This window comes from Embleya australiensis, assembly GCF_051903075.1.
GTDB lineage: Bacteria > Actinomycetota > Actinomycetes > Streptomycetales > Streptomycetaceae > Embleya.
The window spans coordinates 6,840,374-6,955,716 of sequence record NZ_CP182422.1 but is presented as its reverse complement, the minus strand read 5'-3'; the positions used below and the strand labels follow the sequence as shown (position 1 = coordinate 6,955,716).

Below are 115,343 nucleotides of genomic sequence, written 5' to 3'. Positions count from 1 at the left end.
CGCGCCGGCGGCCGTACCGCCGCGCCGACTGAGCAACAGCAGCCGGCGCACGCCGTGGTGGGTGACCAGATGCCGGGCAAGCAACGTGCCCAGGGTGCCGGTGCCGCCGGTGATCAGGACCGTGCCGTCGGGAGCGGGCGCGAAGCCGGCCGATCCGCCGTCCGAAGGGGCTCGAACCAAATGCGGTACCAGAGCCGTTCCGTCTCGCAGGACCAGCTGATCCGCACCGGTCCGCAGGCCCCTGGCGAAATCCGGGCCGGGGTCGGCGACGGAGTCCGCGTCCACGAGGACGAAGCGCCCCGGGTGTTCGGACTGGGCGGAGCGGACCAGGCCCCAGACGGCCGCCGAGGCCGGACGTACCTGCTCGTCCGCGACCGCAACCGCGCCCGAGGTGACGAACACCAGCCGGGAGTCGGCGAATCGCTCGTCCGCGAGCCAGTCCCGAAGCGCCGCCAACACCTGCCGGCCGGCCGTGTGCGCCGCCGTCACGGGGTCCGCATCGTCGACCGACACGGGCAGAACCACCAGACCCGGTACGCCGCTTCCGGCGTGGACGGCCCCGGTCAGCGCGGCGAGATCGGCCGCACCGTCGCCGCCCGGCAAAGTCGCGGCCGGCGCGTCGTCGGCGGCGTCCGGTAGCTCCAACGCGGTCCACGCGATCGTGAACAGGGAGTCCCGAATCAACGAATCCGGCGTCCGCAACCCGTCTGCCGAGACCGGGCGGATGGTCAGCGACTCGATCGCCACCACTTCCCGGCCGTCCTCGTCCCACGCCCGGACCGACACCTCACCGGAAGCCGAGGGCGACCCGGACCCCGATCCCGACCCCGAGCGCACCAGCCGAACCCGCAACCGTCGCGCCCCGGGAACACCCGCCCGAATGCCGCGCCACACGAACGGCAGCCCGGCCACGATCGGCGTATCGGCACCCGCCGCAACCACCAGCGGATGCAACGCGGCATCGAGCAGCGCCGGGTGCAGCGCGAACCGGTCCGCGTCCGCGTGCCCCTCCTCCGGCAATTCCACCTCGGCGAACAACTCGTCGCCGCGCACCCGGACCGACCGCAGCCCCTGGAACACCGGGCCGTAGTCGAAGCCCGCCACCGCCAGCCGCTCGTAGGCGTCGTCGACCCCGACCACCTCGGCACCGGTCGGCGGCCACGGCCCGGCCGGCATGTCCTCGGCCGGCTCCTCGCCCGCCGCGACCAGCACCCCCGACGCGTGCCGGGTCCACGGGTGGTCCGGCGGCGCGTCCTCGGCGCGCGAGTGCACGTCGACCGTCCGGGCCCCGCCGCCTCCGTCGTCGCCGTCCGCCGCACCGACCACGACCTGTACCAGGACGCCCGAGGCATCCGGCAGCACGAGCGGCGTGTGCAGGGTCAGTTCCTCGATCGCCGGATAGCCGACCTCGGCGCCGGCCCGCAGGACCAGGTCCAGGAACGCCGTCCCGGGCACGATCACCGTGTCGAGCACGGCGTGGTCGGCCAGCCACGGTTGGGCGGTCGTCGACAGCCGCCCGGTGAACACGGTGCCCGCGTCGCCGGCCAGGTCGACGGCGGCGCCGAGTACCGGATGCGCCACCGCCCGCTGCCCCCAGGCCACACCGCCGCCTGCGGGCGCTTCGGCCTCGGCCCAATAGCGGCGATGTTGGAAGGCGTACGTGGGCAGGTCGGCCCGCCCCTCGCCCGGAAACAGAGCGGCCCAGTCCACCGGCACACCCGCGACGAACGCCGCCGAGAGCGCGGCGACCAGCCGATCGGGGCCACCGTCGTCCCGCCGCAACGTCTCCAGGACCGTGCCGTCGTCGACGCCCAGCTCCTCGAGGGTGTCCGCGAGCGGCACGACCAGGCCCGGATGCGGGCTGCACTCGACAAAGGCGACGTGTCCGTCGGCAACGGCCGCCCCCACGGCGGTGGTCAGCCGTACCGTCCCGCGCAGGTTCTCGAACCAGTAGCCGGCGCCCAACTCGGCCGGGTCCGTGACGGCTTCCCCGGTCAGCGTCGAGTACATCGGCACCCGACCCGTCCGCGGCGTCACCTCGGCCGACAAACGCTCGACCTCGTCCCGGACCACCTCCATGTGCGCGGAATGCGACGCGTAGTCCACCGGGATCCACCGGGCCCGCACGCCCTCGCGCTCACACGAATCGACGACGGCGGCCAGCGCCTCACGGTCCCCGGAAAGCACCACGCTGCGCGGCCCGTTGACGGCTGCGAGCGACAATCCGTGGGTATCGGCGACCAGTTCCTCGGCCCGCTCGACGGACACCCCCACGGACACCATGCCGCCACCGGCCGCCGCGATCCCGCGCAGCGCCCGACTGCGGAACACCACGATCCGTATCGCATCCGCCAGCGACAGAAAACCCGCCACATGCGCAGCCGCGATCTCCCCCTGCGAATGCCCGATCACCGCACCCGGCTTGACCCCGCACGACTCCCACCACCGCGCAAGCCCCACCATCACCGCGAACAACGCCGGCTGGACCACATCAACCCGCTCGGCCAACGCCTCACCACCCGCACCACGCAACACATCCAGCAACGACCAATCCGCCACCAACGGATCCATCACCGCCGCACACTCCGCCACCGCACCCGCGAACACCGGCGAGCACTCCAACAACCCGGCCGCCATCCCCACCCACTGCGACCCCTGCCCCGGAAACACGAACACCGGTCCGGGGCCGGCGAACATCGGCCGCCCACCCGCGAGTTCATGGCCGTCGGTCACCTCGCCCATCCCGACGGCGAGTTCGGCGACATCCCGCCCGCGCACCACGGCGCGCCGTTCCAGCACCGCGCGCCCCGCCGCCAACGACCGGCCCACGTCGACCGGATCCGCCTCGGGGTGCTCGGCCAGCCAGTCCCGCAATCGCCCCGCCTGCGCGCGCAACGCCGCCTCGGACCGAGCCGACAACACCCACGGCAGGACACCGCCGATGCCCGTGGGCGGCGGGACCTCCTCGACACCGCCGATGCCCGTAGGCGAGGGCACCTCCACGACACCGTCGTCGCCGTCCGCCGGCGCCTCCTCCAGCACCACATGCGCGTTCGTCCCGCTTGCCCCGAACGACGAGACACCGGCCCGGCGCGGCCGGTCGGACCTCGGCCACGGCACGGGCTCGGTGAGCAGTTCCACCCGCCCGGCCGACCAGTCGATGTGCGGCGAGGGCGCGTCGACGTGCAGTGTCCTGGGCAGCACACCGTGCCGCAGGGCCAACACCATCTTGATCATCCCGGCCACCCCCGCAGCGGCCTGGGTGTGTCCGATGTTGGACTTGATCGACCCGAGCCTCAGCGGCCGATCCGCGGGCCGATCCTGACCGTAGGTCGCCAACAGCGCGTGTGCCTCGATCGGGTCGCCGAGCGTGGTCCCGGTGCCGTGCGCCTCCACGGCGTCCACGTCACCGGTCACCAGCCCGGCGCTCTGCAGGGCCTGCCGGATCACCCGCTCCTGGGCCGGCCCGTTCGGCGCGGTCAGCCCGTTCGACGCGCCGTCCTGGTTGATCGCCGAACCGCGCAGCACGGCCAGTACCGGATGCCCGTTGCGTCGCGCGTCGGAGAGCCGTTCGATCAGGAACAGACCCGCGCCGTCGGAGAGGATGAACCCGTCGGCCGCCGCCGAGAACGGCTTGCACCGGCCGTCGCGGGCCAGTCCGCGCTGCCGGCTGAAGTTGACGAAGATCTCCGGCGTGCACATCACCGTCGCGCCACCCGCCAGGGCCAGATCGCATTCCCCCGCCCGCAGTGCGTTGCTCGCCAGGTGCAGAGCCACGAGAGACGACGAGCACGCCGTGTCCACAGTCACCGCCGGCCCCTCCAGGCCGAGGATGTACGCCACGCGACCCGCCAGCAGACTGGCCCCGTTGGCCATGCCGAGCGTGCCGTCCCGGCCCTTGGCGGTCCGGGCCAACACAGTCGTGTAGTCGAGGCCGTTGATCCCGGTGTAGATCCCGGTCCGGCTGTGTCGCAGCGACGTCGGGTCGATGCCCGCGCACTCCACCGCCTCCCACGAGGTCTCCAGGAGCAGCCGCTGCTGCGGGTCCATCGCCGCCGCCTCGCGCGGCGAGATGCCGAAGAACTCCGCGTCGAAGTCCGCGACGTCGTACAGGAATCCGCCCTCGCGGACGTACGACGTGCCCGGCCGGTCGGGATCCGGGTCGTACAGGCCGTCGAGGTCCCAGCCCCGGTCGGTCGGGAACCCGCCGATCGCATCGCCGCCTTCGGCGACGAACCGCCACAGGTCCTCCGGTGTACGCAGACCACCCGGGAAGCGGCAGGCCATGCCCACGATCGCTATCGGCTCGCGCTGCCGGTCCTCCAACTCGCGTACCCGGCGGTGCGCGTCGCGCGCATCGGTGATGGCCTTGCGCAGGTACGAGCGCAGTTTCTCTTCCGACTCAGCCACGTTGCCTCTACTCCTTGCCGACACGGTCGTATGCGTGGATGGGCCGGGTCACTCGAAGCCCTGGTCGACGAGCGAGAACAACTCGTCGTCGGTGGCCGACTGCACGTCCGAGACGTCGTCGTCGGCGGCGCTCTCGTCCGGCGCGGTACAGTCGGCCAGCAGCCGACGCAGCCGCTCGGCCAGCCGGTCGCGGGCCTCCGGCTCGTCGAGCACCGCGTGCAACTCGCCCTCGAATCGGTCCAGGTCGGCCAGCAGCGCACCGATCGGGGATGCCTCCTCGACCAGCCGGCCGCTCAGGTGGCGGGCCAGGCTTCGCGGCGTGGGGAAGTCGAAGACGAGGGTGGAGCGCAGGCCGACCCCGGTGCCCCTGATCAGCCGGTTGCGCAGCTCCACCGCGGTGAGCGAGTCGAACCCGACCTCCTTGAAGGCCCGTTCGGGTCCGATGTCGCCGATGCCGGCATGCCCGAGCACCGCCGCGGCCTGGGCCCGTACCAGGCCGACCAGTTCGCGCTCGCGCTCCTCCTCGGACAGCGCCGCCAGGCGCCGGACCAAGGCCTCGCCGTCCGCCTCGGTCGACGCCTCGGCGGGGGTGGTCGCGCCACGGCCGTTCCCGGAGGGCAACAACGGTGACGTCGACCCGGGCCCGGTGAGGTCCGTCGACGCCGAAACCAACACGGCGTCCTCCCGGCGTATCGCCTCGTCGAACAGGTCGGGCAGCCCCGGCAGCGGATCCGTCCCGCACGCAAGCGACACCCCGGGCAGCCCACACGCCCGCCGATGTGCGGCCAGCGCATCGTGGAAGGCATCCACCCCGGCCGTGGCCGCATGCGCCGACGAACCGAGCAGGCTCGCCGCCGACGAGAACAGCACGAAGAACGCCAGGTCCACGTCGGCGGTCAGCTCGTGCAACGCCCAGGCGACACCCGACTCGCCCGACCCGTCCACCACGCCCGCCGGCCGGTGTTCGGCCACGAGCGCGGCAAGCAGGCCCGGATCGTGCCCGTCCCAGGCCGCCGACACGACCTCGGCACCGGCCTCACCCAGCCGGGCGGCCAGTTCGGCCGGCCCCGCCCCCGAGGGATCCACGGACAACAACACGAACCGACCCACCCCGTACGCCCCGGCCAGATGCTCGGCCACCCCCGCACCGACCGCCCGGTCCGCACCGGCGATCAACACCGTGCCGATCCCCAGCGCCGGCCGTGCTCCGCCGGAGGCCGGAATCCGCTCCAGCCTCGGTACCGACACCCGACCACCGCGCACCGCGAACTGCGGCTCACCACCGGCCGACGCCACCGCGGCCAAAGCCGCCGCCGAGACGGGATCGTCGTCCAGGTCGACCAGCACGATCCGCCCCGGATGCCCGGCCTGCACCGCCCGGACCACTCCCCAGACCGACGCCGACGCCGGATCACGGAGCCCCTCGTCCCCATCCACGACCACCGCCGTGCGGGTCACCACGACCACCCGGGCCGCCGCGAACCGTTCGTTGCCGAGGAACGCGTCCAGCCGCCCGACCAGTTCCGCCGTCACCTCCCGCATACACCGCTCGGAGAACGGCGCGCCGGGCTCCGGATCGCCGACGGGGAGCAGTACCAGATCTGGCAACGGCCGATCACACAAAGCAAGTTCGGCAACACCCGGATACCGGTCCACCAACCCGCCCAGGCCGGGCAGATCCCACCCGCCGACCACCGCGACACGCGGCGCCGCCACCGACACGGGAACCACCGACGCCCGCCACGCGAGCCGGTACAGCGCGTCCCGCCCGCCGCCGGCCCGCCGGAGCTGCTCGGCCGAGATCGCCCGCACCGTCAACGCCTCGATCGCGGCGACCGCCCGCCCGGTCTCGTCCGTGATCCGCAGCGACACCGCACCCTCGCCCGCCGGCACGCACGACACCCGCAGCCGGGTCGCACCGGCCGCGAAGAGCCGCACCCCGTGCCAGGAGAAGGCCACCCGGATGTCGTCCCCGTCGGCCGGCCCCGGATCCACCCGCAGGGTCTGCACGCCCGCGTCGAGCAGCGCCGGATGCACCCCGAAGCGGTGCGCGTCGCGCTCCTCCTCGGCCGGCAGCGCCACGTCGGCGAACAGTTCGTCCCCGCGCCGCCAGGCGGCCCGCATCCCACGAAACGCCGGCCCGTAGTCGACCCCGGACTCCACCAGCCGCGCATAGAAGTCCGCCACCTCGATCGGCTTCGCCCCGACCGGCGGCCACGCCTCCGCAGCCGCGTCGAGAGCGGCGCCCGCACCGGCGTCGGCAACGAGGACACCGACGGCGTGTCGGGTCCACGGCTGCTCGCCGGGCGCGTCCTCCGGCCGGGAGTACACCGCGACCGCCCGGGCCCCGGCGGCGTCCGGCCCGTCGACGGCGACCTGTACATGCACACCGCCGTGTTCCGGCAACACCAGCGGGGTGTGCAGGGTCAGTTCGTCCACCACCGGACACTCCGCCTCGGCCCCGGCCCACAGCGCCAGGTCCACGAACACCGTGCCCGGCACGATCGTCGAGCCGAGCACCACATGATCCGCGAGCCACGGGTGGGTCTCCGTCGACAACCGCCCGGTGAACAACAACCCCGCGCCCTGCGCCGGCCGTACCGCCGCACCCAGCAAGGGATGTCCGACGGCGGCCAGTCCCAACCCGCCCGGATCCCCCGATCGCGCCCCCTCGTCCAACCAATAGCGTCGCCGCTGGAAAGCGTAGGTCGGCAACTCCACCCGCGCGCCGACGATCAGCCCGGCCCAGTCCACCGGCAGACCACGCACGAACCCCGCCGAGAGCGCGGCGACCAGCCGATCGGGACCACCCTCGCCCCGCCGCAACGTCTCCAAAACCGCGCCATCCACACCGAGCGCTTCAAGGGTGTCCCCCAGCGGCACCACCAGTCCCGGATGCGGACTGCACTCGACGAACACGGTGCGCCCATCCACGACCGCCGCTCCGACGGCCCGCTCCAGCTCGACCGTGCGCCGCAGATTCTCGAACCAGTACGACCCGCCCAGATCGGCGGGATCGGCGATCGGCGCACCGGTCAGAGTCGAGTACATCGGCACGCGGCCCGCCTGCGGCGTCACATCCGCCAACAGCCGCTCCATCTCGTCCCGCACGGCCTCCATCCGCGCCGAATGCGACGCATAATCCACCGGAATCCACCGAGCCCGGACCCCATCGCGCTCGCACGCGTCAACCACCACCGCCAGCGCTTCGACATCACCCGAAAGCACCACACTCGTCGGCCCGTTCACCGCCGCCAACGACAACCCATCAGCTCCGGCAACCAACTCCCGAGCCCGATCGGCGGACACCCCAACCGACACCATCCCGCCACCGGAAGACGCAACCCCCAGCAGAGCCCGACTCCGCAGCACAACCACCCGCACCGCATCCACCAACGACAGATAACCCGCCACATGCGCAGCCGCGATCTCCCCCTGCGAATGCCCGATCACCGCACCCGGCCGCACCCCACACGACTCCCACCACCGCGCAAGCCCCACCATCACCGCAAACAGCACCGGCTGAACCACATCGACCCGCTCCAACTCACCGGCAGACCCGCCCCGCAACACATCCAACAGCGACCAATCCGCCACCAACGGATCCATCACCGCCGCACACTCCGCCACCGCACCCGCGAACACCGGCGAGCACTCCAACAACCCGGCCGCCATCCCCACCCACTGCGACCCCTGCCCCGGAAACACGAACACCGGGTCCGAGCCGGTCACCAGCGAACCGGGGTCTCCCACCCCACCCCGCACCAACTCGTCCAGCCCAGCGACAAGTTCGCCGGACTCCCGCCCGGGCACCACCGCCCGCACGTCGAACACCGCCCGCCCGTCCACCAACGACCGGGCAATATCCGCCGGTTCGGCGTCCGGATGTTCGCTCACCCAATCGCGCAACCGCGCCGCCTGCGCCCGCAACCCGGCCTCGGTGCGCGCCGACACCACCCAGGGCAGCACGCCGCCGACTCCCGGGACGTCCTGCGCGGCGGGCGCAGGCTCGGGGCCGTCCGCCGGCGCCTCCTCCAAGACCACGTGCACGTTTGTCCCGCTGATCCCGAAGGACGACACACCCGCCCGGCGCACCCGCTCACCCGCCGGCCACGCCACCTCGCCCGCCAACACCTCGACCCGACCCGCCGACCAATCCACATGCGGCGTCGGCTCGTCCACATGCAACGTCCTCGGCAACACCCCATGCCGCAGCGCCAACACCATCTTGATCACCCCGGCCACACCCGCAGCCGCCTGGGTGTGCCCGATATTCGACTTCACCGACCCCAACCACAGCGGCCGATCTCCCGGGCGATCCTGCCCATAGGTGGCCAACAACGCCTGCGCCTCGATCGGATCACCCAGCGTCGTCCCGGTCCCGTGCGCCTCCACCGCATCCACATCCGCCGCAGACAACCCGGCCGCGCCCAACGCCTGCCGAATCACCCGCTGCTGCGACGGCCCGTTCGGCGCGGTCAAGCCATTCGACGCGCCGTCCTGGTTCACCGCCGACCCACGCACCACCGCCAGAACCGGATGCCCGTTGCGCCGCGCATCCGACAACCGCTCCACCAACACCAGCCCGATGCCCTCGGCCGCGCCCATCCCGTCCGCCGCCGCCGCGAACGCCTTGCAGCGGCCGTCCGGCGACAGACCCCGCTGCCGGGAGAACTCCACGAAGAACTCGGTGGTGGCCATTGCCGTCACGCCACCGGCCAGGGCCAGTTCGCATTCGCCCGACCGCACCGCGTTCACCGCCAGGTGCAGCGCGACCAGGGACGACGAGCACGCGGTGTCGATACTGACCGCCGGGCCCTCCAGGCCCAGGACGTACGAGACCCGGCCGGACGCGATGCTCGCCGAACTGCCGTAGCCCAGATAGCCCTCGACCTCGTCCGGCACCTGGTTCACCCGGGCGCCGTAGTCGTTGTCGATCACCCCGGCGAAGACCCCGGTCCGGCTGCCGCGCAGCGAGGTCGGATCGATGCCCGCCCGCTCGAACGTCTCCCACGCCGTCTCCAGGAGCAACCGCTGCTGCGGATCCATCGCCAACGCCTCACGCGGCGAGATCCCGAAGAACTCCGCGTCGAACTCGCCGATCCCATAGAGGAATCCGCCCGACTCCACGTAGCTCTTCCCGGGCCGCTCGGGATCGGGGTCGAACAGCCCGGCCAGGTCCCATCCCCGGTCCGTCGGGAACGGTCCGATCGCATCCCCGCCCGAAGCCAGCAGATTCCACAGGTCCTCCGGCGAGGCCACCCCGCCCGGGAACCGGCAGCCCATGCCGACGATCACGATCGCATCGTCGGCGTCCTCGTGCCGCCCACCGACCGGCACCGGAACCGGCACGGCCTGTACCGAACGACCGACCAACTCGCCGACCAGGAACGCCGCCAACCCCGCCGGGGTCGGGTAGTCGAAGACCAGCGTGGACGGCAACCGCAGCCCGGTCGCGGTGTTCAACCGGTTGCGCAGTTCCACCCCGGTCAGCGAGTCGAACCCCAGCTCCTTGAACGCTCGCCCGGCCGGCACCGCCCCGGCCGACTCGTGTCCCAGCGTGTTCGCGGCCTCGGTCCGCACCACGTCCAGGACCGCCTGCTCCCGCTCGGCCGGGGACATCCCCGCCAGCCGCCGAGTCAGCGCCGACCCGCCCACACCCGCCGCCGCCCGCCGCGTAGCGGTCCCGAGCAACTCCCGGAACAGCGCGGGCCGAGCACCGGCATCCGCCCGCATCGCCGGAAGGTCCAGGTGTGCCGGCACCAGGGCCGCCTCGGGCCGGCCCAGCGCGATGTCGAACAACCGCAGTGCCTCGGCCGCCGGCATCGCCACCGCACCGGTTCGGGCCCAGCGGGCCACATCGGCCTCGCTCAGCCGCCCGCCCATCCCCTGCGCACCCGCCCACAGGCCCCAGGCCAGCGAGATCCCGGACAGGCCGAGGTCGCGGCGCTGCCGGGCCAGGCCGTCCAGGAAGGCGTTGGCCGCCGCGTAGTTGCCCTGCCCCGGACCACCGAAGGTGGTGGCCCCGGAGGAGAACAGGACGAACGCGGCCGGGTTCGCGTCCCGGGTCAACTCGTGCAGGTGGAACGCGGCGTCCGCCTTGGGGCGCAGCGCATGGTCCAGGTGCACATCGGTCAGGTTCGTGATGGTGGCGTCGTCCACCACGCCGGCGGTGTGGATCACCCCGGTCAGCGCATGCTCGGCCGGGATACGCGCCAACTCGGCGGCCAGCGCGGCACGATCGGCCAGATCGCAGGCGGCGAGGGTGACCTCCGCCCCCTGTGCGGTCAGGTCCTCCACCAGTTCGGCCGCACCGGGTGCGGCCGCGCCCCGGCGGGACAGCAGCAGCAGTCGACGCACGCCGTGCGCGGCCACCAGATGCCGGGCCACCAGGGCACCCAGACCGCCGGTGGCACCGGTCACCAACACTGTGCCGTCGGGCGCGAAGGCGAACGGCTCGCCGGCTCCGGCGCTCACCCTGGCCAGCCGAGGAGCCCGGAATCGGCCCGCACGAAGGGCAAGTTGCGGCTCGGCCGAGGCAAGCACCGCCGGCCAGGCCTCAATCGACGCCGCGTCCTCGTCGAGGTCGACCAGCGAGCATCGGTCGGGGTGTTCGGACTGGGCCGAGCGCAACAGCCCCCACACCGCCGCGCCGGCCAGGTCCGCCACCCGCTCCTCGGAGTCGGCATCCACGTCGGCGGCGACGGCCCCGGAGGTCACCACGACCAGGCGCGTCGCCGCGAAGCGGGAGTCGGCCAGCCAGTCCCGCGTCCGCGCCAACACGTCCGCAAGCACCCGCCGAGTGCGCTCGACCGATCCTTTCGAATCGTCGGGCCCGCCCACGCCCACCACCACGACATCGGGCGGTCCCGCCGCCACATCCCCGGCCGCCTCGACCACACTGCGGTACACCGGCGCATCCGGATACGCCGCCACCAGCCGGGCAAGCGGCCCGGAGTCCACCGCGCCCACCACCGCCCAGCGAACCGCCGCGCCCGGCTCGTCGCCCGACACCGACCGCCACTCCACCCGGAACATCGAGTCGCGCGGCGGCGCCCCCGCCGGACGCAGCCGCTCGGCCGAGACCGGCCGCACCGTCAGCGCCCGGACCGACCCGACCGGCTCACCGTCCACATCGCTCAACCACAACGACACCGCATCCGAGCCCACCGGTGCCAGCCGCACCCGCAACCGCCCGGCCCCGCCGGCAACCAGCCGGACTCCGCGCCAGGAGAAGGCGATCCGCGCCTCGCCCGGCGCGGCCTCCACCGCCGGCTCCACCCCCAGCGCATGCACGGCCGCATCCAACAGCGCGGGATGCACCTCGTAGCGTTCGGCGTCCTGCCGTGCGTCGTCGGTGAGTTCGATCTCGGCGAACGACTCGCCGCCGCGCCGCCACAGGGCGCGCAGCCCCTGGAAGGCGGGACCGTACTCGAATCCGGCCGAGGCCAGTCGCTCGTAGACCCCGTCCAGATCGACCGGCGTGCTGCCCGCGGGCGGCCAGATCGCCGCCTCCGCAGCCACGTCCGCCGGGTCGAGGTCGGTCGCGGTCAGGGTCCCGGAGGCGTGCCGGGTCCACGGCTCGTCGCCGGCCGCATCCTCCGGTTGGGAGTGGATCTCCACCGACCCGACCCCGGCGGCGTCGGGTGCGCCGACCCGGACCTGGATCCGTACACCGCCCGCGTCGGGCAGGATCAGCGGCGCGTGCAGGGTCAGTTCCTCGACCGTCGCCCGGCCGACCGTCGCCCCCGCACGCAGCGCCAGGTCGACGAACACCGTGCCGGGCGCGATCACCGTCCCGAGCACCACATGCTCCGTGAGCCACCCGTGCGAGGCCGCGGACAGCCGCCCGGTAAAGACCGTCCCGGCCCCGTCGGCCAGATCGACCCCGGCGCCCAGCACCGGATGTTCGACCGTGAACTGCCCCCACCCGACCCCGCCGGCCCGCTCCGCAGGCTCCACCCAGTACCGCCGCCGCTGGAAGGCATAGGTCGGCAGCTCGACCCGCCGCCCCGGCACCATCCCGGACCCGGCCCAGTCCACGGCCAGACCGCTCCGGAACGCCGCCGAAAGCGCGCCGACCAGCCGATCGGGCCCACCCTCGCCCCGCCGCAGCGTCTCCAGAACGGCGCCGTCCACCCCGGCCTGCTCCAGGGTGTCCCCCAGCGGCACCACCAGCCCCGGGTGCGGACTGCACTCGACGAAGACCGTATGCCCGTCGACAACCGCCGCTCCGACGGCCCGCTCCAGCTCGACCGTGCGTCGCAGATTCTCGAACCAGTACGACCCGCCCAGATCGGCGGGATCGGCGATCGGCGCACCGGTCAGAGTCGAGTACATCGGCACGCGGCCCGCCTGCGGCGTCACATCCGCCAACAGCCGCTCCACCTCGCCCCGCACGGCCTCCATCCGCGCCGAATGCGACGCATAATCCACCGGAATCCACCGAGCCCGGACCCCATCGCGCTCGCACGCGTCAACCACCACCGCCAGCGCTTCGACATCACCCGAAAGCACCACACTCGTCGGCCCGTTCACCGCCGCCAACGACAGCCGGTCGTCGTCCCGGGCAACCAACTCCCGAGCCCGATCGGCGGACACCCCAACCGACACCATCCCGCCACCGGAAGACGCAACCCCCAGCAGAGCCCGACTCCGCAGCACAACCACCCGCACCGCATCCACCAACGACAGATAACCCGCCACATGCGCAGCCGCGATCTCCCCCTGCGAATGCCCGATCACCGCACCCGGCCGCACCCCACACGACTCCCACCACCGCGCAAGCCCCACCATCACCGCAAACAGCACCGGCTGAACCACATCAACCCGCTCGGCCAACGCCTCACCACCCGCACCACGCAACACATCCAGCAACGACCAATCCGCCACCAACGGATCCATCACCGCCGCACACTCCGCCACCGCACCCGCGAACACCGGCGAGCACTCCAACAACCCGGCCGCCATCCCCACCCACTGCGACCCCTGCCCCGGAAACACGAACACCGGACCGGCGGCCGAGACCGAGCCGACGATCGACGCCCCGTCACCCGGCCCGTTGTCGGCCAATTCCGCCACAGTCATGCGCAGTTCCGTGAGATCGCGCCCAAGCACCACCGCCCGGTGATCGAGCGCCGCCCGCCCGGTCGCCAACGACCGCCCCACATCGAGCGGATCGGCGTCGGGATGTACGGCCAGCCAGTCCCGCAACCGCGCGGCCTGTGCCCGCAACGCGGATTCGGACCGGGCCGACAGCACCCAGGGCACCCGACCGCCCCACACCGGAGTCCCGGCCGCCGGCGGCGGCGGCACCGCAGGCACCGAATCCGCCGGACTCTCCTCCGCCTGCTCCAAGATCACATGCGCGTTCGTCCCGCTGATCCCGAACGACGACACACCCGCCCGACGCACCCGCCCAGCCTCCGGCCACGCACGCGCGCTCGTGAGCAGTTCGACCCCACCCGCCGACCAGTCCACATGCGGCGTCGGCTCGTCCACGTGCAGCGTGCGCGGCAACACCCCATGCCGCAGCGCCGAAACCATCTTGATCACCCCGGCCACACCCGCCGCCGCCTGGGTGTGCCCGATATTGGACTTCACCGACCCCAACCACAGCGGCCGATCCGGCGCGCGATCCCGCCCGTAGGTCGCAAGCAACGCCTGTGCCTCGATCGGATCGCCCAACGTCGTGCCCGTCCCGTGCGCCTCCACCGCATCCACATCGGCCGCGGACAGTCCGGCGTCGGCCAGGGCCGCCCGGATCACCCGTTGCTGCGACGGCCCGTTCGGCGCGGTCAACCCGTTCGACGCGCCGTCCTGGTTCACCGCCGACCCGCGCACCACCGCCAGTACCGGATGCCCGTTGCGCCGCGCATCCGACAACCGCTCGACCAGGAGCAGGCCCACGCCCTCGGCCGCGCCCATCCCGTCCGCCGTGGCCGCGAACGCCTTGCAGCGGCCGTCCACGGACAGTCCGCGCTGCCGGGAGAACTCCAGGAAGAATTCCGGCGTGGACATCGCGGTCACCCCGCCGGCGAGCGCCATGTCGCATTCCCCCGACCGCAGCGCGTTCGCCGCCAGGTGCAGCGCGACCAGCGACGACGAGCACGCCGTGTCGACGGTCACCGCCGGCCCCTCCAGGCCGAACGTGTAGGCCACCCGGCCCGAGGCGACACTCGCCGCATTCCCGGTCAGCAGGTGGCCCTCCAGCCCGGCCTGCGTACGGGCGCCCCCGGTCGCGTAGTCGTGGCCGGCCATGCCGGCGAAGACGCCGGTCCGGCTGCCCCGGAGCGAGGTGGGATCGATGCCCGCCTGCTCGAAGGTCTCCCACGCGGTTTCCAGCAGCAGCCGCTGCTGCGGGTCCATCGCCAGCGCCTCGCGCGGTGACACACCGAAGAACTCGGCGTCGAACTCGGCGGCCCCGGCCAGGAATCCGCCGGTACGGACGTAGCTCTTGCCGACCCGCTCCGGATCGGGATCGAACAGCGCGTCGACATCCCAGCCGCGGTCGGTCGGGAACGGCCCGATCGCATGGCCGCCCCCGGCCACCAGGTCCCACAGGGCCGCCGCCGAGTCCACCCCGCCCGGGAACCGGCAGCCCATCCCGACGATCACCACCGGATCGGCTGCGACCATCGCACCCCCGGCGGCCGGCCCGGTCGGCGCCGACTCCACCGCGCCGACCGACTCGGCGACCAGGAAACCGGCCAAGCCGAGCGGGGTCGGATAGTCGAAGACCAGCGTGGACGGCAACCGCAATCCGGTGGCACCGCTCAGCCGGTTGCGCAGTTCCACACCCGTCAGCGAGTCGAACCCGAGGTCGCGGAACGTGACTTCGGGCCGCACCCCGTCGGTCGACTCGTGCCCCAGGACCACCGCCGCCTCGGCCCGGACCAGCCGCAATGCCACGTCCACCCGCTCGGCGGGCGCGGCCGAGGCGAGCCGGCGGGCCCACGGCGCCTCCGGCAGCGCGCCGTTCCGGCGGGCCGGGGTGCCGACCAGGCCGCGCAGCAGCGGATGTACCGGCTCGGTCGCCGCCTGGGCGCGCAATGCGGCCAGGTCCAGGCGGGCCGGGATCAGCGCCGCCTCGTCGGCCTGCCAGGCGGCGTCGAACAGCGCGAGCCCCTGGGCGGTCGAGATCGGCACCAGTCCGCCGCGCGCCAGGCGCTTCAAGTCGCCAATGCCCAACTGCTCGGTCATTCCGCTGCGGTCCGCCCACAGGCCCCAGGCCAGGGCGGTCGCGGGCAACCCCCGATCCCGGCGCCGACCCGCGAAGCCGTCCAGGAACGCGTTCCCCGCCGCATAGCCGCCCTGCCCGGCCACGCCGAGTACGCCGGCCACCGACGAGAACAGCACGAACGCGGCCAGGTCCGCGTCCCGGGTGAGTTCGTCCAGTACGAGGGCGGCGTCCACCTTGGGCCGCAACACGTGGTCGACCCGCTCCGGGGTCAGCGCCTCGATCGGCGCGTCGTCGAGCGTCCCGGCGGCGTGCACCACGGCGGTCAACGGGTGTTCGGCCCCAATCGCGGCCAACACCCCGGCCATCGCCGCACGATCCGCCGCATCGCAGGCCACGATCGTGGTGTCGGCACCCGACTCGGCCAATTCCGCGACCAGTTCGGCGGCGCCGGGAGCAGCGGGACCGGCTCGGCCGGTCAGTACCAGCCGGCGCACACCCCACCGCGTGACCAAGTGTCGGGCCAGACTGCGACCCAGCGTGCCCGTGCCGCCGGTGATCAGGACCGTACCCTCGGCCGCGAGCGGCTGCGGCACGGTCAGCACCACCTTGCCCACATGCCGGGCCTGGCCCAAGAAGCGCAGCGCCTCGCGGGCCCGGCGGATGTCCCAGGTCCGAATCGGCAGCGGTCGCAGCACACCACGCTCGAAGAGGTCGACCAGTTCGGCGAACATCTCGGCGATACGATCCGGCCCCGCCTCGATCAGGTCGAAGGCCCGATAGCGCACCCCGGCCGGCAGGCCCTCGGTCCGGATGTCCGTCTTGCCCATCTCCACGAACCGGCCGCCCTGGGCCAGGAGTCGCAACGACGCGTCGGTGAACTCGCCCGCGAGCGAGTTCAACACCACGTCGATCCCGCGCCCGTCCGTGGCCCGCGCGAAGCGCTGCTCGAAGGACAGGTCCCGGGACGAGGCGATCCGTTCGTCCGGAACACCCAGCCCGCGCACGGTGGCCCACTTCGCCGCACTCGCGGTCGCGTACACCTCGGCGCCCCGATGCCGGGCCAGCTGGGTGGCGGCCATGCCGACCCCACCCGTGGCCGCGTGCACCAGCACCGATTCACCCGACCGCAGCCCGGCCAGGTCGTGCAGCCCGTAGAGCGCGGTGAGGAAGACCACCGGCACCGACGCGGCCTGAGCAAACGACCAACCCGCCGGCACCCGGGCCAACAACCGACGATCGGCCACCGCAAGCGGCCCGAACGCCCCCTCGAACAAGCCCATCACCCGGTCGCCGACGGCCGGATCCGACACACCCGGACCGACCTCCACGACCACCCCGGCCGCCTCGGCTCCGATCACCGCCCGCCCCGGATACATCCCGAGCGTGATCAGCACATCGCGGAAGTTCACCCCGGCCGCCCGCACCGCCACCCGCACCTGCCCGGCCGCCAACGGCGCCGAGGCGGCCGGATGAGCCGTCACCACCAGATCGTCCGGCGTCCCGGCCGTCCCGGACTCGATCCGCCACGGCTGATTCGACCCCGGCGCCGGCGGCACCAGCGCCGTGTCGTGCACCGCCCGCACCAGGCGCGGCACCAACACCACACCTTCGCGAATCGCCACCTGCGGCAGCCCGCACGCCACCGCCGCACGCAGTGCCGCACCCGAATCGGCGTCGTCCCCATCGACCAGGACGAAGCGCCCCGGATGCTCGGTCTGCGCGACCCGCACGAGACCCCAAATCGCCGCATGTGCCGGAGAACCGACCCGGTCCTGTGCATCCGTGGCAACCGCACCGCGGGTACGAACCACCAGCCGCGCCCCGGCAAACCGCTCGTCCCCCACCCACGCCCGAACCGCGGCCAGCACGGCGTGCACCGCGCCGGCCACCTCGTCGGGTGCTTCGCCGACCACGGGCGGACAGTCGAACAGCCCCACCTCGGGCGCCTCTTCGCTGCCCACGAAGGTCACCACCCGAATCCCGCCCGCCACAAGCTCCGCCGTCGCGTCGGACTCCGCCACCGAACCGGGGAGTTCGCCGTCGACGTGCCCCACCACCGGCACGTCCGCGATCTCCCAGACCATCCGGTACAGCCACTCGCGGCCCGCGGCCTCGGCCGCCACCAACTGCTCGGCGGCCACCGGCCGCAGCGTCAGCGACGCGACCGACGCCACCGGAACACCACGCTCGTCGGCCACGTCGACCGCCAACGTCTCCCGCCCGGTACGCCGCAACACCACCCGGAGCACCGGCGCCCCCGGCCCATGCAGCGCGACCCCGGTCCAGGCGAACGGCAACAGCGTCGCCCCCGACTCCGCCACCGCCTCGGCCGCGGCCACATGCAGCGCGGCGTCCAGCACCGCCGGATGCAGCTCGTAGCCGTGCGCGTCCCGACCGGCCGCCTCCGGCAGCGCGACCTCGGCGAAGAAGTCGTCACCCCGCCGCCACGCGGCCCGCAGCCCCCGGAAGATCGGCCCGTATTCGTACCCGTGCTCCGCAAGCCGCTCGTACACGGCCTCCGGATCGACCACCTCCGCATCCGCCGGCGGCCAGACCGCCCACGCCTCCGCCCCGGCCGACGCGGATCCGAGCACACTCGCGGTGCCCAGCGTGCCGGTCGCATGCCGAGTCCACGGCTGCTCGTCGGGGGCCTCCTCGGGCCGCGAATGGAACTCCACCACCCGACGCCCGGCCGAATCCGCCGCACCCACCGCCACCCGAAGCCGGATGCCGACCCCGTCCGGCAGCACCAGCGGCGCATGCAGCGTGAGTTCGTCCACGACCGGGCAACCGGCCTCACCACCGACCCACGACGCCAGCTCCACGAAAGCCGTCCCCGGCACCACCACCGAGCCGAACACCGCGTGGTCCGCCAGCCACCCATGCGTCGCGGCGGACAACCGCCCGGTGTACAGGAGTTCCCCGTCCCGAACCGAACCGACCGCAGCCCCCAGCAGCGGGTGATCGGCCGCGACCAGCCCCAACCCGGTCGGATCGCCCGCGCGTTCGCCACCCGTCAACCAGTAGCGCCGCCGTTGGAAGGCGTAGGTCGGCAGCTCGACATGGCGACCCGGCAACATCCCGGCCCAGTCCACCGCGACACCAACCACGAACGCCGCCGAGAGCGCGGCGACCAGCCGATCGGGCCCACCCTCACCCCGCCGCAACGTCTCCAGGACCGCGCCGTCCACGCCGGCCGCCTCCAGGGTGTCCCCCAACGGCACCACCAGGCCCGGATGCGGACTGCACTCCAGAAACGCACCATGCCCATCCGCGACCGCCGCACCCACGGCCCGCTCAAGCTCCACCGTGCGCCGCAGATTCTCGAACCAGTACGACCCGCCCAACTCGGCGGGATCGGCAACCGCCTCCCCGGTCACGGTCGAGTACATCGGCACGCGGCCCACCTGCGGCGTCACATCCGCCAACAGCCGCTCCACCTCGCCCCGCACGGTTTCCATCCGCGCCGAATGCGACGCGTAATCCACCGGAATCCACCGAGCCCGAACCCCGTCCCGCTCGCACGCGTCGACAACCACGGCCAGCGCTTCGACATCACCCGAAAGCACCACACTCGTCGGCCCGTTCACGGCCGCCAGTGACAATCGCTCGTCCCCGGCGACCAACTCGCGAGCACGCTCCGCCGACACCCCGACCGAAACCATCCCGCCCCCGGAGGACGCGACCCCCAGCAGGGCCCGACTCCGCAACACGACCACGCGTACCGCATCCGCCAACGACAGATAGCCGGCCACATGCGCCGCGGCGATCTCCCCCTGCGAGTGCCCAACGACCGCGCCCGGCCGCACCCCGCACGACTCCCACCACCGCGCAAGCCCCACCATCACCGCAAACAGCACCGGCTGAACGACGTCCACCCGCTCCAACTCACGGGCAGACCCATCCCGCAACACATCCAACAGCGACCAATCCGCCACCAACGGATCCATCACCGCCGCACACTCGGCAACCGCGCCCGCAAACACCGGCGAGCACTCCAACAACCCGGCCGCCATCCCCACCCACTGCGACCCCTGCCCCGGAAACACGAACACCGGACCGGGCCCCGAGAACATCGGCCGACCATCGGCACTACCACCGCCGGCAGCCAACTCAGCGAGCCCAAAGGCAAGTTCATGTAGATCTCGGCCACTGACCACCGCCCGCCGATCGAAAACCGAGCGCTCCCGAACCAACGACCACCCCACGTCGACCGGATCCGCCTCCGGATGTCGCGCCGACCACTCCCGCAACCGCGCCGCCTGCGCCCGCAAACCGTCGGCGGTCCTGGCCGACAACACCCACGGCACCAGGCCCGCCACACCCACCGGCTCGTCCCGGGGCACCACCGGCTCGGCCGCCGGCGCCTGTTCGACGATCACGTGCGCATTCGTCCCGCTGATCCCGAACGACGACACGGCGGCCCGGCGCGCCCGGCCGACCTCGGGCCACGGCCGACCCTCGGCCAGCAGCTCGACCCGCCCCGTCGACCAATCCACGTGCGGCGACGGCGCATCGACGTGCAACGTCTCGGGCAGTACGCCGTGCCGCATCGCCATGATCATCTTGATCAGGCCGGCCACCCCGGCCGCGGCCTGCGTGTGCCCGATGTTGGACTTGATCGAGCCCAGCCACAACGGCCGTTCCGCCGGCCGGCCCTGCCCGTACGTGGCCAACAACGCCTGCGCCTCGATCGGGTCGCCCAGCGTCGTTCCGGTCCCGTGCGCCTCCACCGCGTCCACGTCCACCGCCGACAACCCCGCACCGGCCAACGCCGCGCGGATCACCCGCTCCTGGGACGGTCCGTTCGGCGCGGTCAGCCCGTTCGACGCGCCGTCCTGGTTGATCGCCGAACCACGCAGCAGCGCCAGCACGGGATGCCCGTTGCGCCGCGCGTCGGACAGTCGCTCCACCACCAGCAGCCCGACACCCTCACCCCAACCCGTACCGTCCGCGCCCGCCGCGAACGACCGGCACCGGCCGTCCGCCGCCAGTCCGCGCTGTCGGGAGAACTCGACGAAGACATTCGGGGTGGACATCACCGTCACCCCACCGGCGAGCGCCAGATCGCACTCCCCCGACCGCAGCGCATTGGCCGCCAGGTGCAGCGCCACCAGCGACGACGAGCAGGCGGTGTCCACGCTGACCGCCGGCCCCTCCAGGCCCAGCGCGTAGGACACCCTTCCGGTCACGACGCTGCCTACGTTTCCGGCCAGCAGCATGCCCTCGAACCCGTCGGGGGCGCGGTGCAGCCGCGAGGCGTAGTCGTTGTACATCACCCCGGCGAACACACCCGTGTTGCTCCCGCGCAGCGTCCTCGGATCCAGCCCCGCGTGCTCGAACGCCTCCCACGCGGTCTCCAGGAGCAGCCGCTGCTGCGGGTCCATCGCCGCCGCCTCGCGCGGCGAGATGCCGAAGAACTCGGCGTCGAACTCCCCCGACTCGTAGAGGAATCCACCCCGTCGGGTGTAGACCTTTCCGACCTTGTCCGGGTCGGGGTCGTACAGGTTCGCCAGGTCCCAGCCACGATCTTCGGGGAAGTCACCGACCGCGTCCGTGCCGGCCGCGACCAGTCGCCACAGGTCCTCGGGACCGGCCACACCGCCCGGATAGCGGCAGCCGATGCCGACGACGGCGATCGGCTCGTCGACCGTCACGGTCGGTCCGGCAGCGGGCGTGGTCGACTCGCTCGGGGCCGCGCCGACCACCTCGCGCGTCATCCGGGCGACCAGGGCCGTACCGCTGGGGTGATCGAAGACCACGGTCGCGGGCAGCCGCAGGCCGGTGAACGCATTGAGCCGGTTGCGCAGTTCGAGTGCGGTCAGCGAGTCGACGCCCAGTTCGCGGAAGGCGCGGTCGAGGTCGAGTCGTTCGGGTGCGTCGTGTCCGAGGACGGCGGCGAGTTGCCCGCGCACCAGGTCGGTGATCGCCCGTTCCCGCTGCTCGCCCGGGAGTTCCCGGATCCGCCGGGACCACGACGACGCGTCCGCGCGGTCCCCGGAGGCGGCGGCACGCGGCGGTGGGACACGCACGAGGCCACGCAGTACGGCGGGCAGCACACCGCTCGCGGCCAGGGCCCGCAGCGCGCTGCGGTCCAGGCGGGCCGGGATCGTGTACGGACGGTCCCGGTGCAACGCGGCGTCGAACAGGGCGAGTCCGGTGTCGGTGGGCAGCGCCGCGATCCCGCCCCGGGACATCCGGGCCCGGTCGGTGTGGTCGAGGTGGCGGGTCATCCCGCTGCCCTCGGCCCACAGTCCCCAGGCCAGCGCGTTGGCGGGCAGCCCGGCGGCGCGGCGTTGTTCGGCGAGGGCGTCCAGGAAGGTGTTGGCCGCCGTGTACGCGCCCTGGCCGGCGTTGCCCGTGATCGCGGTGATGGACGAAAACAGCACGAACGCCGCCGGGTTCGCCGCTCGGGTCAACTCGTGCAGATGCCAGGCCGCGTCCACCTTGGGGCGCAGCACCGCGTCGAGCCGATCCGGGGTCAACGACAACAGCGTCGCGTCGTCCAGCACACCGGCGGCGTGAACGACGATCGTCGGCGGGTGCTCGGCGGGGATGTCCTCGATCACCCGGCGCAGCGCGGCCCGGTCGGCGACATCGCACGCGGCCACGGTCACCCGGGCGCCGAGCGCGCCGAGTTCGGCGATCAACTCCTCGGCCCCGGCCGCCTCCGGACCCGCGCGTCCGAGCAGGAGCAGATGCCGGATGCCGTGTTCGACGACCAGCCGGCGGGCAACCAGCGCACCCAGGGTGCCGGTGCCACCGGTGATCAGCGCGGTCCCGTTCGGATCGGGTCGACGTCGAGCCACCGGCGCATCCGCCGGGTCAACCGGCTCGGCAACCACCATGCGGGGTAGATGAACCACCCCATCACGCAAGGCGAGTTGAGGTTCACCCGCAACGGCCGCGCCAAGCAGCGCGGAGCCGGAGCGCACCGCATCGTCCAGGTCGATCAGCACGAAACGATCGGGGTGTTCGGACTGCGCGGTCCGCAACAGCCCCCATACGGGGGCTGCGGGCAGCCCCGACAGCGCGTCCCCGGCCCGAGCGGCAACCGCACCGCGCGTGACCACGACCAGCCGCGCCGCACTCGACCGCTCGCCCGCAAGCCAACCCCCGACCAGGTCCAACGCCCAGCGCGCGCTGTCGTGCGCGGCACCCGGGACATCGTCGTCCGCCCCCATCGGCACAGCGGCGAACACCACGTCGGGCGTGGGTTCCCCCGTCGCGAGCAGTCGCGCATCGAGATCCGCGAGGCTCGGATACACCTCGCCGCCGCCCAGGCCGAGGTCCTCCCCGATGAACGCGCACCCGACACCCGTCGGCTCCGCCGGGGTCGTTCCGGCGATCCAGCGCAGGTCGAACATCGCCTCGGCCGGCCGGGGTTCCGCCGCGATCGGCCCGTCGGCAGGCAGTTCACGCAGGGTGAGCGCGCCGATGGACAGGACCGGCGCACCGACGCCGTCGGCAACCGTAAGCGCTGTGGCCCCGTCATCCGCCCGGTCCAGCCGAACCCGCAACGTGTCGGCCCCGGTGGCGTACAGCCGCACGTCCGCCAGCGAGAACGGAATACGCGGCGACGCACCCGCCGACCCGTCCTGCGTCGAAGACAACGAAGTCAACGAAAGCGACGAAGGAGACGAAAGCAACGGATGCAGTGCCGCATCCAAGAGCGCCGGGTGGATCCCAAACTCCGGCCCCACCACCCCCGACCCCGATTCCCGCGGTTCATCCGGCAACCGCACCTCGGCGAACAGTTCGCCACCGGCCCCGCGCCAAGCCGCACGCAGTCCCCGAAAGGCAGGCCCGTAGCCGTACCCGAGCCCGGCCAACACGGGATAGGCATCGGCAAGATCAAGCACATCGGCACCGGGCGGCGGCCACTCGGTGAGCCCACCGCCACCGCCCCCGCCGACCTCCCGCACCGACTCGACGAGCAGCCCGCCCGCATGCCGAACCCACGACTCCCGCTCCGCATCGGCACCGCCGCCACCCGCCCGCCGGGAGTGGATGGTGACCTCCCGCAGCCCGGCCTCGTCCGCCGGAGCCACGGCAACCCGCAGGTGCACATCACCGGTCTCGGGCAGGAGCAGCGGGCTCTCCAGGGTCAGTTCTTCGACCTGCGGAGCCCCCACGGACTCCCCGACCCACAGGGCCAGTTCGAGAAACGCGGTCCCCGGCAACACCACGGTGTCCGCGACCGCATGGTCCGCCAACCACGGCAGATCCCGCAGCGAGATCCGACCCGTCGCGATCACCGTGCCATCCGGCTCGACGCCGAGCGCGCCGAGCAGCGGATGGGCGATCGGCGTCAGACCCAGGGCAGCCGTACCGTCGGGAGCCGCCTCACGCGGGGTCAGCCAGTAGCGCCGGTGTTGGAACGCGTAGGTGGGCAGGGCAACCGCCCGCACCCCGGTACCGGCCGGGTCGAACAGCGCTTCCGCGTCGGGCCGGGCGCCGTGCGCGACGGCCTCCGACACCGCGACGAGAAAGCGGTCCCGGCCGCCGTGGTCGCGGCTCAGCGTGCCGATCGTGGTGCCGCCGCTGCCGCACGCGTCCAGCGTTTCCTGGGTACCGAGCGTGAGCACCGGATGCGGGCCGACCTCCACGAACAGCCGGTGACCGTCCTCGCTCAGCGCCCGAACGGCCATCTCGTACCGCACCGTTCGGCGCAGATTGTGGTACCAGTAGTCGGCGTCGAGGCCGCTCGTGTCGGCCATGCGACCGCCGGTCAGGGTGGAGTAGAAGGCTGTGGACGCGGTTCGCGGGGTCACGTCGGCCAGGTCGGTCAGGAGCCGATCGCGGATCTCCTCCATGTGTGCCGAGTGCGACGCGTAGTCGACGGGGATGCGCCGGGCCCGCAGGTCGTCCGCCGCGCATCGGTCCAGGAACGTGTCCAGGGCCTCGGTGTCTCCGCTGACCACGGTGGCGCTCGGCCCGTTGACGGCGGCCACGCCGAGCCGGCCGGCCCAGGGTTCGAGCAGCGCGGCGACCTGTTCGGCGGGCAGTGACACCGAGGCCATCCCGCCCCTGCCCGCCGCCGCGACCAGCGCCCGGCTGCGCAGTGCGACCACCTTGGCGGCGTCCGCGAGGGACAGTGCGCCCGCGACGTACGCGGCGGCGATCTCGCCCTGCGAGTGGCCGACCACGGCCTGCGGTTCGATCCCGATCGAGCGCCACAGCGCGGCCAGCGAGACCATCACCGCGAACAGCGCCGGCTGTACGACGTCGACGCGCGTCAACCCCGGCGTCCCGGGTTCGCGGAGCACCTTGAGCAGCGACCAGTCGTCGGCGTACGGGTCGAGCGCGTCGGCGCAGGCCCGCATGGAGGCGGCGAACGGCTGGCTGGTGTCCAGGAGTTCCAGCGCCATCCCGGACCACTGGGTGCCCTGCCCGGGGAAGACGAATACGGTCCCGCCGCGGGCCGCCGGAGCGCTGCCCCGGATCAGCCGGTCGGCGGGTCGATCGGCGGCGAGCGCGGTCAACCCGTGCAGCGCCTCGGCGTGGGTACGCGCCGGTATCACGGCGGTGTACTCGAACCCGGCCCGGCCGCGCAGCAGCGAATACCCGACCTCGGCCAGGGCCGGGGCGTCCGCCCCCCGAAGCAGCCCCGCGAGCTGCTCCGCCTGCCCCCGCAACGCGGCCTCGCTCCGCGCGGAAACCACCAGCGGCACGGGGTCGGCGACACCGTCTGAAGCAGACCCGCCGGCAGGGGCAGGCTCCGGTGCCTCCGCACCCCCGCCCGCCTCCTCCACGATCACATGCGCGTTCGTCCCACTGATCCCGAACGACGACACCGCCGCGCGGCGCGGTCGGTCGTACGCCGGCCAGTCCGTGGTCGTCGTCGGCAGCGTGATCGCCCCGTCCGCCCACCGCACGTGGGGCGACGGTTCGCGCAGGTGCAGCGTCCCCGGTACCGCGCCGTGCCGCAGGGCCAGCACGGTCTTGATCAACCCGGCCACACCCGCCGCGGCCTGGGTGTGGCCGATGTTGGACTTCACCGAGCCGAGCAGCAGCGGCCGATCGGCGGCCCGATCGCGCCCGTACGTGGCCAGCAGCGCCTGCGCCTCGATCGGGTCGCCCAGCGGTGTCCCGGTGCCGTGTGCCTCGACCAGGTCGACGTCTTGCGGGCCGAGTCCGGCGGCGGCCAGCGCGTCCCGGATCACCCGCTGCTGGGCGGTGCCGTTGGGCGCGCTGAGCCCGTTGCTGGCCCCGTCCTGGTTGATCGCGGAGCCGCGCAGCACGGCGAGTACGGGATGGCCGTTGCGGCGCGCGTCGGACAGGCGTTCCAGCAGGAGCACGCCGACGCCCTCGGCCCAGGCGGTGCCGTCGGCGTCCGCCGAGAAGGGCTTGCAGCGACCGTCGGGGGCCAGGCCGCGCTGCCGGGCGAATTCGACGAACATGCCGGGGCCGGCCATCACGGTGGCGCCGCCCGCCAGGGCCAGCGCACATTCCCCGCTCGCCAGCGAACGTGCGGCCAGGTGCACCGCGACCAGCGAGGACGAGCAGGCGGTGTCGACGGTGAGCGCCGGGCCCGACAGGCCGAGGGTGTACGCGATCCGCCCGGACGCGACGCTGGGCGTGGTGCCGGTCAGCAGGAATCCGGCGAGGGCGTCGGTGGATTCGTGCATGCGCGGGCCGTACTCCTGCGCGGTGGCACCGACGAACACCCCCACCCGCTCGCCGCGCAGCGCGGTCGGGTCGAGTCCGGCGCGTTCGATCGCCTCCCAGGAGGTCTCCAGGAGCAGCCGTTGCTGCGGGTCCATGGCCAGCGCCTCGCGCGGGCCGATCCCGAAGAACTCCGCGTCGAAGTCGCCCGCGTGGTCCAGGAATCCGCCGGATCGTACATAGCTGGTGCCCGGCCGGTCCGGGTCGTCGTGGTGGAGCCGGTCCAGGTCCCAGCCGCGGTCGGTGGGGAAGGCGGTGATCGCGTCCACGCCGTCCGCGACCAGCCGCCACAGGTCCTCGGGGGTGCGGACCGCACCGGGCAGCCGGCAGCCCATCGCCACGATGGCGATCGGTTCGTCGGCGCCGGCCGGCCCGGGCGTCGGCCGGGGGCCGGTCGGCGCGGGCAGGTCGAGCGCTCGGGTGCGCAGGTGGTGGGCGAGCGCGGTGGGTGTGGGGTGGTCGAAGACCGTGGTCGGGGGCAGGTCGAGGCCGGTGTCCCTGGCCAGCCGGGTGATCAGTTCGACGGTGCCTAGCGAGTCCAGGCCCGATTCGCGGTAGGTGCGGTCGGGTTCGACGGTCGTGGTGGCGCCGGGGCCCAGGACGGCGCTCGCGTGTGCCCGGATCAGGTCGAGCAGGATGCGATGTTGCTCGGCCGCGGACAGTGCGGCCAACCGCTCGGCCAACGTCGGTGCCACGGCGGGCGATTCGTCCGGCGCGGCCGTGTCGGCGGCTTCCGCCGAGGTGCCCGGCCAGTGGCGTGCGCGCCGGAAGGCGTAGGTGGGCAACGCGACCCGGCGTGCCCCGCGTCCCTCGAACACCCGCTCCCAGTCCGGGTCCACGCCGTTCGTGTACAGGCGGGCCACCGCCGTGGTCAACGCGTCCGCCTCGGGGCGGTTGCGGCGCAGCGTCGGGATCGTGGCCACGGTGTCCCGTTCGCCGTCGACCAGGCAGGTCCGGGCCGCCGCCGACAGGCTGCCGTCCGGGCCCAGTTCGAGCAGTACCGTCGCGCCTTCGGCCCGCAGCCGGCGCACCCCGTCGTGGAAGCGCACGGTGTGCCGCACGTGGCGGACCCAGTAGTCCGGGGAGCAGGCCTGTTCGGCGGTCAGCGGCAGGCCGGTCAGGTTCGACACGACGGGCAGGGCGGGCGGTCGAGCGGTCAGCCCGGCGGCCACCTCGGCGAAGGCGTCCGTCATCGCGTCCATGCGCGGTGAGTGGAAGGCGTGTGCGACCCGCAGTCGGGTTGTCTTGTGGCCCTGTGCCCGCCAGCCGGCCGCGACGTCGAGGACCGCGTCCGGGTCGCCCGAGATCACCGTGGCCAGCGGCCCGTTGACGGCCGCGATCGAGACCCGGTCGCGGACCGGTTCGAGCGAGGCGAGCACGTCGTCCTCGGCGACCCGCAGCGACACCATCGCCCCACCGTCCGGCAGTTCCTGCATCAGCCGGCCCCGGGCCGCGACCAGCGCGCACGCGTCGGGCAGGGACCAGACGCCGGCCACATGCGCGGCGCACAGCTCGCCGATCGAGTGGCCGAGCAGCAGGTCCGGGGTCACCCCCCAGTGCTCGAACAGCCGGTACAGCGCGACCTCGACGGCGAACAGCGCGGGTTGGGTGTACTCGGTGCGGTGCACGAGCGCCGCGTCCGGGCTGTCGGGCGACGCGAACAACACCTCGCGCAGCGGGCGCGGCAGGTGCGGGTCCAGGTGGGCGCAGGCGGCGTCGAAGGCCGCCGTGAAGACGGCGTGGCGGGCGTATAACTCCCGTGCCATAGCGGGGCGTTGACTGCCCTGCCCGGTGAACAGGAAGGCGGTGCGGCCGGGTTGAGCATCGGCCCGGACCAGGTGTGGATCCGCGCCGGCTCCGCCTAACGCGTCGAGCCCGGCGAGGAGTTCGGCGTGGTCGCGAGCGAGGACGACGGCGCGGGCGGCGAACACGGTCCGGGTGGTGGCGGCCGAGTAGCCGAGGTCGGCCGGCGCCACGTCGGGATGTTCGCGTACGTAACCGTGCCACCGCCCGGCCTGGGCCCGAAGCCCGTCCGCGTCGACACCGGATATCGGCACGGCAACCGCGTCCGAAGGCACCGGGCCGGCGGCGGACCCCACGACCGGATCCGCCCCACCCGACGGCCCCGCCCCGCCCGCAGGCTCCGCCTCCGCGAGCACCACATGGCAGTTGGTCCCGCCCATCCCGAACGAACTCACCCCGGCGATCAGGGGTTCGTCCGGGCAGGGCCAGTCACCCGTCGCCGTCTGCACCCGCAGGCCCAGTTCGCCCAACGGGATCCGCGGATGGGGTTCGGCGAAGTTCAGGCTTGCCGGGAGCCGCCGGTGTCGGATCGCCAACACCGTCTTGACCAGGCCGACGATGCCGGCCGCGCCCTCCAGGTGCCCGACGTTGGTCTTCACCGAACCGACGGCCAGCGGCGGCCGGTTCGCCCGCTCCGCGCCGAGCGCCGCACCGAGTGCGGCGGCCTCGATCGGGTCGCCGACGGGGGTTCCCGTGCCGTGCAGTTCGACGTATTGCACGGCGGACGCGGCGACTTCGGCCCGCCGCCGGGCGAGCCGGATCACCTCCGTCTGGGCCCGGGGGTCGGGCGCGGTCAACGCGTCGCCGCCCCCGTCGTTGTTCATCGCACTGCCCCGGATCACGGCGTGCACGACGTCGCCGTCGGCCAGTGCCCGGGACAGCGGCTTGAGCACCACCACCGCGCCGCCCTCGCCGCGCGCGTAGCCGTCGGCCCGGGCGTCGAAGGTGAAGCAGCGGCCCTGCGGGGAGAGCCCGCCGAACTTGGCCGCGTCGCCGTCGTGGTCGGGAACCAGGTCCAGGTTGACCCCGCCGACCAGGGCCAGTGTCGACTCGCCGCGGCGCAGGCTCTCGCCCGCCAGGTGTACCGCGACCAGGGACGAGGACTGGGCAGCGTCCACCGTCATGCTGGGGCCGCGCAGGCCGAGGGTGTACGAGACCCGGTTGGCGATCATGCTGCGGTGCAGGCCGGTGGCGTGCCGGGGGCCGGGCTCGACACCGGCGCGGCGCAGCAGGGTGGCGTAGTCGTCCCAGATCGCGCCGGCGAACACCCCGGTGGCGCTGCCCCGGATCCGGGTCGGCGGGATGCCCGCGTGTTCCAGGGCCTCCCAGCACAGTTCGAGCATCAGGCGCTGCTGTGGGTCGATCAGGGCGGCCTCGCCCGGGGTGATGCCGAAGAAGGCGGCGTCGAACCGGTCCACCGCGTCCAGGAATCCGCCTCTTCGCGGTCGGTCCGCAGCTGGGTGGGGGGATCCGCCGGCCGCTCGGTTCGTGTCGTCCGCCGCTCTCGCGTCCCGGCGATGGTGGGGCACTTCGGTGATCGTGTCGCGTCCGCTGTTCAGCAGGTCCCAGAACTCGTCGGGGCCGTCGGCGCCGGGGAGTCGGCAGGCCAACCCGACGATGGCCACCGCGTCTTCCGGCGCGGGGTGTGCGCGATGGGCATCGGCGTTGAACTCATTCATTCCGCGCTCCATGACCTGCATACGATGAGTACACGGACGAACACAGATCAACACATTGGAGTACCGGGCCGATCGGCCGCAAGGGGTGAATTCAGGCCCCGCTCGGGCGCCTCCGACGGCGCGGTTGAACCATTCGGGTCACCTGGTGTAGTGCGCGAACGCCCCGCGCACGCCCGTCCCCGACCTGCGCCGTCGACGCGCGAGAACCCTTGATCAGACCGGCCGCGCACCCGGCGCACACGCCCGCGCGCGTGCGGTCCCGACCACCCGTCGGCGGGGGCGAACGCACCTGCCCGCGACGAACGTTCACATGTCGCTTACATATCGGTCACATGCGCAACAGCACGGGAGCGCATCGATTCGGACTATTTTTTTTCTCGCCGGAACCGATCGAATACCCGAAAGGGCGGTGTCGACGCGTGTCGACACCGCCCTTCCACCCACCGTCGGCGCCTCAGCAGCAGCGTGTCTGCGGCCGCTCCTCACGTCGCCGGGTCCGCCAGGACTCGTACTCGCGTCGGGTCGGCGCCGGTCGGTCCGGATGCTCCCGCAGGTGTCGCCGGCGGTGACGTTCGTAGTCCGCGTCGCCGGAGATCTCCCGCAGGTACCACCGCACCCACCCGAACACCCGCCCGGGCACGTGCCGAAGATCCCGGGCCCGCCGCGTCACGAGCGTCCCGCCGCGTCACCGGCACCGGCGCCGGCGAGTGCCCGATCCCCGGCCGCGCCGCCCGGCCCGAGGTCCAGGGTGGACTCGACCCACGGCGTCTCGGCGGTGGGCAACGATCCTCCGGCGCGGATCGCCCGCACGCACACCACGGCCGCGTTGGCGATCACCAGTGCGATCAGCACCAGGAAGATCGCGATCAGCACGCCGTCGACGGTGGAGTTCAGCACCACGGTGTGCATGTCGTCCATGTTCTTGGCCGGGCCGAGCACCTTGCCCGCGTCGATCGCGTCGGCGTAGCGGTCGCGTTGCGCGAAGAAGCCGATGCGGGGGTCGTCGGAGAAGATCTTCTCCAGGCCGGCGGTGTACGTCACCGCGACGTCCCAGGCCAGCGGGACGCCGGTGACCCAGGCCCAGCGCAGCTTGCCGGACTTGACCAGCACCGTGGTGGCGACGGTGAGCGCGACGGCCGCGAGCAGTTGGTTCGCGATGCCGAAGAGCGGGAAGAGCTGGTTGATCCCGCCGAGCGGGTCGGTGGCGCCGGCGTACAGGAAGTAGCCCCACAGGCCGACCACCGCGGCGCTGGTGATCCAGATGCCGGGCTTCCAGTCGACCCGGCCGATCGGCTTCCAGACGTTGCCGAGCATGTCCTGGAGCATGAACCGGCCGACCCGGGTGCCGGCGTCCACCGTGGTCAGGATGAACAGCGCCTCGAACATGATCGCGAAGTGGTACCAGAACGCCTTCATCCCCGAGCCACCGAACACGTCGGCGAAGATCTCCGACATCCCGACGGCGAGCGTGGGCGCCCCACCGGAGCGGGCGATCAGGGTCTTCTCCTCGACCGCGTGGGCCGCCGCGCGCAGGTCGTCGGGGGTGATCGTGAAGCCGAGACCGGCGACCGCGTGCGACGCGCTCTCCGCGGTGGCGCCGAGCACGCCGGCCGGGGCGTTCATCGCGTAGTACAGGCCCGGGTCGATCACACACGCGGCGATCAGCGCCATGACCGCGACGAACGACTCCATCAGCATGGCGCCGTAGCCGATCATCCGGACCTGCGACTCCTTGCGGATCAGCTTCGGCGTGGTGCCGGAGGCGACCAGCGCGTGGAACCCGGAGAGCGCGCCGCAGGCGATGGTGATGAACAGGAACGGGAACATCGTCCCGGCGAACACCGGCCCGGAGCCGGAGCCGGCGAACGAGCTGACCGCGTCGGTCTTCATGTTCGGCGCGGCCACGAGCACGCCGATCGCGAGCAGCACGATCGTGCCGACCTTCATGAACGTGGACAGGTAGTCGCGCGGGGCGAGCAACAACCACACCGGCAGCACCGAGGCGACGAAGCCGTAGCCGATCAGGCAGAACACCAGGGTGGTCGGGCTCCAGGTGAACGCGTCGCCGAGCGCGGTCTCCTCGATCTGCCCGCCGCCGACGATCGCGGCCAGCAGCAGCGCCACCCCGATCACGCTGGTCTCCAGGACCCGCCCCGGGCGCAGGTAGCGCAGGTACACGCCCATGAACAGCGCGATCGGCACAGTCAGCGTGACCGAGAAGGTTCCCCAGGGCGAGTCGGCCAGCGCGTTGACCACGACCAGGGCCAGCACCGCGAGCAGGATGATCATGATCACGAACACCGCGATCAGCGCCGCCGCGCCGCCGACCCGGCCGATCTCGTCGCGGGCCATCTGGCCCAGGCTCTTGCCGTCCCGACGCATCGACAGGAACAGCACGACCATGTCCTGCACGGCACCGGCGAAGATCACCCCCACGACGATCCAGATGGTGCCGGGCAGGTAGCCCATCTGCGCGGCGAGCACCGGGCCCACCAGCGGTCCGGCGCCGGCGATCGCGGCGAAGTGGTGGCCGAACAGGACCCGGTGGTCGGTGGGTTGGTAGTCCACGCCGTCGTCGAGGCGTTCGGCCGGGGTGGCGCGGGTGTCGTCGGGCTCCAGGACCCGGCGGACGATGAAGCGCGAGTAGAAGCGGTAGGCGATCGCGTACGAGGCGACCGCGGCGAAGATCAGCCAGACGGCCGAGATCTCCTCGCCGCGGGCCAGCGCGACCATGCCCCAACCGGCCGCCCCGATCAGGGCGACGACGGTCCAGATCAGGATGGTCTTGGCGTTGTATGCGGAGTCGCCGGAGTCGCCGGAGTCGTTGGGGTCGGAGTCGTCTGGACGGGGGCTGCGGGTCTCGGTGGCGGACACGCGTACTCCTGTTCGAGCGGGGGGAGGGACGGGCGAACGAGCCGGCGGCGCGCCGGACCGGGTCAGGAGTGGTCCCGGTCGGGGCGGCGGCGGAGCAGCAGGTGGGCGCAGAACATGGCGATCGCGCAGCCGGGTACCCAGGCGAGCTGATACCAGTAGAAGAACGGGACACCGGCCAACTCCGGTCCCCGACGCGCGTACCAGGGCACCCACAGCAGCGCCGTGACCGGTGCCGCGAGGAGGGCGCCGGCCGCGATCCGGCGGGTCGCGCCGGTGCGTCCGACGGCGTGCGGGGGTTTCTCCCCGGTCATGTCGCCTCCTGTGGTCGATGCCGCGGACCGACGGATCGTCGGTCTGTGGAAGAGTTGCGCGGACCGGCGATTCGGTTGACAGCCGATTTCCGGCGGATTCGTGCGCGGTCGCCGATCCCGGGTCCGGTACGCTCGCGCAACCTGTGGGCAAGGGCGCCCACGTGCCGAGGCGGACGGTGACGGATGATCGACGGGGCCACGACGGCCGCCTTCCTGATCGTCGTCGGCGGCGCGTCGCTACTGGCCGTGACCGCGCCGAGGCTGCACCGCAACGACGACCTGCCGTCGCTGGAGCGGTGGGCGCTGGCCGATCGTGGTCTGGGCCCGGTGTGGACCTGGTTCCTGCTCGGCGGCACGATCTTCACCGCGTACACCTTCACGGCGGTGCCGGGCCAGGTGTACGGGCGCGGGGCGAGCGCGTTCTTCGCGCTGCCGTACACGGTGATCGTCTGCCCGCTGGCGTTCGTGCTGCTCCCCCGGTTGTGGGCGGTGGCCCGGCAGCACGGCTATGTGACGGTGGCGGACTTCGTCCGGGGCCGGTACGGCTCGCCGGCGCTGGCCCTGGTGGTCGCGCTGACCGGGATCCTGGCCACGATGCCGTACCTGGCCCTGCAGGTCCTGGGCATCCGCGCGGTGCTCGCGGCGGCCGGGTTGCAGGCGCGCGGGGCGGTCGGGGACGCGGCGATGGTGGCGCTGTTCGCCGGGTTGGCGATCGCCACCTACCGGCACGGGTTGCGGGCGCCGACGGTGATCTCGGCGTTGAAGGGGCCGGCGGTGTTCGTTTCCGCCGCGGTGGCGGTGGGGTTCGTGCTGGCCCGATTCGGCGGGCCCGGGCCGATGTTCGAGGCGGCCGATCGGCGGCTGGCCCGATCGGGTCCGGGTGATGCCTCGTTGGTGCTGAGTGCGCATCAGCAGGGCGGGTTCGCCACGCTGGCGCTCGGCTCGGCACTGGCCCTGCTGCTGTATCCGCACGTGCTGACCGCCGGTTTCGCCGCCGCCGGTCCGCACACGCTGCGCCGGGTGTGCGTGGTGCTGCCCGCCTGGACGGCGGTGCTCGCGATGTTCGGGGTGTTGGGCATCGCCGCGCTGGCGATGGCGGTGGACGCGCCGCCGGGCGCCGCCGAGGCGGCGGTTCCGCTGCTGGTGGACCGGCTGCTGCCGGCCTTCCCGGCCGGGCTGGTGTTCGGCGCGATCATCGTGGGCGCGCTGGTGCCGGCGGCGGTGATGTCGATCGCGGCGGCGACCTCGTTCACCCGCAACGTCTACGTCGCGTACTTCCAACCCACCGCCACCCCCAAACGCCAGACCCGGGTGGCCCAGGCGGTGTCGCTGATCGCGAAGGTGGGCGCGGTGGCGTTCGTTTTCGGGCTGCGCGACCAGGCCGCGATCAACCTGCAACTGCTCGGCGGGGTATGGATCCTGCAGATCTTCCCGGCGGTGGTGATCGGCCTGTTCACCCGGTGCCTGCATCATCGGGCGCTGCTCGTCGGCTGGGCGGTGGGCATGCTGGCCGGCACCGTCGCGGTGGTCCGGGAGGGCTTCGTCTCGCTGGTGCGCGTCGAGGTGGGAGGTCACGGCGGGCAGGTGTACGCGGGACTCGGGGCCCTTGCCCTCAACCTCGCGGTCACCCTGGTCCTGACCGGGGTGTACGACCGGTTCGGCGCGACGCGCGGCGCGGACACCACGGCGCTGCCGGCGCGCCTGGCGGTACGTTCGGCCCTGTGGCGGGCTCCCGGGAAGGGGGCGAACGGTTCGTGAAACGGATCCGACGCGACACCTCCGACGCCGCGCCACCGACGCACATCCCGGCTCAGGAGGCCGCTCCCTCGGCGCCTCCCGTCGCCTCGACCCAACCGGCCCCTGCGACCCAACTCGCCCCGGATCCGGGCGGGTCGGATCGGGAGGTCCAGGTGGCGCGCCTGTTCGACCTGCACTACCCCTCGATGCTCCGGCTCGCCACCCTCCTGGGCGCGGACGACCCGGAGAACATCGTCGCCGAGGCCTACTACGAGATCTACCGCAAGTACCGGAAACTGCGCACCCCCGACGCCGCCGCGGCCTATCTGCGGTCGGTGGTCTGCAACCTGACCCGGATGCGAATACGTCACCTCCAGGTCGCCCGCCGACACGTCGAGGACCGGATCGACACGGTGGCCTCCGCGGAGACCTCGGCCCTGCTGCGCGACGACCAGCGGGCGCTGATCCACGCACTGCGCGCACTGCCCGCCCGCCAGCGCGAGGCATTGGTACTGCGCCACTGGTTGTGCCTGAAGGAGAAGGAGATCGCGGCGACCATGGGCATCTCGGTCGGTTCGGTCAAGACGCACACCGCGCGTGGGCTGGCCGCGCTCACGCACGCGATGGAGGTACGGCGATGAGCAACTCCCCCGGTGCCGACGGCCGCACGGCCGATTCGCCCGACACCGAGCACCTCCTGCGCGAGGCCCTGGAGACGCTGGCCGGCGAGGTGCACCCGGCCCCCGACGCGTATCGCGCCGCGCACGGCGACTGGCAGCGCCGCGAACGCCGCCGTCGGCTGATCCTGGCGAGCCTGATCGTCGCCGTCTTCACCCTGGCCGTCGTGCTCGGCCTGCTGGTCCTCAACCACGCCCCCACCGGCCCGGGGCCCATCCCCCACCAACCGCCGTCCCCGTAGCGGATATCCGGCGCGCGGGCAGACGATCCGTCGCCGGCTCGCGACCGACCGAAGTCTTGTTAGTAAAGTTTCCTAACAAGTATTGACGCGGCGCGCGGCACCTTGGGATCGTCGGGCCGACGGTCGGGCCGGAGCCTGCGTCGGCACCCCACGACGGCGCACCCCCGTCGTGTTCCGGCCCGAACGAGCGCACCACCCTGCCCGGTTCAGGCTCGACGACGATCGGCTCCTCACCACCGGAGGACGACGTGCACCTGCCCCAAGCTCTGCGCCCCAACCGCCGAAGGCCGCCATCCCGGGCCTTCCGACACGCTCTGCCCAGGTCCTCCCGATCCCGCGGATTCGCCGCGATCGCGGCGGTCCTGGCCCTGCTCGCCGCCGTGCTCACGCTCGGCGAAACCGCTTCCGCCGCCGAGGTGTTGCTCTCGCGCGGCAAACCCGCCACCGCCTCCTCGACGGAAAGCTCCTCCTACGGCGCGGCCAAGGCCGTCGACGGCAAGTCCGACACCCGTTGGGCGAGCAAGGAGGGATCCGGCGCCCAGTGGCTGAGCGTCGACCTCGGCTCCGACGTCCCGATCTCCCGGGTGCGGCTGAGCTGGGAGGACGCCTACGCCAAGGGGTACCGCATCGAGGTCTCGCCCGACGGCGCGTCCTGGACCAAGGTGTATTCCACCTCGGCCGGCGACGGCGGCACCGACGACATCGGTTCCCTGGCCACCCACGGCCGCCACGTGCGCGTATACGCGTCCACCCGCGGCACCGACTACGGCTACTCCCTCTGGGAGTTCGAGGTGTTCGGCGGCACGAGCGGCCCCGACACCACCGCACCGAGCACACCCACCTCGCCCAAGGTCACCGGCACCACGCCCACCGGCGTCTCGCTGGCCTGGACCGCCTCCACCGACAACGTCGGCGTGACCGGATACGACATCCTGCGCGACGGCGTCGCGGTCGGCACCAGCGTCGGCACCACCTACACCGACACCGGCCTGACCACGGGCGTCTCCTACTCCTACACGATCCGCGCCAAGGACGCGGCCGGCAACCTCTCCGCACCCAGCGCGGCGGTGATCGGCACGCCGCAGGCCGGGAGTTCGTCCTTCACCGTGGTCGCCGCCGGGGACATCTCCGACCCGGGCTGCACCGCGAGCCAGGAATGCGGCGCCCAGCAGACCGCACGCCGGGTCGAGGCGATCAACCCGGACGAGGTGATCACCCTGGGGGACAACCAATACGACACCGGCAGTCTGTCCGACTACCGCAAGTACTACGACACCACCTGGGGCCGGTTCAAGGCCAAGACCCGCCCCGCCCCCGGCAACCACGAGTACGACGACAGCACCCCGGAAGCCGGATACAAGGCATACTTCGGCGACCGCGCCACCCCCAACGGCACCACCTGGTACAGCTGGGACCGCGGCGGCTGGCACTTCATCGCGCTCGACTCCGAGCAGTCCATGTCCTCCACCTCGGCGCAGCTCAAGTGGCTCAAGGCCGACCTGGCGAACAACACGCAAGGTTGCGTAGCCGCCTACTGGCACAAGCCGCTGTACAGTTCCGGCCCGCAGGCGGACAAGGTCAGCCAGACCGCGTGGCAAATGCTCTACGACGCCCACGCCGACCTGATCCTGAACGGGCACGACCACCTGTACGAGCGCTACGCGCCGCAGAACCCCAAGGCCAAGGCCGATCCCGCCGGCGTGCGTGAACTGCTCGTCGGCACCGGCGGCGCCGATCCCTACGACTTCGAATCCCCGCAGCCCAACAGCGAGAAGCGGGTGACCGGTTCGCCCGCCGTGCTGAAGCTGACCCTCACCGACAGCACCTACTCCGGCCAACTCGTCCGCTACGACGGCACCCAACTCGACTCCTTCGGTCCGGTCACCTGCCACTGACCCATCCGCCCGGCCTCGGAGGATCGCCCGTGTACATCGCCGCCACCCGGCGCGCGGATCAGGCCGGTGGGCGCACGGCGGTCGGGACGTCGCGGGGATTCACCCGCAACGTCCCGGCCAACGTGCTCGCCCTCGGCGCCGTCAGCCTGGTCACCGACATCTCCGCCGAGATGGTCACGGCGGTACTGCCCACCTACCTCGTCCTGACCCTGGGACTGAGCCCGCTGCAATACGGCCTCCTGGACGGCGGCTGGTTCGGCGTCACCGCCATGGTGCGCCTGCTCGGCGGCCAGATCGCCGACCGCACCCGGCGCCGCAAACTGGTCGCGGGCACCGGGTACGGACTGTCCGCCGTGTGCAAACTCGGCCTGCCGCTGGTCGGTTCCTCCGTCGCCGGGCTCGGCCTGGTCCTGGCGGCGGACCGTACCGGCAAGGGTCTGCGCACCGCGCCACGCGACGCGCTGATCACGTTGAGCACCCCGACCCCGCACCTGGGCCGGGCGTTCGGCGTGCATCGCGCGATGGACACCGTCGGCGCCTTCCTCGGCCCGCTCGCCGCGTTCGCCGTGTTGTGGACCACCCACGACGCCTACGACGCGGTGTTCGTGGTCTCCTTCTGCGTCGCCACGTTCGGCGTACTGCTGTTGATGCTGTACGTCCGCGACCATCGCGAACCGGCGCCGCCCCGGCGCGCGGCCTCGCTCCGAGCCGCGTTCGGCCTGCTGCGCCTGGCACCGTTCCGCCGCACCTGCGTGGCCGCCGCACTGCTCGGCCTGCTCACCGTCGGCGACACGTTCGTCTACCTCGTCCTGCAACGCGGATTCGACATCCCGCTGCGCTACTTCCCGCTGCTGCCGCTGGGCACCGCCGGGGCGTTCCTGCTGCTCGCCGTGCCGATCGGCCGGCTCGCCGACCGCGTGGGCCGCTTCCGGGTCTTCCTCGGCGGCCACCTCGCGCTGCTCGCCGCGTACCTGGTCGCCGCCGCGCCCACCGGCGGACACGCGTCCGGGACCGCGTCGCGGTGGGCGGTGCTGCTCGTGGTGCTCGGGCTCCAAGGCCTGTTCTACGCGGCCACCGACGGTGTGCTGATGGCCGCGGCCGGGCCGCTGCTGCCGGTGCATCTGCGCACCAGCGGGCTGGCCCTGCTGCAGACCGGACAGGCCGGTGCCCGGCTGTTGTCCTCGGTGGTCTTCGGCGCGGCCTGGACCCTGTGGGGCGCGGGCCCCGCGCTGTACGCCATGGGCGCCGGACTGGCCGGCTGCCTGCTCCTGGCCCGGCGGCTGCTGCCGTCGGCCCCACTCGACCCGGAGGTGACCGGATGAAGCGCGCGCTCGCCCTGGCCCTGGGGCTGTTGGTCCTGGTCGGCGTGGCGGTCGGCTACTCGACCTTCGCGGCCGACCGCAACGAGGAGGCGACGGTCGAACGCCGCCCGCTCGACCTGACCGCCCGCGGGCGGTTGGTGTTCGTCGACACGAACCGCGCCGGCGGACACCGCACCGTGGCCGACACCGGCCTCGACACCCCCGCCGCCGCCCGCGTCGACAGCGGCCTGCGCTGCGAACGTTTCGCCGTCGGCGCGGGCACCGGCGTCTGCCTCCAGACCCGGGGCGGCCCGCTGCCCGGCACCGACGCGCTGATCGTCGACGCCAACACGAACGTCAAACGCCGTATCGAACTCGCCGGCACCCCCAGCCGGGCCCGGGTCTCCGCGAGCGGGAACATGGTGTCGTGGACGGTGTTCGTCTCCGGCGAGTCCTACAACAAGACCGGATTCTCCACCTGGACCGGCATCCTGGACACCCGCACCGACTACACCCTGATCAACATCGAGGCCATCCCGTTGACCGTCGACGGCAAGCCCTACCACTCCCCCGACGTCAACTACTGGGGCGTCACCTTCGCCGCCGACGACAACCGCTTCTATGCCACGGTCGGCACGAAGGGCCACACCTACCTGGTCGAGGGCGACTACGCCAACTGGGAGGCGCACGCCATCCGCGACGGCGTCGAATGCCCGTCCCTGTCCCCCGACGGCACCCGCATCGCCTTCAAGAAGCGCTCCGGCAAGTCCACGTGGCGACTGCACGTCCTGGACCTGGCCACGATGCACGAAACCCCGTTGGCCGAACACGCGAACGTCGACGACCAGGCCGCCTGGCTCGACGACAACACCGTGATGTATGGCCGAGACCGCAACATCTACGCCGTGCCGGCCGACGGAACGGGCAGCCCGCGTCTGCTCGTCACGAAGGGGGCGTCACCGACACTGCTGCGCTGAGGGGTGGCCGGGGTCGGTCACGACGCGGGCAACGCCCGTACCCAGGTGCGGTGTTCGTCCAGGTAGGCGTCCACCACCAAGTCGGACTCGGCGAGGGCCGCCTCGAACTCCGGGTCCGTGAGCGGCCGGGAGCGGAACTCGTGCGCCCACCGCATGCCGTCGAAGTCGTACTCGATCCGCATCGCGTTGACCCCGTCGCCGATCGGCTCGGCGGCGAGGATGTGCACGGCGCCCCGGGGGTGTTCGTTGACCCGGGGCAACTCGTCGTGCCAGCCGCGGCCTTCGCGCTGGATGAGCACCACCCCGTCGTCGGCCACATGGTTCCGACAGGTGTCGAGCATCGCCTTGCGCACCTCGGCCTCGGCCTGGTGCACGAGGTAGGAACCCAACAACACGACGTCGAAACGCTCGTCGAGCCGCAGATCCTCGATCGTGGACAACACCGTCTTCGCCCCGCGCACCCGATCGAGCATCTCCGGCGACTCGTCCACCGCCGTCACCTCCCACCCCCGCTCGACCATGGCATGGGTCACCCGTCCGGCCCCACACCCGAGTTCGAGCAGTCTGCGCGCCCCCTCCCGGGCACCGAGCGCGATCATGTCCGGCTCCTCGCGCACCGGCAACATCCCGTACATCTCCACGGCGCACCCGTCCGGCGTGAATGCCCCGGGCCCCTCGCCGCGAAATCCCTCACGAATACGCGCCATGACCGATCCCCTTCCCCCGAACGGCCCTCGGCCGCCCACGAAACGGACACCAACCCGCCCACCCAAACCGCTGTCACCCGGGGCTGTCAACGGTTCGCAGACCGTGCCGGCCGATCAACAGCGTTCCGACCGGCGTGCGTTCGTGGCGGACCGCACGACCGATGCGGGTGGTGGTGATCAGGCCGGCGGCGCGTAGGGCCGCGGTGTGTTCGGAGACGGTGGCGTTGCTCACCCGCAGGCGACGGGCGAGGTCGCCGGTGGTGTGGCCGGCGGCCAGCGCACACAGGATGTCGGTGCGGGTTCGGCCGAGCACCGCCGCGAGCGCTTCCGCGGTGCCGGCCGGGCCGGTGGGGGTCAGCGGCAGGCCGGGGCCGGCGGGGTAGGTGACGGCCACCGGGCGGTCGGGCAGGTCGGAGATCAGCGGCTGTCCGCTCCAATGGAAGGTGGGCTGGAGCAGCAGGCCGCGCCCACCCAGCGGGATCTCCCGGGCGGCGGGGCCGGCGAACTCCCAGACGTCCTCGTGCAGTCGACTGCCGGGAACCAGCTCGGCGAGGGTCGGACCGAGGCCGTACTCGGCCATGCCCAGGGCGTGGCGAGTGAATTCGGCCCGGTGCAGGTCCTGGACCACGGACCACACCGGGGCCAACACCGCCTCGTAGGCCGCGGGCGGCAACCCGGACCCGACCGGCCGCCCGCTCCCGGCGGATCTGCACCGGGTGATGGGTCCGCGCCGGGTGGGTGTGTTCGGCCACTCGGCGGGCGGTACCACCGCGGCCGAGACGATGGCCGAGGACCGCCGCGTCGCGGCCGCGATCAACCTGGAGGGCTATCTGGACCACCCGCCTCGGGTGCCCGGACAGGTGGGCGAGTTGTACCCCATCGCCCACGACGGGGCCGATCGGCCGCTGTTGCTGATCGACACCGACGGCTTCCCGGAGCACGCCGTGTTGGAGCGTTCCTGGTCGGCGCTGCTCGACGCCTCCGGCCGCCCGGTTCCCCGGCGGCGGATGCGGTCGTCGGCGCACTCCGTGTTCACCGACTACGCGGCCATCGCGCCGCAGTTGGTGGCGTCGGGCCGGATGACGGCGGCCGACCGCGACACGCTGGTCGGCGCGATCGCCCCGGCCCGGTCGATCCCCACGGTCCGCCGGCACGTGCACGGGTTCTTCGCCCGGCACCTGCCGACGCGCTGACGCCGCACGCCTGCCGGCGCACCGACGTCCGGCCCGGCCGGGCCGGCGATGCGCGGCGGTGCGGCAACCCCGGCGCCGATCACGCGCCGGGGTCGCCCCGCCCGGGTCGGCCGCGCACCGGCCCGGGTCACCGCCTTCCGGTCGGTCGGGAGGTGTTCAGGACGTGCGGGGACGCGCGTCCGGCTCCTCGACCCAGTCCATCGTCCGGTCCACCGCCTTGCGCCAGTTGCGGTAGCCGCGCTCGCGCGTGGCCTCGTCCATCCGCGAGGTCCACTCCGCCGCGCGGTGCCAGTTCGCCCGCAGCGAGTCGAGGTCGGGCCAGTAGCCGACCGCGAGACCTGCGGCGTACGCGGCGCCGAGCGCGGTGGTCTCGGCCACGAACGGGCGGGCGACGGGAGCGTCGAGCACGTCCGCGATGGTCTGCATGAGCAGGTTGTTGGCGGTCATCCCGCCGTCCACCTTGAGCGTGGCCAACTCGACGCCCGAGTCGCGCTCCATCGCGTCCACGACCTCCCGGGTCTGCCACGCGGTGGCCTCCAGGACTGCCCGGGCGATGTGCCCCTTGTTCACGTAGGCGGTCAGCCCCGCGATCACCCCGCGCGCGTCCGAGCGCCAGTAGGGCGCGAACAGCCCGGAGAAGGCGGGCACGAAGTAGGCGCCGCCGTTGTCCTCCACGGTCAGTGCCAGCGTCTCGATCTCCGCCGCGGTGGCGATCAGCCCCATCTGGTCGCGCATCCACTGCACCAGCGAGCCGGTGACCGCGATCGAGCCCTCGAGCGCGTAGACCGGGGCGTCCTTGCCCAGTCGGTAGCCGACCGTGCTGAGCAGCCCGTGGTGCGACTGCACGATCCGCGGCCCGGTGTTGATCAGCAGGAAGCTCCCGGTGCCGTAGGTGCTCTTGGCCTCGCCGGGTTCGAAGCAGGTCTGGCCGAACAGCGCGGCCTGCTGGTCGCCGAGCGCGGAGGCGACCGGCACGCCCTCCAGGACGCCCTTCGCGGTGCCGTACACCTCGGAGGAGGAGCGGATCTCGGCCAGCACCGAACGCGGCACGTCCATCGCGCGCAGGATCCGGTCGTCCCAGTCCAGCGTCTCCAGGTTCATCAGCATCGTGCGCGAGGCGTTGGTGACGTCCGTGACGTGCACCCCGCCGTCCGGGCCGCCGGTGAGGTTCCACACCACCCACGACTCCATCGTGCCGAACAGGATGTCGCCCCGGTCGGCGCGCTCGCGCAGCCCCTCGACGTTGTCGAGCAGCCAGCGGATCTTGGGGCCGGCGAAGTAGCTCGCCAGCGGGAGGCCGGTCTCCACCCGGAAGCGGTCCTGGCCGACGTTGCCGCCCAGTTCGCGACACAGTGCGTCGGTGCGGGTGTCCTGCCACACGATGGCGTTGTGTACCGGAACCCCGGTATGGCGATCCCACAACACGGTCGTCTCGCGCTGGTTGGTGATGCCGAGCGCGCGGATCTGATCCCGCCGCAGGCCGGCCCGGTCCAGCGCGCCGGCGACGACCGCCTGCACCACACTCCAGATCTCGGCGGCGTCGTGCTCGACCCATCCCGGGCGCGGGAAGATCTGCCGGTGCTCGCGCTGGTCGACGGCGACGATCCGGCCGTCGGCGCCGAAGATGATGCAGCGGCTGGACGTGGTGCCCTGGTCGATCGCGGCGATGTACGTGTCGGACATGGCTCCTCTTCCGAAGGATCCGAGCGTGGGAGTCGGGTGGGGTGGGGGACGGTCAGAAGGCGAGACGGTACAGGCCGCCGGCCGCGAGCCCGCCCAGCGTCGGGCCGACCACCGGCACCCACGCGTAGGACCAGTCCGAGCCGCCCTTGCCGGGGATCGGCAGGAACGAGTGGGCCAGGCGCGGCCCGAGGTCGCGGACCGGGTTGATCGCGTAGCCGGTCGGGCCGCCCAGGGACAGCCCGATGCCGACCACCAGGAGCGCGGTGATCAGTACGCCGGTGCCGGACAGCGCGAGCCCGTTGGTCAGGCCCTGGGTGAGGATGACGATGACCAGCACCATGGTGGCGATCGTCTCGGTGATCACGTTCTGGATCGGGTGGCGGATCTCCGGAGAGGTGGCGAACACCCCGAGTACCGGCTCGCCGTGTTCCCGGAACTGGCCGAGATAGGTCGCCCAGGCCAGCACGGCGCCGATCAACGCCCCGGTGAACTGCCCGGCCAGGTACAGCGGCACCTTGTCCCACTCTCCCGTCTTGACCGCGATCCCGAGCGTGACCGCGGGATTGAGATGCGCACCGGACAGGGACACGCTCGCATACGCGCCGGCCAGAACCGCGAAGCCCCAGCCGAAGGTGATCGCCAACCAGCCGGCGTGTTGTGCCTTGGACCGGTTGAGCGTCACCGCGGCGCACACGCCGACGCCGAGTAGAACCAGGATGGACGTACCCAAGGTCTCGCCGACGAAGATGTCGCCGTTCGTCATCACTGAGCCCCTTCGTGAATGACACCGGTTGGCCGGCGGCGGAATGCGACGCCGGAATGGGAGACGGCGCCGGACGACACACGGCGCACCCCCGGGAGCGCGCCGGTCACAACGATCGGCCGTCCCGGTTCGGTCTGCGGGATGACTGACGACTGGTGTTCGGGACCGGTACTCGATCGGCCCGTGACGGGTATTCGACTGGTATTCGACATTGACGACCGATGTCCGGCAGTGTTCTCTGCGGGTTGCGCCGCCGTCAAGAGTCGGTGAACATCTCGCCCTCGGCCCGACCGACGGCTGCCGCGGCGCACGGGGCGGGCCCGGACCCGGCCGGCATGTTCACGACCGCTGTTCTACATTGCCAACCTGATCTTCGACGGAGGAGTCGGTATGCCCGGTCCCATCCAGTCGCTGGAACGCGCAGCGGCGATCCTGCGGTTGCTCGCCGGCGGCGAACGGCGCTTCGGCCTGAGCGAGGTCGCGACCACCCTGGGTCTGGCGAAGGGCACCGCGCACGGCATCCTGCGCACGCTCCACCAGGAGGGGTTCGTGGAGCAGGACCCCAAGAGCGGCAAGTACCAGCTCGGCGCCGAGCTGCTGCGGCTGAGCAGTTCCTACCTGGACGTGCACGAGTTGCGCGCCCGGGCCCTGGTCTGGGCGGACGATCTGGCCCGCGGCACCGGGGAGAGCGTGCGGATCGGCGTGTTGCACAAGGGCGGCGTGCTGGTGATCCACCACGTCTTCCGGCCGGACGACAGCCGCCAGGTGCTGGAGATAGGCGCGATGTTGCCGCTGCACTCCACCGCGTGGGGCAAGGTCCTGCTCGCCCTCGATCCGGCCGCGCGCGCGGAGTTGGACGAGACCGACGCGGTCGCCTTCACCGCCCGCACGATCACCGACCCGGCGGCGATGGACGCGGAGAGCGTCACGGTGCGCGAACGCGGCTGGGCGGGCGACGTCGAGGAATCGGTCCTGGGCCTGGCCGGGATCGCCGCGCCGATCCGCGACCGGCGCGGCACCCCGGTGGGCGCGGTGGGCATCAGCGGCGCCGTCGAACGTATCGTCGCCGACGGCGCGCCGCGGTCCACCCTGGTCGCCGCGGTCCGCGACGCGGCCCGCGCCATCTCGCGCGACCTGGGCGCGTCCTTCCCGTACTGAGCCCGCGCGCACCGCCTTCCCTGCGGGACCCGGCCTCGGCGCGCCCGTGCGGCCCCCCGTTTCGACCGGGCGTACTTGACGCTGCCCCACGCGGCCGGAAAACTGTCGTTCGTCGTTCGACAATGCCGACCGCTTAGGTTGGGTTCGGGACACGTCCCGCCCGCACCGTAGTAGCCGGCCGAGTGGAAATGAGACGCGTGATGAGCACCGCCACGGATCCGACCGTCCCCGCACGCGCCCACAGCCGGGCCGAACTCTCGCGCGGCACCCACGACCTGCTCGTCATCGGCGGCGGCATCCTCGGCACGGCGGTGGCCTGGACCGCGGCCCAGACCGGCCTGCGGGTGGCCATGGTCGACGCCGGCGACTTCGCCGGCGCCACCTCGTCCGCGTCCTCCAAGCTGGTCCACGGCGGCCTGCGCTACCTCCAGACCGGCAACCTCAAGCTGGTCGCCGAGAACCACCGCGAACGCCGCACCCTAGCCCGCGACGTCGCCCCGCACCTGGTGCGCCCGCTGTCCTTCCTGGTCCCGGTCTACAAGGACGGCCCGCACGGCTCGGCCAAACTCGGCGCCGGCGTCTTCCTCTACTCGGCCCTGTCCGCGTTCGGCGACGGCATGGGCAAGGTGATCGGCCCCGACAACGCGCTCGAACTCGTCCCGGCCCTGCGCAAGGAGGGCCTGCGCCGCGCCGCGGTGTACGGCGACCACCAGATGAACGACAGCCGGGTCGCGGTGACCACGGTGCGCGCCGCGGTCGAGGCGGGCGCGGTGGTGCTCAACCACGCCGAGGTGGTCGCCCTGCGCAAGGACGCCGGCGGCCGGGTCACCGGCGCCGAACTGCGCGACCGCCTCGACGGCGCCGAATTCGGGGTGAACGCGCGCGTCGTGCTCAACGCCACCGGCCCGTGGGTGGACCACCTGCGCCGGATGGAGGACCCGGCCGCCGAGCCGAGCATCCGGCTGTCCAAGGGCGTACACCTCGTCCTGCGCCAACAGCAGCCGTGGCGCGCGGCGTTGACCATCCCGATCGACAAGTACCGGGTGTCCTTCGCCATCCCGTGGGAGGAGCACCTGCTGCTCGGCACCACCGACGAGGCGTACGAGGGCGACCCCGGCAAGGTCTCGCCGACCGAGGCCGACATCGCGCAGATCCTGGACGAGGCGGGCAACGCCGTCGACCCGGACCAGCTGCGCCGCGAGGACATCACCTACGCCTTCGCGGGCCTGCGGGTACTGCCGGGCGGGGCCGGCGCCACCAGCGAGGCCAAGCGCGAGACGGTGGTCACCGAGGGGCGCGGCGGCATGTTGTCGGTGGCGGGCGGCAAGTGGACCACCTACCGGCACATCGGCCGCACCGTCATGGACAAGCTGGCCAAGGCCGGCGTGGTGGCGCTGGAGCAGGACATGGCCACGCCGCTGCGCCGGGTGGCGCTGCCGGGCTCGGCCAACCCCGAGGCGGTGGCCCACCGGCTGCTCGGCGAGGCCACCGCGGAGGACGGCGTCGACCCGGCGGTGGCCCGGCACCTGGCCTCGCACTACGGCAACCTGGCCTACGACCTGGCCGCGATGGTGCGCGCCGACCGCTCGCTCGGCGAGCGCATCCACCCCGACGGGCCGGACATCTGGGCCCAGGCCGCCTACGCCCGCGACCACGAGTGGGCGATGACGGTGGACGACGTGCTGCGCCGGCGGACCACGGTGACCATCCGCGGCCTGGACACCCCCGAGGTGCGGGCCCGGGTCGAGGACCTGCTGGCGGCCAAGCCACACTGATCCGCGTCACCTTCCTCGGAACTCGTCCGGCGATTTCCGTTATCCGCGTCGATCCTCGGCATCTCCCGAGCAGCGGATGGACGGGAGCGGGCCCGTCACGCCGGTCGAGAAAGTGGATGTGGCTACGTGGAGATCGAGCACGACACCGCCCTGGTCGTCGCCGCCCGGGCCGGTGACCTGCACGCCCGGGACGAACTGCTCGCGGCCTGGCTGCCGTTGGTCTACAACATCGTCGGCCGGGCCCTCGACGGGCACGCGGACGTCGACGACGTGGTGCAGGAGACCATGGTCGACGCGCTCACCGGCCTCGGCGGGCTGCGCGACCCCGAGCGTTTCCGGTCCTGGCTGGTGGCCATCGCGATCAACCGGATCCGCCGCCGGCACGCCCGCCGCGCGTTCACCGCCCCGCTGGACGAGGCGGCCGGACACGCCGACCCCGGCTCCGACTTCGCGAACCTGACGATCCTGCGGCTGGGCCTGTCCGGCCAACGTCGCGACGTGGCGACCGCGACCCGGTGGCTGGACCCGGACACCCGCGAACTGCTCGCGCTGTGGTGGCTGGAGGCGGCCGGTACGCTCACCCGGGCCGAACTCGCCGCCGCCCTGGACCTGCCCGCCACGCACGCGGCGGTCCGGGTACAGCGGATGAAGGAGCAGCTGGAGGCGGCCCGGGTGGTGGTCCGCGCACTGGCCGCCACACCGCGCTGCACGGAGCTGTCCGCGCTCCTCGCCGACTGGAACGGAAGCCCGACCCCCCTGTGGCGCAAGCGCATCACCCGCCACGCCCGCACGTGCCGAGCCTGCGGCGACCACCGCCGAGAGCTGGCCCCGGCCGAGGCCCTACTCGCGGGCCTGGCCCTGCTGCCGCCGACGGTAACGCTGTGGCACCTGGCCACGGGGGCGGGGGCGGCGGCAATGGGCCCGGCGGGCGCGACGAGCACGGCGGGGGCTGCGGCTTCGGGCGGCGCGGCGGGCTCGGGCGCCGCTTACGGCTCGGCGGGCACCTCGGCTTCGGGTGGCGCTGCGGGCTCGGGCAGTGCTTCCGGCTCGGCGGGCACTACCGGCTCGGGCGGCGCCTCCGGCTCGGCAGGCGCTACGGGCTCCGGCGGCGCTGCGGGCTCGGGCAGTGCTTCCGGCTCGGCGGATGCTGCGGGCTCGGGCGGCGCCGGGAACCCGGCCGGGCCCACGGACCCGGGCGGTGTCACGGACCCGGGCGGCGTCCCTGGCTCCGCCGGCGCTTCGAGTGCCGGCGCCGGGCCCGGTGGCGGGCCGCCCGCCCACGCCGACCTTCGGCCGGCTCGTCGGCTCCGGCATACCGCCACGATCGCCGCCGTCGCGCTCGTCCTCGTCGTACTGGCCGCCGTCGTCCTCCTCGACCGGCCCCGCCACGACGCACCGGCCCGAAGCGCGGCCGGACCGACACCGGTCGCCGCGACGCCGCCCCCGCCGCCCTCACCGCTGCCGGCCACGACCCCGCCCCCGTCGCCGTCGCCGAGCACCGAGCCACCCGCCGCCGCCACCACACCGCCGCCCACGACCCGCTCGACCGCCCCCGTCGACACCCGCGCCCGGCTCGAACGCGCCGTCGTCGACCTGGTGAACGCCGCGCGCGCCGAGCACGGCTGCGCCCCGGTGCGAGTCGACGACCGCCTCCGTACCGCCGCCCGCAAACACTCCGACGACATGGCGGCCCGACGCTTCTACGACCACGTCAACCCCGACGGAGTGCACGCCGACGCCCGGATCACCGCCGCCGGATACCGGTGGCGACTGTGGGGCGAGAACCTGAATCGGGGCCGCCCCGACGCCGCACACGTCGTCGACGAGTGGCTGGGCAGCCCGGTGCATCGGGCGAACATCCTCGATTGCGGCTTCACCGACCTCGGCGTCGGCGTCACGGTCGGCCCCGGCGGCACCACCTTCTGGACACAACTCTTCGCGGCACCGGCCTGATCGCCGACCGGCCGGGAAAATCCCGCGCCGATTTCCGTTATCTCCGCGCCCGCCCCGGCTCTCCCAGGTGTCACCGGCGTTCCGGCCGGTCGACGAGCCGTAGCCTCCGAGGAGCCACCCAGCGTGCAGCACCCCAAGCACTCGCAGCACCCCATGCGCCCGAAGCCCTCCGCGCACCGCAAGCGCCCGGCGCACCGCCACCGCCGAGCCGTCACCACGGCCGTGGCCGCCGCCCTGGCCGCGCTCGTCGCGGCCGGCTGCGGATCCACCGAACACCACGACGGCGCAAGCCGATCGACCGCCCCGAGCGCCACCGTCCCGACCACCGACCCCACCGCATCGGCGACGCCCTCCGCAACGACCCCGCCCCCGACGGGCAACCCGACCCCCTCCGGCGGCACCAACCCGAGCAGCACCGCCCCGTCGTCCCGCAAGCCCGCCCCGTCCACCACCACGAGCCGCCCCGGCGCCGACGCCAAGTCCGGGACCGGAGCCGGCACTCGCCCCACCACCGCGTCCGCCGCCGACGGCCCGCCCGGAGCCAACCCCACCGTGCGCGGCAACCGCCCGCCCTCGCAGTCGATCACCGACGCCGAGGCCATGTCGCTGGAACTGCTCAACGCCGAACGGGCGAAGGTCGGCCTGCCGCCGCTGCGCGCGAGCGCCGACCTGAGCGCCTTCGCCCGCACCTGGGCCGAGCACATGCGCCGCAACGGCTTCGCCCACTCCGGCCGCGAGGCCAACGCGCTGGTCACCGGCCGGCGTACCGGCGTGGCCGAGAACATCGTGATGTGGGGCGACCCGGCCATGACCGCCCGCCAGGCCGCCGAGAAGTTCCAGGACATGTGGCGGCACAGCCCCGGCCACTACCGCAACCAGACCGACGCCTCCCACACGGAGGCGGGCATCGGCATCTTCCACGACGAGAGCGGTTGGTGGGGCGTACACGAGTTCGCCAACGGCTGAGCCCCCGACCCGCCGAGGCGCAACCACCCCCGTCTCACCCCGCCGCGGCGCCCCCCGGCCGGAAGTCCGGGTGGTCGAGGAGGTCGGCCGCCAACGCCCGCGCATACGCCTCGTCCGTGTCCGGGATCGAGAAGACCACCCGGAAGTACAGCGGGGCGATGATGCGATCGATGACCTGCTGCCGAGTGGGGACCACCCGGCCCCGCTCGGCCGCCTTCGCGAGCAGTGCGTCGATCCGTACGGCGCACCGGTCCAGGCACCTCGCCAGACCGGCCCGCCGGTCGTCGGGGTCCGGCGCCACCTCGGCCCGGAAGAACGCGATGCCGCCCGGCCGGGAGAAGTCGACCAGCGCCCACGCCGCGTAACCGGCCAGATCCTCGTCCAGCGCGCCGGTGGGCTCGGGCGGCCGGTCGGTGTCGTGCCGGACCAGCGCCACGTCCGCCAACAGCCCGGCCACCGTGCCCCAACGCCGGTACACGGTGGTCGGGTTGACCCCCGCCCGAGCCGCGACGGCGGGCATGGTCACCCGATCGGCGCCGAGTTCGCAGACCAGTTCGGTGGCCGCCCGATGCACCGCGGCCTGCACCCGGGCGCTGCGACCGCCCGGTCGGCTGGGACCGGGTACCCGGTCCGGGGCTGCGTTCATGCGAGTCATCTTAATGCAAAGAACTTTGCTATAGGGCTGCCCCTGTGGTTAGTCTCACCCTAAAGCCAAGTCTTTTGCTTTAGGGGACACTCGTGACAACCGCCGCACCCGCGACCCGGTCGCACCCGCAGACCGCTCCGACATCCGGGCGAATATCCCGCCGCGCCGCGTTCTGGACGCTCGCCGGAATCCTGTTCGCCTTCATGTGCGCGGCGGCGGCCCCGTCCCCGCTCTACGTCGTCTACCAATCCCGATGGCATTTCTCCGCGACCACCCTGACCGTGGTCTTCGCGCTCTACGCACTGGCGCTGCTGATCGCACTGATGGTGGTCGGGGCACTGTCCGACCACGTCGGCCGCCGTCCGGTGCTGATCGCCGCGCTCGCCGCCGAGGCCGTCGCGATGGCGCTGTTCGTGGTCGCCGACGGAGTCCCGTGGCTGCTCGCCGCCCGCGCGGTGCAGGGCCTCGCCACCGGCGCGGCCACCGGCGCGATCAGCGCCGGCGTGATGGACCTCCAGTCCGGCCGCCGCCCGGGCCTGGCCACCCTGGTCAACAGCGCGGGCCCCGGCATCGGACTCGGCGCCGGCGCCCTCGGCTCGGGCCTGCTGGTGGAGTACGCCCCCGCGCCCCGCGCGCTGGTCTTCGTCATCCTCGGCGTGCTGTTCCTGATCGGCATCGCCGCCGTCGCGGTGATGCCGGAGACCGCCCGGCCGCACCCCGGCGCCCTTGCCTCGCTGCGCCCCCGGGTCGGCATCCCGTCCGGCACCCGGGGCCGATTCCTGGCCGTCGTCCCGACCCTGGTCGCCACCTGGGCCGTCGCCGGCCTGTACCTGTCGCTCGGCCCGTCGCTGGCGGCCGGCATCCTCGGCGTGCGCAGCCACCTGATCGGCGGTCTCGTCGTCTTCGCCCTGATGATCGCGACCGCGACCGCCTCGATCGTGCTCGGCGGCCGCAGGTCGCCCGTCCTGATGGCCGGCGGCTCGCTGACCCTGGCGCTCGGCCTCGGGATCACCCTGATCGCCCTGCACGCCGGCTCCGTCCCGCTGTTCTTCGTCGGCACCGTGATCGCGGGCATCGGCTTCGGCAGTGCCTTCCTCGGCGCGTTCGGCATCCTCGCCACACTGGCCGAACCGAGCCGCCGGGCCGAGTTGTTCGCCACCGTGTACACGGTCAACTACCTGGCCTTCAGCCTCCCCGCCGTGGCCGCCGGCATGGCGGTGTCCCCGATCGGCCTGAGCCGCACCGCCGACATCTACGCGAGCACCGTAATCGTGATCGCCCTGGCCTCCGCACTTGGCGCGATCATGACCCGAAAAGCTGACAAAACGTCCTAAAATTGGACCATGGCCTCGCGCCGTCGGGCCCGGGGCCATGGCCTCGGAAACTCGGGGACGAACCGTCCGGGAGGACGCCATGCGCAAGGTCGCCGACTGCCGGGACTTCCCCAGCGAATCGAATTGCAGCCTCACCATCGCCGGCACCGAGGACGAGGTCGTCGTGGCCGCCGCCCAGCACGCCCAAGCGGTGCACGGCCACACCGACAACCCCGAACTCCGCGAAGAAATCCGCAAGTCCCTCAAGGACGAGGAACCCGGCCGCTGACCGCACGCCGGGGAGGCATTCCGCCGGTTTACCGCCGCCCCGCGCGGCCACAGTCCACCCATGCCCCCACACGAGACCACTCCGCCCGCGCCGGACCCCGTGGCCGCGCTGGATCGCATCGCGTTCCTCCTCGAACGCGACCAGGCGCCCACGTACCGGGTCAAGGCCTTCCGCACCGCGTCCGCCGTGATCGCCGGACTCGATCCGGCGGAGCTGCGCACCCGGGTCGCCCGGCACACGCTGGGCGAGCTGAAGGGCATCGGCCCCAAGACGGCGGACGTGATCGAGCAGGCGCAGGCCGGCCGGGTCCCGGGCTATCTCGCCGACCTGGAGGCCCGCCCGTCGCCGCTGCCCACCGCGGGCACCGCGCTGCTCGCCGCCCAGCGCGGCGACTGTCACATGCACTCGGACTGGTCCGACGGCGGCAGCCCGATCGACGTGATGGCCCGTACCGCCCGGGACCTGGGCCACGAGTGGACCGTGCTCACCGACCACTCCCCCCGGCTGACCGTGGCCCGAGGGCTGACCGCCGACCGGCTGCGCGCCCAACTCGACGTGGTCGCCGAACTCGCCGCCGAACTGGCCCCGTTCCGCCTGCTCACCGGCATCGAGTGCGACATCCTCGACGACGGTTCGCTGGATCAGGAGCCCGAACTCCTGGCCCGCCTCGATGTGGTCGTCGCCTCGGTGCACTCCAAACTGCGCATGGACGCCCCCGCGATGACCCACCGCCTGCTGACCGCCGTCCGCAACCCCCGGGTGAACGTGCTCGGGCACTGTACGGGCCGGCTCATCCAGGGCAAGGGCCGCCCGGAGTCCACCTTCGACGCCGAGGCGGTGTTCGCGGCCTGCGCCGAGTCGGACACCGCCGTGGAGATCAACTGCCGCCCCGAACGCCGGGACCCCCCGACCCGGCTGATCCGGCGCGCGCTGGCCGCGGGCGTGTACTTCTCCATCGACACCGACGCACACGCCCCCGGCCAACTCGACTGGCAGGCGCACGGCTGCGCCCGGGCCGAGGAGTGCGAGGTACCGGCCGAACGGGTGATCACCACATGGCCGGTGGAGCGACTGCTCGCCTGGACGCGCCCCGCGGGGGACTGACCCGCTACTCCCCCGCGTCCGCGCCGGAACCCGAATCCGCGTCGCCCCGCTCCCGCGCGGCCGCCTGGCGCCGCCCGATCACCGCGGCCGCCGCCGCGGCGCTGCCGGTGAACGCGAGGCCCACCACCCACGGCCGGTCCAGCACGTGGCAGGTCGCGTGGTCGATCGAGAACCGCCCGGGCCCGGCGAGCCCGATCCCGGCCGCGACGAAGCCCAGGAAGGCCGGATACTCGAAGCCGCCCGACTGGGCGAAGAACCCGGCGGGTGCGTGCACCGAGACCGCGCCGGCCATCGCGCCGGCCGCCGCCGCACCTGCCGCCGGGGTGGCCAGGCCGAGCGCGAGCAGTACACCGCCGCCGGCCTCGCCCAGCCCGGCCGCCAGCGCGCTCTGCCGACCCGGGCGAAAGCCCATGCCTTCCATCGCCGAGCCGGTGCCGCTCAGCCCGTGACCGCCGAACCAGCCGAACAGCTTCTGCGCGCCGTGCGCGAACAGGACGCCGCCGGTGCCGAGGCGCAGCGCCAGCAAACCTACGTCCTTGCGAACCGACAACCGGGTATGCCTCACCAGCCGGATGGGGAGCGACAGCAACATGGGAGGGGCCTTCCTGGGAGGTGGGTCCCCTCAGTGTCGGCTCGCCGCCGACACCCCCGCCTGCCGTGCTGCGCCGTCGGGGGGACAGGCGGCGTCAGTGTTCGCGGGCCCGGCTGGGCTGCACCCGGGGCGGCTCGCCCGGCATCTTGGGGTGGTCCGGCGGGTACGGCAGGTCGCCGACGCCGTGGTCCCGGGCCTGGCGGTCGGCCAACTCGAGGGCCGGGCGCAGGTCGAACGCGTGCTCCGCCATGTCGGCGTGCACGTCGCCGAGGCGGGCGTAGCGCGCCGGCATGCTGCCCAGGTCGAAGTCGTCGGGGTGCGCGTCGTCCACCTCGTCCCAGGTCAGCGGCGCGGAGACGGTCGCCCGGACGGTGGGGCGCGGCGAGTACGCGGCGGCGATGGTGCGGTCGCGGGCCATCTGGTTGTAGTCGACGAAGATGCGCTCGCCACGCTCCTCCTTCCACCATGCGGTGGTCACCCGATCGGGCATCCGTGCCTCCAGTGCGCGGGCCAGTGCAATCACCGCGCGCCGTACCTCGGTGAACTCCCAATCGGGGCGGATCGGCACGTACAGGTGCAGGCCGCGACCGCCGGAGGTCTTCGGCCAGGCGGTGAGTCCGTACTCGTCCAGCACCTCGCGCATCGCGTGTGCGGCGTGGATCGCGTCGGCGAAGTCGGTGCCGGGTTGCGGGTCCAGGTCGATGCGCAGTTCGTCGGGGTGTTCGGTGTCGGTGCGGCGGACCGGCCAGGGGTGGAACGTCAGGGTGCCGAGGTTGGCCGCCCAGACCAGCGCGGCCACGGTGTCCGGGGCCATCTCGTCGGCAAAGCGGCCGCTGGGGAAGGCGATCCGGGCGGTGGGGATCCATTCCGGCAGGTTCTTGGGCACCCGCTTCTGGAAGAACGACTCACCGGTGACGCCGTGCACGAAGCGTTGCAGCGTGGTGGGCCGGTCGCGCAGGCCCCGGAGCATGCCGCCACCGACCGCGATCACGTAGCGGACCAGGTCTCCCTTGGTGAACCCGCGCTCGGGGTAGTAGACCTTGTCGACGCTGCTCACCCGGACGGATCTGCCGTCGATCTCGAATTCCTCGGCCTCGCTCATGCCTCAGGGTAGGCGGATTCATGAAATTTCGTCCCATTTGACGCCGGCCTGTTTAGCCATGTTTTGTCTCTGCACGGCCACTGCGGAGGCGACCGCTCCGGGCCCCGCGCACACTGGGCCGCATGCGCCTTCCCGTGATGCCCCCGGTCAAGCCGATGCTCGCCAAGGCCGCCGCGCGGATTCCCCCCGGCCTGCACTACGAGGCCAAATGGGACGGGTTCCGGGCGATCGTCTTCCGGGACGGCGACGAGGTGCTGATCGGCAGCCGCAACACCAAGCCGCTGGATCGTTACTTCCCCGACGTGGTCGAGGCGGCGCTGCGGCTGCTCCCACCGCGCTGCGTACTGGACGGGGAACTGGTCGTCGCGCTGGACGGGCGGCTCGACTTCGATCGGCTCCAGGACCGGATCCACCCGGCATCCTCGCGCGTTCGGCATCTGGCCGAGACCACGCCGGCCTCCTTCGTGGCGTTCGACCTGCTGGCACTGGGCGACGAGTCGTATCTGGCCCGCCCGCTGACCGAACGGCGGGCCGCGTTGGAGGCGGCGCTGGCCGACGCGGTGCCGCCGATCCACGTCGCGCCGGCCACCACCGACGCGGCCGTGGCGCAGGACTGGTTCGACCGCTTCGAGGGCGCCGGCCTGGACGGGATCGTGGCCAAGGACCCGGCCGGTCCGTACCTGCCCGACGAGCGGGCGATGGTCAAGGTCAAGCACGAGCGCACGGCGGACTGCGTGGTGGCCGGATACCGCGAGCACAAGTCGGGTCCGGTGGTCGGCTCGCTGCTGCTCGGGCTGTACGACGACCGGGGTCGGCTCCAGCACGTGGGGGTGAGCGCGGCGTTCACCGCGGCCCGACGGGCCGAGCTGGTCGAGGAGTTGGCGCCGTACCGGATGACCGAACCGACCGGGCACCCGTGGGCGCACTGGGCCGAGGCCGAGGCGCACGAGAGCGACCGGTTGCCGGGCGCGATCACCCGCTGGTCGGGGGGCCGGCTCTCGAACTGGGTACCGCTGCGGCCGGAGTTGGTCTGCGAGGTGGCCTACGACCACGTCCAGGGCGACCGTTTCCGGCACACCACCCGCTTTCGCCGGTGGCGTACCGACAAGGACCCGGCCGAATGCACCTACGAACAACTCGCCGAGCCGACCCGCTACGACCTGGCAGACGTGCTCGGCGCCCGATAGCGCACGCGTCCGGATCCCGAAGCGGCCTACCCCGCGGCCCGTTCGTCGGGTGCCTCCGTCGTGGTCGCCAGGATCGAGCGCAGGCCGTGGCGGTCCCGGACACCCGTCTTGCGGTAGGCCCGGCCCAGCGTGTTGTCGACGGTGCGGATCGACAGACCGCAGTGCCGGGCGATCTCCCGGCTGGTATACCCGTCGGCGGCCATCAGCGCGATCTGGTGTTCCCGCGCGCTGAGCGCTCCGGCGGCGGACAGGGACACCAGGCCCGGCGTCGCGGCACCCTCGCACCGGGTCGCCAGGAGCAGGGCTCGCGCATGGACGCGCCGCGCCGCCGCCTCCCGGTTCGGCCCGTGCGCGGCGCGGCGCAGTCGGGCGGCCTCGGCCAGGCATTCGGCGGCGAGCAGTGTCGCGCCGAGCGCGGCCCAGGCGTCGGCGGCGGCGTCCAGCGCGACGGGGTCGGCCTCGGCAACCGCGCGGGCGTGCGCGGTGCGGGCGGCCGCGTGGGCGCCCTGGGCTTCGTCGGTCATCGCGGCCAGGCGGCGCGCGGCGGCGCGGTCGCCCCAGCGGACCAGGTCGTGTTCGAGCACGTGGGCGCCGGTCGAGTCGCCGCGAAGGCGGGCAGTCCCGCCGGCGTCGCGCAGGAGCGCATGGGCCTCGTCGGCGTGCCCCCGGCAGCGCAGTACCCAGGCGTGCGCACGCAGCGTGTCCCATCCGCACAGCGCGGGGTCGGCGGCGGCGACGGTGTCCGCGAGCCGCGCCGCCTCGGGCCCGACGTGGCCGGCGTACGCGTGGGCCAGCACCAGGCCCGCGAGAGCGCGGTGTTCGGCGAAGCCGTGGCCCTGTACATGGGCCTGGGCGCGGGCCTCGGCGAACAGCGAGGCGGCCTGCCGTACCCGACCGCGTTCCAGCGCGATCCGGCCGTGGACCCATCCGAACCAGACGACCAGCGCCGGGACCGGTGCCCGCAGCAGTTCGTCCAGGTTCTCCGCGAGCACCCGCTCGGCGTCGTCGAGCGGGCCCGCTTCGAGCAGTGCCCAGGCGAGCAGGTAGGCGCTGCGGGCCGGATAGAACACCTCGGTGCGGTCGGTCAGTTCGCGGTGCGCGGCGTGTGCGGTGCGGGCCGTGCGGATCGCGTCCAGGGGCCGTGAGCTCGCGAGTTCGACGCGCAGCCGGGCCTGGAGGTACAGCACGAGTTCCGGCGTCGCCCGGTCCTCGGCGAGGGCGACCGCGGCGAGCGCGGCGAGCGCGGCGCGCGCCTGCTCGACCCGGCCGGTGGCGCCCAGGATGATCGAGGTCCACGCGGACAGCACGGGCGAGGGGCCGGCTCGGCGCTCGGCCTCGCGCAGCACGGCCAACGCCCGCGGCAGGTCGCCCGGGCCGTAGAAGTGCTGGACGGCGAGGGTCAGCGCGACCGAGTGCACCTCGGCCCGCCCGGCCGCGGCGAACGCCTCCTCCAGGACGGTGATGCCCTCGGCGAACGCGCCCCGCTGCCCGAGCGCTTCGCCGAGGAGCACCCCGGCCCGCGCGTTCGGTCCGTGTCGCAGGGCGGCGCGGGCCAGCCGGCACATGGTGTCCACGTCGCCCGTGCCCAGCGCCTCCTCGGCGCCGCGCAGCAGGAGTTCGGGGTCGGCGGTGCCGGTGGCGGCCAACTCCCAGCGGGCCAGGTCGAGATGGTCACCGACCCGATGGGCCCCGTGCGCGCGGACCCGCGCGACCTGGCCCAACAGCAGTGCGCGGGCTCGCAGTCGGCCCACCCCGGCACGCAGCACGGGTCCGTGGGCGGCCTGCGCGAGGGCCAGCCGCTCGCGGCGGTCGTGCCGGCGCAGATCGAGCAGTCGCCGCTCCTCCAGGTCGGCCAACACCTCCGGCGTCGTCTCCGCCGGCACGTCGCGCAGCCCGATCGGGCCGCACAGCGCGAGCAGTTCGAGCAGGGAGCGCCGATCGGGCGGCAGCCGGTCGATGCGCGCGTCGAAGGAGACTCCGTCGAGAGTGTCGGCCAGGGGCCGCTTCAGACACCAGACCCCGTGCACCCGGCCGATGCGGTCGTCGGCGATCGCGGCGCGCAATGCCTCGCGCATGTGCAGCGGGTTGCCGTGACCCGCGGTCCACAGGGCCCGGGCGGCCAGGCTCGCGATCGGGGCGTCCAGCGCGGCGGCGAGCAGGGCCCGGGCCCGCTCCGGGTCCAGCGCGAGCAGCGGCAGGTGGCGCACCGCGCCGCGCCGCCACCACGCGCGCAGCGGGTCGGGCCAGTCCACGCCGTCGGGCAGCGTGGCGAGCACGAAGGCCACCTCCTCGGCCAGCAACAGCGCGAGCAGGGCCGAGGAGGTCGTGTCCAGCAGGTGCACATCGTCCACGGCGACCACGGTGCGGCGTTCGCCGGCCGCCCGGCGTGCGGCCAGGTGCTCGCGTACCAGCGCGAAGAACGCACCGGGCGTCTCCGGGCGGGCCCCGCCGGGCAGCAGCGGGGTCAGCGCCGACAGGGCCACGGAGGTCGACGCGCGCGTGGCCCGCACCCGTACGACGTGTCGGGCCCGGTCGGCGCGGGCCGCTCTCGCGGACCCACCGGGCGCCCCCTCCCCGGTCAGGCCGGCCAGGAATTCCTCCACGAGCCGACTCCTGCCGATCCCGCCCGCGCCGGTGACCACGACGCCGACACAGGTCGACGCGCGTAGCGCCCGGTCGAGTTCGGCCAGTTCCGCGTCCCGACCCACGAACGGCGGACGTGCGTGCGCCCGCGCGATCCCCGGTGTGTTCCCCATCGTGCCCCCCTGCGACGTTCCCGGCAGCATGCCAGTCCCACGCCGCTGCCACGCGGGTTCGCCGGGGCCGGGTCCGATGCGCAGGCCCACACGCCCGCGGCCCGATGGAGTACCCGTGGCCGCGGAATGGAGTAGTGGGCCACTCTGTGCCGCCCCGCCGGGCCGGGGAAGAGTGGGCCGCGCAACGGACGGGCCGAGGGGACGGTCCGCCGTCGGAGGGGGACACGATGAGAAACACGAGGCGGTTGCGCCGTCGACTGGCGCCGCTGGCACTGATCACGGTGCTCGCGGCCGGCACGGTCACGGTGGGCACGGCGTCGGCGGAGCGTTGCCAGGACTGCGAGCCGGGCGGTGGCGGTGGTGGGGGCGGCACCGGCGGCGGAGGTACCGGAGGCGGCACCGGCCCGAACGTACCCACGCGGCACGTCAAGCTGACCGGCTCCGTCACGATGAAGGACGCCGAGGGCATGTTCAACGACGACAAGTTCTGCTCCGACGCCTTCACCTACGAACTGGCCGCCCCGATCGGGCAGTGGACGGTGAGCCGGCGGGACAGCTTCTGCGGCGGCGAGGTGCGGGTGGAGACCTACATGGACGTCTTCCCGGCGACCGACGGCACGATGCAGGCCGTGCTGCGGGTCAAGTTGTTCGAGGGGACGGACTACCAGACCCGGGATCTCGACGGCGAGGGCAGCGCGATCCTGCCGACCCTCGCCGCGGGCGCTTCCGCCGCCACGCAGGTCTCGGTACTCAGCGACGAGGCGGGGGCGAGCGACTACGGCAGCTCCTCCGTCACCTTCACCAACGCATAGGGGGTCGAACACATGCGAAACACACTGTGGCGCCGGACGCGCAGGGCGGCGACACTCGCCGCGAGCACCACGCTGGTCCTCGGCGCACTCACCGTCGGCTCCGCGTCGGCGCAGCGGTGCGAGGACTGTGAGCCGGGCGGCGGCGGTGGCGGCGGCACGGGCGGCGGTTCGACCACTCCGGTGGTCTACCGACACGTCGCCCTGGAGGGCTGGCTGAACCTGTACGACCACGAGGGAGGCAACAGTTACACCCGCTGCGAGGGCAGCGGCGGCGACTACTTCCGGTACGACCTCCAGGCCCCCGTCGGGCAGTGGACCACCAGTCGGCGGGACAGCTTCTGCGGGGGCGAGGTTCGGCTGGAGACCAGGATCGCGGTCCGGCCGAACGCGGACGGCACCCTGGACTATCGCGGCGAGCAGTTGTTGTACGAGGGCACCACCACGCACAGCAACGACCTCGACGGCAAGGCGACCATCACGGAGAGCACAGTGGCGCCGGGAGCCACCACGGGGTTGGACGTCTCGGCGCTCAACGGCAACGAACAGGGCCACCTGGTGTTCAACTTCGGCCAGGTCGACGACACGTTCCAGGTTTCGCTCGCCTGGGTGCGCGACACGAGCGACCCCACCGACTACACGATCTCCCGCTTCCGGATCCACAACGTCTGACCGACCGGTCCCGGCACGCCGACGGCTTCCCGCGCTCGCGCGGGAAGCCGTCGGGTTCAGGTGCGGGCCAGGTCCACGAACAGGGCGCTGGACCAGCCGAAGCCGGAGGTGGCGCGGCCGGCTCGGGCACCGGTGAGCGGGTTCCAGTACTCGTACAGACCGCCGCCCTCGGCCACCATCCGTACCGTGCGCTCGGTCAACTCGTCGGCCACGTCCGGGTATCCGGATCGGCGCAGGCCCTCGATCAGCAGGTAGTTGACGTTGAGCCAGACCGGCCCGCGCCACATCGCGTCCGGGTCGAAGTCCGGGTCGTCGAACGCGACGGTGGGCACCGGGCGTTCGCCCCAGAAGCTCGCCGAGCGCAGGTCGGCGACCAGTCGGTCGGCGATGGCGCGCGGCAGTCGGCCGGTGAGCAGCGGCAGCAGTTCCAGCGGGGTGCGGGTGGCCACCGCGCGGCCCGCCGAGACGGTGCCGAAGCGCTCGCCGTCCCAGCGGCGGGCGATCAGCAACTCGGTGTGCGCGGACGCGCGTTCGCGCCAGCCGGCGGCCTCGTCCACCCGGCCGAGCGCCTCGGCGATGTCGCCGAGGACGTCGAACTGGAGCGCCAGGTAGGAGTTCAGGTCCGGCGGTTCGGCGCGCGGGCCGTAGTCCCAGACGGGGCTGTCGTCCAGGCCGCTGGAGTACGGGTGCAGGTATTCGGCCAGGCCGTCCCCGTCGGGGTCGGAGTGGGTGAGCCACCACTGCTGGGAGCGCACGAGCGGCTCGTAGACCTCGGCCAGGAAGTCGAGGTCGGGTGCGGCCCGGTGGATCTTCCACACCGCCCACGCGGTCAGCGGCGGCTTGGTCACCGGGACCACCTCGCCCGTCGACGCGGCGGCGGCCTCCTCCGCTCCCAGGGCGCTGCCGACGTGCTCGGCCAGCCGGGCCCGGTCGGAGCGGGGCAGGTCGGTGGTCTCGGCCAGCACCCCCTCGTCGTGCACGACGTCGGGGATCAGCCCGTCGGGGCGCTGGTGGGCGAGCAGGATCCGGATCTGGTCCCGGGCCAGTTCGGCATCGCCGTGGCGCAGCGCGATGGCGTGGAAGTACGCGTCCCAGTTCCACACCCCGACGTAGCCGAAGCGGGACGGGACCAGGCCCTCGCGCCCGCCCGCCTGCCCGATCGGCAGCAGGTTGATCCCGAGCGTCCACCAGGCGAGCGCCGCCCGCTCGCGCAGGTCGGCGCGCACGGCCGGCATACGCTCGAACCAGGTCGCCCAGCGGGCCCGGGCCGCGCCCAGGACGGTCGGTGCGTCGGGCGCGTCCTTGCCGACCAGTACCAGCCGGCCGTCGATCGCGGCGCCGTGCGCGATGCCGTCCGCGTCGAGCCATTCGGCCCGCGCGCCGGTGCCGGTGAGCACGAGGGTGTCCGCGTCGGCGAAGGCCAGGTGTACACCGCCCGCGAAGGCGATCCGGTCCGGGCGCGCGGCCCGGACCGGCAGCGCCGTGCCGTCGGCCGTGCGGATCCGCAGCGCGGTGAGCACGATCGTGTCGCTCAGCCGCGTCTCGTACTCGGACCGGGCGACCCACAGGTCGCCGTCGTCCGCGGCGAGCACGAGCAGTCGCGATCCCCGGTCGGTGAAGGGGCGTTCGCGCAGGTCCAGCGCCACCAGGTCGAGTAGGGGCGTGGGCATGTCAGCGTCCTCCCATGCCGGATGCCGCCATGCTGTTGATGATCTTCCGCTGGCCGATCACGAAGGCGATCAGCATCGGCACCACGGAGATCGTCGACGCGGCGAGCAGCAGGCCGTAGTCCAGTCCGCCGTGCTGGCCCTTGAACGAGGCGAGCAACATCGGAACGGTGAATTTATCCTCCGAGTTCAGGAAGATCAGCGGGTAGATGAAGCTGTTCCAACTGCCCAGGAAGACGATGATGCCCAGGGCCGCCATGCCCGGCTTGATGTTGGGCAGCACGATCCGGGTGAAGATCGTCCACCGGTTCGCGCCGTCGAGGCGGGCGGCCTCCTCCAGTTCGATCGGTACCGCGCGGATGAACTGGCGCATCATGAACACCGCGAACGGGTTGGCGATGGCCGGCAGGATCAGCGCCAGGTGGGTGTCGATCCAGCCGAAGTGCGACAACATCACGTACAGCGGCACCAGGGTGACCTGGGTGGGCACCATCTGGGTGAGCAGGAAGACCACAAACAGCGAACGCGAGAACGGGAAGTCGATCCGGCTGAACGCGTAGGCCGCCATCGAGGCGGTGAGCAGGGTGGCCACGACGGTGATCGCGGCGATGTAGAAGCTGTTCCAGTAGGCGCGCCCGAACGGCATCGCGTCCAGGGCGTCGGGGAAGTTGCTCGCCCGCCAGGGATCCGGGATCCAGGACAGCGGATCCTGGATCATCTGCCCCTCGCCCTTGAACGCGGTGAGCAACATCCAGATGAACGGGAACACCATCAGCAGCCCGCCCACGACGAGCAGGGTGTGCAATGCGACGGTGCCGATACGACGGCGGATGGCCGTGACCATCACGACCCTCCTCTCCTACGACTCGTAGTGGACGAAGCGCTTTTGCGCGCGGAACTGGACGAGGGTCACCACGATCGTCATCAGCGTCAGGAGCAGGGCGGCGGCGCTGCTGGCGCCGAACTCGAACTTCTTGAAGCCCAGGTCGTAGACCTGGTACACGATCGTGCGCGCGCCCTCGTTGTGGTCGGGGTCGACGAGCACGTAGATCTGGTCGAACGCCTGGAACGAGCTGATCACCGCGACCACGAAGGAGAAGAAGATGGTCGGCGACAGCAGCGGCAGCGTCACGTGTCGGAAGATGCGCAGCGGGCCCGCGCCGTCGATCCGGGCCACCTCGGTCAGGTGTGCCGGGATGGACTGGAGGCCGGCCAGGAAGATCACCACGTTCAGCCCGAGCGAGGACCAGATGGTCACCGCCGCGATCGCGACCATCACCCAGTCGGGGTCGTTGAGCCAGTCGGGCAGGGTGATCCCGAACCAGTCGTGCACGGTGTTGTTGAGCATGCCCAGGTCGCCGCTGGCGAGGAGCATCTGCCAGATCACCGCGACCGCCACCGAACTGGTGACCACGGGCAGGAAGTAGACCACCCGATAGAAGGTCTTGCCGCGCACGTTGTTCAGCGCCATGGCGATCAACAACGCCAGGGCCAGGCCCACGGGCACCGTGATCAGGCCCAGGGTCAGCGTGTTCAGGACCGCGTCGCGGAAGGTGGGGTCGGACAGCTGGGTCTGGAAGTTGTCGAGACCGACCCAGGACTTCTCACCCAGGCCGTCCCACTTCATGAACGCCAGCACGACCGCGAAGCCGAGCGGGATCAGGGTGAACAGCAGCAGGAAGGCCAGTTGCGGCCCGAGGAAGAGGGCGGCCCACCACCGTTCCCGGCGCCGCCGGCCCCGAAGGGACCGGCGGCGCTCGGAGGTTTCCTCGGTGGTCGGGCGCCGTGTGTCGGTCGTGCGGCTGAGCGTGGACGTGGTCACGGCGGCCCCCGGTCAGTGCAGTTTGGCGGAGACGAGCGAGCCGAGTTCGTTCATCGCCTGGTCGAAGCCGATCTTGCCGGTCCACAACTTGAGCAGGTGCTCGTTGATGTCGGAGGTCAGCGAGGGCACACCGGCCTCCTCCGGGTAGTTGGCGAAGCCGCCGTCGCGGGTGTCGATGAAGGTCTGCGCGTGCGCCGGGTAGCCCTCCATCACTACGCTGTCCGCGCCCTTGACCGAGGGAACCGCGTTGCCGCCGCCCTTCAGGCGCAGCAGTTGGCCGTCCTTGGAGACGAACTCGGACATGAACGTCCAGGCGGCCTGCGCCTTCTTGGTGTCCTTGTTCATCGCGAGGAAGGACGTGCCCACGGTCTGCGGCATCAGCACACCGGTCTGCGACGGGAACGGCACGATGTCGTAGTTGTCCTGCTGGCCCTTCTTGACCGTGTCGATCATCCACCGGCCGCCCGCGGCGAAGCCGACCTTGTGCTTGATGAACTGCACGTCGGAGCCGTTGCCCTCGGGCAGGAGGTCGGCGACCAGGAACGTCTTGTCCTGGTAGCCGTCGGCCAGCGTCTTCAATGCCTCACGCGACTTGGGGTCGGTGTTGCCGACGAACTTGCCGCCGTCGTACACCTTGCCGCCGAAGCCGTTGATCATGCTGTAGGTCGAGCCGTACCAGTTGTAGAAGACCGAGCCGGCCTTGTCGGCGGCCTTCAACTTGCGGTTCATGTCCAGGAACGTGGCCATCGTCCACTTGCCCTGGGCGTTCAGCGCGGCCGGGTCGTCGGTGATCCCGGCGTCCTTGAGCGTCTGCTTGTCGTACCAGAGCACCTCGGGGTTGGCGTCGTTGGGAATGCCGTAGATCTGGCCGTCCTTCTTGGCGCCGCCGTACAGGCCGTCGAAGAAGTCCTCGGGCTTGGCCTTGCTGTCGGGGGCGGCCATCTTGTCGTTGAGCGGGGCGAGCACGCCGGCGGAGACGAATTTCCCGGCGAAGTCGTCGCCTATGTAGAAGACGTCGGGCGCGGTCTTGGAGGAGAGCTGGGTGAGCAGCTTGGCGTGGTAGTCGCTGTAGGACGGCACCGCCTGGAGCTTCAGGTTGATGTCGGGGTGTCTCTTGCCGAAGTCCTTCTCGAATGCCTTGAACCGGGCGAGCTCTTCCGGGTTGCCCCAGGTCGACCAGGTGACGGTGGTCTTGGAGCCGGAACCGGAACCGCTGCTGCCGCCACAACCGCTGGTGGCGACGAGCGCGGCGCCGGCGGCCAGCACGGCCACGGTCTTCGCGGCGCGGGAGATTGACACGATGTGCCTCCGGGGGGATGAGTGCGGGACGTGCACGTGCGGGGAAGGGGCCCGCCGCCCTCGGGAGCGGCGGGGCCCGGACTAGGCGAGGCCGCCGCCGTCCACGACCAGGGCGGTACCGGTGATGTAGCTCGCCGCGTCGGAGGCGAGGAACAGGACCGCGCGGGCGATCTCGTCGGGCCGACCGGCGCGGCCCATCGGGCGGTCGGCCGCGTCGGCCTCGAACGCCGCCCAGTCCTCGGACAGCTGCCGGGCCTCCTCGCGCAGCATCGGGGTGTCGGTGTCCCCGGGGTTGACCGAGTTGACCCGGATCCCCGCCGCGGCGTGGTCGATCGCCAGGGCGCGGGTCATGTTGACCACCGCGGCCTTGGACGCGCAGTAGGAGATCGCGTTGCCGCCGCCCTTGAGGCCCCAGCCGGAGCCGGTGTTGACGATCGAGCCGCCGTCGGTCATCGCGGGCACGGCGTGCTTGCACATCAGGAACACCGAGCGCACGTTGACCGCCATCACGCGGTCCCACTCGTCGACGGAGGTGCCGATCGCGTCGGCGCGCCGGATGATGCCCGCGTTGTTGAACAGCACGTGCAGCCCGCCGAAGGTCTCCACCGCCGCGGCGACCACGCCCACGCAGTCCGCCTCGGCCGAGACGTCGGCCTTGACCGCCACCGCCCGGCCGCCCTGCGCCGAGATCTCCTCGGCGACGCGGGTCGCGGCCGCGGCGTCGATGTCGGCGATCACCACGTCGGCGCCCTCCGCGCCGAACATCAGCGCGGTGGCGCGGCCGATGCCCGAGCCGCCGCCGGTGACGATGGCGACCTTGCCGTGCAGGGATCCAGTCATCCCGTTCATCCGACGCTCTCCTCACTAGCAGGAACAATTCGATAGGGGACACTCTCGCGGTAGCCCGTGACCACCCGGACATAGCCCCCGAGTCGGGCGTCGGTGGCCGGGTCCCCGGTGTCGGCCAGGAGCGGCCGGCCGCCGAGCGCGGCGAGCTTCTCCCGGGTTGCCAGCACGGTCAGTTCGTCCACCCGGGCCAGGACCCGGGGGCTGATCTGCTGGTTGCCCCGGCCGAGCACGAAGCCCTGGCCGCCGATCACCGACACCACCGCGGCCACCTCGTGCCCGTCCACCAGGTCGAGCAGGGCCCGCTCGCTCACGTCGATCCCGATCGGCACGCCGTCGGCGATCACGTCCACCCCGAGCAGGGTGCCCTCGGTGCCCAGGGCCCGGCCCACCGCGCGTGTGGTGCTGCCGGGGCCCAGGATGTAGCGCACGCCGGGCCGCATCCGGGCGACCACCTCGCGGGCGATGCCCTCGACGGTGGCCGGCGCCGCGGTGGTAGAGCCGGTCTTGCGGCCGGAGAGCCGGACCCGGGCGGCCGGCACGGTGAGTGTGCCGTACAGCCTCGGGCTGACCCGGCCCTCGCGGTAGGCCTGTTCGTCCAGGTCCACCACCTCGGCCTCGGTGGTGTTCCCGGCGAACTCGGCGGCGGCCAGGCCCGCCGCCGCCGGACCGACCGCGAAGCAGCCGGAGTAGACCTTGACCCCGGCCGGGATGCCGAGCACGGGCCCGCCCGGCTCGGCGTCGAGCACGTCCCGGGCGGTGCCGTCGCCGCCGGCGAACAGCAGCACGTCCACCGCCGCGAGCGCGCGGACCGCCGCCCGGGTGTCGCCGGCCGAGGACGGCTCGCCCGGGGCGAAGGCGGCGAGTTCGGGCTCGGCGCCGCCCGCCCGCGCGGCCGTCTCCCCCATCGCGCCCGGCACGGTGACCACCGTGGCGTCCGGGCGGGCGGCGAGCAGCGCGCGCACCGCGGCCGCCGCGCGCTCGCCCGCCCGGGCGGTGGCACCGCGGGCCAGCGCCTCGCGCTGTACCTCGGTGCCGTCGCTGCCCTTGAGCCCGGCCGCGCCGCCGAGGCCGGCGACCGGGTTCACGATCAGGCCGATTCTCACGACAGGTGCTTACGGACGTACGCCCGCCAGGTCGGCGCCCACTGCTCCGGGTCGTCGAGGCACGTCGGGTCGATCTTGTGCACGGTCTGGTTGTAGGGGGCGCCCTTGACGAACTCCGGGTCGGTACGCGCCTCCTCGGCGACGTGCGCGAGGATCGCGGCGTACTCGTCCAGGTCCTCCTTGGAGTACGACTCGGTGGGCTCCAAGGTGAACGGCTCGGGCACCAGGTACGGGTGGTGGCTGGTCCAGTAGTGCACGCCGAAGTCGGCCGCACGCACCCCGATGTCCTCCGAGTGCACGCCGGTCTCCTCGTACAGTTCCTCCCATGAGTAGCGCACCTGCTCGAGCCGGCGCCTGCCCCACGGCGCGGAGGCGCCGCGGATCTGCAGGATCTTGTGCTGGAGGTAGTTGTTGTTCAGCACCGCCGTCTCGGCGACCTGCCGCAGGCCCTCGGCGCCCAGCGCCGTGATCCACGCGTAGGCGCGCACCACGTTCTGGGTGACCCCCAGGTACGGCCGGACCTTGCCGATCGACTGCGGCCGGTCGGCGTCGAGGAAGTAGCGCTCGCCGTCGAACTCGACGGTGGGGCCGGGCAGGAACGGCACCAGCTTCTCCGCCACACCGCTGGCGCCCGCGGCCGGGCCGCCGCACATGTGCGGCGTGGAGAAGGTCTTGTGCAGGTTGAAGTGGCACAGGTCGAACCCGGCCTCGGCGGCCCGGGTGATGCCCAGGATGCCGTTCGCGTTGGCCTGGTCGTAGCAGGCCAACCCGCCCACGCCGTGCACGAGTTCGACGAACTCGGCGATCCGCGGGTTGTAGATCCCGGTGTCCTCCGGGTTGGTGATCATCAGCGCCGCGGTGCGCGGGCCGACCGCCGCGCGCAGTGCCTCGATGTCCGGGTGGCCTTCGGCGTCCGGCATCAGGGTGATCACCTCGTACCCGGCGAGCTTGGCGCAGGCCGCGTTCGAGGGGTGCGAGAACATCGTGGTGATCACCTGGTCGCGCTGCTCGCCCTCGCCCCGGGAGGCGTGGTAGGCGCGGATCATCGCGATGTTGGTGTAGATGGCCGCCGAGCCGGAGTTGGGCTGGAGGCTGACCCGGTGCAGACCGGAGATCTCCGCGAGCATGCGCTCCATGCGCCAGTAGATCTCCAGCACGCCCTGCACGCTGTCCTCGGGCTGGGCCGGGTGCAGTTCGGCGATCCGCGTGTCGCTGACGAAGCGGTCGTTGACCTTGGGGCTGTACTTCATCGTGCAGGTGCCCTGGCCGACGGCGATGTTGACATCGACGCCCAGCGTCTCCTGGGACAGCCGTACGTAGTGGCGCAGCACGTGCAGCTGGGACATCTCCGGCAGCGCGGGCGGCGCCTGGCGGCGCACCGCGGCCGGCAGCTCGACGGCGGGCACGCCCGCCTCGGGCACCCCGATGCCGCGCCGGCCGGGGCTGGACAGCTCGAAGATGATCGGCTCGTCCCAGCGCGCCTGGTGGAACCGGCGCAGCGGCGGCTTGGCCTCGATCGGCAACTTCGCGAAGGATTCTCCGACGGCACCCATCAGCCCTGCACCTCTCGTACCGCTCGCACCAGCGTGTCGATGTCGTCCTTGGAGTGCCGCTCGGTCACGCAGACCAGCAGCGTGCCGGCGTCCAGGCGCACACCGGCGAAGATGTCGTGCGCGCGCAGCGCGGTGAGCAGCGCGTCGGCGTCGGCCACCTCGACGGCGAACTCGCGGAAGTGCACGCCCTCGGGGTGCAGTACCCGTACGCCGGGTACGGCGCCGAGTTCGTCCATCGCGTAGCGGGTCCGGGCCAGGACGGTCTCGCCCAGCTCGCGCATGCCCTCCGGGCCCATCAGGGCCAGGTAGACGCCGGCGGTGATGCCCCACAGGGAGGCGGCCGTGCCGACCCATTCCTTGCCCTCCTCGCGCAGCGCGAAGGAGGTGCGGTCGTAGAAGACGTCGCCGAAGCCGTATTCGCCGGGTACCGCGGTGGGCGCGATGCCGAACAGGCGGGAGGGGAACTCGGCGACCAGGCGCGGTTCGTCCCGGGTGGCGATGTAGCCGGCGTGGCCGCCGCCGTAGCTCTGGTGCATGCCGAGCGACTGGATGTCGCCGCAGACGATGTCCGCGCCGAGCGTGGCGGGCGGGGCGAGTACGCCGAGCGCGATCGGGTCGGTGCTCACCACGAGCAACGCGCCCTGGGCGTGCGCGAGTTCGGCGATCTCGGCCATCCGGGTCTCGACCACGCCGTACGCGTTGGGGTATTCCAGGTAGACCGCGGCGACGGTGTCGTCGACGGTGAACGCGGCGGCCTCGCCGGTCTCGGTGACCGGGATCATGACGATCTCGATGTCGGGCGCGAGGAAGTCGTGCAGCTTGCTCAGCTTGTCCGCGCCGATCGCGGCGGTGACCAGGACGGTGGAGCGGCCGGTGTAGCGGGCCGCCATGCGCAGTGCGGTGCCGGACGCCTGGAAGCCGTCGTAGGTGGGGACGTTGACGACGTCCATTTCCAGGAGTTCGGCCATCATGCTGACGTACTCGAAGATCGCCTGGAAGCGGCCGTGGTCCTCGTACGGCTCGCCCGCGTAGGCGGTGAGGAATTCGCCGCGGGTGTTGACCTCGTCGCACACGGCGGGCACGTGGTGCGGGTAGCAGCCGCCGCCCAGGAAGCTCAGCACCTCGGTGGTGTCGGTGTTGCGTGCGAGCAACGCGCCCATGTGCCGGACCAGTTCGTGTTCCGAGGTGATCGGCGCGGGCAGGTCGAGCGGGCGGTTCAGGCGCAGCGCGGCGGGGATGTCGGCGTAGAAGTCCTCGACGGACTCGACCCCGATGGCGGCCAGCATCTCGGCCCGTACGGCCGGCTCGGCATTGGGTATATAGGGGTGGGTCACTTCTCTCCCTCGTGAGCGGTGCGCAGCACCACGGCGTCCCTGGGCCCGATCTCGATCGAGCCGTGCAGGTCGCGCCCGGTCAGCAGGTCCGTGCCGGGGGCGCGCAGGGTCAGTGCCGCGGTGGTCGTGCCGTGGTTGAGCAGGAACAGGTAGTCGGCGTCGGGGCCGGTACGCAGCCCGGCCTCGACGCCGGGGGGCAGGTCGGCGACCGGGCGTACGCCGGCGCGGGTCAGCGCGTCGGTGAGTACGGGGGTGACGTCCTCCAGGGCGCAGCCGACGTAGGTGACGCGGCCCAGGCGGGTGATCGCGGGTTGTCCGGCGAGGTCGCCGTCGGCGTATTCGGCGACGGTGGCGGCGCCCTCGGTACGGATCCACTCGGCCCAGCGGGTCGCGGTGCCCGAGGTGCCGTCGGCGTATCGCACGCTCTGCTCGGCACCGTCGGCCAGCGGCCAGAACTCGTCGACGCTCAGTCCGAGCAGCTCGCGCAGCGGGCCGGGGGCGCCGCCGGGGTGGATCCGGTCCGCCGCGTCGACCACGCCGCTGAACGGGCCGACGACCAGTTCGCCGGGGTAGGCGCGCAGGTTGGCCGCGCTCTCCTCGGTGCACAGGTACAGGTTGGGCGCGATCACCAGGCGGTAGTCGGACAGGTCGCGGTCGGGCGGGGTCAGGTCGACGGTGATGCCGAGCGCGTGCAGCGGTTCGTACCAGGTGCGCATCAGCCGCAGCAGGGCGAGCCGCTTGGTGGGCATCGACTCGGGGGCCTCCAGGCCCCACCACGAGTCCCAGTCCAGGACCAGCGCGACGTCGGCGCGGCCGTGGGTGCCGGCGATCTCGGCGAGCCTGCCCAGATCGCCGCCCAGGCGCAGCGTGTCCTGCCATCCTCGGGTCCGGACACCGCCGTGCGGCAGGAGTGCGGAGTGGAACTTCTCGGGGCCGTAGTGGGCCTGGCGCCATTGGAAGAACATCACGCCGTCGGCGCCGTGGGCGAGCGCCTGGAGGCTGTCCAGGCGCATCTTGCCGGGCGGCTTGGGCACGTTGACCTCGCGCCAGCTGACCGCGCTCGGCGCCTGTTCGAGCAGCAGCCACGGGCGGCGCTTGAGCGAGCGCATCAGGTCGTAGCTGAGCGCGATGCCGGTGTGCGAGGTCGGGTCGGCGGGGTCGGGGTAGGCGTCGTCGCTGACGAAGTCCTCGGCGGCGGCCCACTTCCAGTAGTCCAGGCCGTGCAGGATGCTCATGAAGTTGGTGGTCACCGGGATGTCGGGGGTGACCTCGCGCAGCACGGCCTTCTCCGCCTCGAAGCACTCCAGGAGCGCGTCGGAGCAGAACCGCCGCCAGTCGAGCACCTGCGCCGGGTTGATCGGCCCCGGTGCCACGCGCGGCGGGTTGATCTGACCGAAGTCGGTGTAGTGCTGGCCCCAGCACGAGGTGCCCCACGCGGCGTTGAGGCCGTCGATGTCGGCGTAGCGGTCGGTCAGCCACCGGCGGAAGTGCCGGGCCGACTCGTCGCAGAAGCACTCCAGCGTGTGGTCCGCGTACTCGTTGCTGATGTGCCACATCGCCAGCGCCGGGTGGCTCCCGTAACGCTCCGCCATCGCCCGGGCGAGCCGGACGGTGGCCGCGCGGAAGATCGGCGAGCTGGGACAGTAGCCCTGCCGCGAGCCGAATTCGAGCCGGGTGCCGTGTGCGTCGACCGGCATCATCTCGGGGTGCTCGCGCACCAGCCAGGGCGGCGGGGTGGCGGTCGCGGTGGCCAGGTCGGCGGCGATGCCGTGCTCGTGCAGCAGGTCCAGCACCCGGTCCAACCAGCCGAAGTCGTACTCCCCCGGCCTGGGTTCCAGACGTGACCAGGAGAAGACCGCGACGGTCGCCATGTTCACGCCGGCCTCGACCATCAGCTTGGCGTCCTCGGCCCAGACCTCCTCCGGCCACTGCTCGGGGTTGTAGTCACCTCCGAACAGCAATCCCGGCACTCGCGTCAACCGCACGTTGATCTCCGTTCATGTATTCTGTATTCATAATTCAAGGTGGCTACGGTGTGACATGTCAAGCATCAGTTATCGGCCCCGATCGACACGAGGAGTAACCGACACATGGGTATCCAGCGGCGACCTCTGCGGGAGCAGATCCGCGAGGAGTTGCTTCTGCGCCTCGACAGGGGCGACTTCGCGGCGGGCAAGGACATCAACGAAGTGGTGCTCGCCGCCGAGTTGGGCGTGAGCCGCACCCCCCTGCGCGAAGCCCTGATCACCCTCGCCGGCGAAGGTGTCCTGGAGAGCAATCAGGGACGCGGCTTCCGGTTCGCGCCGGTCAGCAGCAAGGAGTTCCGCGAGCTGTGCGAGATCGTCGCGGGCCTGGAGTCACTCGCCCTGGAGCTCTCCGACCCGGATGAACTCCGGGAGATGGCACCGGAGTTGCTGCGTCTTGCCCGCGGCTTCCCGGATCCGGTGGCGGAGCAGTCGGAGATCGAGTGGCACGACGACGAGTGGCACGACCTGCTGCTCGGCCGGTGCCCGAACGAGCGGCTGCTCGATCTGGTGACCAGCGTGAAGGCGGGCATGCGCCGCTACACGCACCTGATCGCCGGCGAGGACACCCTCCTGGAGCGCGAGGCCGAGGAGCACTGCCGGATCGCCGAGCACCTGCGCGCCGGCGACGTCCCGGCGGCCACGGCGGCGCTGCGCGACAACTGGATCAGCGGGATGGAGCGCATGACGAGCCGGATCCCGGCGGCTCCGGGTACGGCCTGACCGACCGGGTCCGACCCGGCGGGCCGCGTGCGGCCCGGTCGGGGCCGGGTTGCCGGGGGCCGGGCTCCCGGGGGGCGAGACCGCGAAGGCCGGCCCCTCTGCACCGACGACGCCCGCCGCCGTCGGTCGCGTCGGCGTGTCCGGATGCGGCGGGAGTGAGCGCGCGTACGACGACGCCCCGACGACGGCGGGCGTCGTCGGGGCGTACGGAGTGTTCGCAGTACCCGGCGGGTCGGACCCGTGGACCCGGCCGGGAGGTCGAGGTTGCGTGCTACGCCTCGATCACTTCTCCAGGTCCGGGCGTAGTCGCAGGGTCTGCGCCGCGGTCTCGTCCAACGTCTTGTCGTTCATGCCGTACACGACGCCCACGGTGTCCGCGTCGGCCCATACGCAGGTCGGCAGCGCCTTGCCGCCGGACTTGATGGTGGTGCAGCGCAACACGCCGCCCATCGAGCCGGCGCCCATCTCGCGCACGGTCCCCAGGTCCGCCGACTTCTCGTCGGCGCCCTCCCGCATGCCGGCGATGATCTGATCCATCGTCGTCATCGGCGACTGGCGCGGCGCCGGGTTCGCCATCACCATGACCACCGCGCTCGGCGAACTCGCGCCCGACGCACCGTACGCGGCGACCTTGGAACCGGGCCTGGCCCCGTCCCGGAGCGACTTCTGCGCCGGATACGCGTCGTCGTCCATCCTGTTCAGCCCACCCGCCTTGTCGGGGGTGTCCACGGTGCGCTTGGGCGCCGAGGTCGTGCTCGGCGGGCGGGTGGTGGGCGGGTCCGGCGGAGCGGGCGCGGGCGAGGTGGGCCGCGTGGTCGGCGGGCCCGAGGTCCGGGACGACGAGGTGGGCTTCGCCACCGGGTCCTTGTCGTCGTCGGACGAGAACGCGCCGGTGGCGCCCAGCACCGCGACGGTGCCCACGGCAAGCACGCCCACCACGGCTCCGACGATGATCGCGACCTTGCGCTTGGGCTGCCCGGGCGGCGGCGGGCCGCCGTATCCGGGCCCGTAGCCCCACTGGCCCGGGGGCGGCGGGGCGCCGTAGGGATGGGCGCCGGGCTGCTGCGCCGCGTACGGCGGGCCGGGCGGGCTGTAGGGGCCGCCATACGGTTGACCGGGAGGCGGCGGTGCCCCGTACGGACCGGGCGGCGGACCATATGGCCCGCCGGGGGGCTGCTGCGGCTGCTCGCCGCCCGGCGACTGCTGAAACGACACGGATCCACTTCCCCGTTGCGACTTACGATGCGACGCCTACGGACGACGCCGGAACCACATCCTCTCCCACCGAGGCGTCGCCGCGACGGTGGGTCCGACGCCGGTCCGACGCCCGACCGACCCGGGCGGTTCCCTCGGTCGGGGCGGGCCCGCCCTCGAACCGGCCCGGATTGTCGGCGGCGGGCGGCCGGGATCGGTACGGTAATCGACGCGATGTCGTGTCGGGGACGGATCGGCGACGGCCGCGGCACGAGGTGAACAGGTAACGGGACACGGGGGGCACGATCGTCATGACGCAGTCATCGCCACCGCGGCGACAGGCCGCCGGACCGACGCCGACGCCGTGGGGCGCGCCGCCGGAACCCGCTCCGGCCCGCGGGCCGGCCGCACCGCGCAAGGTCCTGGTGATCGTGGTGAGCGTACTCATCACCGCCGCCTCCGCCGCGGTGATCACCTTCCTCGTGTTGTGGCTGCACAACGTCGGCCAGTCGGTCGGACACGTGGACCGTCGCGACCTCAAGGACCTGCCGGGCCCGCACGAGGTCGGGCTCGGCGCACCGGTGATACCCGGCACTTCGGGAGCCGCCGCGTGAGCACCCCGCAGAACCCGAGTGATCCGCAGGACCCGTGGGACGAGCACCGCCGTGCCCGAGCGGCCTCGTCCGAGCAACCACCGTTCGCGCCGCCGCAGCCGACGCCGGCCGACCCACCGCCGTTCGCGCCCCCGCAGCCGACACCGTCCGACCCACCGCCGTTCGGGCCGCCCGGGTCGAACACGTCGGGCCGCCCCGGCTTCGCCCCGCCCCCGGCACAGGGCCGGCCGCAGCCGTACAACCCGACCCAGGGGCAGGCACAGCCACACGCCCCGGTCCAGGGGCATCCGCAGCCGCATGTCCCGCACCAGGGACAGGCGCAGCCGTACACCCCCGCCCAGGGGCAACCGCAGCCGCACGTCCCGCACCAGGCGCAGCCGCAACCGCACGCCCGCCCGGCGCCGTATCCCCAATCCTCCGGCGGCGGCGGTTTCGTCGCGAACCCCAACCTGCCGCTGTACGACACCCATCCCCCGGCCGGCCCGCACACCTACCCGCCGCCGCACGGCGGTCCCGGCGGCCCGACCGGCCCGGGTTCACTCCCGCCCTACGGCCCGGGAGGCCCCGGCGGCCCGGCACCGACACCCCCGTCGTCCCCGATGCCGCTGCAACCGGCGCCCTCGGACCACCACTTCGTCTTCGGCCCGCCGCTCGACCCCAACCGGGTCCGGGCACGGCGGGATCGCCCGGTCCTGCTCCGCAGCGCGCTCCTGGCCCTCGCCGTGCTGGCGGTGGCCGGCGTCGGCGCGGTCCGGCAGGCGGTCAAGGACGGCAACGACTACGCCAACTCCGGCGAACACGTCGCGGTCTCCTGGGCGTTGAAGGAGGGCCGGGACGGTCCCAAGCCCCCGGCGAACGCGGCCAAGGACGCCCGTACCCTCGAGGGCACCTGGTTCCAGGGCGACACCGTGGTCCGCTCGGAGCGCGCCCGCGTGGTGGCGTACCGCGTCGACAGCGGAGCCACCGTCTGGGAGAAGCCGCTCCCGGGCGGCGCCTCGATGTGCGCCGCCGGCGCCGAGACCGACGGGACGATCGCGGTGATCGTCTACGGCGTCGGCAGCGACTGCGACCGCGTCGCGGGCGTCGACCTCACCTCCGGCACCGAGGTCTGGAGCAAGCCGCGCACCGCCAAGGGCACCCCGGCCCAGGAGCGGGTGGCCGTCTCACACGGCGTGGCGGTCAGCGGCGACACCGCGTTCCGGATCAGGGACGGCGCCCAGCTCTGGACCGCGAACACCGTGGCGGCCGGCTGCCGGGTCACCGGGTTCCGAGGAGGCGCAGCCCTGGTCGCCAACGGACAATGCGCCGGCGCCGACACCGTTTGGGCCCTGGACCCCACCACCGGCAAGCCGGCCTGGACACACATCCTGCCCAAGGGCGGGCCGCCCGGCGCCTCCCCGGTCGTGGCCACCTCGCCGGTGATCGTCAACGAGCCGACCGGCACCGGCGGCGCGACCCGACCCACGGTGCTGACCGACCGCGGCGAACCCGCGTTCCCGATCGATACCGGCAATCCCCTGGTCGGCGACGCCCATGGCACCGCCCCGCGCCTGCTCGCCGACGAGCGCACCATCTACGTCCCCGGCAACAACGGCCGGTCCGTGCACGCCTCGTCCTCCCCCGGCGCCAACCAGATCATCGCGATCGACCGGGCGAGCGGCCGGGTGCGCTGGATCTCCGAACTACCCGCCGCGGTCAAGGTGGTCGGCCTGAGCGTGGACAGCAAGGCCGCCCCGATCGCGGTCGAGCCGGACGGCGCCCTGCGCGTGTGGGTCAACGCCCGGGGCAGCAAGCCGCCGCGCCTGGTCCGCTTCGACCCGAACGACGGCCACATCACCGTCCTCGACGAATACCCGCTGCGCCTGGGCGTCTCGCTCGCGGAGGCGATGCCGAAGCCCTTCGAGCACGACGGCCGCCTGTTCCTGGTCGACGAAACCACCACCGGCCTGGGCTACCGCCTGATCGCCGGCGCCCGCCGGTCGTCCTGAACCCGCCCGCGGTCGCGCCGATCGACGTCCGGCGCGACCGCTGCTGGGGTGTCTTCAAGCCCTAGCGGGACGCGCCCTGGGCAAGGCCCCGGGTCTGCGGCGAGCGGGACCCCCACGGGCCGCTGCGCCAGGTGATGCCGTTCCAGCGACCGAGGCGGCGGATCTCCCACACGCTCAGCGCGGTGATGATCAGCGATCCGCCCACGCCCACCGGGAGTTTGATGTTGTCCGGCACGATGTCGGAGCCGGCGAACAGCGGGTTGTCCGTCTTGATCAGCAGGTCGGTCAGGGTGAAGGTCCAGGCCAGCCACATCGCCATCAGCGCGGGCAACATCGGGTGGCCGTCGGCCGCCGAGAACAGATGCTGGGCCACCTGCCAGATGGCCACCACGGCGAAGCCGAACACCCAGATGCCGACGACCATGGACACCCACGACAGGACCAGTTGCACCATCGTGCCGTCGGTGCGCAGCGTGTTGGTGTTGCTCCCGAGGCCCGCGCCCCTGCGGCAGCCCCAGGCCACCGCGACGCCGATCACCGGGACCACCAGGAACAGCCCGACCGAGCGGACCGGGTGGATCAACTGACGCATGGTCAGCGAACGCAGGTGCGGCCGGGCGAAGAGCACCAGGAGGCAGCCGATCAGCACGATGCCGATCATCCCGTACACCGGTAGCAGGACCATCCGGCGCACCATCGCCGACGCCACCTCGGCCACCACCTGCGCGCCCTGGATCCGGGTCGTGGTGGCCGACTCGCCGGAGCCCTGCTTGCGCTCCTGGTAGAGGCCGCGCAGGAACACCGCCAGCACGATCATCAGCCCGAGCCACGCGCGCACCCGGTTGAGGTTGCCCATCAGCCCGTCGGGCTTGCCGATCCGGTGCGCCGGCCGCAACATCCGGTGCGCGAGCACGCCCGGGACCACCACGGAGGCGACGTTGGCGATCCAGCGCCGCTCGATCTGCGCGGCGGTCTCCACCGGCGCGTGACCGGGCCCGGTCCCGGGTGCGTTCGGGTGTGGACGTACGTCCGGCTGCCGGCCGACATGGGCCATCGCTCGAAACCTCCCCGCAGAACGACCACTCGAGCCGCACCACGGTAGCAACGGCCGCCGGCTGCCGCCGGAGGTCCGGGGCGGGCGAGGCGAATCCCCCGATTCAGCGCGTCGCGCCGGCGCCGATCCGGGGTGCGATGCCCGCGAGTTCGGCCAGACGCCGGGCCGAGTCCACGCGGCCGGCCCGGTCGTGGCTGCTCGTGGTGACCAGGAACTCGTCCGCGTCGGTGCGGGCGAACAGGGCCGCCAGGTCCGCCGCGACGGTCTCCGCCGTGCCGGCGATCCGGTCGCGCCGCGCGGCGTCCAGGTGTTCGCGCTCGCGTGCGGTGCGCGCGGCGGCGCGAATCTCCTCGGCCGGGATCAGCGGCGGGAAGGTACCGCGGGTGCGCGAATAGGCCGCCGCCCACGCCTCGGGCAGCAGCAGGTCGTCGGCCGCCTCGGCGGTATCCGCCACGGCGACCGTGCCGGCGAGCACCACGTAGGGTCGCGCGGACCAGGTGGACGGCCGGAACGTGGTCCGGTAGCGCTCGATCGCGCGCAACATGCGCTCCTCGCCGATCGCCGCGGCCACCACCAGCGGTACGCCGGCCGCTGCCGCGTGATCCGCGCCCGCCCCGGTGGCCAGCACGAACGGCGCCGGGCGCAGCCCTTCGGCGGGGCGCGCGTGTACGCCCGGGTGTGCGTCCTGGGTGCCCAGGAAGTAGCCGAGCAGTTCGGCCAGCCGCTCCGGGAAGTCCTCCGCCGCGTCCTTGCCCCGCCCCAGCGCCGCGCGGATCCCGTCGGTGAAGCCCACGGAGCGCCCCAGACCCATGTCGATCCGCCCCGGGTACAGCGCCTCCAGCACCCCGAACTGCTCGGCCACCACGAGCGGTTGGTGGTTGGGCAACATCACCCCGCCGGTGCCGACCCGGATCCGCTCGGTCGCCGCCGCCACCGCGGCGGCCAGCACGGTCGGCGCCGACCCGGCGACCCCCGGCACGCTGTGGTGCTCCGCGACCCAGAAGCGGTGATACCCCAACCGCTCCACCTCGCGGGCGAACGCCACCGCGTGCCGCAGCGCCGAGGCGGGGTGCTCACCGCGGAGCGTCAACGACCGATCGAGCACGGAGAACCGCACCTGCGGCGAAAACACGTTCACACGAGTGCCAACACGTCGGAGCCCGACGAATTCCCGATCCCGGGCACGTCGGCAGCCGGCCGATCAAGCCCTCGCCCCAGGGGGACATCCCCGGGCCCCGGGGGACGTGCGTCGGCGGACGCGGTTCGCCCGGGGATGTCCCCTTCCACCCGGCGCGGAGGCGGCACGCCGCCGGGTGCCGGGACCGATGGCCTCTCCGGTCCCGGAGTCGATGTCGCGGCGCGCTCCCGCAGGTGTGGGAGCCGCGCCCCGACCCGGCACTCTCAGCGCTCCCGCAGGTACGCCCCCGCCACCGCGCGCAGGTGGTCGTGCCGTCCCTCGTAGGCGCGCTGCCGGCCCAGCGTCGCCTTCGGGAGCTTGGCCACCATCGTGTAGTTCGTGTCGCACACGTTGGCGGCCGGGGCCAGGCCGGCCTGGCTGACCAGCTGATAGGCGTCGAGCAGGTCCAGGTCCAGCAGGCCCGCCGTCCAGTCGACCAGGTCGCGCTGGCTGATCCGGTAGGCGTCCTCCAGCGGGCGGGCCGAGCCCGTGGTCATCAGGTAGCGGTCGTTCTCCAGGCGCGGCGACACCGGTGCGCCGCCCTTGATCAGGTCGACCACGATCACCGTGCGCATCGCGGCCTCCACCGCCGTCCCGCACACCTCCCCCTCGCCCTGCCGGGCGTGGCCGTCGCCGATCGAGAGCATGCCGCCCGCGACGTTGACGCCGAAGTACGCGGTGGTGCCGGCGCGCATCTCGGGGGTGTCCATGTTGCCGCCGTGCGCCCCCGGGGTGATCGACATCAACGTCTCACCGCCGGCCGGCGCCACCCCGACCGTGCCGTGCATCGGGTCGAGGGGCAGCTCGACCGAGAAGTCGCTCTTGCGGGCCCGGAAGCGGCAGACGCCCGCCTCGACGTCCAGGTCGTAGACCCAGACCCGTTCCTCCAGCGGCGCGTGCAGCATCGCGGTGGTCGGCGTCGCGGTCAGCGCGCCGAAGTGCGGGAAGGTGCTGGAGATGCCCCAGTCCCGGGCGGGCGAGATGTCCACGAAGTGCACCGCGAGGGTGTCCCCGACCTCGGCGCCCTCGACCGCGATCGGGCCGGTGACGGGATTGAGGTAGGGGAACTCGCAGACCGCGCTGGGCAGATCGTCGAAGCCCTTGACGTTGCCGCCGAAGCAGTCCTCGGTGGACAACTCGACGATGGTGCCGGGGCGCACCGTCACCAGCGGCCGGCGACCGCCGAAGGTGTAGGCGTACTGGTGGTAGGTCGGCCGTAGCGAGACGACTTCGAGCAGGGTCATACGGGTTCCTCGAGCGGCTCGATGGCGGAGATCTTGGGCCGGCGGCCCGCCAGGACCAGACCGGAGAGCAGGGCGAGGCCGATCGCGAACCAGATCGTGCCCAGGCGCTGCGCGTCGTCGTCGGCCTTGTAGACGACGTACGCCAGAATCGCGAAGCCGATCGAGGGCGCGATCAGGTGTCGCCAGTAGTCGCGGCTCTTGTGCCGGACGAGGTAGTGCACGACCACCGAGACGTGCAGGACGAGGAAGGTGGTCAGCGCGCCGATGTTGACCAGGCTGCTCAGTTTGGTGATGCCGTCGTCGCGGGTGCTGGTGTACAGCCCGAGTGCGAGCGAGACGGCGGCGGTGAGCAGCGTGGCGTTGACCGGCACGCGGTGCTTGGGGTGCACCTTGGCCAGGATGGACGGCAGTTGCCGGTCGCGAGCCATCGCGTAGAGCAGGCGTGAGGTGGCCGCCTGGGCGACCAGCGAGTTGGCGAAGCCCCAGGCGACGGCGGTGGCCACGGCGGTGAGCTTGGCCAACCAGCCGCCGGCCGCGACCCGGGCCGCGTCGTAGAACGCGGTGCCGTCCGGGTCGCCGTTGGCGATCAGCGCCTTGGGATCCTCCACGAGGAGTGAGGCCACCCAGGTCTGCACGATGAACAGGGTGCCGGCGAGCAGCAGCGCGGCGACCATCGAGCGGCCGATGGCCTTGGCCGAGTCCTTGTTCTCCTCGGACAGCATGGAGATGCCGTCGAAGCCGAGGAAGCTCAGCGCCGCGATCGAGACGGCGCCGAAGGCCAGGCTCCAGGAGAAGGTGTCGCCGTTGTACAGCGGGGTGAAGTCGAAGCCCCGGCCCTTGCCGTCCATCAGCGCGACCACGCCGACGACCACGAACAGCAGCAGGACGATCAGCTCGCCGATCAGCATGATCTTGTTGACCTTGGCGGTCATCTCCACGCCGAGGTAGTTCACCGCCGTGTTCAGCAGTACGAAGCCGACCACCCACATCCACACCGGGATCGAGCCGACCAGCGAGTTCATCGCCACGGCGGCGATCAGGTAGAGCAGGCCGGGGACGAGGATGTAGTCGAGCAGGATCATCCAACCGGCCAGGAAGCCCACGGGCGCGGCGATGCCGCGACCGGCGTAGGAGTACACGGATCCGGCCATCGGGAAGGCCTGGGACATCTGCGCGTAGGACAGCGCGGTGAACATCATCGCGACCATGCCGATGATGTACGTGAGCGCGACCATGCCGCCGGAGCCCTGGAACACGCCGCCGAAGATGCCGAACGGCGCGATCGGGACCATGAAGACCAGGCCGTAGACGAGCAGGTCGCGAAAACTCAGCGAGCGGCGGAGCTCTTGCTTGTAGCCGTACTTCTCGATCGACTCGGGTCCACCGGTCGGGTCGGGTCTGCCGGTGGACCCGGGTCTCGCGGCGGATTCGGGCGCGGGGACTTCGCTCATGGTGATCTCTCCTCGGGACGACCCCGAGGGGTCTCGGAGAGACCCTAGATCCAGTTATTTCCAAATGGAAGTACTTTCGCGGCGTGGAAGCACGGCGAAATCCAGCCCCTCCGCCCGCGCGAGGAACACCTGCCGGCGCGGCGGGCCGAGCGGCGACCGCGCCCAGGCCGCCCGGGTACCCTCCGGATCCCCGTCGAGCAGGCGATGCACCGCCGCCGCCAACCCGTTGGGGCCCAGCGCGTTCCACGACGCGAGCGCCGCGACCAGGTGCAGCCCGTCGTACAGCCCCTCCGCGTAGGCATCCAGAACCGGTGCGTCCGGCCCGAACAGCGCCCGGTGCCGCTCGGCCAGCCCCAGCCGGCGATCGTCGGTCTGCGACGCGAACGACTGCATCACCGCGTACATCCCGCCGGTGTCGTCGCCGCCGTAGGCCAACAGGCCGTTCTCCTCCAGGGACCCGGAGAGCCGCACCAGGATCCGGTCCAGACCGGCGTGCCGCAGCGCCCGGTTGAAGTCGACCAGGTCCCGCCCGATCAGGCTGAGCAGCAGCGCGTCGGCCCCGGTCGTGCGCAGCCCCGCGAACAACTCGTCCAACCCCTCGCGCACCGCGCCGAAGGCGACCCGCCGCTCGTACACCACACTGCTGCGTGCCTCGGCGATCAGCCGGGCCGCCGCACGGTGCGTGGCCTGCGGCCAGATGTAGTCGTTGCCGATCAACGCCCAACGGCGCAGCCGGTGTTGCCGGGTCAGCCAGCCGATCGACTCGCGCAGCTGCCGCATCGGGTCCACCCCGGTGCACACCACGCCGGGCAGCCGCCGACCGCCCTCGTGCGGCGGGGTGAAGATGTACGGCACACGTCCGGTCACCACCGCCTCGATCGCGCGGTGCACGTCGCTGGTGTGGAAGCCGACCAGCACCTCCACCGCCCCGGCGTCGGCGAGTTGTCGCACCTGTGCGGCGACCTCGGCGGGTGGGACTCCGGCATCCACCAGCACCAGTTCGAGCCGGCGGTCGTGCACCCCGCAGGCGGAGTTGATCTCGTGCGCCGCGAGCAGCGCGGCATCCACGGCGGAGGGGCCGATGATGCCGAGCGCACCGGACTGGGGCACCACGAGGCCCACTCGAAGCACCTGGGGATTCCGGTCGGAATACAGCGCGTCGAGCGGCTCGATCAGGACTGTCTCGACGCTCATCAGGCGAGTAAGTATGCTCCTGAGAACGGTCCGGTGAAGGGGTGATCAGCATGTCCGCCGGCGAACTTGCCGAACGCGCCGTCGCACCGCCGCTTCTGGTCGAGGCGCTGACCGTCGCGCAGCGCCGACTCACCCGCACGCTGACCGTCGCCCTGACCGAGGAGGACTGCACCCTCGACCAGTGGTTGGTGCTGCGCACCCTGGGCGACGGCACGGGGCGGTCGATGGGCGAACTGGCCCGGGCCCTGGTGATCCCGCAGGCCACGCTGACCCGGATCGTGGACGCGCTGGTGGACGGCGGCCACATCTACCGCCGCCAGTCCGGGGCCGACCGCCGCCGGATCACGGTCCACCTGTCCCGGCGCGGTACGGACCGACTCGCCCGGCTGAACGCGCTGGCCGAGGCACACGAGGCGGCCGTGCGCGCGGCGTGCGCGAGCGAGGACCCGGCGGCCCTGCTGGCGTTCCTGGCCGGGCCCGACGCCGCCTGACCGAACCTGGGTCGAGCCGGCGCCGAACCGGGACGAGCCGGCGTCCGGCCGGCCGCCGGCCCCCTCACCGCCCGCCGAGAAACCGCGCCGTCACCCCTACCCCCCGCGCCGCCACCTCCCCCGGCACCCCGCTCGCCACGATCCGCCCGCCGTGCACGCCGCCGCCCGGCCCCAGGTCGATCAGCCAGTCGGCGCCGGCGATCACGTCCAGGTCGTGCTCGACCACCACCACCGTGTTGCCCGCGTCGACCAGACCGTGCAACTGCCGCATGAGCAACTCCACATCCGCCGGATGCAGACCCGCCGTCGGCTCATCCAGGACATAGAGCGTGTGGCCGCGCCTGGCCCGCTGCAACTCGCTCGCCAGCTTGATCCGCTGCGCCTCGCCGCCGGACAGCTCGGTCGCGGGTTGGCCCAGGCGCAGATACCCCAGCCCCACCTCGCGCAGCGTGGTCAGACTGCGCGCGGCGGCGGGCACGTCGGCCAGGAAGTCGGCCGCGTCGTCCACGGTCAGCCCGAGCACGTCCGCCACGTTCAGCCCGCGATAGGCGACCTCCAGGGTGGCCGGGTCGTACCGGGCGCCGTGGCAGGTCGGACACGGCGCGTACGTACCCGGCAGGAACAACAGCTCGACCGCGACGAAGCCCTCCCCCGCACAGGTCTCGCAGCGCCCCTCGGCCACGTTGAACGAGAACCGGCTCGCGGTCCACCCGCGCTCCCGGGCCGCGTCGGTCTCCGCGAACAACCGGCGTACGGTGTCGAACAGCCCGGTGTAGGTGGCCAGGTTCGAGCGCGGCGTGCGCCCGATCGGCTTCTGGTCCACCCGCACCAGTCGGTCGATCACCCCCAGCCCCTCGACCGCGCGCACCTCGCCCGACACCGGCCCGCCGTCCTCGTCCGGCTCCGCCCCGGCGCCCAGGTGCGCCGCCGTCACCTCGGCCACCACCCCGCCGACCAGGCTGGACTTGCCCGACCCCGACACCCCGGTGACCACGGTGAACACGCCCAGCGGGAACGCCACGTCCAGATCGCGCAGATTGTGCAGGGTGACCCCGGTCAACGTCAGCCACGCACCGGCCGGCCGCGGCTCGCGCACCGGCGGCGGGCCGGCCGGGAACAGGAAGCGGCGCGTCGCCGAGTCGGCCACCTCGCGCAACCCCGCCGGCGGCCCGCTGTACAGGATCCGGCCGCCGGCCTCGCCCGCGCCCGGCCCCACGTCCACCAGCCATCCGGCCCGGCGCGCGACGGCCATGCGATGCTCCACCACGAACAGGGAGTTCCCGGCCGCCCGCAGCCGGTCGAGCACCACGAGCAGCGCCTCGGTGTCCGCCGCGTGCAATCCGGCCGACGGCTCGTCGAGCACGTACACCACCCCGAACAACCCGGACCGCAACTGGGTGGCCAGGCGCAGCCGCTGCAACTCGCCCGAGGACAACGTCGGCGTCTCGCGCGCCATGCCCAGATAGCCCAGCCCCAGCTCGACCAGCACCGCGATCCGCGCCACCAGGTCCGCGCAGATCGTCGCGGCGGCCTCCCCGTCCGGCTTCGCCTCGGCCAGCACCCGGGCCGCCTCGGTCAGCGGCAGCGCGACGAGCGCGGCGATGTCGTACCCGGCGAACGTCACCGCCAGCGAGGCCGGCCGCAACCGCCGACCGTGGCAGACCGGACACGGCCCGCTGCGCAGGAAACGCTCCACCCGCTTGCGCTGCGTCGCGCTCTTCGAGGTCGCGAACGTCTTCAGCACGATCCGCCGGGCACTGCTGTACGTGCCCTGATAGTCGCGCTGGATCCGGCTCGCGTCGCGCACCGGATGCACGGTGACCACCGGTTGGTCGTCGGTGAACAGGATCCAGTCACGCTCGGCCTTCGGCAGCTCGCGCCACGGCCGGTCCACGTCGTAGCCGAGCGTGGCCAGGATGTCCCGCAGATTCTTCCCGTACCACGCACCCGGCCAGGCGGCGATCGCCCCGTCCCGGATCGACAGGTCCGGGTCCGGGACCAGCGACGCCTCGTCGACGTCGTGCACCCGCCCCAGCCCGTGACAGTTCGGACAGGCCCCGGCGGCGGTGTTCGGGGAGAACGCGTCCGAGTCCAACCTCGGCGCGCCCGGCGGATACTCCCCCGCGCGGGAGAACAACATCCGCAGCGAGTTCGACAACGTGGTCAGCGTGCCCACCGTCGACCGCGACGTCGGCGCGGACCGCTGCTGCCGCAGGGCGATGGCCGGCGGCAATCCATCGATTTCGTCCACGTGCGGCGCGCCGACCTGCTGGATCAACCGGCGCGCGTAGGGCGCGATCGACTCGAAGTAGCGCCGCTGCGCCTCCGCGTACAGCGTGCCGAACGCGAGCGAGGACTTGCCCGACCCGGACACCCCGGTGAACACCACGAACGTGTCGCGCGGGATGTCCACGTCCACGTCCCGCAGATTGTGCTCCCGCGCCCCGCGCACTCGCACATACGGATCGTGCTCGCTCATCCACCCGCTCCTCGCCACACCGCTCTTGGCCGCACCCACCGGAAGGTTGTCGTATGCCCGCGTGAGGATGATCCACAACCGCACTCACCGAGTTCCTTCCTTCCCCGCCCCCGAGATCGGCCCGAACGAACGGCATCAACGAATTTCCAGCCGACGGGAAGCGACATTTGCGGACCACTCGAAGTTATCGGCACCCCATATTCGGTCGACTTCGACAGGCAGCCTGGCGCGGGCCGGGAAATTCCTGCTTACGTGTGCCCGCCCATCCGATCGTTTTCCGCGAAAGAGGACACCTTGAAGCTTCGTCTCACCGTCACCGCCGCGTTCTTCGCGGTTGTCACACTTTTCTCGTCCGCCACGGCATCGGCGACCGATGAACCTCTGCCGCGCCCGGGACCGCTCCCCGCGGCCTCGACAACCGGCGAGAAGCCCGCAGGCTCTCGAACCGCCGCCGAGGTCCAGGCACTGATGAAGGCCGACGGGCGAGGGATCTGCTATCGGGCACATCTACGCGATATCGGCTGGCAGACCTACTACTACTGCAATGGTGACGGTTGGGTCGGCGGCGGCAATGGTGCCGCGCTGGAAGCCCTGGAAATCACCGTTTGGGGCGTCGGCGGTACCTGGTATTCCGGGCACGTCAGTGACATCGGCTGGAACCCCAACCCGATGGAACTCGCCAACGACGGGCAGCAATTCTGGGTGGGCACGACCGGTCTGGCCAAATCGCTGGAGGCGCTCCGCTTCCACGTGGGCTCCGGCACGATCGCCGCCTCGGTCTACGACACCCAAGGAATCTGGTACGGGAACGTAAACCCCTACGTACAGGTGGGCACCACCGGTCAGGCCACGCCCTTGGCGTCCTTCTGGGCCCGAGTCTGAGCACGCGCGGGCCCCGGGTCGGCATCGATCCGGGGCCCGCCGACGCCCCGAGCCGGCACCTCTGGTGATCGTCGGGCATCGGCGCTAGCTTCGGCGCGCGCCGGGTGGCGGCGCGTGTGAGGGGGCGTCGATGGGGTTGGACGGGATCGATCCGCGCACGCCGGTCCTGGTCGGGGTCGGGGTGGCGGATCAGCGCCTGGCCGAGGCCGGGGCCGGGGTGGGCGAGTTGGAGTTGATGGCGCGGGCCGTCGAGGACGCGGCCGAGGGGCTCGGCGGGCTGCTCGGGGCGGTGCGGCGGGTCCTGGTGCCGCGCGGGACCTGGCGGCACGGCGATCCGGGGCGGTGGCTGGCCGAGCGCTTCAAGCTCGTCGACGCGCACACCACGTTGGCCGAACTGGGAGTCCTGCAACAGTCGTTGCTCACCCGCGCGAGCACCGACATCGCGGCCGGCCGGGTGGACGCGGTCCTGGTGGTGGGCGGCGAGGCGGCGCATCGGCGGCTGCGCGCCCGGATCGCCGGGGTCGAGTTGGCGGATCCGGTCGCGGACGGCGTGCCGGACACGGTGTGGGCGCCGGGCGCGGACATCCTGGCCCGGGTCGAGATCGATCGCCATCTGGCGGTGCCGGCCCGGCAGTACGCGGTCCTGGAGTCGGCGATCGGCGCCGCACGCGGGGTGTCGCCGGCGCAGGACGCCCGGGAGATCGCGGCGCTGTGCGCGGAGTTCGCCGCCGTCGCCGCCGAGGGCGGGCGGTCGATCCGCGGCCGCACCGTGTCCGAGGACGAGTTCTTGGCGCCGGTCGGGCGTAACGCGTGGTTGGCGAGCCCCTATACCAAGTGGCACTGCTCGCAGATGAACGTCGACCAGGCCGCCGCGTTGGTGTTGTGCTCGGTGGAGACGGCGCGCCGGTTCGGCGTCGCGCGCGAGCGGTGGGTGTTCCCGACGGTGGCGGCGGAGTCGAACACGATGGTGCCGCTGGTGGCCCGGCCGGACCCGGCCCGCTCGCCGGGTTTCGCGGCGGTCGGCGCGGCGCTCGGGCCCGGGGCGGCCGACGCGGCGCATGTGGACCTGTACAGCTGTTTCCCGGCGGCGGTGCGGATCCAGCGGCACGAACTGGGCCTGGCCGGGCGCGCCGATCGGGAACTGACCACGACCGGCGGGATGGCGTTTGCGGGCGGTCCGCTCAACACGTACGCGCTGCACGCCACCGTCGAGGTGGCCCGGCGGGTGCGCGAGGGCGGGGACGGGCTGGTCACCAGCGTGTCGGGCATGGTGACCAAGCAGGCCGGGGCGCTGTGGTCGACGCGCCCCGCTCCCGGCGGCTTTCGCGCGGTGGACGTGAGCGCCGAGTTGCCCGCCCGCCCGGTGGACCCGGACTACGCGGGTCCGGCGCGGGTGGTGGGCTGCACGGTGGCCTTCGACGGGGGCGAACCGGCGGTGGCGATCGTGGTGGTCGAGGGCGGCGGGGTGCGCTCGGTGGCCTCCTCGACCGATGCGGACGTCCTGGCGTCGATGCGCACGGACGCGTGGGTCGGCCGGGCGGTGCGGGTGGCCGGGGCGGCGTTCGAGCCGGCGTAGGGCCGGCCGGTGTGGCGGCTGTCGGCCGAGCCGTCGGGGCGGCGGCGTCCGGGTATCCACCGTGCCGGGTGTCCGCCGTGCCGGGAGATGGGATCGATCGTGGCGGGTATCCGGGTGGCGACGTCGCGACCGCGACGCGCTATCCGCTTGGAGGTCGCCGTGACCGACCCGTGGCCCGACCCGCTGCCCCCGGTGCCGCCGATGCCGATCCCCCACCCGCTGCCCGAACCCGGCCCGGAGCCCCTGCCACCCGACCCGGGCACACCTCCGCCCCCCGACAAGCCGGAACCGGCCCCCCAGCCGGGCCCGGCGTCCTGAACCGGCGCACGGGGAGCGCTTCGCCGGGCGTACGGCCGACCGTCGCGCGCCGACTGTCGGCCGACCCGGCGAAGCCGGCACGCTGAGGGCATGGACACGACGATCCCCGAACCACGCACGCCGGACCTGGTGATCCGGGTCGGGGGTGCCCGCTGGCCGTCGCCGGCCGAGATGCGAGCCGAGTTGCCCGAGGACGTACGCGCCGAGTTCGAGCGGGACTTCGCCGCCGCCCTCGCCCACGCCCAGGACACCGGGCAGTTGGCCCTGCTCGCCGATCTGCTCGCCGGGTGGCAGCGGCACCTGATCCTGCGCCGCACCGGCGACTACGAACGAGTCCTCGAACGGTCCGCCCGACTGCACGCGGGCGAGGAACTGGAAACGGTGCCCGCCGCCGAGACCAGGCGCACATGAGCTACCTCGTGGTGTACGACGCGCCCGCCGCCCGGCAGAAGGCGGGCCTGCCGCGGCCCGCGGTCGCCGCGCTCAACAACCTGGAGAGTGCGCTGGAACGTGACCCGTGGAGCGTCGGCGGCCGGATGCACAGCGGTCTCAAGACCATGCGCGAAGCCGCGTTCGGAGCCTTCGGTTTCATCACCTTCGTGATCGAGGACAACCGCGTCCGAGTCACCGTGATGAACGTGGTCTGGACCGGCTGAGCCCGCGGGGCGCCGCCCCGACGCCCCGCCCGACGACGCGGCGCGGGGCCGCCGCGACGCGGGTCAGCGAATCGGCACCTCCGCCAACGTGCGGGCGATGACCAGGCGTTGGATCTCGCTGGTGCCCTCGAAGATGGTGTAGATCGCACTGTCGCGGTGCATGCGCTCGACCGGGTACTCGCGGGTGTAGCCGTTGCCGCCGAGGATCTGCATCGCGGCCGAGGTCACCCACTTGGCGGTCTCACCCGCGTACAGCTTGGACATCGAGCCTTCGGCCGCGGTGAACGGCTGTTTCGTCGCGGCCATCCACGAGGCACGCCAAGTGAGCAGGCGGGCCGCGTCGATCCGGGTGCGCATGTCGGCGATGGTGAACGCGACGCCCTGGTTGTCGATGATCGGCCGGCCGAACTGCTCGCGGACCTGGGCGTATTCCAGCGCCACCTCGTAGGCGGCGCGCGCGATGCCCACGGCCTGGGCCGCGACCGCCGGGCGCGACGACTCGAAGGTGGCCATCGCCGCGTTCGAGCGCGCGGAGGTGCCGGACCTGGCCCGCGCGATCCGCTCGTCCAGCTTGTCCTTGCCGCCGAGCAGGCAGTCGCCGGGCACCCGGACGTTGTCCAGGATCACCTCGGCGGTGTGCGACGCGCGGATGCCGTGTTTCTTGAACTTCTGTCCCTGGGACAGCCCCGGCGTGTTCGGCGGGATCACGAAACTGGCCTGGCCCCGCGAGCCGAGCGTGGCGTCGGTGGTGGCGACCACGACGTGCACGTGGGCGATACCGCCGTTGGTGGCCCAGGTCTTGACCCCGTTGAGGATCCAGTCGCCGGTCGCCTCGTCGTAGTCGGCCCGGGTGCGCATCGAGGAGACGTCGGAGCCGGCGTTCGGCTCGGACGAGCAGAACGCGGCGACGCGGACATTGTCGGGCGTACCGAACAACTCGGGTGCCCAGGTGATGATCTGCTCCTGGGTGCCGTTGGCCACCAGGCCCGCCGCGGCGAGCGCGGTACCGGACAGCGCCAGGCCCAACCCGGCGTCGCCCCAGAACAGTTCCTCCATGATCAGCGGAATGCTCAGGCCGGTGGGGTCGAAGGCCTGGGCGCTGAAGAAGTCCAGCGAATAGAGTCCGATCTTGGCGGCTTCCTGGATGATCGGCCAGGGGGTCTCCTCGCGCTCGTCCCACTCGGCGGCGGCCGGCCGCATGGTCTCCGCGGCGAAGGTGTGCACCCAGTCGCGGATGGTGGTCTGGTCCTCGTTCAGGGCGAGGCTGAAGGCGGTCATGGGTGGCGGGCCCCCGGGACATCGTCGAATTGTTACCGGCTGGTAGCTTGAGTGTGTCGCCGTCGCCGTGGGGGCGTCAAGGGGCGTCGGGAGGTCTCCACGATTCGCCCCGCGCCACCGCGCCCGATGCTCAGATGCCGGGCCGATAGCGGATCGGATGCTCGTCCGGGACCTGCACCACACAGATACGCACACCGTCGGGATCGGCGATCCACATCTCGTCGAGCCCCCACTCCTCGCGGCGCGGTGCGCGCAGCACGGTGGCGCCCCGGTCCACGAGTTCGCGGTGGATGGCCGGCAGGTCCCGCACCTGGAGCCACAACCGCAGATCCTCGCCCCCGGGCCCGCCGCCGGTCGCGGTGCCGGAGACCTCGAGGAAGCCGCCGCCGAGAAAGAACACCGTCCCGCGATGGATCCCGGTACCGAACTCGCGGGCGATCGCGAGACCGAGTACGTCGCGATAGAAGATCAGCGAACGCTCGGGATCGACGGGGCGCAGCAGGATACGACCGGAAAGTACGTCCATCCTCCGAGTTTCGCCCCGATTCGGCCGTTTCCAACCCTCCCCGAGCCGAACCCGGGAGAGCGATTCCCCGGTCGGACGGACGCGCGGGCCGGCGAAGGGGGCGGGCGCGGGCGCGGGTGGGCGGAAAGTGGCCGGCTGCCGCCGGGCCGGGCCGGCAGGGTGGGCGGTCGACGAAGGGTGGTAGCGCATGGTGGGGAACGCGGAGCGGGTGCGCGGGAGCATGTTCGGGTTGGCGTACGGGGACGCGTTGGGCGCGCCGACGGAGTTTCTGTCGTACGCGCAGATCGTGCGCCGGTACGACCTGCCCGGACCGATGGATCTGGAGGGCACGCCGGCCCAGGTCACCGACGACACCCAGATGGGCCTGGCGGTGGCCCGGGCGGTGATCGACGCGCGCGCCGACGACGGGGCTTTCACCGCCGAGCGGCTGACCCCGCTCCTGGTGGACCGGTTCCTGGCCTGGTGGGACTCCCCCGACAACACCCGCGCGCCGGGCCACACATGCCTGTCCGCATGTGCGGAGCTGGCCGCCGGACGGGCCTGGCCCGACGCCACCCGGCGCGGCTCCAAGGGCTGCGGCGCCAACATGCGGGTCACCCCGCTGGGCCTGCTCGACGGCGTCGACGAGGCCGACCGGTGCGGCGCCGCCCAACTCCAGTCCGCGATCACCCACGGACACCCCACCGCGCTGGCCGCCTCGGACCTGACCGCGACCGCCGTACACGCGCTGCGCACCGGCGCGCCGATCGCCGAACTCCCCGCCCTGCTGCGCGCGCACGCCGAGGCGCAGCGCGAGGTGTACCGGGGCGACTGGCTCGGCGACGACCTGTGGCGCGGCCCGTTCGCCGACACCCCGGAGGGGTTCGTCGCGCGCGGCTGGGACGAGTGCCTGGCCGTGCTCGACCGGTTGGACCAGGCCGTGGCGGAGGGCGACCGCCGCGCGGACCCGTGTCGGATCACCGGCGCCGGGTGGATCGCCGAGGAGGCGCTGGCCACGGCGGTGTTGTGCGTCCTGCTGTATCCGGACGACCCGCGCTCGGCCGTCGCCCGGGCGGCCGGCTCCTCCGGCGACTCGGACTCGATCGCCGCGTTGGCCGGCGCCATGATCGGCGCCGCACACGGCATCGACGTCTGGCCGGCCGCGTGGTCCGAGCGCATCGAGTACCGCGCCGAACTCGCCGAAACGTCGGCGGCCCTGGCCCGGTAGACCCGCGCGCCGGCGGGTTCGAACGTCGGATCGACGCCCGCCTTGCATATCCGTCGGGATTCTTTGCGAAGATTCACGGATGGGAAAGATCCATGCCGCCGACCGGGCGGCCTTCGCGTGGGTGGCCTCGCATCATGTGCCGTGGGCGAACAAGGCATTGCCGGCCTTGTCCCGGGCGGCCAACCATTCGCGCCTGTGGACGGTGACCGGTGCGGGGATGGCGCTTTCCGGCGGGCGCAGCGGGCGCCGGGCGGCGTTGCGCGGCCTGGGTTCGGTGGCGCTGGCATCGACCGTGAGCAATGTGCTGCTCAAGAGCTGGGTGCGCCGGCCGCGCCCGGTGATCGACGCGGTGCCCATGGCGCGTCGGCTGAGCCGGCAGCCGTGGACCACCTCGTTCCCGTCCGGGCATGCCGCGTCGGCGGCGGCGTTCGCCACCGGTGTAGCGCTGGAGTCGCGCCCGCTGGGCGTGGCGGCCGGTGCGCTGGCCGGCTCGGTGGCCTTCTCCCGGGTGTACACGGGTGTGCACTACCCGGGTGACGTGCTCGCGGGCGCGGCGCTCGGCGCGGGCCTGGCGGCGGTGACGCTGCGCTGGTGGCCGACCCGCCCGGCGGAGGCCGCGGCCGCACCGCAACCGCGCGGCAAGGTGCCGTCGCTGGTCGACGGCGACGGCCTGGTGGTCGTGGTGAACGCCTCGGCCGGGCCCGAGGGCGACACCGCACAGCGGCTGCGCGAACTGCTGCCCGCCGCGAAGGTGGTCGAGCGCGGCCAGGACGGCGACCTGGTCGCGCTGCTGTGCGAGGCGGCCCGGGAGGCGCAGGTCCTCGGCGTCGCGGGCGGCGACGGCAGTGTGAACTGCGCGGCGCGGATCGCGCTGGATCGGGGCATGCCGCTCGCGGTCTTCCCGGCGGGCACGCTCAACCACTTCGCGGGCGACCTCGGGCTGACCCGGCTCGACGACACCGCGCGGGCGCTCGCCGCGGGCGAAGCGGTCCTGGTGGACGTCGCCGAGCTCCAGCGCGACCACTCGCACCCGTTCTCGGACGACGGCGAGGAGTTGGGCCCGGAGTTGTTCCTGAACACGTTCTCGCTCGGCGTGTACCCCGATCTGGTGCGCTTCCGCGAGGAGTTGGAGCGCAAGATCGGCAAGTGGCCGGCCATGCTGGTCGGCCTGGTCCGGGTGTTGCGGGACGCGGGTCCGGTGAAGATGCGGGTCAACGGTCGGCCGAGGTCGTTGTGGCTGATCTTCCTCGGCAACGGGGAGTACGCCCCGGAGGGCTTCGCGCCCACCTATCGCCCCGACCTCACCGACGGCCTCCTCGACGTACGCATCGTCGACGCCTCCCGTCCCCTGGCCCGCACCCGGCTGGTCGCCGCCGTACTGTCCGGCACACTCGGCACCTCGCGGGTCTACGAGGCGTCCACGGCGCGCACGATGCACCTGTCCGAGATCCAGGAGGGCGCCGAGCTCGCGGTGGACGGCGAGGTCCGCCCCGGCGCCTCCCAGCTCCGCATCGCCAAGGGCCGCCGCCTGATGGTCTACCGCCCGGACGGCGCCCTCCGCGACTGAGCACGTTCCGGCCGGCCGGCCGGCCGCGTCGGCGGGCCGCCGACGTGAGGGCCTTCCCGATAGCGGACGCGGGGGTCCGTGGGGGCTAATGGTGCGGGCGGGGGCGCCTGTGCGGGTCCCGCGGGCCCCGGTGGAAACCGGTGGGCGGGTTCCGCGCGTGGTGGGGGTGCGGGGCCCGAATCGGGGCACCGCTACGGTGTGGGCCGCCGGTCGGATGGGCCGGGGATACAGACAGGTTTCGATCGGGGGCAGTGGTGGCGGTTTCGGGCGCGATATCCGGGTCGGCCGGACGCGTGGCGACGGTGTTGGCGGCGGGCCGGATGGCCGCCGGGGTGGTGTCGTTGGTGGCGCCGCGGGGCGGGGTGTGGTTGCGGCCCACGGCGGCCCGCGAGGCGTCGCTGCTCGGCCGCGGTCTGGGCGCGCGCGACGTGTTGTTGGGCGCGGGTGTACTGCGGGCGCTGGCCTCCGGGCGCGGCACCGCCGAGTGGGGCTGGTTCGCGGCGGCGTCGGATCTGGTCGACGGGGCGGGCGGGGCGCTCGAATGGCGGCGCCTGACCCCGGCGGAACGCACGTGGGTGGGCGCGGTGTTCGCGCTGGCCGCGTGCGAGGTGGCGGTGGCGCTGTCCCTGGCCGGCGGGGAAACCGAGGCCCTGGAGGGCATCCTCCCCGTCGTCCCCGAGTAGGCCCCCCGGGCCCATCACCCGCAACCGCCTCCGTCGCGTCGGCGTCCTCCGTACCGCATCCGCCACGCCGGGTTCCCGTCCCGAACGGCCGTCGTCCACGACGCGGTCGGCCGCTCATCGCACGGATCCCGGCTCGACCCCGAGGAGACCCCACCGTGGCCGTCAGCCTCAACCACACCATCGTCCCGGCGACCGACCACCGCGCCGCGGCCCGGTTCTTCGCCACCGTGATGGGCCTGGAGGAACTGCCCCCGGCGGGCGCCGACGGCCACTTCGCCCCCGTGCGGGTCAACGAGCAGCTCACGCTCGACTTCATGACCGTGCCCGGCGCCGGGGGGCACCATCTCGCCTTCGACGTCGACCCCGACACGTTCGACGCGATCCTGGCCCGGATCCGCGCGGCCGGGATCCCGTACGGCAGCAGCCCTCGCGACCGGACCAACGGCCGCATCGACCATCCCCTGTGCCCGCGCGGCCTGTTCTTCGCCGACGACTCGGGCAACCTGTACGAGGTCATGTCCCCGGCCTGAGCGACCGAACCGGCCCGACCCGCCTCGGCCCCGGCCCTTGCACCCCGATGCAAACCTTTCGAGGGATCCGCACCGGTTGCGGTTGGCCGATCGGCTCGACCCGACGTGGGAGATCGCGTTCACCCTGCATCTCCTGCGAAGCCGGGAGCCGGGCCTCGTGTTCGCCGCGTGGCGACAGGAGGTGTGCGCCGCGCTGGGGTCGGCCGACCCGACCCGGGCGGTCCGCGAACTCGCCCGGCTCCATCCCCGCTCCGAGCCCTTCCCCGATTTCCTGGTGCCTCCGGGTACGGCCGGCGACCTGGACACCGGCATCGCCCGGGTACTGGCCACCCGGTCCGCCACGATCGCCGCCGAACCGGCCCAACTGGCGCCCGGCAAACGGCCGTTGCCGACTTGGGCGGCGGCGCCGGTCGATGGCGAAGCAGCCGGTCTGCGGCACTTCGGCCGTCTGCTGCGCGCCTATCACACGATCGCGGTCACCCCGTACGCCTCCCGGGCCGCGACGGCGTTCGAGGCGGATCGGGCGCAGCATGCGGAGGCGGTGCTCTCCGGCCCGGTGCTCTCCGGCGCGGTGCTCTCCGGCGGGGTACGCGGCCTCGGCGGCTTCCCGCCGCAACTGATGTCGTGGCACGACGACATCCTGAGCACGCCCTGCCCGGTCGACGCCGACATCCGCGCAGACGGCCGGTCCGGCGTGATGTCGGCTCCGCCCGCGCCGCCGCGCCGGCCGCGATCCGACCGGCCCCGACGGTCTGCGGCGGCGCCCGTCGCGGGCGGTCGCCGACCGGAACGTCGGCGTGCGGGTCGTGTCACCCGTTTGCCCTATGCTCAACTCCCATGGTGGCGCGGCCGTTGGGCGAAATTGTCGAGGCAGGATGGGCCAAGGCCCTGGAACCGGTGGCGGGTCGCATCGCCGCCATGGGCGACTTCCTGCGAGGAGAGATCGCCGCGGGGCGACGCTACGTACCCGCGGGCGCGAACGTATTGCGGGCGTTCATGCAGCCGTTCGCGGATGTGCGCGTGTTGATCGTCGGCCAGGACCCCTACCCGGGCCCCGGGCACGCGGTGGGACTGAGCTTCGCCGTCGCCCCCGAGGTGTGGCCGCTGCCGCCGTCGTTGATCAACATCTTCACCGAGATGAACCGCGACCTGGACGTGCCGCTGCCGACCAACGGCGACCTGACCCCGTGGACCGAGCAGGGCGTACTGCTGCTCAACCGATCCCTGACCACCGCCCCCGGGCGCTCCAACGCGCATCGGGGCAAGGGCTGGGAGGAGGTCACCGAGCAGGCGATCCGGGCGCTCGGCGAGCGCGGCACGCCGCTGGTGAGCATCCTGTGGGGCCGCGAGGCGCGCAACGCCCGGCCGCTGCTCGGTCCGGGCGCGGCGGTGGTGGAGTCGACCCACCCGTCCCCGAAGTCGGCCGACTACGGCTTCTTCGGCTCGCGTCCGTTCTCCCGCACCAACGACCTCCTGGTCGCCCAGGGCGCACAACCCATCGACTGGCGGCTGCCGTAGGGACGCGGATCGGGCGCAGGGCGGACCGCCCAGGCGCGGCCAACGCGGAACGCGCCGCCGACCGTCCGGCCGACCGTGGCGGAACACCCGCCCCGCCGACCGGCTCGACCGCAACCGCGACGACCGGCCCGGGCGTCCCCTCTCATACACATCCCGTACACACCGTCGCCGGCGACGGAAGGGCGGATGATCTCGATAGGGTGGCGGCCGGTACACCCGGTCATGGGCCACCGCCGGTCGGGGCCGTCGCTTGGAGGAACCTTCTTCGATGTCAGGCAATAGCGTTCCCGGCCAGGGGGCCGCGCCGCGGCGCTCCCCCGAGGCGTTGCCGCCGCGTTCCAAATTGGCGATCACCGCGAGTCGGGTGACCGCGGCCATCTCGCGGCGCGCCGGCAAGGGCAGCGGCTCGGTCATCGGCGGCAAGCTCGCGCTGCGGCTCGCCCCGGACCTGCTCGCGCAGTTGTCGGTGGGGTTGCAGGTGGTGCTGATCTCCGGCACCAACGGCAAGACCACCACCACGCGTCTGGTCGCCGAGGCGATGCGCGCCGCGGGTCCCGTGGTGTCCAACGCGCTGGGCGCGAACATGCCTGCGGGAATCACCTCCGCGCTGGCCGGCGCGGGCGACGAGGCGCGCTACGGCGTGATCGAGGTCGACGAGAAGTACCTGGCCGGTGTCGCTCGCGACTCCGACCCGGTGGCCATCGCGCTGCTCAACCTCTCCCGTGACCAGCTCGACCGGGCCGCCGAGACCCGCATGCTCGCCGAGAAGTGGCGCGAGGGCCTGCGCGGGCGCGACGCGATCGTGGTCGCCAACGCCGACGACCCGCTGATCGTGTGGGCCGCGTCGTCCAGCAAGGACGTGCTCTGGGTCGCGGCCGGGCAGACCTGGCAGGAGGACTCCTGGTCCTGCCCGCAGTGCGGTGGCGTGATGCAGCGTCCGGGCGACGACTGGTTCTGCTCGCAGTGCGACTTCCGCCGCCCCTCCCCCACGTGGTCGCTCGCCGGGGAGCAGATGGTCGACCCCGACGGGCGGATCTGGCCGCTGCACCTGCAGCTGCCCGGCCGGGCCAACCGGGCCAACGCGGTCACCGCGGCGGCCATAGCGTCGTTGTTCGGCGTGCCCGTCGAGGCCGCCCTGGAGCGGATGAAGCACGTCACGGCCGTCGCCGGTCGCTACGACGTGGTCGACTACATGGGCCGCAAGCTGCGGCTCCTGCTGGCGAAGAACCCGGCCGGCTGGGTCGAGACGTTCTCGCTGATCAACCCGCCGCCGACGCCGGTGATCCTGTCCGTCAACGCGCTGGACGCGGACGGCAAGGACACCTCGTGGATCTGGGACGTCGACTTCACCCAGCTCGCCGGCCGTCCGCTGTTCGTCCTCGGTCAGCGCCGCCTGGACCTGGCGGTCCGCCTGGAGGTCGCGGGCCTGCAGTTCCAGGTCTTCGAGACGGCCGCCCAGGCGGTGGCGGCCTGCCCGCCCGGCCAGATCGAGGTCATCGCCAACTACACGGCGTTCCAACAGCTGCGCAAGACGATCAAGGAAGCGGCACAGGCATGATCGGTGAGAGCAGGCTGCGCCTGGTCTGGATCTACCCGGACCTGCTCAGCACATATGGCGACCAAGGCAACGCGCTGATCGTGGAGCGGCGCGCGCTGATGCGCGGCATCGAGGTCGAGCGCGTGGACGTACGCTCCGACCAGCCCGTGCCCACCTCCGGCGACATCTACCTGATCGGCGGCGGCGAGGACCGGCCGCAGCGCCTGGCCGCGGAGCGGTTGCGCCGCGACCCGGGCCTGGCCACGGCGGTGGGCGCGGGCGCCGCACTGCTGGCGGTCTGCGCGGGCTACCAGATCATCGGTACCGAGTTCATCGACGACCTGGACCAGCCCGAGGCGGGCCTGGGTCTGCTCGACGTGCGATCCGGACGCGGCGCGCCGGGCAAGCGCTGCGTCGGCGAGGTGCTGGCCGAGGTCGACCCGGCGCTCGGGCTACCGGTGTTGTCCGGCTTCGAGAACCACCAGGGCGTCACGTACGTGGGCCCCGGCGCCAAGCCGCTGGCCAGGGTCACCCACGGCAACGGCAACGGCACGGGCGACGGCACCGAGGGCGCGTACGCGGGTCGGGTGATCGGCACGTACATGCACGGTCCGGTGATGTCCCGCAACCCGGCGCTGGCCGACCTGCTGCTCACCTGGGCCACCGGCGTGCCGCTGACCCCGCTGGGCGACCACTGGCACGAGCAGCTGCGCTCGGAGCGTCTGCGCACCGTGCGCGCCGCCGCCTCGAACTGACCCACCCCGCACCTGCGTCGGGCCCGCATACCGTCGAGGTATGCGGGCCCGATCGCGTGTCGCCCTCGGCGGGCGCCCGTTCAGGGCGTGTGTACCGCCCCGTGCGGGTCCTCGCAGTGGCCGCGTGTGGCGCCGATGGACAACACCGTCGGGTCGGCGTGGTCGACCTGGAGCGTGGTGTGGGTGATCGAGTACCGCTCGCGCAACCGTTCCTGCAACCGGTCGCGGACCCGGTGGCAGTCGTCGCCGGGCTCGACCAGGACATGCGCGGACAGCGCCGGGAAGCCCGACGTGATGGTCCAGATGTGCAGGTCGTGGATCTCGGTGACGCCCTCGACCGAGGCCAGGTCGGCGCCGACCGCGTCCGGGTCGACGCCCGTGGGGGCGGCCTCCAGGAAGATCCGCCACGACTCGCCGACCAGCGCGATGCCGGACTTGAGCATCAGCGCCGCCACGACCAGCGACGCGATCGCGTCCGCGCGGGCGAAGCCGGTGGTGAGCACCACGATGCCGGAGACCAGGGTGGCGATGAACGCCCACAGGTCGTTGAGGATGTGCTGGTAGGCACCCTCGACGTTGAGACTGGAGCGGTTGGCCTTGGAGATCAGCCAGGCCGCGATCACGTTGATCACGATGCCGACCGCGGCAGTCACGATGACCAGGCCGCCCTCGACGTCGGGCGGCGTGATCAGCCGGCGCACCGCCTCGTAGGTGAACCACACCGCGAGCACCAGGAACGTGATGCCGTTGACCTGGGCGGACAGGATCTCCGCCCGCTTGAAGCCGTACGTCCACCGCCCCCGCGCGGGCCGGGCCGCGAGGCGCATCGCCACCAGCGCAAGACCGATCGCGAACGCGTCGGTGACCATGTGGCCGGCGTCGGTGATCAGGGCCAACGAACTCGCCAGGATGCCGACCGTGACCTCGACGACGATGAACGCGCCGATCAGGACGAGCGCGGCGGTCAGGTAGCGCCGGTCGGCGTCGGCGGCGACGCCGTGCGAGTGCCCGGCGTGGCTGCCGCCGCCGTGGTCGTGCCCGGCGTGCGCCGCGTCGTCGTGATCGCCGACGCCGGGGCCGCGGACCGGCTCGGTGGTCCCGGGCCCGCCCGGGGCGCCGTGGTCGTGGTCGCGGGTGCTCATCGGGGTCCTCCGGGGATCTCGGTCGCGCAGCCGATGTGATCGGTGGCCGGGGCGTGGCCGATGTGCGCCAACGCCACGTCCAGAAGCAGGCGCACGTGGGCGTCCGCGAGGCGGTAGTAGGCCAGCCGCCCCTCCCGGCGCACCGTCACCACCTGGTGTGCGCGCAGCAGCCGCAACTGGTGGGAGACGGCCGATTCGCCCTGCCCGCACGCGGCCGCGAGGTCGCGTACGCACAGTTCGCCCTCCAGGAGCGCCACCAGCAGGGTCAACCGCCCCGGGTCGCCGAGCAGCGCGAACACGTCGGCCGTCTCGGCCAGGTGCGCGCCGTCGGGCAGCCGCGACCGCACCGAGTCCACCAGATCGGCGTTCACCGGCTGCGCCATCGGGCCGCCTCCGTCGTCATTCCCATATGCCACCTCGGGTCGGCTTCGACATCGTAACGTCTGAATAGATCTTCATACGAACACCTGCACAAAACATAGGGGCAGGGGGTATGCGTTCGCAAGCGGGACGGGGCCGATCGGGGGTTACCCCCACCCCGGACAGACCGGCTCGCGCGATGTCGCGCCACCCCGGAGCCGGCCGATTCTGGTGCACGCAAGAAAGCACCGATTCGATCGTTCGACCCGAGCTCGTCCCGCTCGTACCGCATCGGAACAGGAACCACGATGACCAAGCTGTTCGGCACCTGTGCCACGGTGGCCGCCGCCACCCTGCTCGCCACCACCGCCGGCATCGCCTCGGCAACGGCCGACACCGCGCCTCGCGAGCGCCCGTCACCCCACCAGGACGGCGTCTGGCAGGTGGACGGCTACGGCACCGTGCTGACCATCGAGAACGGCACGCTGCAGCAGTACGACACCACCGCGATCAGCTGCCTCAAGGGCTCGACCGCGACCCGCGCGACGGTGGACGGCGACACGATCGGCTACCAGGCGGACAACAGTCGCGTCCTCGCCGTACGGGTGAACCCGAACCGCAGGCAGGCCACGCTGCGGTTCACCGACGCACCGGACCACCGCAACCTGCGCCGCGTCGCGGCCCTGCCGGCGGCCTGCTCCCGCCCCCTGCCCGGGGACCCGCGCACCACGTTCGACGTCTTCTGGCGGACCTTCGCCGAGAACTACCCGTTCTTCGCCGCCAAGGGCGTCGACTGGCAGGCCGTCGGCGATCGTTACCGGCCCCGGGTCGGCCCGAACACCACCGACGACGAACTCTTCGCGATCTTCCGGGAAATGCTGGACCCGCTCGACGACGCGCACCTGTACCTGAGCGGCGGCCCGAACCGCTTCTTCGCCGAGGCCCGCCCCGGCACGACCGCCCCGACGCCCGAACTCGACACGAGGATCAAGGCGTACATCCAGGAGCGCGACCTGGGCGCCGACCACCCGCTGACCGAGTACGGCCAGGGTCGGATCAGCTACACGGACCTGCCCGACGGCCAGGGCTACCTGCGCGTCTCCGGGTTCCTCGGCTACGTCGAGGACCCCAAGGGCGGCTACACCGTCAACGCCGCCGAACTCGACCGGGCGCTGAACTCCATCCTGACCACCGAACGGGTGGGGCGACTGCGCGGGTTGATCGTCGACCTGCGCGTCAACGGCGGCGGCGCGGACAACCTCGGCCTGAACCTGGCCGCCCGCCTGACCGACCGCCCCTACTTCGCCTACGCCAAGCAGGCCCGCAACGACCCCCTCGACCCCACCCGCTTCACCCGCGCCCAGCCCATCCAGGTCCGCCCCACCCCGGGCGTGCCGCACTACACCGGCCCGCTCGCGGTCCTGACCGGCGGCTCCACCGTCAGCGCCGGCGAGACCTTCACCCAGTCCCTGATGAACCGCCCCGGCCACACCGTCCGCATCGGCGAGGCGACCCAGGGCGTCTTCTCCGACGTCCTCGACCGGGCCCTCCCCAACGGCTGGCAGTTCGGCCTTCCCAACGAGGTCTTCCGCACCCGCGACGGCCGCACCTTCGACGGCACGGGAATCCCCCCGCACATCACCGAACCGGTCTTCACCGACGAGGAGTTCACCCACCACAAGGACTCCGCCTTCGACCGCGCGACGGCCGAACTCCGCAGCCGAACGAACTGACCCCGCCTTCCCCCCTTCGGGACCTGCGCCGCCTGGTACGCGCGCAGGTCCCACGCGCGTGACGGAAACTCGGATGCGAGAGTCGTGCGTCGCGCCTAGGCTGCACGTTTTGGGCTCGGACGGGCGTGGAAACGACCGTCGGTGGATCGGAGATGCACGAAATATGACCAGTCGACTGTTCGCCGTCAGCTTCCGCGCGACCGACCCGACGGGCCTGGCGCGGTTCTGGTCGCAGATCCTGGGGTGGGAGGCGGGCACCGACAGTGCGGACGAGGTCGCGATCCTGTCGCCCGATCCCGCCGGGTTTCGGGTGCGTTTCCTACCGAGTCGGGAGCCGAGGATCGGCCGGAATCGTATGCACTTCGACCTGACGAGCGCCTCCCCGGAGGTTCAGTCGCAGACCGTGGCGCGGGCGCTGGAGCTGGGCGGCCGGCACCTCGACGTGGGCCAACTCCCGGAGGAGACCCACGTGGTGCTCGCCGATCCGGACGGCAACGAGTTCTGCGTCATCGCGGCGGGCAACAGGTTCCTCTCCGACACCGGCCCCGGCCGCATCGGCGCGCTCTCCTGCGACGGTACGCGGGAGGTCGGCTACTTCTGGAGCAAGGCACTGGGGTGGCCGCTGGTCTGGGACCACGACGAGGAGACCGCGATCCAATCCCCCGACGGCGGCCCGAAGATCACGTGGGGCGGCCCCCCGGTGGCGCCCAAGACGGGCCCGAACCGGCTGTACCTCGACCTGGCGCTGCCCGCCGACGCCGACCGGGAAGCGGAGATCGCCCGGCTGATCTCGCTCGGCGCGACGCGCCCCGACGCCGCCGAGGACGCCGCCGGCCGGGTGTTGTTGATCGACCCCGACGGCAACGAATTCACCCTGCGCCGGTCCTGATAGCCGCCTGTCGTCGGCGTTCGCTAGCTTTCCGGGCATGTCGATCACCGCACACCTGCGCGACTCGGCCCGGCTGCCGGGTGGCGGGGCCCTGATCAGCGGCTGCGCCCTGAACAAGCATCGGAGCGGGTCGCCTCGCGGCATGCTCCGGAACGGGCACGAGTTGGAGGTCTACGACCTGGACGAACTGTTCGCCGGGGAGCTTGCCCCGATCGCCGTCTTCCCCGTTCCGTGGCCCGGGTGGGGCAACGGCATCGACGCGCTGAGCCCCGACGCGTCGTTCGCGGTGTTCTCCGGTCAGCGTGCCGTGACCGCCGTGGGCGCCGACGGCGAGCGGTTGTGGGAGTACCGGCACAGCTGTTGGGGGCCGGAGTTCGGTCACACCCACACAGGCGACGAACAGCAGGTGTGCCACGGCTTCGAAAGCGGCTCCTGCCACGTCTCCGACGATGGCCGACACGTCTGGGCCCACGTCGTGCTCGGCGGACACGACGTGGACTGGAAGGACTGGCACGAGTGCTGGGTGGTCCTGGACGCCCGGGACGGACGGGAACTCGCCCGCATGCGGCTGGAGGACAGCGCGGCCGCCGGCTCACACCACCTCTCCCACCCGGACGGAATCCACGTCGGCCTCTGCATCGGCATGGGCCAGGACGGCATCCTGTTGCACTGGGCCCGCCTGGACGGCGACAAGCTGACCGGGTGGGACCTGAACGACGACATGGACCGCATCCTGACGGACGTCCACCCGGGTCACGACGGCTTCCTGACCGTCGAACACCACGGCGCCGACCTGCGTCTCCACGCCCTGGACGGCGCGGTGCTCGCCGAGAGAGTCCCGGAATCGGACGACGACGAGTGTCCGTCCCGGTGGGACCACGGCTGCGGCTTCGTCGACGCCGACACGGTCATCGCCACCACGGTCGACGCCGACGAAGACGAGGAACGCCCCGTCCGACACTGGCTGTTGCACGCTCGAACCCTCGCTGTCCGCGGTTTTGTCACCTACCCCACGGGCCCGATCGCCGGCTACGTATGCCCCCTCGGCGACGGAACCTGGCTCACGTACGACAGGGACACCGAATCCCTCCACCGCTGGACCGCGTCGGCGCCGTAAAACCGAATCCACCGACGTCAGGACGGTCTCGGGTCGCGGTCCAGCGCGGCCCACCAGCGGGCGGCCGGGGTGTGGATCCGCCGCCAGGTGGTGATGAACAGGTCGTTCGCGGTGCCGCCGGGCCAGTCGAGCGGGAGGAGCGCGGCCGGCAGGCGCGGGTCGCGCTCGAAGGTCCGGCGCCACGCGTGCACCATGCGGGTGCGCAGGACGAAGGCCGCTTCGTCGGAGTCGGCGCGCGCGTCGGCGAAGCGCGCGACGAAGTCGTCCAGGATCGTGCGCACCGCGGCCAGGTCCCACGCCTGTTCGACCAGCGCCCGTTCCCGCGCGGCGTCGCACACGGTCGACGTCATCCACGTCGCGTGTGCCGACAGGCCCCGCTCGGCGATCAGCGCGCGCAGTGCGTCCACCCCGCCCGGGTCGGCCGCGATCCACACCCCCCGGCCCAGGTCGCCGAAGCCCTCGAAGGCGAGTTGCTCCTCGACCACCGCCCGCGCCTCCCGCAGCGCCGCCGGTGGGCGGAACAGGAGTTGTTGCCACTGCCCCGACCAGGGCGTCTCCCGGGTCGCCCGGGCCAGCCGCTCGGTCCAGCCGGTGAGCAGGCGATACAGCGACGGCGCGAGGGTCAGCCGGGTGTAGCGCCCCTCGGACCGGGCAAGCAGCCACCCCTCCCCGCTCAGCCGGGTGATCGCCCGCCGGGTCGCCGCCTCCGGCACCCCGAGCGTGTCGAGCGCGGCCACCACCGTGGGCGACCACACCCCGTCGTGCCCCGGCCAGCGCACGTACTCCCCCAGCACGGTCAGCAGCAGCGTGCGCGCACTCGGCCCGCCGTCGGCGGTGCGCCGGGTGCGCGGGCCGGTCGAGGTGGCCGCGGTCGACCCGGCCGACGTCCCGCTCGCGCCCCTTGTTTCCTCGCCATCCTCCATGTAGGACATAACTCATCCAAGCACGTTCTTGTGTCCTATGAAAGTGCGCCACGCGTCCGACGAAAGGCCCGCACGTGTCAGAGGCCGCCCCACCGACCCGCTTCGGCGCGTTCATCGCGCCCTACCACGGCATCGACGGCAACCCCGCGCTGCAACTGCGCCGCGATCTCGACCTGGTCGGGCACCTGGACGCCCTCGGCTTCGAGGAGGCGTGGATCGGCGAGCACCACTCGGCCGGCTACGAAACCATCGCCTCCCCCGAGGTGTTCATCGCCGCCGCCGCCGAACGCACCACCCGGATCCGGCTCGGCACCGGCGTCAACTCGCTGCCGTACCACCACCCGCTGGTCCTGGCCGACCGCATCGTGCAACTCGACCAACAGTCGCGCGGGCGGGTGATGTTCGGCTCCGGGCCCGGCCAACTGGCCTCGGACGCCTTCATGATGGGCATCGACCCGATGCGCCAGCGGAGCATGATGGCCGAGGCGCTGGCCGCGATCGTCCCGCTCCTGCGCGGCGAGACGGTGACCATGAGGACCGACTGGTTCACCCTGGACCAGGCCCGACTGCACCTGGGCCCGTACACCCGCGCGGGCATCGAGACCGTGTGCGCCTCCACCGTCTCCCCCTCCGGATCGGTCCAGGCCGGCACCCACGGCATGGGCCTGCTCTCGCTCGCCGCCGCCGACCCGTCCGGCTTCGCCGCGCTGGCGACCAACTGGGACGTCTACGCCAAGACCTGCGCCGAGCACGGCCATGTAGCCGACCGCGAACGCTGGCGCCTGGTCGTGCCGATGCATCTGGCCGAGACCGCCGAGGCGGCGCGCGAGCAGGCCGAGTACGGGGTGCACCACCTCGTCGACTACATCCAGGGCCTGTCCGGGATGACCATGCCGTGGGGGGCGACGCCCGAGGCGGCGATCGCGCAGTGGACCGGCGAGGGTTTCCCCACCTTCGGCGTCGCGATGATCGGCACTCCCGCGCAGGCGATCGAGCGGATCACCGCGATGGCGGAGCGCTCCGGCGGCTTCGGCACGCTGCTGCTGCTCGACCTGCCGATCGCCCGGCCCGCCGACAAGTGGCGCAGCTACGAGTTGTTCGCCGAGTACGTGGTGCCGCACTTCACCGGCGCCAACCGCCCCCGGCAGGCCTCGATGGCCTGGACGAACGAGAACAGCGAACGTTTCATCGGCGCGCTGCGCCAAGCGGTCGTGGCGGCGATGACCCCGCCGGCGTCCTGACCGACCCCGCCCGAACCCCATCCACCCGAAGTCCAGGGAGACGCCCATCATGCGAGCAGCGGTACTGCGCGGCGGCACGTTCACCGTCGAGGACATCGCGGCCCCCGAACCCGGCGAGGGTCAGGTCCTCGTGGAGACGGTGGCCTGCGGGATCTGCGGCTCGGACCTGTCCGCGTACAAGCACACCGCGGAATTCCTCCGGGCCTCGATCGACTCGGACACCCCCTCGTTCGTGTTCGACCCGGACGCCGACCTGGTCATGGGCCACGAACTGGCCGCGCGGGTGGTGCGCCCGGGCCCGGGGGTGACCGGGTTCGAGCCGGGCGAGGTGGTGGTCGGGCTGCCGTGGGCGCTCGACGGCGGCGGTGTACTGCGCACCATCGGCTTCTCCAACACCTTCCCGGGCGGCTTCGGCGAGCGCATGGTGATGCAGGCCGCGGCGCTGGTCAAGGTGCCCGGACACGTGCCGCCGCACGTCGCGGCGCTGACCGAGCCGCTGGCCGTCGGCTTCGGCAACGTGGCCCGCTCCGGCGCCGAACGCGGCGGCGCGGCGATCGTGATCGGCGCCGGCCCGATCGGCCTGGGCGCGATCGCCGGTCTGATCGAACGCGGCGTCGCGCCCGTCGTGGTCTCCGAACCCTCGCCGCGCCGGCGCGCCCTCGCCCGCGTGTTCGGCGCGCACGTGGTGGTCGACCCGGCCGAGCGCGATCCGTTCGACGCGTGGCGCGAGGACGCCGAGCCGGGGCAACCGCTGACCATCTTCGAGTGCTCCGGTAAGGCCGGCATGTTCGACCGGATCACCTACGCCGCGCCCCGCGGCGCCACGGTGCTGCTGATCGGGGTGTGCATGACCGAGGACACCTTCCGACCGGTGGTCGGGATCTACAAGGACCTCACGGTGAAGATGTGCCTGACCTATCCGCCCGAGGAGTATCCGAAGACCCTCGCCCGGATCGCCGCCGGCAGCGTGGACGCGGCATCGCTGATCACCGGTCAGGTCGGCTTCGAGGGGGTGGCCGCGGCGATCGACACCCTCGGCAGGCCCGACGAACACGTCAAGGTCCTGGTGCGCCCGCACCTGGCCGGTACGGAGGTGCATCCACCCGAGGCGTGACGAACGCCGACCGGCGGGCACCGGGCTCGTCGGCGCCCGTCAGTGCTCGTCCGTGCTCGTCCGTGCTCGTCCGCGAAGCGGTGGGCGCCCCGTCCCCGCTCGCCCGCGGAGCGGTGGGCGCGCGGAACACGCATCACGCGTAAGGGTGGACCCGGGACGGCCGCCCCTGGCGCGCGCTGTGCGTGGGCGGCGCGCTCGCCAGGGCGTTTCGCCGACGCGCGCCCCCGAACGCCCCGCCGACGGAGGTGTGGAAGTGTCGCAAACTGGACGCGGCGGGCGTCGGAATCGGTACGCTCCGAGGGAATTCCCTCGGAAGTTCCGTACACCCGCCATCGGGGACATCATGAGCCACACCAGGCGCCGCAACGGCGCCGTGTCCGTCCGTCACGTGACCGCCACCGGTTCGGGAGGCGCGGCATGACCGTGCTCAACGATGCCCACCCGGTGTGTCGATTCGACCTGCCGCCGCACGAGGCGGAGGTGTCCGCGGCCCGTCGCAAGGTCGTCGCGATCGCCGTCGAGTGGGGCATGCCCGCCCACGGCGATCTGGTGGACACCCTGCGTCTGGTGGTCTCCGAACTGGTGACCAACGCGATCCGACACGCGGGCGTACTGACCCCCGCCATCGCGGTGACCGTGCGCGGCACGGCCGAGGGGGCGCTCCAGGTCGGCGTGCACGACCGACATCCGTTCTGCCCCAAGGCCCTGGTGGAGACGGTCGACGACGACAGCGGCCGCGGCCTGCTGATCGTGAAGACGCTGGTCGCGGAGGCCGGCGGATACGCGGGGATCCAGCCGGACGCGGCCGGCGGCAAGACCGTGTGGGTGTGCCTGCCGCTGCGCTGAGCCCCCGCGCGGGGCCGGCCGGGTCGGGGCCTCGCCGGCCGACTCGACCGTCGGTTCCGTCACATCGCCTCGCTCCCATCGGTCATGTCGGTGACACGACACCACGGAAATGTGAGACCGATGGACGAGAACGACTTCCTTGCCGGCCGCTTCGAGGAACACCGGGCCCACCTGCGCGCGGTGGCGTACCGCATGCTCGGTTCGTTCAGCGAGGCCGACGACGCGGTCCAGGACACGTGGATCCGGCTCAGCGGTACGGACGTGCGCGAGATCGACAACCTGGGCGGCTGGCTGACCACGGTGGTCGCCCGGGTGTCGCTGAACATGCTGCGTTCACGCCGGACCCGCCGCGAGGATCCGCTGGAGGCGTTCGTCGCGGACCCGACGGTCTGCACGGCCGAGGGAAACGACCCCGAGCACCAGGCGATGCTGGCCGACTCGGTCGGTATGGCGCTGCTGGTCGTCCTGGAGACGCTCGCCCCGGCCGAACGGCTCGCCTTTGTGCTGCACGACATGTTCGCGCTGCCGTTCGACGAGATCGCGCCCATCGTGGACCGCACGCCCACCGCGACCCGGCAGCTGGCCAGTCGGGCCCGCCGCCGGGTCCAGGGCTCGCCCGGTGACCTCGAGGTGGACCCCACCCGGCAGCGCGAGGTGGTCGGCGCCTTCCTGGCCGCGTCGCGCGGCGGCGACTTCCAGGCACTGCTCGCCCTGCTCGACCCCGACGTGGTGCTGCGCGCGGACTCGGCGGCGATCGCGGTCGGCGCCATGGCCGAGGTACGCGGCGCGGCGGCGGTGGCGGAGACCTTCTCCGGCCGGGCCCAGGCCGCACGGCCCGCCCTGCTCGACGGCATCGCCGGCCTGGCGTGGGCACCGGGCGGCGAACCCAGGGTCGTCTTCGGATTCATGATCGCGAGCGGCCGCATCGTCGGCATCGACCTGCTGTCCGACCCGGCCTACCTGCGCGACACGGATGTGCGGCTGCTGGACGGGTGAAGCCGCCCTCTGCGTTCACCACTTCAGATCGAACCGCTGTTCCACGACGTCGATCCCCCACGTGCGCGCGGGACGCTCCTCGGTCCCCGTCGTCCTCAACAACTCCTTCCCGTCTCCCTGACCGAAACGACCAACGCCCGCGAGGATCAGATCCCGACGACCTTGAGCATGGTGACCACCAGGACGTCGCGGCTGATCTCGTACTCGGTGATCACCCCCGCGAGGCACGCCGAGCGCCGGTCCTTGTCGCCTCGGATGGCGGCGCCGTGGGCGTAGAGATCGCGGGCCATGCCGGCTACCGCGCGGTCGAAGCCGCGGCGGGTCGAGGCGGAGAGGGCGGCGTATTCGCTGCGGGCCCGGTCGGAGTACTGCACGTAGCAGCTGCTCATGGCTCCACCGGGTTCCCGTCGGTGTCGACGACTCCGGTGAGGTCGCCGGAGCGAATGCGCTCGGCGTCGGCGTCGATGCGGGCGTGCTCCTCCGGGGGGATGGCCCAGTGGACGGCGATGGCGGCCAAGTCCTTGAGGGGGGCGTTGCCGATCTCCTTGTCGAAGGCGTCGCGCCGGTCTTCGGGAAGGGCGGCGCGGATGTCGACCAGGGTGCCGGGGAGTTCGGTGGGGACGCCGTCGACGGTGGTGGTGATGGTCGGCCGGTCGGGGTCGCGAAGGTCGTGGTCCATGCCTTCAGGGTGGCATCGCGATCCGGATGACCGGTAGCCGGCGCACCCGGGCGGACCACGCGCCGGATGGTGCGCCGGGCCTTACCCGCACACGAGTTCGACAACCGCGGCCGTGTCGAATCTCGGGCACGTCCTGCTCGCGGACGGCGAACCGGAAGGAGTCGAACTCGTGGCCCGTCGGGTCGGCGGGGTGGGTGTCGGTGGGGCGTGGGAGGGTGGTTGGTTCAAGATCGTTTGTACGGTGTCCGGGAGCGCGGCGTGGGTGGAATCGGCGAGGGTGTGTACGTGGTGCGCAATGTGCACAGTGGGCTCGTGCTGGAGGTCGAGGGGGGCCGGACCGGGGGCGGGGCCCGGGTGGTGCAGGGGGCCGACGACGGTACGACCGCGCAACATTGGCGGGTATTGGCGGTCCATCCCGGTGGGGCCGTGTATCACCTGGAGCACGTGGTCGCCGGGAAGCGGCTGGACGTGATCGGGGCCTCCGTGGAGAACGGGGCCTACGTACAGCTCTGGCGGGCCAACAACTTCGGCGCGCAGGAGTGGATCCTGGAGGAGCACGCGGAACAGGCGGGGCGGGTCACGCTGATCAACTACGTCAGCGGCCTGCTGCTGGAGGTCGCCGACGGCAGTACGGAGGTCGGCGGGGCCGTACGGCAGTGGGAGGACACCGACCACCCGTCGCAGTGGTGGACGTTCGAACCACGCTGAGCCGCGCCCGCCGCCGAAGCGTTCCGAACCGCACCGGCCGCGCCCGAGGCGCCTGCCCCTACGCCGCGGCCACCACCTGGGCGCGTGCCAGCGCGGGCACGGCCGGGCGGGGCCGGGCGTCGGGGCGGGTGAAGACGAACAGTCGCAGCACCACGAAGCGGCCGATCCCGGCCAGGCCGGACGCGCCCAGGTAGACGCCCTGTTCGACCAGGACACCCGCGCCCGGGGCCGCCGCGTGCAGGCCCAGCATCGCGGCCGTGGTGACCAGGTACGCGGCCAGCGCGCTGAGCGCGGACTGCCCGTGCGCGCGCAGCCCCGCCCGGCCGCCGCCGAAGGTGAACCGGCTGTGCAGCTCGGTGGCGGCCACCGTGGAGACCACGGTCACGAACGCGTTGGCGACCGCGATCGGCATCGTGCCGGAGAGTACGACCAGCGCACCGGAGGAGGCGATCCCGGTACCGCCGCCGAAGACCACGAAGCGCGCGAACGCGGCGATCGGACCGGACTTCCCGCTCTCGCCGCCCGCCGCCTCGCCGCTGGTCTCCGCGCTGCTCTTCCCCGTGGTCTTCATAGGCTTCAGCCTAGAAACGAATGAGGCAAACGAGCTTCCTGATTCGCTCGATGCACGCGGGATTCTCGATAAAAACACAGAACCAAGCCTGGCGGAAGACACAGCCCCGACGCACCGGGTTTTTCACCGCCGGCGCCACGCCCACCGGAGGGCGCCACGCCTACCGAAGGCGCCCGCCACCCGAGTGCGCCCCGACCGAAGCCGATCGGAGCGCTCGCTCCCCGGGTCGCCCGGCGCTAGGCCCTGTCCGGCGGATCTTGGCGGGGCCGCGCCGCCCGGCACCGCGCCTCGCCGCACCGGAGAAACAGCCGAATAGAACCACTATGCGGCTGCTTCTCCGGCACGCCGATGCACGGCACCGGACGACGCGGCCTGATCCACCAAGTTCCGCCGGACAGGACCTAGTTGGCCGAGGTGAAGACCAGCGTCGCGTTGTGTCCGCCGAAGCCGAACGCGTTGGCCACCGCGACGTTGAGCGGGCCGACCCTGGGTTCCTTGGCGACCACGTCCAGGTCGATGTCCGGGTCCTGCGAGTCCAGGTTGATCGTGGCCGGGACGACCCCGTCGCGCAGTGCCGACACCGCCGCGACCGCGGCGATCGCGCCGGCGCCGCCGCACAGGTGGCCGAGCATCGACTTGATCGCGGTGACCGCCGCGTGCGTACCGATCGCCTCGGTGATCGACGCGGCCTCCAGCACGTCGCCGGCCGGGGTCGAGGTCGCGTGCGCCTGGATGTGGTCCACGTCGGCGCCGGTGACGCCCGCCTCGGCCATCGCCAGCCGCAGCGCCCGGACCTGGCCGGGGCCGTACCCGGCGGTGATGTGGTTCGCGTCCGAGGTGACCCCGGCGCCGGCCAGGTACGCGTGTACGAACGCACCGCGCGCCGCCGCGAATTCGGCCCGCTCCAGGACCACGAGCGCGGCCCCCTCGCTCATCACGAAGCCGTTGCGCGTGACGTCGAACGGACGCGACGCGGTCGCGGGATCGCCGCCGTGCGTGGACAACGCGCGGGCCTGCGCGAAGCCGGCGATGGGCAGCGCGCCTATCGTCGCCTCGGCACCGCCCGCGACCACCACGTCGGCGCGGCCGAGGCGGATCAGGTCCAGGCCGTAGGCGATCGCCTCGGAGCCCGACGCGCACGCGCTCACGGGGGTGTACGCGCCGGCCCGGGCGCCCAGCTCCATGCTCACCTGCGCGGCCGGCCCATTGGGCATCAGCATCGGCACGGTGTGCGGGGACACCCGGCGCACCCCGGACTCGGCCAGCAGGTCGTGCTGCGCGAGCATCGTCATGGCGCCGCCCATGCCGGTACCGACCACGACGGCGAACCGTTCCGGCTCGACCGCCGGCGCGCCCGCGTCCTGCCACGCCTCACGCGCCGCCACCAGCGCGGCCTGCTGACAGCGGTCGAGCCGCCGGGCCTTGACCCGGTCGAGCACAGTCTCGGGGCAGACCTTCATCCGCCCGGCGATCCGCACCGGTAGGTCGGCTGCCCAGGGATCCGTCAGCGCGCCGATTCCCGACTCGCCCGCCAGCAGGGCCGCCCACGTCGAGGGCACATCCCCGCCCAACGGCGTGGTCGCACCCATCCCCGTCACCACCACATCGGTCCTGCCGAGCGACATACAACGCACCCCAGCTCAGTCGAAGCCTTGTCAAAACGCGACACAGACGACCGGCGCACGATCGCGACCCGGTCACTTGTCTCGCAACGCTGTCAGGGATACGTCGGCGCCGGGGTATCGACACCGATAAAGAGGACGTCCTAATACTTGTGGAGACCCGACAACCGACCGGTAACCGACCCCGCGCCGCAAATCCTGCGAAACACCCTGATATCAGCCGAAGTCAAACGCCCGCGGTCGGCATCTTCGGCCGGCGCGGGACACGAATCGAGCCGGCCCCGGGGCGGCTCCCGCCGGGGGGCATTATCAACGAATCAGGGACGGTTGACCCGAATTTCCGGAAGATCGACTAAAACCGGGCGAAGCGTCGCGACCATGGTCATTCGCGACTTTCCCGCAGTCGATCCCAGGGGGACCGCCATGGCCTGGTACTCCGGAGCCACCAAACGTGAACTACAACCCGAATCCGACTCCCAACCCGGCATCCGCCCCACCCAGCTGATCCTTCACTCGATCGCCGCGCCGTGGTCCGGGGAACGGATGTACGAGTACTGGCGCGACTCGACCAACCTGGAGTCGCACTTCGGCTGCGCGTACGACGGGGGTCTGTTCCAGTTCATCGGCACCGAGACCCGCGCCGACGCCAACGCGTCGGCGAACCGGCGGGCCGACGGCACCGGAGCGGTCAGCTGCGAGAGCGCAAGCAACCTGGAGCACACCGACCCGTGGACCGACGCCCAGATCGCGAGCCTGATCCGGCTCGGCGTCTGGCTGCATGAACGGCACGGACTGCCGCTGCGGGTGTGCCGCACCTGGGACGACCCGGGCTACGGCTACCACCGCATGTTCGCCCAGTGGTCGCTGGGCGGCACCGCCTGCCCCGGCGATGCGCGGGTGCGACAGTTCACCGAGCTGGTCTTCCCCGGGATCGTGGCCGCCGCCACGGGCGGCCCGGCCGTCGACATCCCGGCCCAGCGGCCCGCCGTGGACCTGGCCGAACTGGTCGCGGCGGCGCGTTCGGACCCGGAGCGGGCCGGGACGCCCGTCACCTACATGGGGACACGCATGGTCGAGAACGCGCTGGTCGCGGAGGGGTTGCTGGCCGAGGGCCTGGCCGACGGGCACTACGGCACCGCGACCGTGCGGGCGTACGCGGAGTGGCAGCGCAGGCTCGGCTACAGCGGCGCCGACGCCGACGGCATCCCGGGCCGCCGCTCGCTGTCCCGGCTGGGCGACCGGCACGGGTTCACGGTGGCGTGAGCGATCCGCGAGCCGCGAGCCGCGCTCCACGAGTCCGCCGGGCCCGGAGCGCGGCGCCCTACGCCCCGATCGGCGTCGCTATACGCCCCGATCGGTGGCCACGAGCAGGCCGGTGACTATCGCCAGGAGCGACCACACCAGCCACGTCCACGCGACCGCTTCGTAGACCGCGCTGTACAGGCCGAGAATGGTCAGCAGTACGAGCGTGCAGACCACCATGCCGCGACTCTGCGGACCGTAGGTACGGATCATCGTCGCCTCCTCCGTCGGAGTCCGGGAACGCACCCGTGCGAGCCACGGTAGCGCAGCGCGTTCGACCACCGACAGATCACGACCGGTCGCAAACGCGCAGCGTGCGGGTCGGCACCCGGGGGTGGCCGCACCCGTCACAACCCGAATGGCCGCACCCGTCACAACACCAGGAGATCGAACAGCCGATCCAGGTCCGCCGCCGGATTCGCGGTCAACCCGCCGTGTACCGGGCCCGGTTGCACGATCGTGCTGCGCGGCGCGGTCAGCCAGCGAAAGCGCCGGCCGAGGGGCTCCGCGCCCGGCGCGCCGGCCGACTCGCTGCCCGCGCACACCAGCTCCCACGCGGCCAGTACCGCCCTCGCCTGGGTCGGGTCGGCCTCCGGGTCGAGCGCGCACAGCCTGGACTGCTCGACGTGCGTACGCGCGCCCAGGAAGTCGAAGGCCTGGCTGTACAGGGCCACCCCGACATTCAGACACTCCCCGCGCTCCACGCGCGGCACCAGCCGGATGATCGAGTACTCGAAGAACTCCCGCTGCACGGCCATCGTCATCACTTGAGCCAATCCGGACGGTTCGACGGCTGCGCGGCGCCCTGGCGCGCGGACACCTCGGGCGCGACCTCCGGCAACCACGCGCGCGGGGCGGCGGCGCGGGCCAGCAGGTGTGCGATGTACGCCTCGCGCAGCGCGCCGGGACGGTCCAGGCCGAGCGCCCGCTCCGCGTCGCCCGGTTCCAGCCACTCGTCCGGGACCAGCGCCAGCACCTCGGTCAGCAGCTCGCGGGTGATCCTGGGGGCCAGCTCGGCGTCGGCCTTGAGCAGGCCCGGTCCGCCGAGCGCGGCCAACACGTGGTCGCTCGCGTCGAACGGGCGTGTGGCGGCGGACGCGGCGGCCTGCCACGCGTGGTGGAACCACAACGAGGCGCCGTGGTCGATCAGCCACAACCGGCCGTGCCAGACCAGCAGGTTCGGGTTGCGCCAGGAACGGTCCACGTTCGAGGTGAACGCGTCCAGCCACAACACGCGCGCGGCCAGTTCGGGATCCGGCTCCCAGGTGGCGGGGGTGAAGTCGGCCGAGCCCGGCAGGAAGTCCATCCCGAGGTTCAGCCCGGCGCTGGCCTGCACCAGTTCCTGGACCTCCTGGTCCGGTTCGCCGCGCGCGATCACCGGAT

General features: G+C 72.6%; 83 protein-coding genes (2 of these 83 running past the window's edge). 41 read left to right on the top strand and 42 right to left on the bottom strand.

Annotated features, from left to right (window positions below):
- The 5 genes from ACMXN5_RS30000 to ACMXN5_RS29980 all read right to left on the bottom strand — a co-directional run.
- A protein-coding gene (locus ACMXN5_RS30000) for an SDR family NAD(P)-dependent oxidoreductase (RefSeq protein ID WP_439677871.1) crosses the window boundary here: on the bottom strand, positions 1–4,410 show its beginning. The gene continues 17,820 nt to the left of window position 1, outside the view; the window shows 4,410 of its 22,230 coding nt (coding positions 1–4,410); the start codon lies at positions 4,408–4,410; the stop codon falls past the left edge of the window.
- A gap of 48 nt (positions 4,411–4,458) precedes the next feature.
- Positions 4,459–29,742, bottom strand: a complete 25,284-nt coding sequence (locus tag ACMXN5_RS29995; protein WP_439677870.1) for an SDR family NAD(P)-dependent oxidoreductase — start codon at positions 29,740–29,742, stop codon at positions 4,459–4,461.
- Positions 29,743–30,196: 454 nt separating this feature from the next.
- A complete protein-coding gene (locus ACMXN5_RS29990; RefSeq protein WP_380001830.1) occupies positions 30,197–30,358 on the bottom strand; it encodes a CstA-like transporter-associated (seleno)protein in 162 nt (53 codons plus the stop codon).
- Positions 30,359–30,408: 50 nt separating this feature from the next.
- Entirely contained in the window at positions 30,409–32,475 is a 2,067-nt protein-coding gene (locus ACMXN5_RS29985) for a carbon starvation CstA family protein (protein WP_439678116.1), read from the bottom strand.
- A 203-nt stretch (positions 32,476–32,678) separates the two neighbouring features.
- Positions 32,679–32,927: a DUF3311 domain-containing protein gene (locus tag ACMXN5_RS29980; RefSeq protein WP_439677869.1), complete on the bottom strand. Its 249-nt coding sequence runs from the start codon at positions 32,925–32,927 to the stop codon at positions 32,679–32,681.
- A gap of 183 nt (positions 32,928–33,110) precedes the next feature.
- Here ACMXN5_RS29980 and ACMXN5_RS29975 point away from each other — a divergent pair, with 183 nt between their 5' ends.
- From ACMXN5_RS29975 to ACMXN5_RS29950, 6 genes are all read left to right on the top strand, one after another.
- Positions 33,111–34,685, top strand: a complete 1,575-nt coding sequence (locus tag ACMXN5_RS29975) for a sodium:solute symporter family protein (protein WP_439677868.1) — start codon at positions 33,111–33,113, stop codon at positions 34,683–34,685.
- The gene (locus ACMXN5_RS29970; protein WP_439677867.1) at positions 34,682–35,305 is read left to right on the top strand and encodes a sigma-70 family RNA polymerase sigma factor; all 624 of its coding nucleotides are present in this window, start codon (positions 34,682–34,684) and stop codon (positions 35,303–35,305) included. The genes ACMXN5_RS29975 and ACMXN5_RS29970 overlap by 4 nt, the downstream gene beginning before the upstream one ends.
- Entirely contained in the window at positions 35,302–35,583 is a 282-nt protein-coding gene (locus tag ACMXN5_RS29965; RefSeq protein WP_439677866.1) for a hypothetical protein, read from the top strand. Before ACMXN5_RS29970 ends, ACMXN5_RS29965 begins: the two co-directional genes overlap by 4 nt.
- Before the next feature lie 248 nt (positions 35,584–35,831).
- Positions 35,832–37,478 carry a discoidin domain-containing protein gene (locus ACMXN5_RS29960; RefSeq protein ID WP_439677865.1) on the top strand — a complete coding sequence of 549 codons (1,647 nt, stop codon included), beginning with the start codon at positions 35,832–35,834 and terminating at the stop codon, positions 37,476–37,478.
- A 29-nt stretch (positions 37,479–37,507) separates the two neighbouring features.
- Positions 37,508–38,800: an MFS transporter gene (locus tag ACMXN5_RS29955; RefSeq protein WP_439677864.1), complete on the top strand. Its 1,293-nt coding sequence runs from the start codon at positions 37,508–37,510 to the stop codon at positions 38,798–38,800.
- Complete coding sequence (locus tag ACMXN5_RS29950) at positions 38,797–39,756, top strand: hypothetical protein (RefSeq protein ID WP_439677863.1); 960 nt, start codon at positions 38,797–38,799, stop codon at positions 39,754–39,756. Before ACMXN5_RS29955 ends, ACMXN5_RS29950 begins: the two co-directional genes overlap by 4 nt.
- Before the next feature lie 17 nt (positions 39,757–39,773).
- On the opposite strand, the gene ACMXN5_RS29945 is transcribed toward ACMXN5_RS29950, so the two are convergent.
- Positions 39,774–40,463, bottom strand: coding sequence for a class I SAM-dependent methyltransferase (locus ACMXN5_RS29945; protein WP_439677862.1), 690 nt, complete (start codon positions 40,461–40,463; stop codon positions 39,774–39,776).
- A gap of 73 nt (positions 40,464–40,536) precedes the next feature.
- Entirely contained in the window at positions 40,537–41,136 is a 600-nt protein-coding gene (locus tag ACMXN5_RS29940; RefSeq protein WP_439677861.1) for an ArsR/SmtB family transcription factor, read from the bottom strand.
- 61 nt (positions 41,137–41,197) lie between these two features.
- Here ACMXN5_RS29940 and ACMXN5_RS29935 point away from each other — a divergent pair, with 61 nt between their 5' ends.
- Positions 41,198–41,656, top strand: coding sequence for a hypothetical protein (locus ACMXN5_RS29935; RefSeq protein WP_439677860.1), 459 nt, complete (start codon positions 41,198–41,200; stop codon positions 41,654–41,656).
- 156 nt (positions 41,657–41,812) lie between these two features.
- Here the strand turns inward: ACMXN5_RS29935 and glpK are convergent, their stop codons facing one another.
- Entirely contained in the window at positions 41,813–43,339 is a 1,527-nt protein-coding gene (gene glpK, locus ACMXN5_RS29930) for a glycerol kinase GlpK (protein ID WP_439677859.1), read from the bottom strand.
- A 52-nt stretch (positions 43,340–43,391) separates the two neighbouring features.
- Complete coding sequence (locus tag ACMXN5_RS29925; RefSeq protein ID WP_395798724.1) at positions 43,392–44,102, bottom strand: MIP/aquaporin family protein; 711 nt, start codon at positions 44,100–44,102, stop codon at positions 43,392–43,394.
- A gap of 390 nt (positions 44,103–44,492) precedes the next feature.
- Between ACMXN5_RS29925 and ACMXN5_RS29920 the strand changes: the two genes are divergently transcribed.
- The 4 genes from ACMXN5_RS29920 to ACMXN5_RS29905 all read left to right on the top strand — a co-directional run bounded on the left by ACMXN5_RS29920 (position 44,493) and on the right by ACMXN5_RS29905 (position 49,954).
- Positions 44,493–45,260 carry an IclR family transcriptional regulator gene (locus ACMXN5_RS29920; RefSeq protein ID WP_439677858.1) on the top strand — a complete coding sequence of 256 codons (768 nt, stop codon included), beginning with the start codon at positions 44,493–44,495 and terminating at the stop codon, positions 45,258–45,260.
- Between the two features lie 200 nt (positions 45,261–45,460).
- On the top strand, positions 45,461–47,035 hold the full coding sequence (locus tag ACMXN5_RS29915) for an FAD-dependent oxidoreductase (protein ID WP_439677857.1): 1,575 nt from the start codon (positions 45,461–45,463) through the stop codon (positions 47,033–47,035).
- A 126-nt stretch (positions 47,036–47,161) separates the two neighbouring features.
- A complete protein-coding gene (locus ACMXN5_RS29910; RefSeq protein WP_439677856.1) occupies positions 47,162–48,988 on the top strand; it encodes a sigma-70 family RNA polymerase sigma factor in 1,827 nt (608 codons plus the stop codon).
- 123 nt (positions 48,989–49,111) lie between these two features.
- Entirely contained in the window at positions 49,112–49,954 is an 843-nt protein-coding gene (locus tag ACMXN5_RS29905) for a CAP domain-containing protein (RefSeq protein WP_439677855.1), read from the top strand.
- A 34-nt stretch (positions 49,955–49,988) separates the two neighbouring features.
- On the opposite strand, the gene ACMXN5_RS29900 is transcribed toward ACMXN5_RS29905, so the two are convergent.
- Complete coding sequence (locus ACMXN5_RS29900) at positions 49,989–50,600, bottom strand: TetR/AcrR family transcriptional regulator (RefSeq protein WP_395790020.1); 612 nt, start codon at positions 50,598–50,600, stop codon at positions 49,989–49,991.
- 92 nt (positions 50,601–50,692) lie between these two features.
- Between ACMXN5_RS29900 and ACMXN5_RS29895 the strand changes: the two genes are divergently transcribed.
- The 3 genes from ACMXN5_RS29895 to ACMXN5_RS29885 all read left to right on the top strand — a co-directional run bounded on the left by ACMXN5_RS29895 (position 50,693) and on the right by ACMXN5_RS29885 (position 53,306).
- A complete protein-coding gene (locus tag ACMXN5_RS29895; protein WP_439677854.1) occupies positions 50,693–51,934 on the top strand; it encodes an MFS transporter in 1,242 nt (413 codons plus the stop codon).
- A 79-nt stretch (positions 51,935–52,013) separates the two neighbouring features.
- Positions 52,014–52,202 carry a DUF1059 domain-containing protein gene (locus ACMXN5_RS29890; RefSeq protein WP_439677853.1) on the top strand — a complete coding sequence of 63 codons (189 nt, stop codon included), beginning with the start codon at positions 52,014–52,016 and terminating at the stop codon, positions 52,200–52,202.
- 60 nt (positions 52,203–52,262) lie between these two features.
- Positions 52,263–53,306, top strand: coding sequence for a PHP domain-containing protein (locus tag ACMXN5_RS29885; RefSeq protein WP_439677852.1), 1,044 nt, complete (start codon positions 52,263–52,265; stop codon positions 53,304–53,306).
- A 4-nt stretch (positions 53,307–53,310) separates the two neighbouring features.
- On the opposite strand, the gene ACMXN5_RS29880 is transcribed toward ACMXN5_RS29885, so the two are convergent.
- Entirely contained in the window at positions 53,311–53,898 is a 588-nt protein-coding gene (locus ACMXN5_RS29880; RefSeq protein WP_439677851.1) for a DoxX family protein, read from the bottom strand.
- A 94-nt stretch (positions 53,899–53,992) separates the two neighbouring features.
- Positions 53,993–55,000, bottom strand: a complete 1,008-nt coding sequence (gene ligD, locus ACMXN5_RS29875) for a non-homologous end-joining DNA ligase (protein ID WP_439677850.1) — start codon at positions 54,998–55,000, stop codon at positions 53,993–53,995.
- Positions 55,001–55,122: 122 nt separating this feature from the next.
- Here ligD and ACMXN5_RS29870 point away from each other — a divergent pair, with 122 nt between their 5' ends.
- Entirely contained in the window at positions 55,123–56,187 is a 1,065-nt protein-coding gene (locus ACMXN5_RS29870; protein ID WP_439677849.1) for an ATP-dependent DNA ligase, read from the top strand.
- A gap of 26 nt (positions 56,188–56,213) precedes the next feature.
- Here the strand turns inward: ACMXN5_RS29870 and ACMXN5_RS29865 are convergent, their stop codons facing one another.
- Positions 56,214–58,943, bottom strand: coding sequence for an AAA family ATPase (locus ACMXN5_RS29865; protein WP_439677848.1), 2,730 nt, complete (start codon positions 58,941–58,943; stop codon positions 56,214–56,216).
- Between the two features lie 227 nt (positions 58,944–59,170).
- Between ACMXN5_RS29865 and ACMXN5_RS29860 the strand changes: the two genes are divergently transcribed.
- Together ACMXN5_RS29860 and ACMXN5_RS29855 are read left to right on the top strand one after the other, a co-directional pair.
- A complete protein-coding gene (locus ACMXN5_RS29860) occupies positions 59,171–59,755 on the top strand; it encodes a hypothetical protein (RefSeq protein WP_439677847.1) in 585 nt (194 codons plus the stop codon).
- A gap of 12 nt (positions 59,756–59,767) precedes the next feature.
- Positions 59,768–60,424 carry a hypothetical protein gene (locus ACMXN5_RS29855; protein WP_439677846.1) on the top strand — a complete coding sequence of 219 codons (657 nt, stop codon included), beginning with the start codon at positions 59,768–59,770 and terminating at the stop codon, positions 60,422–60,424.
- 56 nt (positions 60,425–60,480) lie between these two features.
- Here the strand turns inward: ACMXN5_RS29855 and ACMXN5_RS29850 are convergent, their stop codons facing one another.
- The 9 genes from ACMXN5_RS29850 to ACMXN5_RS29810 all read right to left on the bottom strand — a co-directional run bounded on the left by ACMXN5_RS29850 (position 60,481) and on the right by ACMXN5_RS29810 (position 72,036).
- On the bottom strand, positions 60,481–62,094 hold the full coding sequence (locus ACMXN5_RS29850) for an amylo-alpha-1,6-glucosidase (protein ID WP_439677845.1): 1,614 nt from the start codon (positions 62,092–62,094) through the stop codon (positions 60,481–60,483).
- A 1-nt stretch (position 62,095) separates the two neighbouring features.
- Positions 62,096–62,935 (bottom strand): carbohydrate ABC transporter permease, encoded by an 840-nt coding sequence (locus ACMXN5_RS29845; RefSeq protein ID WP_380028635.1) that lies wholly within the window; start codon positions 62,933–62,935, stop codon positions 62,096–62,098.
- A gap of 15 nt (positions 62,936–62,950) precedes the next feature.
- The gene (locus ACMXN5_RS29840; RefSeq protein WP_395790040.1) at positions 62,951–63,913 is read right to left on the bottom strand and encodes a carbohydrate ABC transporter permease; all 963 of its coding nucleotides are present in this window, start codon (positions 63,911–63,913) and stop codon (positions 62,951–62,953) included.
- Positions 63,914–63,925: 12 nt separating this feature from the next.
- A complete protein-coding gene (locus tag ACMXN5_RS29835; protein WP_439677844.1) occupies positions 63,926–65,212 on the bottom strand; it encodes an ABC transporter substrate-binding protein in 1,287 nt (428 codons plus the stop codon).
- 81 nt (positions 65,213–65,293) lie between these two features.
- Positions 65,294–66,061 carry an SDR family NAD(P)-dependent oxidoreductase gene (locus tag ACMXN5_RS29830; RefSeq protein WP_380001770.1) on the bottom strand — a complete coding sequence of 256 codons (768 nt, stop codon included), beginning with the start codon at positions 66,059–66,061 and terminating at the stop codon, positions 65,294–65,296.
- Positions 66,058–67,164, bottom strand: a complete 1,107-nt coding sequence (locus tag ACMXN5_RS29825; RefSeq protein ID WP_439677843.1) for an ATP-NAD kinase family protein — start codon at positions 67,162–67,164, stop codon at positions 66,058–66,060. Before ACMXN5_RS29825 ends, ACMXN5_RS29830 begins: the two co-directional genes overlap by 4 nt.
- Positions 67,161–68,717 carry an aminomethyl-transferring glycine dehydrogenase subunit GcvPB gene (gcvPB, locus tag ACMXN5_RS29820; protein WP_439677842.1) on the bottom strand — a complete coding sequence of 519 codons (1,557 nt, stop codon included), beginning with the start codon at positions 68,715–68,717 and terminating at the stop codon, positions 67,161–67,163. Before gcvPB ends, ACMXN5_RS29825 begins: the two co-directional genes overlap by 4 nt.
- The gene (gcvPA, locus tag ACMXN5_RS29815) at positions 68,717–70,051 is read right to left on the bottom strand and encodes an aminomethyl-transferring glycine dehydrogenase subunit GcvPA (RefSeq protein ID WP_439677841.1); all 1,335 of its coding nucleotides are present in this window, start codon (positions 70,049–70,051) and stop codon (positions 68,717–68,719) included. The genes gcvPB and gcvPA overlap by 1 nt, the downstream gene beginning before the upstream one ends.
- Complete coding sequence (locus tag ACMXN5_RS29810; RefSeq protein WP_439677840.1) at positions 70,048–72,036, bottom strand: beta-galactosidase; 1,989 nt, start codon at positions 72,034–72,036, stop codon at positions 70,048–70,050. The genes gcvPA and ACMXN5_RS29810 overlap by 4 nt, the downstream gene beginning before the upstream one ends.
- 105 nt (positions 72,037–72,141) lie before the next feature.
- On the opposite strand from ACMXN5_RS29810, the gene ACMXN5_RS29805 reads away from it, so the two are divergent.
- Positions 72,142–72,798, top strand: a complete 657-nt coding sequence (locus tag ACMXN5_RS29805) for a GntR family transcriptional regulator (RefSeq protein ID WP_126639895.1) — start codon at positions 72,142–72,144, stop codon at positions 72,796–72,798.
- Between the two features lie 282 nt (positions 72,799–73,080).
- Here ACMXN5_RS29805 and ACMXN5_RS29800 read toward each other — a convergent pair whose 3' ends face one another.
- A complete protein-coding gene (locus tag ACMXN5_RS29800) occupies positions 73,081–74,013 on the bottom strand; it encodes a hypothetical protein (protein WP_439677839.1) in 933 nt (310 codons plus the stop codon).
- Between the two features lie 290 nt (positions 74,014–74,303).
- On the opposite strand from ACMXN5_RS29800, the gene ACMXN5_RS29795 reads away from it, so the two are divergent.
- On the top strand, positions 74,304–74,606 hold the full coding sequence (locus tag ACMXN5_RS29795) for a hypothetical protein (protein ID WP_395790055.1): 303 nt from the start codon (positions 74,304–74,306) through the stop codon (positions 74,604–74,606).
- Positions 74,603–76,594, top strand: a complete 1,992-nt coding sequence (locus ACMXN5_RS29790; RefSeq protein ID WP_439677838.1) for an outer membrane protein assembly factor BamB family protein — start codon at positions 74,603–74,605, stop codon at positions 76,592–76,594. Before ACMXN5_RS29795 ends, ACMXN5_RS29790 begins: the two co-directional genes overlap by 4 nt.
- Before the next feature lie 61 nt (positions 76,595–76,655).
- On the opposite strand, the gene ACMXN5_RS29785 is transcribed toward ACMXN5_RS29790, so the two are convergent.
- From ACMXN5_RS29785 to ACMXN5_RS29765, 5 genes are all read right to left on the bottom strand, one after another.
- Complete coding sequence (locus ACMXN5_RS29785; protein WP_439677837.1) at positions 76,656–77,648, bottom strand: hypothetical protein; 993 nt, start codon at positions 77,646–77,648, stop codon at positions 76,656–76,658.
- 103 nt (positions 77,649–77,751) lie between these two features.
- Positions 77,752–78,786: an MsnO8 family LLM class oxidoreductase gene (locus tag ACMXN5_RS29780; protein WP_439677836.1), complete on the bottom strand. Its 1,035-nt coding sequence runs from the start codon at positions 78,784–78,786 to the stop codon at positions 77,752–77,754.
- A 263-nt stretch (positions 78,787–79,049) separates the two neighbouring features.
- A complete protein-coding gene (locus ACMXN5_RS29775; protein ID WP_439677835.1) occupies positions 79,050–80,069 on the bottom strand; it encodes an acetamidase/formamidase family protein in 1,020 nt (339 codons plus the stop codon).
- Entirely contained in the window at positions 80,066–81,520 is a 1,455-nt protein-coding gene (locus ACMXN5_RS29770; RefSeq protein ID WP_439677834.1) for an APC family permease, read from the bottom strand. Before ACMXN5_RS29770 ends, ACMXN5_RS29775 begins: the two co-directional genes overlap by 4 nt.
- Positions 81,521–81,574: 54 nt before the next feature.
- Positions 81,575–82,714, bottom strand: a complete 1,140-nt coding sequence (locus tag ACMXN5_RS29765) for a substrate-binding domain-containing protein (protein ID WP_439677833.1) — start codon at positions 82,712–82,714, stop codon at positions 81,575–81,577.
- Between the two features lie 50 nt (positions 82,715–82,764).
- Between ACMXN5_RS29765 and ACMXN5_RS29760 the strand changes: the two genes are divergently transcribed.
- Entirely contained in the window at positions 82,765–83,205 is a 441-nt protein-coding gene (locus ACMXN5_RS29760; RefSeq protein ID WP_380001746.1) for a MarR family winged helix-turn-helix transcriptional regulator, read from the top strand.
- Between the two features lie 64 nt (positions 83,206–83,269).
- On the opposite strand, the gene ACMXN5_RS29755 is transcribed toward ACMXN5_RS29760, so the two are convergent.
- Positions 83,270–85,684, bottom strand: a complete 2,415-nt coding sequence (locus ACMXN5_RS29755; protein ID WP_439677832.1) for an ABC transporter — start codon at positions 85,682–85,684, stop codon at positions 83,270–83,272.
- Positions 85,685–85,978: 294 nt separating this feature from the next.
- Between ACMXN5_RS29755 and ACMXN5_RS29750 the strand changes: the two genes are divergently transcribed.
- From ACMXN5_RS29750 to ACMXN5_RS29735, 4 genes are all read left to right on the top strand, one after another.
- Positions 85,979–86,566: a hypothetical protein gene (locus tag ACMXN5_RS29750; protein WP_439677831.1), complete on the top strand. Its 588-nt coding sequence runs from the start codon at positions 85,979–85,981 to the stop codon at positions 86,564–86,566.
- 130 nt (positions 86,567–86,696) lie between these two features.
- Positions 86,697–88,142 carry an acetyl-CoA acetyltransferase gene (locus tag ACMXN5_RS29745; protein ID WP_439677830.1) on the top strand — a complete coding sequence of 482 codons (1,446 nt, stop codon included), beginning with the start codon at positions 86,697–86,699 and terminating at the stop codon, positions 88,140–88,142.
- 408 nt (positions 88,143–88,550) lie between these two features.
- A complete protein-coding gene (locus tag ACMXN5_RS29740; RefSeq protein WP_439677829.1) occupies positions 88,551–88,871 on the top strand; it encodes a DUF6247 family protein in 321 nt (106 codons plus the stop codon).
- Positions 88,868–89,116 carry a hypothetical protein gene (locus ACMXN5_RS29735; RefSeq protein WP_078974019.1) on the top strand — a complete coding sequence of 83 codons (249 nt, stop codon included), beginning with the start codon at positions 88,868–88,870 and terminating at the stop codon, positions 89,114–89,116. Before ACMXN5_RS29740 ends, ACMXN5_RS29735 begins: the two co-directional genes overlap by 4 nt.
- A 63-nt stretch (positions 89,117–89,179) precedes the next feature.
- On the opposite strand, the gene ACMXN5_RS29730 is transcribed toward ACMXN5_RS29735, so the two are convergent.
- Both ACMXN5_RS29730 and ACMXN5_RS29725 read right to left on the bottom strand, forming a co-directional pair.
- Positions 89,180–90,394 (bottom strand): acyl-CoA dehydrogenase family protein, encoded by a 1,215-nt coding sequence (locus ACMXN5_RS29730; protein WP_439677828.1) that lies wholly within the window; start codon positions 90,392–90,394, stop codon positions 89,180–89,182.
- A gap of 130 nt (positions 90,395–90,524) precedes the next feature.
- On the bottom strand, positions 90,525–90,920 hold the full coding sequence (locus ACMXN5_RS29725; protein WP_439677827.1) for a VOC family protein: 396 nt from the start codon (positions 90,918–90,920) through the stop codon (positions 90,525–90,527).
- A gap of 187 nt (positions 90,921–91,107) precedes the next feature.
- On the opposite strand from ACMXN5_RS29725, the gene ACMXN5_RS29720 reads away from it, so the two are divergent.
- From ACMXN5_RS29720 to ACMXN5_RS29705, 4 genes are all read left to right on the top strand, one after another.
- On the top strand, positions 91,108–92,127 hold the full coding sequence (locus tag ACMXN5_RS29720) for an ADP-ribosylglycohydrolase family protein (RefSeq protein ID WP_439677826.1): 1,020 nt from the start codon (positions 91,108–91,110) through the stop codon (positions 92,125–92,127).
- Positions 92,128–92,206: 79 nt separating this feature from the next.
- Positions 92,207–93,694, top strand: a complete 1,488-nt coding sequence (locus ACMXN5_RS29715) for a phosphatase PAP2 family protein (RefSeq protein ID WP_439677825.1) — start codon at positions 92,207–92,209, stop codon at positions 93,692–93,694.
- A gap of 251 nt (positions 93,695–93,945) precedes the next feature.
- Positions 93,946–94,377 (top strand): hypothetical protein, encoded by a 432-nt coding sequence (locus ACMXN5_RS29710; protein WP_439677824.1) that lies wholly within the window; start codon positions 93,946–93,948, stop codon positions 94,375–94,377.
- A gap of 155 nt (positions 94,378–94,532) precedes the next feature.
- Positions 94,533–94,907 carry a VOC family protein gene (locus ACMXN5_RS29705; RefSeq protein WP_439677823.1) on the top strand — a complete coding sequence of 125 codons (375 nt, stop codon included), beginning with the start codon at positions 94,533–94,535 and terminating at the stop codon, positions 94,905–94,907.
- A gap of 462 nt (positions 94,908–95,369) precedes the next feature.
- Here ACMXN5_RS29705 and ACMXN5_RS29700 read toward each other — a convergent pair whose 3' ends face one another.
- Positions 95,370–95,579 carry a hypothetical protein gene (locus ACMXN5_RS29700; RefSeq protein ID WP_439677822.1) on the bottom strand — a complete coding sequence of 70 codons (210 nt, stop codon included), beginning with the start codon at positions 95,577–95,579 and terminating at the stop codon, positions 95,370–95,372.
- Between the two features lie 165 nt (positions 95,580–95,744).
- Between ACMXN5_RS29700 and ACMXN5_RS29695 the strand changes: the two genes are divergently transcribed.
- From ACMXN5_RS29695 to ACMXN5_RS29685, 3 genes are all read left to right on the top strand, one after another.
- Entirely contained in the window at positions 95,745–96,425 is a 681-nt protein-coding gene (locus ACMXN5_RS29695) for a uracil-DNA glycosylase (protein ID WP_395790089.1), read from the top strand.
- 268 nt (positions 96,426–96,693) lie between these two features.
- Complete coding sequence (locus ACMXN5_RS29690; protein WP_126639915.1) at positions 96,694–97,983, top strand: MurT ligase domain-containing protein; 1,290 nt, start codon at positions 96,694–96,696, stop codon at positions 97,981–97,983.
- Positions 97,983–98,717 (top strand): type 1 glutamine amidotransferase, encoded by a 735-nt coding sequence (locus ACMXN5_RS29685; RefSeq protein ID WP_380002067.1) that lies wholly within the window; start codon positions 97,983–97,985, stop codon positions 98,715–98,717. Before ACMXN5_RS29690 ends, ACMXN5_RS29685 begins: the two co-directional genes overlap by 1 nt.
- Before the next feature lie 80 nt (positions 98,718–98,797).
- Here ACMXN5_RS29685 and ACMXN5_RS29680 read toward each other — a convergent pair whose 3' ends face one another.
- Positions 98,798–99,859: a cation diffusion facilitator family transporter gene (locus ACMXN5_RS29680; RefSeq protein ID WP_439677821.1), complete on the bottom strand. Its 1,062-nt coding sequence runs from the start codon at positions 99,857–99,859 to the stop codon at positions 98,798–98,800.
- Positions 99,856–100,242, bottom strand: a complete 387-nt coding sequence (locus tag ACMXN5_RS29675) for an ArsR/SmtB family transcription factor (protein ID WP_439677820.1) — start codon at positions 100,240–100,242, stop codon at positions 99,856–99,858. Before ACMXN5_RS29675 ends, ACMXN5_RS29680 begins: the two co-directional genes overlap by 4 nt.
- A 285-nt stretch (positions 100,243–100,527) precedes the next feature.
- Here ACMXN5_RS29675 and ACMXN5_RS29670 point away from each other — a divergent pair, with 285 nt between their 5' ends.
- The 3 genes from ACMXN5_RS29670 to ACMXN5_RS29660 all read left to right on the top strand — a co-directional run bounded on the left by ACMXN5_RS29670 (position 100,528) and on the right by ACMXN5_RS29660 (position 103,958).
- The gene (locus ACMXN5_RS29670) at positions 100,528–101,952 is read left to right on the top strand and encodes a S41 family peptidase (RefSeq protein WP_439677819.1); all 1,425 of its coding nucleotides are present in this window, start codon (positions 100,528–100,530) and stop codon (positions 101,950–101,952) included.
- Between the two features lie 163 nt (positions 101,953–102,115).
- Positions 102,116–102,841 (top strand): VOC family protein, encoded by a 726-nt coding sequence (locus ACMXN5_RS29665; RefSeq protein ID WP_439677818.1) that lies wholly within the window; start codon positions 102,116–102,118, stop codon positions 102,839–102,841.
- A 37-nt stretch (positions 102,842–102,878) separates the two neighbouring features.
- Positions 102,879–103,958 carry a hypothetical protein gene (locus ACMXN5_RS29660; protein WP_439677817.1) on the top strand — a complete coding sequence of 360 codons (1,080 nt, stop codon included), beginning with the start codon at positions 102,879–102,881 and terminating at the stop codon, positions 103,956–103,958.
- Positions 103,959–103,975: 17 nt separating this feature from the next.
- Here ACMXN5_RS29660 and ACMXN5_RS29655 read toward each other — a convergent pair whose 3' ends face one another.
- On the bottom strand, positions 103,976–104,890 hold the full coding sequence (locus tag ACMXN5_RS29655; RefSeq protein ID WP_439677816.1) for a PaaX family transcriptional regulator: 915 nt from the start codon (positions 104,888–104,890) through the stop codon (positions 103,976–103,978).
- A gap of 65 nt (positions 104,891–104,955) precedes the next feature.
- Between ACMXN5_RS29655 and ACMXN5_RS29650 the strand changes: the two genes are divergently transcribed.
- The 4 genes from ACMXN5_RS29650 to ACMXN5_RS29635 all read left to right on the top strand — a co-directional run bounded on the left by ACMXN5_RS29650 (position 104,956) and on the right by ACMXN5_RS29635 (position 109,078).
- Positions 104,956–106,122, top strand: a complete 1,167-nt coding sequence (locus ACMXN5_RS29650; RefSeq protein WP_439677815.1) for an LLM class flavin-dependent oxidoreductase — start codon at positions 104,956–104,958, stop codon at positions 106,120–106,122.
- 49 nt (positions 106,123–106,171) lie between these two features.
- Complete coding sequence (locus ACMXN5_RS29645; protein WP_439677814.1) at positions 106,172–107,236, top strand: zinc-binding dehydrogenase; 1,065 nt, start codon at positions 106,172–106,174, stop codon at positions 107,234–107,236.
- A 417-nt stretch (positions 107,237–107,653) separates the two neighbouring features.
- The gene (locus ACMXN5_RS29640; RefSeq protein WP_395790107.1) at positions 107,654–108,082 is read left to right on the top strand and encodes an ATP-binding protein; all 429 of its coding nucleotides are present in this window, start codon (positions 107,654–107,656) and stop codon (positions 108,080–108,082) included.
- Between the two features lie 120 nt (positions 108,083–108,202).
- Positions 108,203–109,078 (top strand): sigma-70 family RNA polymerase sigma factor, encoded by an 876-nt coding sequence (locus tag ACMXN5_RS29635; RefSeq protein ID WP_395790109.1) that lies wholly within the window; start codon positions 108,203–108,205, stop codon positions 109,076–109,078.
- A gap of 146 nt (positions 109,079–109,224) precedes the next feature.
- Here ACMXN5_RS29635 and ACMXN5_RS29630 read toward each other — a convergent pair whose 3' ends face one another.
- Together ACMXN5_RS29630 and ACMXN5_RS29625 are read right to left on the bottom strand one after the other, a co-directional pair.
- Positions 109,225–109,467: a hypothetical protein gene (locus tag ACMXN5_RS29630; RefSeq protein ID WP_439677813.1), complete on the bottom strand. Its 243-nt coding sequence runs from the start codon at positions 109,465–109,467 to the stop codon at positions 109,225–109,227.
- Entirely contained in the window at positions 109,464–109,757 is a 294-nt protein-coding gene (locus ACMXN5_RS29625; protein WP_439677812.1) for a hypothetical protein, read from the bottom strand. Before ACMXN5_RS29625 ends, ACMXN5_RS29630 begins: the two co-directional genes overlap by 4 nt.
- 258 nt (positions 109,758–110,015) lie before the next feature.
- Here ACMXN5_RS29625 and ACMXN5_RS29620 point away from each other — a divergent pair, with 258 nt between their 5' ends.
- Complete coding sequence (locus ACMXN5_RS29620) at positions 110,016–110,465, top strand: RICIN domain-containing protein (protein ID WP_439677811.1); 450 nt, start codon at positions 110,016–110,018, stop codon at positions 110,463–110,465.
- A 58-nt stretch (positions 110,466–110,523) separates the two neighbouring features.
- Here ACMXN5_RS29620 and ACMXN5_RS29615 read toward each other — a convergent pair whose 3' ends face one another.
- Together ACMXN5_RS29615 and ACMXN5_RS29610 are read right to left on the bottom strand one after the other, a co-directional pair.
- Positions 110,524–111,036: a GtrA family protein gene (locus tag ACMXN5_RS29615; protein ID WP_439677810.1), complete on the bottom strand. Its 513-nt coding sequence runs from the start codon at positions 111,034–111,036 to the stop codon at positions 110,524–110,526.
- A gap of 401 nt (positions 111,037–111,437) precedes the next feature.
- Complete coding sequence (locus tag ACMXN5_RS29610) at positions 111,438–112,661, bottom strand: beta-ketoacyl-[acyl-carrier-protein] synthase family protein (protein ID WP_380001698.1); 1,224 nt, start codon at positions 112,659–112,661, stop codon at positions 111,438–111,440.
- Between the two features lie 420 nt (positions 112,662–113,081).
- Between ACMXN5_RS29610 and ACMXN5_RS29605 the strand changes: the two genes are divergently transcribed.
- A complete protein-coding gene (locus ACMXN5_RS29605) occupies positions 113,082–113,921 on the top strand; it encodes an N-acetylmuramoyl-L-alanine amidase (RefSeq protein ID WP_395790119.1) in 840 nt (279 codons plus the stop codon).
- A gap of 78 nt (positions 113,922–113,999) precedes the next feature.
- Here ACMXN5_RS29605 and ACMXN5_RS29600 read toward each other — a convergent pair whose 3' ends face one another.
- The 3 genes from ACMXN5_RS29600 to ACMXN5_RS29590 form a co-directional block, all read right to left on the bottom strand.
- Positions 114,000–114,173, bottom strand: a complete 174-nt coding sequence (locus ACMXN5_RS29600) for a hypothetical protein (protein ID WP_160161587.1) — start codon at positions 114,171–114,173, stop codon at positions 114,000–114,002.
- Between the two features lie 158 nt (positions 114,174–114,331).
- Positions 114,332–114,724 carry a DUF3037 domain-containing protein gene (locus ACMXN5_RS29595; protein ID WP_078974045.1) on the bottom strand — a complete coding sequence of 131 codons (393 nt, stop codon included), beginning with the start codon at positions 114,722–114,724 and terminating at the stop codon, positions 114,332–114,334.
- Positions 114,724–115,343: the 3' portion of a HipA family kinase gene (locus tag ACMXN5_RS29590; protein ID WP_439677809.1), read on the bottom strand. Its footprint extends 214 nt past the window's final position; 620 of the gene's 834 nt are visible here — the last part of the coding sequence; the start codon falls outside the window, past its right edge; its stop codon occupies positions 114,724–114,726. The genes ACMXN5_RS29595 and ACMXN5_RS29590 overlap by 1 nt, the downstream gene beginning before the upstream one ends.

Bases quoted from the DNA above. Each gene is read 5' to 3' on its own strand.
- ACMXN5_RS29730 (WP_439677828.1), bottom strand. From the start codon at position 90,394: ATGACCGCCTTCAGCCTCGCCCTGAACGAGGACCAGACCACCATCCGC.
- ACMXN5_RS29925 (WP_395798724.1), bottom strand. From the start codon at position 44,102: ATGACGAACGGCGACATCTTCGTCGGCGAGACCTTGGGTACGTCCATC.
- ACMXN5_RS29735 (WP_078974019.1), top strand. From the start codon at position 88,868: ATGAGCTACCTCGTGGTGTACGACGCGCCCGCCGCCCGGCAGAAGGCG.
- ACMXN5_RS29615 (WP_439677810.1), bottom strand. From the start codon at position 111,036: ATGAAGACCACGGGGAAGAGCAGCGCGGAGACCAGCGGCGAGGCGGCG.
- ACMXN5_RS29775 (WP_439677835.1), bottom strand. From the start codon at position 80,069: ATGACCCTGCTCGAAGTCGTCTCGCTACGGCCGACCTACCACCAGTAC.
- ACMXN5_RS29740 (WP_439677829.1), top strand. From the start codon at position 88,551: ATGGACACGACGATCCCCGAACCACGCACGCCGGACCTGGTGATCCGG.
- ACMXN5_RS29680 (WP_439677821.1), bottom strand. From the start codon at position 99,859: ATGAGCACCCGCGACCACGACCACGGCGCCCCGGGCGGGCCCGGGACC.
- ACMXN5_RS29700 (WP_439677822.1), bottom strand. From the start codon at position 95,579: ATGTCGGCGTCGACCGGGCAGGGCGTGCTCAGGATGTCGTCGTGCCAC.
- ACMXN5_RS29965 (WP_439677866.1), top strand. From the start codon at position 35,302: ATGAGCAACTCCCCCGGTGCCGACGGCCGCACGGCCGATTCGCCCGAC.
- gcvPB (WP_439677842.1), bottom strand. From the start codon at position 68,717: ATGGGTGCCGTCGGAGAATCCTTCGCGAAGTTGCCGATCGAGGCCAAG.
- ACMXN5_RS29945 (WP_439677862.1), bottom strand. From the start codon at position 40,463: ATGGCGCGTATTCGTGAGGGATTTCGCGGCGAGGGGCCCGGGGCATTC.
- ACMXN5_RS29755 (WP_439677832.1), bottom strand. From the start codon at position 85,684: ATGAGCGAGCACGATCCGTATGTGCGAGTGCGCGGGGCGCGGGAGCAC.
- ACMXN5_RS29635 (WP_395790109.1), top strand. From the start codon at position 108,203: ATGGACGAGAACGACTTCCTTGCCGGCCGCTTCGAGGAACACCGGGCC.
- ACMXN5_RS29900 (WP_395790020.1), bottom strand. From the start codon at position 50,600: ATGAACGCAGCCCCGGACCGGGTACCCGGTCCCAGCCGACCGGGCGGT.
- ACMXN5_RS29985 (WP_439678116.1), bottom strand. From the start codon at position 32,475: ATGGTCGCGCTGGCCCGCGGCGAGGAGATCTCGGCCGTCTGGCTGATC.
- ACMXN5_RS29645 (WP_439677814.1), top strand. From the start codon at position 106,172: ATGCGAGCAGCGGTACTGCGCGGCGGCACGTTCACCGTCGAGGACATC.
- ACMXN5_RS29610 (WP_380001698.1), bottom strand. From the start codon at position 112,661: ATGTCGCTCGGCAGGACCGATGTGGTGGTGACGGGGATGGGTGCGACC.
- ACMXN5_RS29695 (WP_395790089.1), top strand. From the start codon at position 95,745: ATGGTGGCGCGGCCGTTGGGCGAAATTGTCGAGGCAGGATGGGCCAAG.
- ACMXN5_RS29950 (WP_439677863.1), top strand. From the start codon at position 38,797: ATGAAGCGCGCGCTCGCCCTGGCCCTGGGGCTGTTGGTCCTGGTCGGC.
- ACMXN5_RS29715 (WP_439677825.1), top strand. From the start codon at position 92,207: ATGGGAAAGATCCATGCCGCCGACCGGGCGGCCTTCGCGTGGGTGGCC.
- ACMXN5_RS29880 (WP_439677851.1), bottom strand. From the start codon at position 53,898: ATGTTGCTGTCGCTCCCCATCCGGCTGGTGAGGCATACCCGGTTGTCG.
- ACMXN5_RS29915 (WP_439677857.1), top strand. From the start codon at position 45,461: ATGAGCACCGCCACGGATCCGACCGTCCCCGCACGCGCCCACAGCCGG.
- ACMXN5_RS29605 (WP_395790119.1), top strand. From the start codon at position 113,082: ATGGCCTGGTACTCCGGAGCCACCAAACGTGAACTACAACCCGAATCC.
- ACMXN5_RS29885 (WP_439677852.1), top strand. From the start codon at position 52,263: ATGCCCCCACACGAGACCACTCCGCCCGCGCCGGACCCCGTGGCCGCG.
- ACMXN5_RS29675 (WP_439677820.1), bottom strand. From the start codon at position 100,242: ATGGCGCAGCCGGTGAACGCCGATCTGGTGGACTCGGTGCGGTCGCGG.
- ACMXN5_RS29795 (WP_395790055.1), top strand. From the start codon at position 74,304: ATGACGCAGTCATCGCCACCGCGGCGACAGGCCGCCGGACCGACGCCG.
- ACMXN5_RS29600 (WP_160161587.1), bottom strand. From the start codon at position 114,173: ATGATCCGTACCTACGGTCCGCAGAGTCGCGGCATGGTGGTCTGCACG.
- ACMXN5_RS29850 (WP_439677845.1), bottom strand. From the start codon at position 62,094: ATGCCCACGCCCCTACTCGACCTGGTGGCGCTGGACCTGCGCGAACGC.
- ACMXN5_RS29640 (WP_395790107.1), top strand. From the start codon at position 107,654: ATGACCGTGCTCAACGATGCCCACCCGGTGTGTCGATTCGACCTGCCG.
- ACMXN5_RS29865 (WP_439677848.1), bottom strand. From the start codon at position 58,943: ATGGGGAACACACCGGGGATCGCGCGGGCGCACGCACGTCCGCCGTTC.
- ACMXN5_RS29870 (WP_439677849.1), top strand. From the start codon at position 55,123: ATGCGCCTTCCCGTGATGCCCCCGGTCAAGCCGATGCTCGCCAAGGCC.
- ACMXN5_RS29980 (WP_439677869.1), bottom strand. From the start codon at position 32,927: ATGACCGGGGAGAAACCCCCGCACGCCGTCGGACGCACCGGCGCGACC.
- glpK (WP_439677859.1), bottom strand. From the start codon at position 43,339: ATGTCCGACACGTACATCGCCGCGATCGACCAGGGCACCACGTCCAGC.
- ACMXN5_RS29785 (WP_439677837.1), bottom strand. From the start codon at position 77,648: ATGGCCCATGTCGGCCGGCAGCCGGACGTACGTCCACACCCGAACGCA.
- ACMXN5_RS29670 (WP_439677819.1), top strand. From the start codon at position 100,528: ATGACCAAGCTGTTCGGCACCTGTGCCACGGTGGCCGCCGCCACCCTG.
- ACMXN5_RS29855 (WP_439677846.1), top strand. From the start codon at position 59,768: ATGCGAAACACACTGTGGCGCCGGACGCGCAGGGCGGCGACACTCGCC.
- ACMXN5_RS29760 (WP_380001746.1), top strand. From the start codon at position 82,765: ATGTCCGCCGGCGAACTTGCCGAACGCGCCGTCGCACCGCCGCTTCTG.
- ACMXN5_RS29625 (WP_439677812.1), bottom strand. From the start codon at position 109,757: ATGGACCACGACCTTCGCGACCCCGACCGGCCGACCATCACCACCACC.
- ACMXN5_RS29995 (WP_439677870.1), bottom strand. From the start codon at position 29,742: ATGAATGAGTTCAACGCCGATGCCCATCGCGCACACCCCGCGCCGGAA.
- ACMXN5_RS29630 (WP_439677813.1), bottom strand. From the start codon at position 109,467: ATGAGCAGCTGCTACGTGCAGTACTCCGACCGGGCCCGCAGCGAATAC.
- ACMXN5_RS29655 (WP_439677816.1), bottom strand. From the start codon at position 104,890: ATGTCCTACATGGAGGATGGCGAGGAAACAAGGGGCGCGAGCGGGACG.
- ACMXN5_RS29975 (WP_439677868.1), top strand. From the start codon at position 33,111: ATGATCGACGGGGCCACGACGGCCGCCTTCCTGATCGTCGTCGGCGGC.
- ACMXN5_RS29920 (WP_439677858.1), top strand. From the start codon at position 44,493: ATGCCCGGTCCCATCCAGTCGCTGGAACGCGCAGCGGCGATCCTGCGG.
- ACMXN5_RS29725 (WP_439677827.1), bottom strand. From the start codon at position 90,920: ATGGACGTACTTTCCGGTCGTATCCTGCTGCGCCCCGTCGATCCCGAG.
- ACMXN5_RS29890 (WP_439677853.1), top strand. From the start codon at position 52,014: ATGCGCAAGGTCGCCGACTGCCGGGACTTCCCCAGCGAATCGAATTGC.
- ACMXN5_RS29765 (WP_439677833.1), bottom strand. From the start codon at position 82,714: ATGAGCGTCGAGACAGTCCTGATCGAGCCGCTCGACGCGCTGTATTCC.
- ACMXN5_RS29665 (WP_439677818.1), top strand. From the start codon at position 102,116: ATGACCAGTCGACTGTTCGCCGTCAGCTTCCGCGCGACCGACCCGACG.
- ACMXN5_RS29720 (WP_439677826.1), top strand. From the start codon at position 91,108: ATGGTGGGGAACGCGGAGCGGGTGCGCGGGAGCATGTTCGGGTTGGCG.
- ACMXN5_RS29690 (WP_126639915.1), top strand. From the start codon at position 96,694: ATGTCAGGCAATAGCGTTCCCGGCCAGGGGGCCGCGCCGCGGCGCTCC.
- ACMXN5_RS29845 (WP_380028635.1), bottom strand. From the start codon at position 62,935: ATGGTCACGGCCATCCGCCGTCGTATCGGCACCGTCGCATTGCACACC.
- ACMXN5_RS29860 (WP_439677847.1), top strand. From the start codon at position 59,171: ATGAGAAACACGAGGCGGTTGCGCCGTCGACTGGCGCCGCTGGCACTG.
- ACMXN5_RS29770 (WP_439677834.1), bottom strand. From the start codon at position 81,520: ATGAGCGAAGTCCCCGCGCCCGAATCCGCCGCGAGACCCGGGTCCACC.
- ligD (WP_439677850.1), bottom strand. From the start codon at position 55,000: ATGAGCGAGGCCGAGGAATTCGAGATCGACGGCAGATCCGTCCGGGTG.
- ACMXN5_RS29830 (WP_380001770.1), bottom strand. From the start codon at position 66,061: ATGAACGGGATGACTGGATCCCTGCACGGCAAGGTCGCCATCGTCACC.
- ACMXN5_RS29745 (WP_439677830.1), top strand. From the start codon at position 86,697: ATGGGGTTGGACGGGATCGATCCGCGCACGCCGGTCCTGGTCGGGGTC.
- ACMXN5_RS29805 (WP_126639895.1), top strand. From the start codon at position 72,142: ATGGGTATCCAGCGGCGACCTCTGCGGGAGCAGATCCGCGAGGAGTTG.
- ACMXN5_RS29595 (WP_078974045.1), bottom strand. From the start codon at position 114,724: ATGACGATGGCCGTGCAGCGGGAGTTCTTCGAGTACTCGATCATCCGG.
- ACMXN5_RS29660 (WP_439677817.1), top strand. From the start codon at position 102,879: ATGTCGATCACCGCACACCTGCGCGACTCGGCCCGGCTGCCGGGTGGC.